The organism is Spirochaetae bacterium HGW-Spirochaetae-1, from assembly GCA_002839375.1.
Taxonomy (GTDB): Bacteria; Spirochaetota; UBA4802; order UBA4802; family UBA5550; genus PGXY01.
The window spans coordinates 230687-346029 of sequence record PGXY01000001.1; the positions used below are offsets into that span (position 1 = coordinate 230687).

The following is a 115343-nucleotide window of genomic DNA, read 5'->3' on the forward strand; positions in this document are numbered from 1 at the left end:
GAATCAATGAGGATATTGATGCCAAAGGAGCCGCCGAATTTTTTCCCTATTTCATACGTGCTTGTGAGTATGGGATTTCCTTCTTTGAAATAGGCAAGTATCGATGTTTCGGCAATGATGCGGAACGTCCCTGCAATGGCGAATATAACGACTATGAACATGCCGGTCAGAACCTTTTTATAGTGATGGATGGAAAGCCATGTAAAGAAGAAAATGATTCTATCGATAAAACCATGAAACCGGATTTCAGTATCACCTGTATCAATTTGCCGGCGTTTTGCAGGAGCTTTTAGCGGAAGAAGAACCAGCATGGCCGGGATGAAGGTTATGGATATAAATACAGCGAAAAGGACGCCGATAGCGGAAAAAATACCCCATTCCTTTAAGGCATATACACCGTTAGTCATGAGCATGAGAAATCCTACGAATGTGGTGAATCCCGCCAGTATAACAGTGAGAGAGATGTGAGACATGGATGACCTGATTCCCTGCCTTTTATCACCGGCCGTGATTAAATTGAAATCAATATAATACTGATTCAGAAGATGTATTGAATAGGAACTCCCCACGGCCAGCATGAGGGGGGGGATGCAGACGCCCATGACGCTGACCTTGAAACCCAGGTGTCCCATGAGGCCCATGATCCAGATATCGGCAAAGTTCATGGAAAGGAAGGGGAGAAATACGCCCCTCAGAGACCTGAAGTTCAGGAAAAAAATTATGAGAATTGAAATCAGGGTCAGGGGCAGAAAGGTTTTCAGGTCTTGCTGCATGTAATGATTTATCTGTGTGTTTACATAGGGTATACCGTTAATATTTATATGCAGTTCAGGATACCCCGTGGCAATTTCCTGCAGATCATCGGACAGGGTATAGTCCAGTTCACCATTAATGAGGCGGATAAGGACACTGAAATCGGTAATATTGCCCGTTGTGCGGTCCAGGACGTAAATGCCTCGTTCGAAGGCAGGATTGTTACGAAGCCTGTTACTGAAAATTTCAATTTCTTTTTTCGTTGAAGGAATAATACGGCGATCGTTATCGTCACGGTCTATGAGTTTATATGTGATCAGTGTATCATCTTTCCCTGTAAGGTCCTGGGCCGTGTATGGTGAAAGAATGGCATCAATGAGCTGTTTTTTCTTCATGGCCTGGGCGGCCTGAATATCCTTTTTCAGTTTTTCCGTTTGACGGGCTGAAAGAGAATCAGAATCGGCAAAAAGTTTTTTCCATTTTCTTTCCAGTGTACGGATAAAAGGCTGGTCGTCGCGGAATGCTTCACGAAGCATTGAAAGGCTGAGGTTCCCACGGCCGGCTGTTTCAACGAAACGGCGGAGCCGTGATGATTCTTTCTCTTCATCATATGTCTCATATTCTTCTATGTCGGTATGAAAAAGGTCAAAGGAATGCAGAAACTCCGGAGTCATGGCATTATCTGATGATACGGTCATGATAATAAAATTGCCATTGTTGCCATAGATGGCCTTGGTTTTTTCATTCAGGAGATATTCGGCGTCCTTTTTTGGCATCATAACCTCCAGGCTGTTTTCAAATTGCAGTTTGAAAATACCCAGGGCCATGTATATGGTGATGGCAATAATTACGACGATGACTATAACAGGGCGTCTGATGACAAAGTCTAGAATTCGGTTCATCATAAAGTGTGCATCTCCTTTTCAATTAATAGGTCTTTCCAATGAACCTGACTCCATAGGGGTCTTTGGTACCATCGTCGGCTCCCAGTAAAAAATTATTCTCATCGCTGGTAATCTGTATTTTTTTCGGCGCTGTTTGATACGCAGTGAAAAAGTTGTTCTCCCAGTACGCGGCAATATTATCGCCGCTTGAGGGCATGCCGTTATTATCACGGTCATAGAGGACATAGACATAGGAATTCATGGCCAGGGTAACGGCAATGCCTTCATCCAGGGCGGCAAAGAGGGGAAAGCTGTAATGGTGATTCGGGTCAGCCACATAAGGCAGCAGCGCCATTCCCGTGACGTAATTAATATCATCGATGTTCCGCGTCAGGTTGTTGACGCCGTCGTCATGAACGACGAGACAGATGAGCGAATTCCCTTCAACCATGCCCGCTGGCCGTGATGAAGGATCGAGTTGAAATTCCACCGTGGTGTTGTAGTCATACATTTTTTTATTGAGCTGGAACTTCCAGTCGCCCGAGGCCTGGTGATAGGCCGTGTTGGGACCGCTTTCAGCCAGGGCAATGGTGAAGGCGAAGTTGTCGAGATCGGTATTCTGATAGTATCCGACCATGTCACCCGCCGTTGGACTGGGAAAACCGCCTGAATAATCCTTGTCCCAGAGCGCTATGACCATGACTTCGTCCCCGGGCTCGAGGTCTGTTGTGGAAAGATCGATGCTGAAACTGCTCATGCCGGGATCGAGTTTTTTGAAGGCCTTGACGACGCTGAGAGGATCGGTAAAAAGCGCGCCGGGATCATCGGTGTGGGCAATCATGATGAATACCGGTTTGGACGATGAATCATATCCTTCCGGGTGTTCAAAGTAGCCGTCGATGGTCATGGCATAGTCCGAGGATGACATGAGTTCCATCTGTCCTGTGATGTTAATACCGCTGTTGGGGCCCTGGGTGATTACACACTGCAATGGCACGCCAGTAGCTCCATCGGCATAAAAGGCCAGGGCGTCGCCGGCATTGGGAATGCCGTCGTTATTCAGATCAAAGAGAGCGAAGACATAGACATCATCCATGGGGACATTCCTGCCGAAGGGCATTATATCAAGGGAGTAATCGACGCTTTCTCCTGTCTTGGTCACTGTACCGTATCCCATTATTTTATCCATGTCCAGCGACGTAATGTCGAGTGAGTCAACGCTTCCGGCATAGGCAATGAGAGTGACTGTCCCGGTGAGGGCATTGGTGATGGTGCCTTCTATGGATGCCTGGTAATCATAGATAAGCCGGTTGATTGTTATATCAATATTACGATTATCACTTTGCATGGTGCGGGAGGGCTGCATGGTCTCACTGTTTATATAGAAGCCGATATAATCTCCCGGATCAGGGTAGGGAACTCCTCCGTCATAATTTACGTCAAGGATGGCCGTGATGTACACCGTATCGTTTCTGCGCACGCCGTGTTCCGCGAGATCAAGGGAATAGGAGCCATTGTCGGGACAGGATATCATGGTGATGACATGATCAAGGGGCTGCGCCTTGATAGCTTCAAAGTCGGCCGTATCGGTGAAAAGAAGAAATACCGGGCCGGTGACGGGTTCGGCCGTGTCAACTGATACAGTGCCGGAAATGTTTATCGATGCAGGTGAGTCCATACCGCAGGCGCTGATAATCATCGCCATAAACAGTATAAGAAGATGGGTTGGTTTACATTTTGTATTCATAACGAACCCTCATCCTGATGAAATCATTGTCGGTGTAAAGCCCTATCATGCTCCTCTCGCGTCCATGGATAAAGGCGTAGGACACATTGATGGACAGGCCCATGGGAAAGCGGTACTGCACTTCCGGCATTATAATTGTTCCTTTTTCAGTAATATCAACGATGCCTGTCACCAGAACTTTGAGGCGGCTATACAAAAAAGTGTCTTCAACGCGGACGATGAGGATATCGCCCAGCATGGGATCCATGATATTGCGTGAGAAATAGGTCGGCCTGCTGTATTCCGTGGTCAGCACTGCATCGCCTTCATGTCCCTCGAAGAGTTTATTCATGGGTATCATGTAGTTGAACCCGGCAGTGGTGTACAGGGCGTGGAAGGTCCTTGTTTTGAAGGGAAACTGCGGTATCTGCCCGCCCGAATAATCCTGGTCCACAACGCCGGTTTTCAGGGGACTGTAGGCCGCCTCGAACTGGAATACGAAATCATTCCAGCCCCGGGAAAGTGCCAGGCCGGTTTTTATAGTGGTATGATATTCGGGACGTACATCGACTGCAATGGGCTCATTCGGTACGGCTATGGTACCCATGGGCCGGAATAGCGGCTCCGTGTCGGGACCATAATAGGCACTGATGTTCACATCGGTGCTGAGAATATTTTTATAGTACTGCAATCCAACGGCGATATTTTTAATGTCCGGTTCCATGGGTCGTGATGCGGCAATGCTGATGGGATATCCCTCTTCCTCGTAGCGCAGCTCCCAGAAGGTATTTTTTTCCGGCAGGAGTGCTGGGACGTGCAGGGGTACTATAACCAGCTCCAGCGTATCATCGCCGATAAAAAAAAGGGACGAGAGGGAAGGTACTCCCTGGCGGAGTTCGTCCTGGTCCTTGAACAGGGCCTCCCGCATATCCATGGGATTGAAGTAGGACGTAGGATTGAAGACATCAGCCGTTCCCCATTGATAAATCTGGTTCCCGGCTCGGAGACGGAAGAAACTGAATTCGGCGTTGTAATAAAGTTTATTGAAATTTATTTCGAAGGACGATCCCCGCGCGGTGCCGTTACGGTACACGGTGGGATCATGAACATAGTCATGTATATAGACATTGGAATTCATGACAAAATAAAAGTTTTCAGATCCGGTGCGCAAAGATAGATTGTTTCGTATTTCATTTTTCTTGACTATATCACGGAAGGCCTGATGGGGATAGGTACCGGTGAAATTTTCAAATTCTATGAAGCCCTGTAATTCAGTAGTGCCGCCCTGGGCTTCCCGTGTCGCTGATTCATCTTCATCGCCATCCGAATCATCCTCTTCGGCCTGGACTGGCGGTTTCTTCTTGAGCATGATATCAGCGGCCATGACGGTATTGCTTAAAAAAGGGACCATGTACATGATGGCGAGAAGAACCAGCCACAGCAGCGGCATGTGTGATGCAACTCCCTGCCTGGAAATTCCCTCTTTTTTCATGTCGCCACGATCCCGTGCAGCAGCACATCGGCCAGTTTTTTCGATAGTTCTTCGTCGTTCATGGAATCGGTTTTTGCCGCCGGTAGAATTTTTGAAATGATGAAATAGGCAACGATGCATATAATAAAGACCTTGGTGGGGTATTCGTAGTCTATGGGCCTGATGCTCTTTCCAGCATAATCATTTTTTACCTTGTCAATATAAACAGTACTGGCCAGGTTGATGAGCGCTTCCAGGACACGGTTGGTGTTTTTACCCTGCAGCTCGATGAGGTCGATAAAAATGAGGCGGTATTCTTCAATGTTCTGGTCAATGACTACTTTCATGGCGAGAATGATTTCATTCAGGTTAAAAGGAAAATCTTTATTTATCATGGCACCGAAATCAGGGAAGGTGTCAATCAGGTTGGCCGGATCCATAATGCTGTTAAAGATCTCTTCTTTGTTATGGAAATAATTATATATATTGCCGATTGAAACGCCTGCCGTATCGGCGATTTCCCGGAGACCCGTGGCGGAATAGCCTTTTTCTGAAAAAAGCTTTTTTGCAGTATCGATTATCAGTTTTTTTCGGTCTTCCATAAAATTCCCCTGATAGACTAAGAACGAACGTTCGTTCTTAGTCTAAATATATATAAATTGATTCAGGAAGTCAATAGAGAGAGGAAATTAATAGTCTCTATTGAAAATGATTTCGATGGACTCCTATGAAAGTCTGACAGGTTTGAGATATGAGCGAAAACCTGCAGGGGGAGAGGAATGCAGAAGATTCTTAAGCGGAGGTTGATAATTTGGCTTTTTCCCTGTCTTTGGTTCTTTCTATCATGTGCAGGGCATTTTTGTTTATTTCCTCTACAAGCGAATTGTAGAAATGGTTGGATAAGGTCCTGTTTATATCAACACGGTCCAGCTTGAAGGTCTCGAGGATTTTCTGAAATTCACTTATCTTCTTATTGAAGAGAGTGCAGACACCATGTCTTTTGCCATATCCGCATTCGCGGCAGGCGGGATTGACCCTGTTGGGACGTGTTATCCGGTGATCATAACTGTTTTTGGTGCAGAATGGGCACAGACGAAAATTTAAACCTGAACATAAATTAGCTTTTATGCGTTTTTCCAGCTTTATCCAGACATGTTTAGCAGATTCCCTGTCCCAGGTCAGTATCTCGTCAAAGTCTTCTTGTTTGTAGTGCCACTCTTTGGGTATGGATAGGGTGTCATTGAGATAGGTTGAAATCCGCTCCATATACTGGGCGAGCATACTATTGTAATCTTTCATTGTTGGGCCCTGGGAAAATATACTCGTACTATTAATATAATAATATAAATTAATATCGGGAAAAATTAAAACGAAATGTATAAATTAAACAGCTGGTTCATGTTCATCAGATAAAGCCAAGAATAATGAGCCTTGATTCCTGTAAAGTATTTTATTAAAAAATATGTAATTAATTATATCTCTAGTGTATATATTATATTATGTAAAGAAGTAATTGAATTGTAAACGATTTTTTTTAAATGCTTCATTCCGGCAAAAGAACAGCCGGTGGCCTGAGTCTAAAAAAATCTTGACAAATGCAAATTTTTTATGATTACATTGGTATCAGAAATAAAGTGCTGGCCTGTGTCTTTCCATAAATATTTTATCCGTGGGGGATTTAAACATAATATGAAAATTTCCGGAATTGTTTCATCATTCGTACTTATTGTATTCGTGGCCGGGTGCGGCGGCACTTCGGATAAAAGCCTGCGGCAGATTCCCAGGAGCCAGCGCAAAGGTCTGGCCGTGATGAATTATGTGAACAATACGCCCAAAAGCAGGGCAGAAGAATATCAGCCCTGGGAGTTCGGCATTGCCTCCATGATCATGACCGACGTGGAGACCATCGGCGCCTTCAACATCGTTTCCAATGAACGGATGAAGGATGTTCTGGCCCAGCAGTCCTTCCAGCTCACGGGCATGGTGGATGAGAAAACGGCCGTGGAACTGGGGAAAATTGTGGGCGCCAGCTACATCCTGGCCGGTTCCTTTACGGAGATGAAGGGCCAGTTGCGTATGGAGACCCAGGTCTTCTCCGTGGAAAAGGGAACGCAGCTCGGCACTGCCGCGGTCATGGGGAAAACCGATAATTTCTTTGACCTTGAAAAGGACCTGTTCACAAAAATCAGCGGCATACTCAACGTGATGCTCACTGAGGAGGAACAGGGAAAGATAAACGCGAAAATCGAGACTAAGTCCGTGGAGGCCTCGCTGAACAACTACCGCGGTGAGGTAGCGGTGATCAAGGCCAAGGATCTTGCGAAAGAGGGTAAAAAGGACGAGGCTAAAAAGATCATAGAAGAGGCCAAAAAGGACTTCAACAAGGCCATTGAACTGGACCCGAACTATACCAAGGCAAAACAGAACCTGTCAAAGATTTCTCTGGCTATACCGGTGACTCTGTAAAAACGAATGGTATAGAAACAACAAGGGCCAGTCTGAAAAGGCCGGCCTTTGTTGTTTCTATACTGAAGAGTCTTATATCTTATAGAGAACGCCGACAAACACGCCGTATATCTGGTCTGTCATCCAATCCTCATTCAAATTTCCTCCGGTATTTTCAGTGATTTCAAACCTGTTTATCTGGTAGCGGACGCCCAGGGTGACGATGGGCATGCCCTCGCCGATGTTCAGGCCGATGGTTGGCTCGATGTTGAAACCGTACATCTGCATGTCAAATGTGTCATTTATTGAGGGTTGTTGAGTGAGAGCTCCAAGATTATCAATGTTGTTTCTTGGATCACCATCCATTTTCATTTTACCCATCATGTAAATGGCAGAGAGATTGGCAGACACAAAAAATCCACGGCTTCCCAGGGGAAGTGAGAACCCCAAACCCAGGGCCGGGCCGTGGAATGGCTGTGTTAATTTTAATGTTTCCTGATTAGCTTCTGTGAGAGTGTTAAATGTGGTGTTATATCGGTAATCCATTCCATTGTATTCTGTCTTCAGATACCAGAATTTATACCCCGCAAAGATTTTCAGATTATCCATGATGCGGTAACTCAGGGCGCTGTCGATGTCCATGCGGAAGGTGTCGAAGGTGAAAATGAGTGTTTTATTTTCAGTTGCGCTTTGAGGTATGTTTTCAGACATGCCATGTGTATTCTGACTGCCGAAGAGCCCTGAAACGGACAGGGAGATGTCATCGGTGAATAACACGCTTGCAACGGGTCCATACAGGGCCCCGCTTCCGGTTCCCATGTCGTTGAACTGGGAAGCTACATCCTGTAACCATGAGTCCCACATAAAGTAGCCGGCCCGTGCGCCCACGATGTAGTCCACAGCAAAGACCGGGGTAGATAGCATGAGCAGCAGGGCTGCCAGAATTGAAACATATGTTTTTTTCATAATTCCTCCGGAGTGTTTGAAAGAAATGGTAAGTGTCACTTCTATATCGTATTTTTAATAAAAATACATAAGAAGTAAACGGCTGAAAACAGGGGGATATTTGTGTGATAACCTGTGGTGAAGTATGAAGTAAGTGCGGATATTCGTCAGGCAGGATTATTCGGCTTACTGACGATTTTTCTCATATACAGCCTGTACCGCCTGGCGGCAGACCTCTTTCACCGGAATGTTTTTTTCTTCAGCAATTCTGCGGCAGTCCTCATATTCCGGAGTTATTGTGATAACTTCACCATCTTTCTCGTGGACCTTTACGCTGACGATTCCATATTTCGTTTCAACTTTAATAAAGGAACGCTTCAGTTTTTTCCTGGAACACGAATGGGTGCGGATGCCCGATGTGGTAGATTCACGGAAGAGTGTGTCCTGCAGAGTTTCAGCCTTTTCCTGTGTGCAGAGTACCGTGAGGAGCGATGCCGGGCGCCCCTTTTTCATGATGATTGGTGTTATATACACATCCAGGGCGCCCCGGTCAAGCAGTGTCTGGAAGATGTGCTGATAGTACTGGGGATTCATGTCGTCGATATTGCATTCCATGACGAGAATGTCATCGGTATCGATATCGCTTTCCTGCGTTTCGCCTATATGGACGCGGAGCAGGTTCGGGATGGGAAGGTCGTGCGTACCGGCCCCGTAACCGGTATGATAAATTTTCATGGCGGGGATGGGGCCGAAGCGTCGGGCCAGATGTACGATGAGGGCCGCGCCCGTGGGAGTGGTGAGTTCGCCTTCGATGTTCTTTGAAAAAACAGGAATGCTTTTAAGGAGCTCGGCCGTGGCCGGGGCCGGTACTGGCAGGAGGCCGTGCTGTGTTTTTATGAAACCCGAACCGAGATGGACCGCCGATGATTCCACAACGGCGATATCAAGCTCCTTCAGGGCGATCATGGTGCCCGTGATGTCCACGATGGAGTCCACGGCGCCTATCTCGTGGAAATGTATTTCATCGACGGGGACGCCGTGTATCCGCGCTTCCACGGTGCCGATGTTCGTGAATACGGCCAGGGCCTGTTCCTTCACCCATGGATCGAGGCCGCTGTCGTTTATTATGCCGGTGATGTGGGACAGTGAGCGGTGGGAATGATGCGAATCATGGTCATCGGTGATAACGGAAAAGTGGGTGCCGCTGATGCCGTTTTTTAATACTTTTTTTACGGACAGGCTGTATCCCGTGACGGGGAGTTTTTTCAGCTCCGCTTCAAGGATGCCCGGGTCCAGGCCTGCGTCTATGAGCGCGCCGATTATCATGTTGCCGCTAATGCCGGAGAAACAGTCGAAGTATGCAATTTTCATTCAGTGCCGCCTCAGTGATTTATCATGCCGGCAAAATAACCGGCGCCGAAACCGTTGTCTATGTTGACCACGGTGATTCCCGGTGCGCAGGTGTTCAGCATGGTGAGCAGGGCCGAGAGACCGCCAAAGCTTGCACCGTATCCCACGCTGGTGGGGACGGCGATGACCGGAACATCGACCAGACCGCCGATGATGCTGGGCAGGGCCCCTTCCATGCCGGCCACGGCAATAATCACTTTGGCACTGTTGATTTTATCCATGTGGGCGAAAAGGCGGTGAAGGCCCGATACGCCCACATCGAAGAGGCGTTCAACCCGGTTGCCCATGGTTTCGGCCGTCAGTGCCGCTTCCTCGGCCACGGGTATATCCGAGGTACCGGCCGTTATGACCAGAATGAGTCCTTTGCCCTGTTCTGAGCTTTTTTTCCCGACGACGATGATGCGGGCATCGGCGTTATATTCAGCCGATGGGTGGAGCGCTTTTACCGCCTCATAGACTTCACGCGTGGCCCTTGTGGCCATGATGGTGTTGTGGTGGGCAATGAGGCGGTCCACTATGGCCAGAATCTGCTCAACGGTTTTTCCCTGGCAGAAAATTACTTCGGGATGTCCCTGCCTGATGGCGCGATGGTGGTCCACCTTGGCGAAATCCAGGTCGTCGAAGGGAAGTGATTTCAGGGACAGCAGGGCATCGTCGATGTTTATCTTCCCATCGCGTACATTTGCCAAAAGTTTCTTCAGCCGGTCTTTATCCATATCATTCCTCTTCATTATGAGCTGACTTGTTCATGCTGCCCATGCGGTATCCGTCTATATCCAGGGCAATATGCCGAAACCCCAGCTTGCGGAATTCCGCCGATACTCGGGCACTGTGTTCTTCGTCAATAAAAAGAGGCATCGCTTCACGGGGAACCTCGATGCGGGCCAGATCGCCGTGGACACGGACGCGCAGCTCATTTATTCCCATAGCGTGAAGAAGCTCCTCGGCCCTGTCAACCTGTTTTAGCACCTCAACAGTTATGGGCGTACCAGGGGGGATACGCGTTGCCAGGCAGGGTGTGGAAGGTCTGTCCCAGTTGGGAAGGCCCATCTGCCGCGCCAGGTGACGGATTTCATTCTTGGTAAGGCCTGCATCTTTCAGGGGGCTGTGGATGCCCAGTTCTTCCAGGGCCTGCATGCCGGGGCGATAGTCATGGATATCATCGGTATTTGAGCCTTCCAGGACCGCTGATATGCCCTTTGCCAGGGCGAAATCACGGATGGTCGAAAATAGTTCTTTTTTACAGTGATAACACCGGTTATTGGGATTTGCACGTATCTTTTCGTTCATGAGAAGGTCGATGAAAAGAGTATGGTGGGAGATGCCCCATTTTTGTATGATAGTGTCGGACCTGGTCAAATCCTGTGCCGGGGATAGGGGTGAATCGATGGTGACGGCCAGGGCATCAGTCCCCAAGACATCATGAGCCACCCGGAGAAGAAAGGTGCTGTCAACGCCGCCGGAATAGGCGACCACCGCTTTTTTATAAGAGGCAATGATGTTCCGGAGCGCCGTGAGTTTATTTTCCGTATTGATGGTATATCCTCTTTTCCGGATAAACTGCATCCGGTTATTGAAACAGGCACAAGAGAGACCGATGCCAATTTTCAGTATAAGCCGTTATATTTATAATAAATACGCATCTATGTAGATGACAAATCAATAACAATTTGGTTACAGGGCAATAAATTTATAAACCGATGCCGCGTTATCCCACCGCGTTTCATTTTCAAAAATATCTTTACAAATAGTTCTTGAATACGCACTGTAGCCCGACCGGTATTATGCACATGCAGTCATTCACTATCCAGGAAAAGAAACTCATCGGCGGTATCAGCCTTCTTCTTGCCATCAGGATGATGGGGACTTCTCTCATTATTCCCGTTTTTTCCATTTTTGCCACGGGAATCGACGGCGCATCACGCCCGCTCGCCGGTCTGGCCGTAGGAATTTACGGCATAGCACAGATGCTTTTCCAGATACCCATGGGACGGATCAGCGACCGTATTGGCAGAAAGGAAACGGTTCTTGCCGGGCTTGCGATCTATTTCCTGGGGACTCTCATCTGCGGGCTGTCCAATAACATCTATGTGCTCATCATTTCACGTGCAATCGCCGGGGCCGGTGCCGTTTCAGGCGTGACCATGGCATGGCTTTCCGAGGGAGTCAACATCAACCTCCGATCGACGGCCATGTCCTATGTTGGTATGAGCATCGGGCTCTCGGTTATAGCCGGGTTTTCCTTCAGTTCCCTTATCGCCGGTCATGTAGGAATTCCCGTGCTGTTCTTTTTGATATCGGGCATGACCCTGCTGGCCATGTATATTACCGTGAAATATCTGAATAACGTGGATGAGGATAAACCCGTCATGGACGAAGAACTCCACGTTGACCGGCGCGGTCTCATGATGGTGCTGAAGCACCGGGATCTGCTGCGTCTCAATGTTATCGGATTTTTCAGTAACCTGAGCCTCACGGGCATGTTTTTCATCATGCCGCTTCTCATCAACGAGAACATGGAGATAAAGGCCATGTGGAAGATATACGTGCCCATGGCAGTTGTCGGAACAATGTTCATGTATTACTTCGGCAGAAAAGCCGATACGCAGGGAACCCGGAAGATAGCCATGGTGGCCATTTTTTTCCAGATTACGGGGATTGCCCTGCCGGTCCTGTTCAGCGGACTCATTCCGCTCTTTGTGTCCTTCGCCTATTTTTACATAGGCCATTGCATACTGTCCCCGGTGCTTCCTTCTGCCGTTTCACGCTATCCTACAACGACCGACAGGGGTTCTATCATGAGCATTTTCAATTCATTTCAGTTTCTGGGATCGGGACTGGGGGGTATCATCAGCGGATTTATCGGCGGCTATCATCCGGTTTTTGTCTTTACCTTTCTCGAAATATGCGTTATAGTATCATTCGTTCTCATGAGCAGGTTCAGGAATTATTCAACTGATTCCTTTTCTTCCTGATGAGGCGGATGACGAAATAGATGACGACGGCGGCGGTCAGTATGGCCCCCATGGCAATGTTGTAATTTTTCAGGATTATACCGAGGCGGATTTTCACCATTTCCCAGTTGTTCCCCAGCATAAATCCCACCTGTATCCAGATAAAATTCCACACGGCCGCGCTCATGAGGGCCAGTCCGGCTACACGGAGTGAATTAAGTTTTGATATGCCCGATACAATGGAGACGGCGGAGCGGATGCCTGGAATGAAGCGGTTTATGGCCACAACGAAATAACCATATTTTCTGAACCATTCCTCGGCGTTTATGATGGACTGAGCCGAGAAAAAGGAATAGTTCTTTTTCATGAAAAATTCCCGTTCAAAAAATTTTCCCACCCAGAAGAGGCACATGAATCCCACGACGCTGCCTATTGTGGTGGAAAGATAAACCATAAGGTAGTTGAGGCGGCCCGTGCCAACAAGAAACGCCCCCAGGGCTGTGATGGTGTCACCGGGGATGGGTGGGAAAAGGTTTTCCACGACGGCGCTTACGAAAAGAAAAACATACAGTATGGATTCTTTCTGCGGCAGCAGGTATTGTATGAAATCGTTGATAATATTTTCCATAGACCTTCCTTGCGTAAATCTGAACGCTGCACAAGAGGCCTGCGTTCTTTTATGTATTGATCATTGATATTTCAGTAACGCCGGAGTTACCAGAAGCATACCTGAAGCGCCGGATATTTATTCGAAAGAAAATCAATAATTTTGTTACTCTCTTTATCGCGGTCAACGGGGACAAACGTGCTCACCGCGTTTCCGTCTCCGTCGGTGGCCACTGCGCGGTCTCGTATCCATCCCGACACTACAATATACCGGAGCGTACCGGCTCCGCAGCAGGCGCTGCCGGAGATGGCTTCGGCCAGCACGTAAAGGAGGGCGCCTCCTTCCAGCTCTGCGATATGCTCCTCTTTGACGATGTAATAACCGGCCGGGGACTGCACCTCGCAGCCCGGCTCTCGATGAATATGATACTTGACGGCACCGGTCATATAGAGAATATGGATATTGTTTCCCGTGAGCGTCAATTCTAATATTAAAAAAGAACTTGCTAATTTAAACATTATTTTACATAATATTTTGCAGTAATTCAAATTTGTACATATATCTGCTCCGGTTTTACCAATACCATCTTGTTTGTCGTAAAAATCATAGGAAAATGAGCGGATATTTTTTATCCCAGGCCGTATGAAAATTCTGCAGCGGGAAAAATTATTGATAGGACATACATATACTCATGAATAAAAGGATACTACCCTTTATTGCCGCCGTGATTGCCCTGGTATCGGTTTTTCTCGTGGTCCAGGTAAGAAATTCTCCCGCCACTACAGTCATGGACGATGATGGGGATTATGGTGATGGAATTTTTTCAATTGATACAGACCGTAATATAAATGATGAATTCAGGAAAGTCTACGGTGAAGGGGGCGATTCTTTTTCTCGGTGGCTGCAATCGGGACGGGACCCTTCGGTTGTTCCGGCCGTTGTTGCCGGCATTGTGCGCGATGGAACCTTCATCTTTCACAGCGGCGTTAATGCCGATCTGGATACGCCCATGGGCATTGCTTCCCTTACCAAGACCTTTACCGCAGTCCTGACCCTCAGGCTTGCTGAAGAAGGAGTACTTTCCCTTGATGATCCGGTCCGGAAATATCTTCCCGATGTGAAAATAGAACGGGAGGATCTGGGTTCCCGCAAGGTGACTATCCGAGATCTCCTGGCTCATCTTTCAGGAATGCCCACGGCCGGAGATCAGTATAGCGCTGTATCAGCGGGCAGGGAGATCATCCAGTTTCCCCGGCAGAAGAATCCGGCGGGACTCTGTTATGCGTATAACAATGCCGGGTATGTCGTGGCAAAAGCAGTCCTTGAAAGCGCGACGGGAAAACCCTATGATGGATTGTTAAAGAAATATATATTTAATCCCCTGGGCATGGATGCGACCTCGGCGAAGGGTTCCAACGGTACAGGGGGTATTGTTACTACTTTGCGGGACCTGGCAAAGTATACAACCATGCTTATCAACAGGGGCCGTTATGGAGGGAAGAGTATCCTCTCCGATACTTCCTTCCATGAAATGCTGGCGCCTCAGGTGGAACTGCCGCGGACCGAAGTCGATTATCATTATTCCCTGAGCTGGGAGGTCATCACGGTAAAGGGCAGAGTGGACAGCTATTACAAGGCCGGTCGATGGTACGGTGAGTCGTCGGCCATACAGGTTTTTCCCGCAAGGAAGATTGCTCTTGTATACCTGTGCAATCCTCCACACCATCTTACTCCGGCCTTTATGAGTTGGCGGCAGAGCCTGACGGGAAGACTCAGGAACCTGGTACGGGCTTCAGAAGGTGACCCCGGCCTCTGCACCAGTTGGCCTTCCCTGTCGGCAGAACAGATCCAGTGGTACACAGGTACCTATGAAAACATACTCACGGGGAAAAAAATAAAAATCTGGATTGAAAATGAGACACTCCTCAGTTCACTGTCAAATCCGCCCGGACAGCTCCATGCCTTCACATCCAACAGGCTTCTCATGGGACAGGGAAATGTTCTGCACAATTTTGTGTGGCAGGATAGCCGGGTTGTGGGTTTGGCGCTCACCTCGGGATATTACCGCCTTGTGCCATAACTCGAATAGCCGCAGTAATCAGTTTGTAATTCATATTTGTTTATAACAGATGTTTGTCTATGCATATTTATATGGACTGATTCGTTGTAAAAGAATATTTATGCGCCAAATTCTCCCATCCTCTTTTTCCCTTACAATATTGTAGGAATTTCCCCCTATAGCCGATCAGAGAAATCTTTGTTATATTCTTTATTGCTAAAAGGGCAGGAGTGCCCGGGAGTGTGAGATTGAATTCCATAAAGATTTCAGCAGCTTTGGGGACAATGCTGATTCCCTTCATTTATAATCCGAAACTGCCGGTAATGGATATGAATTACCTTGCCGGTTCCTATGACCACGCCGTTGTGGAGCAGGAAAAGAAGGATCACGATAAATCCATAATAGAAGAACGGGATTCCATTGACCGGTGGATGCGCGAATACGTCAATGGATCATTTATTCCATCGGCTGCGCTGGTTGTTATAAGGGATGGAGCCGTATGGCACAGGAATCTTGTCAATACTTCGGAAAAACGCCGCTACAGCGTGGCATCATTCACCAAGACTTTTACGGCCCTGGCAGCACTGCAGCTTGTTGAGCGGGGTAAAATGAGTCTCGATGAACCGGTGAACAACTACTACCCGGCGTACCTGGAAAATGATCAACTGGTTACGCGCCAGATTACCCTGAGGGATCTCCTGACCCATACATCGGGGATTGTCAATGATTTCAGCGGGCCCGGCAGGTTATATCCGTACCAACGGTATCCCGCCGGATCGCGTTTTTATTATTCCAACCAGGGCTACATCGTGGTAGGGCGCATAATCGAGCATGTTTCGGGGAAGCCCCTGTACCGTTATATTACTGAACAGTTCCTGGAGCCACTGGGGATGAAGGATTCCGTGGCGCCGGAAACCATGGTTGCATCGGGCGGTCTGCAGTGCACCATCGACGATTTGGCAAAATATGCTGCCATGATGCTGAACCGGGGAAGCACCCGATTTCATACTTTTGTCTCGGAAAAGACCTTTAATGAAATTTTCTCGAAAACACTGGATTCCCCGCCGGTGAAATTCAATGAGTATCGCGGGATTTCTTGGCGGGTATGGACTATCGATGACAGGCCCTATTCAATGAACCACGCTGCGCTCTGGGTCGGTTCCGGCGGTTGGATACAACTCTTCCCCTCTCTGGGAGTGGGATACGTTTTTATCAGCGATACGCCTGATCACGACAGCGATGAATTCAATCTTTTTTATCGTGGACTGAAAGGGCGCCTCCTGAAACTCACGGCGCTTCTCAGTGACAGTGACATGGATCCCCGGGGATTCAATCCCGGCATTCCTTTAGGAGAGGAATTGAAAGAATTTACCGGTGTTTATAAAAATAATGAAAGGAACAGGTTCATTGAGATCGGCCTTGATAAAAGGGGCGGACTCAGCGTTCGGCGTATCGAATCGGGAGAGGTCATGGATATCGTTCCCACATCGCGACTGACTTTTGTGTACATATATCCCGGGCAGAGCGAGAAGGGCCTGGCCTTTGATTTTACCTGGAAGAAGGATTCAATCGTTGGCCTGGGGGTCCTGGATGGATACTATGAGAAGATATCATTTTAGAATTTTATTCTGCACCTTCACTTCCCAGATCACTATGTCGGGAATTTTCTGATTCAGGGTATCCATGAATTGGGAAATTTTATTCCGGTCCATGAGAGTGGGATCGTTTTCCAGCCTGAATTTTGAAGAGAGGACGTACTCATTGAGTTTGCTCACGAGACGTTCTTTCAATATGTTCTGCCATTCCAGGGAGCCGCGTTTTTCGAAATAGTCATAGAAGGCGAACTTATCGGCGAAGACCGGCAGTTCAACATTTTCCACTTTCCATTTCGGGAGGCTCACCGTGGCGCCGGCACTGGTATTTCCCCGTGTCCTCTCAATGATATCCCTGATGGCGCCCGAGAGAAAAGATCGGACAGCGCTTTCATTTTCAAGAAAAACAGCCACTTCAGCCGTGTTGCTGAACTGCGGCGCCTTGATAAATTTCTCGATATATGCATCCTTGTTCATGTTATGCTGCTGCGCCCGGTCCGAGGTGCCATCGCCGTCGAGGATATCACGGATGATGAGGGAATATTCCCTCCGGAACTGCATTTTACCCGACACGGGATCCTTGGCAAGCATGCCCATGGTGCTGACGGCTTCGGCCAGCAGATCAGGCCCGGCTTTTTCAAATCCGTCCCCGGTTTGGAATTTTTGAGCAATACCGAGTATGTTCTTTTTATAGTTTTCCCTGGCTTCCATGTCCTTGAGAATTTCCGTAAGATAGGGTTCGTAGCAGTAGCCCTTTTCTTTCTGTTGAAGGACCTTGAGCAGCGTCAGTCCTGACCACAGCTTTGCGGGGTTCGTATAGTTCCTGGATCGGAAGGGGTCGGGAAAATATTTAGCGTCAAAGGTGTGATGATTGAAGCAGTGGAGAGGGTGCGTTTTATCAGCAATAAGGGCGTGATAATCCCCGGCGCACTCACCGAGCGAATTGATTTTATAAATAGGAAAGCCTAAAAGAATGCCCATTGATATCATTTCATAGGGTTTACACAGATTGGGAACCTGGAAGGTCTCAACGCTCACGGGAGGATGGGCAATTTCCCTTTTTTTATAATGGTTCATGCGCTCCGGAAGATCATTGGGTTTTGCTGTACCGGGTTCATCGCCTTCCTCGTATGTATCGAGTTGAAAATTGGTCACTGTTCGATAGTATTCCATGGCGTTGAGGCCCGAGCAATCGGCGTAAATATAGGGACGCGAATACGTATCGAGTTTTTCAAGTAGTTTGACAACGGGTATTTTTTTATCGTCAAGGATCTGTTTGATGGAGATTGTGTCGAAATTAAATCCCTCGAAGCGGCTGTGAATGATTCTGAAGATCTTTTTCTTGATGCGTTCTATGTCTATCTTTAGTATGCTGCTTTCGCTGAGGTTCAGGCCGTCCTCTGGATCGTTCTGATTGTCCCCGGAGTAAAGCAGATTCCTGATTTCTTCCAGGGGTCTGCTGAGGATATCGCCGAAGTTTGTATCAATGTATTCCTTCATCTCTACCGGGGACATTTCCAGTATGGAAAGGCCCTGCGTGGAAATCAGGTAAGTCTCGATCAGCTGTTCTTTCGTGTCTTCACGATCCATCTGGATAAAATCTACATCGTTGCAGAGATCCTCAAGGCTGAGGCGTGAATAAAAGTATTTTTCAATGAAGTCCTTGATTTCCTTTCCGTTTATGAGGTAAAAATAGAGAGGATTTTTTTTCTCAAGCAGGTTAAAGCGGTCCTGTTCGATGTCCTGTTTCAGCTGGTCCCGGAGGGAGGTGATCTTGTCCTTCAGGAGATTGACCTCCAGGTTTTTGAGGTTGAAGAGCATCGCCTTAAATTCCCGTACAAAGGATTCAGCCGAAGTCAGCATGGTCTCGAAAACAAGCTGGGAAAAATTGAACCGGGCCATGTCAAGCAGGGCTTCCACGGCCTGTTTTTCTCCCGTACCCTTTTTCTCGATGACAGCCACGAGCTTTTCCATGTCTTCGGTGGAATAGCGGGCAAGGGCGACCCTTTCCTGGTAATATTTTTTCTGGTACAACTCGAGCCTGCCCAGAAGGAGTTCGATGACGGCTTCACAGAAGAGGAAACCTTTTTGAGGATCTTTCAGGAATTTATGAATTTCCGCGGTCAGAACAGATTTCATTTTTTCCAGTTCCAGGCGGTATCGCTTTTCCATCCGGGTCAGGAGGTTGGCCTTTATTTTTTCCATTTCCTCTTTGCCGTAGTCGCGAATAATATTTTCCATGGCCGAGGTGAGGCTGCGTGTGTCCCCTTTTCCCATGGCAGCCGTGATTTTCTTTTCGTAGGAGCGAAACTCGATTTCCGCATCCATTTTATAATCGGGATACATTCGTTCAAATACAAGCCGGCAGTCGAGCCGCAGGGCACGCACGAGGCCGCGGTTGATATCTCCCAGTGTTTCAAGGAGGAGTTTGCCGTTGACGGGACGAAGGAAGGATTCCATCATCCTCATGGCCATGATCTTGTATCCGATTTCTTTCAGCTGCGGCACGGGATAGATTACCCTCGATATACCGAAGGAATTATAGGCTGCCTTGCGCTTCGATGATTCATTGAGGGGCAGATAAACCGAGGCCCTGGTGGAATCATTCACCATGCGTTCCTCAATGGCTCCGCCCACCGTTGATGCCACAAAGGTGGAGATAAACTGTCCCGTGAGTTCCTGGACCTGGTCTCTCCCCTGCAGTGAATTGCCCGACATGTTTTCTATGTCAAGAAGATAGAGCATTCCGTCATCGAAGATACGGTCCGGTACTTCAACCATGCGGCCCGAAGGATAACGGGCGCTGAAGGTGTTGCCGCTCATGAAATAATCGATCTCCTTGAGCGCCGCGTAGGCATTGGCCCTGGCATTCCTGTTGTAGACGACCCTTTTGAAGGCTGACGGAAGGACCAGGATGCCGTAGATGCGCGGTGCCGGCCAGTGGTCCTTGAAGATATCCTTTATCATGGCCGTGAGATCGAGGATCATGCCGTTGCCGGTCCCACCCACTATGGAACAGGTGATGAATATGGATATCTGCCCGCTGCGCCTGAAATGGCGGACCCTGAAGGTGAAGCGCTGTTTCTCCATCTTCGATCCGTTCACCTCAAAATAATATCCCCGCTCATCTTTAGGAAAATTTTCCATGGTGAGTTTGCCGGTTGTATGCGGACTGAGGATGGCCCGCGTTTTACCATCGGGTTCGATTGATATGAGATCATGTTCCGCTGGAATTCTATCATTGAAATAGTAGCGGTTTACACCCCTTTCGATTATAAAAGTGATATCCTCATCACGCTTATCCTCGCCCTCCTTTACATCCATAAGCTGAAAATATTTAGGATTATCGGAGAGTTCATTGAGGCGGTCCCGCTCCTTTGTCAGAGCCGTGCGGATTGCCTGTTCGTTGTAGAAAAAAGCCAGCCGCCCCAGGGGTCTGGTCTGGTTGGCGCCCTGACCGGCCCTGGTGGAAATATCATAAACATCGGGATTGGGCAGCCAGTCGAAACAGGGATCACCGGTGTATTTTCCGCGGAGGAACTCAAGGGACAGATCGGCGGGCGTGGGCGTGGCCAGGTACAGCATGCGCCTCTCTTCCTGGAGAAACTGGTCGGTAGGGAAACGGTACTTCCCGCCCCGGCCCTCAATGCTGGTTTCGATATCGGTGGTATCGATACCGATCCAGCGCATGTAGCGGTGGGCGTCCAGGGGAAGATTGGACTCGATCCACTTCTTGGCTGACAGGACTCCCTTCATGCCCGATCCCCCGACACCGATAACCAACGATTTTCTGACCGTGGGTTTTTCGTCGTTGATAACGCTCTGGATTGAACTGTGAATAGTGTCTTTAGCCATTTCGCTTTTCCGATGTGAATGGATCTACCATGGGGTACAGGCCCTCGCCTGTTGACGCACCGGTGTCATATCCGGGATATATTTTGTACAGGCGGATAAAAAAATTCTTCTCTGTCTTGGGTATTCCGGCCTTTGTTGTTATATCGTAGTCCTGTGTAAACAGGTGGAATTCGAAATATCCCGTGGTAAACTTACCTTCCTGGTTAAGACGGTCTCCCAGCCTGAAGCGTATGGGTGTTTTTGCCGGCAATGCGGGGAATGTGGGCTCCCCTGTTTCATCGGGTTGGTTTTTTATGTAGATGCGCTCCCGTGAACCCATTTCTCTGAAGCCTTCAAGGCCGGGATAGTAAACGAGAACTTTCCCATCGCGTCGGAGGTCGATCTGATATTCCTCCCATATTTTGTCGGGCAGGTTGTAGATGTCGCGCTCCCGTGAGTTCTCTATGATGCGGATAAAAAGAGAAAGATGATCGTCGATAATTTCCGTTGAATAGGTTTTTATCTGTCCCTGGCGCTGACCGATACTGATGGTTTTCTCCATAACATTTTCATTGGCCAGGGAATACTTGAAGATGAGACCGGGATCAGGCAGTTCCTTGGGCGTCACACCCGGGCCCGATGAACCCCCCGGTGCTCCCCTTGCTCCGGTAGTGACTTTCCGGTCACCTTTCTTCTTTTTTCCGAGCGACAAGCGCGGCGTTTTTCCATGCCTGAAGCCGACGATCTGGAGCCTTTGGAGGATCACAATGATAACAAGAAGTACGATTATAATTGCAAGTCCCCACACAACGATCTGGTATGTGTCAACTTCCTGCTCAAGCTGGTAAACGCGAGGATCAATCTGTGAGGGCAGTAAATTCAGAAGATGTTTGAGCATCATATTCCTCCGCGATGAGTAATTTTATGTGCACCGGGTCTCTGTGGTTCCGGAGGCCAGGGTCATGAATGAGGCTACAAATGGACGCCATGGACAAAGGAATCGGACGATCCGAAATAAATGACACGGTCTATGACCAGGGGCCTTCCATTGATATTGCCGTCGGTTTTAAAAGTAAATACGGGGCTGCCGGTAGTTCTGTTCAGGGCATAGAGCATGTTGTCTTCAGATCCGAAATACACCCTGTCCTGGTCCACCAGGGCCTCGCTGCGGATCTTTCCTCTCCCCTGAAAGGACCAGACCTGTTTTCCCATGGCATTGATACAGTAGAATTTGCCGTTATCGGCGCCAAAATAGAAGTATTCGTCATTTCCCTGTACCGCCGAGACAATAGGGCTCAGTATCCGGGAACGGACTACGAAATTCCACCGGAACTCACCGCTGGTCCTGTCCAGTGCATATATGAAGCCGTCGATGGTGGGCACCAGGACCAGATTTTTCATAGAGGATACACATGCCTTTGTACGTGCCGCATCGGATAATTTGTAACTCCATAATTTTGATATCTTGTTTCCACCGTAGTCGAAGGCATTAATCTGTTTGTCTTCCGATGCAATAAAAATGATCCCGCTGTCGATTCTGGGAGTGGAGACTATTCCCTCCAGTTCGTATTTCCACAGGAGTTTCCCGATGGATTTATTGCTTTCATCCTGGTAATAGGCCTCAAAGCAGAAGAGACCCCGAAGGGTGGCAATGATGAGGAGCTTTCCCGTTGTAAGCGGTTCCGTGAGTATGCCCTTATTGAATTTTTTCTGCCAGAGAATTTTCGGTTTCACCTCCTTTGAGCTGGAGGATATGTCTGTTTTTATGGCATAGGCAATCCCTTCCTGGGTAGTGCAGTAAATGATACCGTTTTGGTAAGACGGGGTATTGATAATGGACCCCTGTATCTTCATCCGGGAAAGAACAGTAAAGGTCTGTTCTGTAGGCCGCAGTATATATATCTCGCCGCTTTTGTTTCCCACGAGAAGGGCCGGGCCTGAATCGCCATTGTTAACAATCTCAATACCGGAAACAATGGGCCCCCCGGTTTTTATCTGACAAAATTCCTGGCCTGAATCATTGGTAACTGTACTTTCCCGGGATTGCAGGTCGCTCAGGGTATCGGAACCGCTTTCGACGCGTCCCGATGAAAAGCTCTCATTGATGGAGAGGTTTTTTACCGGATCGAAGGCCTTCAGGGGCTTGAGATAGGGATTGGCGTTCATGTTGTTATGGCATCCTTTTCCTGTACTATATAACCAGGATGTTCTGGGCATATGTATATTGATTTGTATATCATCGGCAGGGAAATGTCAATTATTCTTTTTCCCCTTTATTCACAGAGCCGGTGTAAGGGCTGGATAGATCGTCGTGGTCAGAATTCTATTCTGTTTCTTCCGTTTTGTTTGGCGAGATAGAGTTTTCGATCCGCATCGCCGATAAGTTCTTTCTCTTCCCGGTGTATCGATATATCGAATTGCGCCACGCCGAAACTGGCCGTTATGGAATGGGTTGTTCCGCTAAAATTGAAGGTATGCCTCTCAAGTACATCTTTGATGCGCCGGATAACCTCAACGGCGTGCTGAAGGCCCGTGTCTGGAAGGATGAGCAGGAATTCCTCTCCGCCATAGCGTGAGATGATGTCGCATTTGCGTAATTTTTCCGAGAAAAGACCGCCCATGAAGCCCAGAACCTGGTCCCCGGCCTGATGGCCAAAGCTATCGTTGACTTTTTTAAAATGATCAACGTCGGCCATGACGGCACACAGGGGCTGCCTGGTTCTTTCAACACGGTCAATTTCCTTCCGCAGAAGTATCTCTCCCTGTTTATGATTGAAGAGATGTGTCAGGCTGTCGTGCGTGGCCTTGATATATAGTTCCCTTACTAAAAAAATAATCTCAAGGGCGATATTGAGCTGGGTGGAATAATCCCCGATATGCTCCATCTCCACGGACTTGGCCGTGCGGTCCGTGCCTATATGGAAGCAGCATTCGTACTGGTGATGTCCTTTCAGTACGGGTATGGCGACGATGCTTTTAAGATTCAGATTATCAATGATGGCCTGTGCTGAATTAATGTCAGAATCAAAATATATGGCGGCCATTTCATACAGTTCTTTGTCGCAGAAGATGTAATGATTGAGAAAGTTATCATTGCCTTTGTACAGGCGCTTCATGGCCTCTATGGCTGAGTCATTGTCCAGGGGGATGTTGTTGCCGGTCAGGGCTTCCCGGGATGACCGTGGCAGAGAATCAACAATGTAAAAGAATTCATTGAACTGCCGGTCGAAAATGCTCAGGACCACACCCATGGCGTCAAAACGCTCAACTATATGATCACAGATGCCCCGTATGGAATCGGACCAGTCCCCATCGATCATCTGCAGGAGCTGGTTAAAAAGCCCCAGATCGGCGCCCATGGATGATGAATCCTGGAACGGGAGGATATTTTTTGATTTCTGGATTGCGGGATCTGTCATGATTATACCTCAAAAGTGCAATTATTGCATTAATCTACACAAGTATGGAACTTCGTCAAGCATTTACCGGGTTATGCGGACATAATGAATCTATGAATTCAAACAGTGTTTTGTTGTTCTTGACATGGATAAAACGGCAGGGTATACTTATGGTGAAATGGCCGTGGTGTGATAATTTTATGAAAAAGATTTTTCTCAAGCGCTGTTTTAACAAGATATTGCTGCCGGTAATGTTATGCATCTCCATTACGGGATGTTTTAATATGGCAGTCACACCAGAGCCGCCACGGGCAATTGACGGAGTGCTTGATCTGACACGGTGGAATTTTCATGATGACGGCCTTGTGGACCTGGCGGGAGAGTGGGATTTTTACTGGAATGAATTCATCAACCCTCATGAATTTTTAATGAAGAATCGGGCGAAAGTGAAGAACCTGGTGACTGTTCCGGGAAAATGGAATAACTATTTACTCCAGGGGGAAAAGCTGTCAGGATATGGTTATGCCACGTACCATCTGAAAATACTTCTTCCCGATGGTCAGGGGAAATCATCCGATGTTCCCCGGGCATTAGCCTTAAAAATCCCCATAATTAACACCGCATGCTCCCTTTTTATAAACGGTACGGAACTATATAAGGCGGGTGTTCCCGGAATAGAAAAAAACCTTTCAACCCCGGGCCATCTTCCGGGGATTGTTGGTTTTATTCCGACGGGAAAAGACATTGACCTGGTTTTGCATGTTTCCAATTACCATTACCGAATCGGCGGCGTATGGCTTTCGATTAAGATTGGTGACGAAAGGGAGGTGAGAGAAGCACGGGAACGGATAATAGCCTTTACCCTTTTTCTTTTCGGAAGCATTTTTATCATGGCCCTCTATCATCTGGGTCTTTATCTGGTAAGGAGGAAGGACGCTTCCCCGCTCTATTTTGGACTATTTTGCCTTTTTATAGCTGTATTTACGTTTTCCATGGGAGAACGATATGTTTTAAAAATGATACCAGGCATGAATTGGTATCATATTAACCGTATGCAGTTTTTATCCCACTATGCATCGCTTCCGTTTATTCTGCTTTTTATTCATTCTCTCTATCCGGCTGAATTTTCCATGAAAATATTGCGTGTGCTTATAACGGTCTGTGGTTTATTCGTCGCTCTTGTCATAGTTACTCCTGCAACAGTGTATTCGACTTCTCTCAGGATTTTTCATGTTATTACGGTGATTGGTTGCATACAGATATTTTATGTGCTTATACGGGCCTTTAATAAAGGCCGTCATGGCGCCGGTGTTTTTCTTGCAGGTTTTATATTTCTTTTTACGGCCATCATCATTGATATTATCGCCAGTTTTGGTGTAATCTTTTTCAGTATTGACATGGTACCCTTTGGTCTTTTCATTTTTATTTTTTCACAAGCCTACCTGTTATCTCACCGATTTACTCTTTCTCTGAACTCGGAAGAAAATCTTTCAAATGAGCTGCAACAGAAGAATCTTCAACTGGACAAGGATATAGAAGAAAGGAAAAAAGTGGAAAAAGAACTGCTGTCCACAAAAAATTTCATGAAGACCATACTGGATTCACTTTCTTCTATGCTTATCACTGTCGATAATTATGGATCGATCATGCACTGGAACAGTATCGCGGAAAAAATAACCGGTATTGCCGAGGCTGATGCACTCTCGAAGAAAATATGGCACATAATCCCATTTCTTCTTCATCATGAATCGGACTTAAGAGAAATGATACTTTCAAAAAAACCGCATAACCTGTATATCAAGAATAGTGATGCGGAAAAAGTCACCATGTATACTCTTCTTGTAAGTCCCTTCATATTCAGCGGCCTCGACGGGGCAGTAATCCGTATTGATGATGTGACGGAAAGCATGAAGAAGGATGAACAACTCAGGCAGGCGCAGAAGATGGAAAGCGTTGGGACCCTGGCCGGCGGCCTTGCTCATGATTTCAACAATATTCTGGGCGGAATTTCGGGAGCCATATCGCTGCTCAAGATTCATTTTGGCAGGATGCATATCGACAGCGATGAAGTGAGTGAATTGTTCGAGATCATAAAAACAGCATCGGTGCGTGCCCGTGATATGGTATTACAACTGCTGACATTGTCGAGAAAATATGAGTTTTCCTTTACATCGGTGGATATTAATGATACGGTCAGGCATGTGGTCAGGATATGCCGCAATACCTTTGACAAATCAATAGAAATCAAGATGCATCAGTATGATGGTCGTGCTATGGTAAAAGCAGATCCGGTCCTGCTGGAGCAGGTCGTACTGAATCTCTGTATAAATGCCTCCCATGCCATGACTATTATGCGGGAGGAAGGAGATATATACGGGGGTACTCTCACAATCAGCATTGACCGTATATATGCAGATTTGCGATTCAGGGATGCTCACCCTGAATCACGGGAAGGCGAATACTGGGTCATTACCCACCGGGATACGGGTGTAGGGATCGACCAGAAACTTCTGACAAAAATATTTGATCCTTTTTTCACGACAAAGAAGAAAGAGAAAGGGAGCGGCCTTGGCCTATCAATGGCTTATAATATAATACAACAACATGAGGGTTTCATTGATGTGTATTCGGAGCCGGGTGTTGGGTCCTCGTTTGTAATATTATTACCTGTATTGGAAAGCCAGTGCGGCGAGGTTTCTGTAACTCTTAATTCGGAAGTTGTTGTCGAGGGAAGCGGCCTGATTCTCATTATTGATGACGAAGAGATAATGAGAAAGACCGGTGCCGGCATTCTCATGGAATGCGGTTATGAAGTGATTACTGCTTCTGACGGGATTGAGGGGCTCCAAATGTTTATTGAGAAAAAGGGGGAGATAAAAGCTGTCCTGCTGGATATGATAATGCCAAAGATGTCCGGAAGGGAAGCTTTTGTGGAAATAAAAAAAATCAGTCCGCGTGTATCAGTGATTATCTCATCCGGTTTCAGGATGGATGAACGCGTCAACGAAATACTGGAAATGGGGGCAAATGGATTCATTCAGAAACCCTATTCGATAGTCGAATTATCAAAAATCATTGCTCAGGCGTGTCGTATTTGATTTTTCCCATGCAATGAGTTGAAACTGCGTAATAATTTTTGCTTCATGGCCATAAAATAAAAAAGGCCGTCCTTTTTCAAGGACGGCCTTTATATGTTGGTTGAGAAAGTGATTCGTAATTATTTGCCCTGGGCTACTTTTGCGCCGTCGATCAGTACATCAACAACTGATGGGTCGGCAAGAGTAGAAGTGTCGCCCATTCCGCTCTTTTCGAATTCACCAGCGGCAACCTTTTTGAGGATACGTCGCATGATTTTTCCTGAACGGGTTTTGGGAAGAGCGTCTGCCCACTGGATGATGTCGGGAGTGGCGATGGGGCCGATCTCCTTTCTAACAGTAGCGACAAGCTCTTTTTTCAGCTCTTCAGTTTTTTCTACGCCTGAGTTCAGTGTTACGAAGGCATAGATGGACTGACCCTTGATGGGGTGCGGATATCCAACAACGGCAGATTCAGCAACTTTCGGGTGTGATACGAGTGCGGATTCAACTTCCGCGGTACCCATACGGTGACCGGAAACGTTGATAACGTCGTCAACACGACCGGTAATCTGATAGTAGCCGTCTTTGTCTCTGCGGCAGCCGTCACCGGTGAAGTACATTCCTTTGAACTGTGAGAAATAGTTGGTATAGAAACGATCGGGATCTCCGTATACGGTTCTCATCTGGCCAGGCCATGATTGCCTGATGCAGAGGTTACCGGAGATTTGATCGCCTTTTTTCCAGGGAATCTCCTTTCCTTCGTCGTCAACGATCACGGGATCGCAGCCAAAGAAGGGAACGGTAGCCATGGCAGGTTTGATATCAATACATCCGGGAAGCGGAGTAATAAGGATACCACCTGTCTCTGTCTGCCACCAGGTGTCCACGATGGGGCACTCGCCGCGGCCGATCTTGTTGTAATACCAGTTCCATGCTTCGGGGTTGAGGGGCTCGCCAACAGATCCGAGGAGCTGCAGTGATTTAATGTTGTGCTTGTCAACCCAAGAATCGCCTTCTTTCGCGATAGCGCGGATGGCGGTAGGAGCGGTATAGAAAATGTCAACCTTGTGTTTTTCAACTACTGCCCAGAAACGGCCGAAATCGGGATATGAAGGAACACCTTCAAACATGATCGAGGTTGCTCCGTTTGCCAGAGGACCGTAAACGATGTAGGTATGTCCTGTTACCCAGCCTATGTCAGCTGTACACCAGTAGATGTCACCATCATGATAATCGAAAATCATTTTGTGGGTGAAAGCAGCGTATGTCAGGTAGCCGCCGGTGGTGTGCATTACACCCTTAGGCTTGCCTGTCGAACCTGATGTGTAAAGGATGAATAGAGGATCTTCCGCATCCATTTCTTCTGCGGGGCAATCGGCGCTAACCGCTGCCATCTCTGTTTCATACCACTTGTCAATTTTGTCGTTCCAGTCGCACTGGATTTTGTCGCCTACACGTTTAACAACGATGTGCAGGTTGACTTTGGGACATTCCGCGATGGCTTTGTCAGAATTGGCTTTCTGAGGAACAGCTTTTGCTCCGCGGAAAGTTCCGTCGCAGGAAACGATAACACGGCTGTCGCAGTCATTAACACGGTCCCTGAGGGCTTCAGCGGAAAAACCGCCGAATACTACGGAGTGAATTGCGCCGATTCGGGTACAGGCAAGAATACCTATTGCCAGTTCGGGAATCATGGGCAGATAGAACGTAACACGATCGCCTTTTTTAACGCCGTATTTTTTGAGGACGTTAGCAAATTTACATACTTCAGTATGAAGCTGCTTGTAGGTGAATTTTTTGGTTTCGCTGGGCTCGTTGCCTTCCCAGATGATGGCAACCTGGTCGCCGCGTTTTTCCAGGTGTCTGTCAAGACAGTTGTAGGAAACGTTTACTTTGGCGTTTACGAACCATTTTACCCAGAGGTTGTCTTTAGAATCGCCATAGCTGCAATCCATAACCTTGTCCCATTTTTTGAACCAGGTGATGTATTCCTCGGCAATTTTTCCCCAGAAAACTTCGGGTTGTTCAACAGATTCTTTCCACATTTTGTCATACTGTTCACGGCTATTTACATAAGCCTTTTTTCTAAACGAGTCTGGAACGGGATAGATATCCTTAAGTTTAACTTCTCCCATCTGATACCTCCGAAAAGATTTTGATAGAGTTTATATACGTGGCAATTGCCGGCGAAATAGAAAATGAAACGGAATTTCAGGCAATTCCCGTAGTATCCTGTCAAGCCGGGGCCGGTGCAATGTCTGTACCGGTTCCCCAAATGATTAAGACATTGTAATTGTATAACGGCGCGATGTTTGTCTGTTGTTAAATAAAAAGGAATATCAGATGATATTCCTTACCGCAATACAATGGATTTATCAGTATTAATATCTGCATACATGTCTCTGGAGGAACAATCAGAGACATTCACCTGTTCTGTTTCAGCATGGGCAGAAACGTATATTGGTTTTGCATGTATTTTTATATCTGACATATATTTTAAAACGTAAATCTATTAAAAATTTTATAGCAAAAACATAATTTAATTTTTAGTTTTGATAGCTATACGGTTTGACAATACTAAAAAATAGAAAATTAATACAAGCATTTTTTCATAGCGGCCGAATTAATTGTTTCGATACGTGTAATTCCGCCACGATAATTAATATTGGTTTTTCCGATGAGGATTCGGGTTAAAATGTTTTATTAAAGCCCATGAGTATCTTCCATTTTCGTTTCAAATCATCGGGAACAGCATCTTCTTTGACCTCCATCATGGGAAGCACAAAGCTAATATATCCTGAAACATACTCCCTGATATTGAATTTTATGGCCAGAATCATGTCCGATGCTGTAATTTTGTCGTTCCGTTCTATCCAGTCCGTGGATCCAATGCCCGTGGTAGATATTTTGTAGTTGCTTCCCGGCATGTGAAGGAGGTTGAACTTGAGCTGAGCCTTTAAGTAATCAAAAATAGTGTATTCCGCGCCCAGCAGAAAGGAGAAGGATATACCGTCTTCAATAATTAATCTTGTGGTAGAGCTGCTTTCAATGACCGCTTCGGAATAGTAGGTGAAGCCGAAATTGGCAAAAAACCGGAAAGGCAGCCTGGTAACGGAATCGGGCAGTTTATACGACACTGATTCAAGCAGGGAATAGGTGAATGCGCCGTAGCCCGTGGGTACCACGTATGACCCGTCCTGCGCCATGGGGTCTCCTGTAGGGAAGGTCATTTTTATTGAAGTAGTGCTGTCCAGAATTTTCATGATATTGAAAAAAAATGAAACATCCATCATGGTGTCGCCATAACCCCTTTTATGGTAGTCGGATCCTGAGTAGGTGAGCGTCCGGAATATATAGGGGAGCGTAAAGCCGATCTGGCAGAAGTCGGCAAGCGAATATTCCATGCCGAGGAACAGGATCATGAAATATGGCGAGTACATGTAGGTCGTATCAATGTTGAGGCCGCCCATGGGCTGTATCCCCGAAGCATCGTCAATGATGGTATTTTCCAGCATAATGGTGTCGCTGCTGTAGATGCGTGCGTCGCTTCCGCCTTCGTAGGACAGGGGTGATTGGAGATACTGAGCCCGGGCGGATTGAGAAGATGCACACACGATAATGCAGGGAAGGACTATGGTGTATATAATGACATGCTTGATATGTTTCATTGATCTGATTTCTCTTGATTGAAATTAATTAAACAGGATACAGCGAATGCTGTTTCATGGTAACTTCTGCATCATCACTAATATATAGTCAATTGCAAAATAAGAGTTTGAAGAGTTTTTTGCAGGGAGATCGGACTCCGGTGCCACTGCCGGAGGCCGGGAATCGATGAATCACCCGGAGTGTAACTTTTTAAAACGATAAAAAATTATAAACTCCTCACAGGGGTGGCGGCCTTCGGTGTATGGGCGGCTTGATTATCTTCGCCGGGGTGCACTTTTTGCGGCTCTGTATCTTATGCAACCGGGGGTGTCAGGAAAAAATCCAATGAATAAAGCGTTCGATTTTTTCCCGGTGCGGAAAGACCTCGGGGTGAGTTCCGGCAAAGAGAGATACATAGATGGTTATTCCCACTCCCATGACGATTGTGAGAGGTATTTCCAGATTGCCGCCGAAATGTCCTTTCATCCAGGCAAATGATTGATTAAAGGGGAGGGCCATAATGCTCAGAATAATAAAGGAACCCACGGCAAGCCATTTGAAATTGGACATGGTGTGGGAGTAGTTCTCTTCAAGTTTGAAAATGCGGTTCATGACCGATTCGCTGATATCTCTGTCCATGCGGAAGGGCGATGTTTCTTGGAAATAGTCCATGGTGTCGCTGAGCAGCCTGATGTCATTTCTGCATCGCCTGCAGAAAATGAGGTGCATTCTCAGCATGATGGGAAGATGTGTGTAGTCATCCTGCTCAAGATATTTTTCCATCGTTTTTTCACATTTCATCATATTCCTCCGCAATAGTCCCCTTTAAACCATTATGCAATATTTTCTTCGCCCTGAATACATTGGATTTTATTGTATTTACGGGAATTTGTGTTATTTCACTTATTTCGGCATAACTCATTCCCATAAAAAAATAAAAATCCACACAAATTCTGTACTGCTTCGGCAATTCCCTGATAGCATTTTTGAGAATCTTCCTGATCTCTGTCTCGATGTGAGAACCTTCAGGATTTTTCTCCTTTGAAACCAGGTCGATATTCTCCAGGTCACGAATATCTTTCCTTGCTTTGACTTTATTGATTCCCATATTGTAAGCCAGCTTATACAGCCAGAAACGGAAGGGCGACAATCCCTTGAACATTGAAAGTTTCTGGTAAGCCTGTATAAATACTTCCTGCGCAAAGTCATAGGAATCATCCTCATTTCTGAGGAAACGCATACCGATGTTAAAGACCTGTTTCTGGTATCTGTTTACAAGTATTCTGAAAATATTTGTATTTCCCTGCAGGACCTCTTTTACTATATGCTCATCAGTGCTCTGATCATGTTTCATTGCTGTTTTTCAACAGTGTTATTCTTAAAACAAAAAAGATAATCAGACAGACACCTATGGAAAGTGGTATCAGTCCGCTGAGAACACCGTAGCTGAACCCATCTTTAACAAGAAAGAAAATTACAAGGCTTATACCAACCCCGAAAAGCATAAGACCTGAAAATATGCTGAACGAATCAATATCAAAATCCTTCTTTTTCAGCATGTTTTTTTCTATCATAAGCATTCTTTGCTGGTGATTCCAGTACAGATAAAAAAAGATAACGGTACTCCCCATGACAATTCCCACAATGGGGATAATTGAAACGAGTACCTGTACAACTGTTGGAGGAACGACTTCCATTATAAACTCCTGATGATAAAATTTCCCGATGCATCGTGATAATTATCCATGTAACATCCGTTACCGATTGTCAATAATTAATTGTATGGTTAAAAATACCGGTTTCTGCTTGCTGCAGCGGGTTGTTGTATCAATAGTTTTGAAGGGCTTCCATGAGCTGAAAACCGAAAATACCGCTGATGAGTAGAACCAATGCAATAATAATGAATGTCATGGGGGTTCTCCTTGTTATTTTTATAATTTTTTAAATAGGGTAATATATCTATGATCTCAAGACGTTATAAACGCATAATTCATACCAAAAGACAGGACATACCCTGAAAGGGTTGCAAATAATTTAAAAAAGATGATTATAAAAAAAATACCTGTTTTAAGAAAAAGCTGATGGCTTAAAAGAATTGACACATATATACTGGATTGCATGCTATTTAAAATTTTTAAAAAGGGAAGAGGATGGTATCTGGTGGTATCCGCGGTCTTCAAAACCGTAGGCTGTAATTTATTGCAGCGGCAGGTTCGATTCCTGCCCCTTCCGCATATACGTTATTATTCCTGAATACGGAGGATGTTGTCAAATGCTCTCCTCCTCCGTGGAATTATTTTTCCATTCCTTTCATGTTAGAGTGCCGGCTGGATTACAATGGATATGAATAAGGATATACTGAGAAACATCCCCCAGGTGGAAAAACTGCTGCAAGACGAGACGATCGCTTGTTTTCATGATACCCTGGGCCATGGCACCGTGGTGAAAATCATCCGTGGTGTTATCGATGATTTCAGGAGAAGTATAGCCGGGGGTGAAAATCCAGGCCTGGACAGACTGGCGGACCAAATTGTTCATGCCTGCCGGCGTGTGTCACAGGAAAGGCTTCAGCGGGTCATTAACTGTTCAGGGGTCATTATCCATACCAACCTGGGCCGGTCTCCTTTGGGCGTAGATATTTTCGAAAAAATGGGAAAGACATTATCGGGGTATTGCAACCTGGAGTTTCATATCCCCACACAGCGGAGGGGCAAGCGGGGTGGTTTTGCCGAGTCGCTGCTTTGCGATCTTACCGGTGCCGAGGACGCCCTGATAGTCAACAATAATGCCTCAAGTGTTTTTCTCATGCTTAATGAATTCAGCCGCGGTAAAGAGGTCATCGTATCCCGGGGAGAGCTCATCCAGATCGGCGGCGGGTTCCGGATTCCCGATATAATGCACCAGTCGGGAGCGCATCTTGTGGAGGTAGGAACCACTAATATCACCGAGTTGGATGATTTCCGCCATGCCGTGACGGAGAGGACCTCCATGATATTTTCGGCGCACCAGTCAAATTATCGCATCCAGGGCTTCACGGATGCCCCTTCCCTGAAGGAACTGGCCACGCTGAAAAGCGATTCCGTTATTTTTGCGCGCGACCTGGGAAGCGGGAACCTGGTTTCCCATGACGGGCTGCCGCAGCCTTTTGAATCCACGATTTCCCACGAGCTGAAGCAGGGTGCTGACCTTATTTGTTTCAGCGGTGACAAACTGCTGGGTGGATGCCAGGCAGGGATAATAATCGGTCGAAAAGATCTTATCGGAAAACTGAAAAAAAACCCACTCATGCGTATGCTTCGCGTGGACAAGATAACCTATTTCATCCTCCAGGAAACCCTGCTGGAATACGAGAAGGGAACGCAGGAGGGCATTCCCCTCTGGAACATCATTCATCAAAATGTGAAAACCATATCAGCCCGAGCCTCATCAATTTTGCGTAAAGTCAAAAATTCCCGTAAAAGCGAATATTGCAGAAAAACAGCTACCAGGGCCACCTTCGGAGGTGGAGCGCTGCCCACCATGGAAATAGTCAGCACGGGCATAAGTATCGATGTCCCGATGATGAAACCCGACGATGTAGCTGCTTTTTTCCTGGAAGGGAAGGTTCCTATTCTCGGTACGGTTACGGACGGCCGCTTTATGCTCGATGTTATGACCGTTTTTGACCGCGATACGGACCTCATAGCCGGGCGCATTGACGATCTTCTCAGTAGTAAAGTTGAGTCCTGACATGTATATCGTAGGAACATCGGGACATATCGATCACGGCAAAACATCGCTCATCAGGGCGCTTACGGGAACGGACTGCGACAGGCTTCCGGAAGAGAAGGAACGGGAGATGACCATCGATATCGGTTTCGCCAGCATCGACTATCCCCGCTTCGGCACCGTGAGTATCATAGACGTGCCGGGGCACGAACGTTTCATCCGGAACATGGTGGTGGGCGCCTGGGGCATCGACCTGGCCCTTCTCGTGGTGGCCGTTGATGACGGCTGGATGCCCCAGACCGAGGACCATTTCAGGGTCCTGCAGCTTTTGGGAGTGGAACGCCTCATCGCCGTTCTCAATAAGACCGACATCGCCGATGAAGAAATGATCAGCTTCGTGGAAGAGGAGGTACGTGAAAAGCTCGAAGCAACGCGTTTTGCCGGTTCCGATGTCATGAAGGTGTCGTCAAAAACGGGGACGGGCATAGAGGAACTGCGCGAGGCCATTGTGGTCAATCTCCGCAAGCTTACCAAAGCCTCCAATGCCAGCAAGCCCTATCTTTTTATAGACCGCGTTTTCGCCTCCAAGGGCTATGGCACGGTTATAACCGGTACCCTGAAAAACGGCATCTTCCAGGAGGATGAAACAGTACAGATACTTCCCGTTAAAAAAGAGGCCCGCATAAAAAGAATCGAGAGCCATTACACGGCCCTGCAGGAGGGGAATCCCTCGCAGCGCACGGCCCTGAACCTTTCGGGGATATCCGTGGATGAAGTGAAACGGGGATACGTGGTGGTGCGCGATAATTTTTTTACCGGTTCCAATGACATCATTGCCGGCATCCAGCTTCTTGATACAAAGAAGGAAATAAAAAACAACCTGGGAATAGAGGTGCTTATCGGCACCACGGCCGTAAAGGGGAAGATGATACTCCTTGACGAAGTGGACAGCATGGAATTTCCCGCCCGGATCAAACTCGAGGAGCCATGGTTTACCTATCCGGGACAGCCCTTTGTCATGACCAGCCCGGGAGGGCACCGCATTATCGGCGGGGGGAGGGTTCTCCTGCCCGAGTTCCACAGCCGGAATCAGAAAAAGCTGGTAAAGGGCGCTGTTGCTGATTTTGCAAACTGGAACCGCGATAGAATAGTTGAGTTCATTTTTTCAGTATATCAGTGGATGAAACGTGAAACGGCCTATGCCCTTTTCCCCGAAAGCCGGAAGAGTCTTGATAAAGTTATTCAGAGTCTGGCGGAAAAAGGCACCATCCAGGTATTGAATGACTATATCGTTCTTACCGATTATTGCAACAGCTCCATTAGTCTCGCCGTTGATGTCATTAATAAGGGCGTGGGCCTGAATCTTGCGGAAATATCCCATGGCGCTTCGCTGAATCCGGAATTCGCCCGTCTCATCATGCCCATAATTTTGATGAACCATACCGTGATAGAGAAGGACGGCCGATATTTTGCCGGAGATGCCATAACCGAGGATGCTCTTTCGGTGGGGAAAAAAAAGATACTTCAGCAGCTTCTCCAGGAAGGAGCCGGCGGCATGGAACTGGATAAGCTGAAGGATGATGTCGTGAAAAAGGACGTCCGCGATCTCGTCAAACTGGGATTTATCGTGAGTCTCGACGGAAATATCCTCTATCACCACCAGGTCTATGAAGACCTGAAGGGGAAGATCATGTCCCTCTTTGACGACCGGGAAAAGATTATGGTCACCGATGCCAAGGATGCCACGGGAGGTCTTTCACGGAAATATATTATCCCCCTGCTCAACCGCGTTGAGAACGATGGTCTTATCAAGCGGCTGGGTGATTTCAGGATCAAGGTATGATACTGGGATTTGATATAGGCAATACCAGCACGGTAATGGGTCTTTATCGAGACGAGTCGCCCCGTCCCGATGAAACATTCCGTTTCGATACGGATAAACGAACTTCCACGTCAAAGCTGGCCGGTGAGATCCGGCGGCTCCTGGGACCCCGTGAAGGCGGGAATATTTCGGAGATAAACGGCTTTTCATATTCAAGCGTGGTGCCTGAAATAAATTCCGTTTATGATGAGGCGGCACGCCTGCTGTTTAACCTTGAGGCCATGGGAATCAGTCACCTTAGCAATCTGGCAATTACCCTGCGGTATAAGGATCTTTCACAGCTCGGTGTGGATCGTATTGTCAATGCCGAGAGCGCTTTCAGGGAATACGGGGCTCCCTGCATTATTGTAGATATCGGTACCGCAGCAACCTTCTGCGTGCTTCTCGAGGGCGGGATTTTTGACGGAGGCCTTATTGCCCCGGGAATCAACACCACGATAAAAGCCCTGTCACAATACGCCTCCAACCTGCCTCCAGTTACCTTTGAAAAGCCCGATCGCCTCGTGGCTCAAGATACGGTCAATGCCATTAAATCGGGTTTTTTCTACGGATGGATATCGCTGGTTTCGGGAATAATCACATTGATTGAAAAACAGTATGATATGCAATTCAAAATCATATTTACGGGAGGACTATCCGCTCTTGTAGCGGAACATCTGGATCGGGAAGTCATGGTTGACCGTGATCTAACCATGAAGGGTATTAAATATATTTACGATTTGAACAGGCTGTAAATATACACATAATTATAATAATGAACACATAACACGTAAAAATCAAAGCCATATTTTTTACAGAAGCTATATGTCAAGTTAAAATTAATGACTTATCCACAAAGTTATCCACACTATCAACATATAAACAATGCTGGTACATTAATTTCCTCAATTAATTTCCCGAATAACAGAAGCGTTATACTTCCGGAATGACTGAATCAGGCTTTTGTCGTCCTGTTATGAGACATAAAATAGTAAGTCCTGATTCATTCAGGAGATAGAATACTAAAAAATGCATATAGACCTGAATGATAGCATAACGGTAATTTTTTTTCAGGTAATAATATTTATGCAGACAAATAAAATTTTCTGTCAAAATTTAGATATTGTTAATAACTTTTCAAGGGGATGAATTTTTTTTTCATTGGCATATCTCATCCATTTTCTTTAACCGGGCATGATGAAAAGTTAATTGACGTCCCCTGATGGTTTTGTTAGTCACAAATAATCTTTTTCTGTGTATATTGGTAATTGTTTCTATATTATCATCATTATTATCGCGATGCGCCTGAAGAGGCGCAGATACAGTTTAATAGTATGTTTAAAATGGAGGATGGAATGAAAATTGCTATTGGGTCCGATCATGCCGGTGTACGTTTAAAAAAGGCCATAATGGACCATTTTGCCGATATAGAGTTTGAGGACGTGGGAACCTATACCGAGGAATCCTGTGATTATCCCGATTTTGCGTCGGAGGTGGGATTCCGGGTCCGGGACAGCAAGGTAGATGGAGGAATAGTCATCTGCGGTACAGGTATAGGTGTTTCCATCGCGGTGAATAAAATAAGGGGTGTCAGAGCAGCCCTCTGCTTCAACGGGTTTATGGCGGAGATGACGAAGCGGCATAATAATGCCAATGTCATAGCCCTGGGGGCGCGGGTCATTGGAGAGGATCTGGCTTTTGAAATTGTGAAGCGCTGGCTCGAGGCTCCCTTTGAGGGGGGGCGTCACATGCGCAGGGTGGATAAAATTGCCGCCCTGGAAGAAAGCGAGGGATGCAGGTAGCGGGAATATCATTATGAGGAGACAGCGGACAGCCGATGAAAAATACTAAAATAAAATTCATACAGGGCGGAATCATTTTTTCCACACTGCTGCTGTTATTTCCCATACAGGATACATCCTCGTCCATCGTATTCGGACCGGTTCCGGCAAAGAATCTCTATAATGTGACCATGAAAAAAGACAAGACGGGTACCAACCGGTATCTTGTGTCGGACCTGACCTATGAAAAGGACAGGATTACTGAAAAAGTGGACAATGTCCTTTCCTTCAACAAGCCCGCCGGCAGACTCCTGCAGGATGATACGGCACGATATAAAATACGCTACGCCGATTATATATCGGTAAAAAACAAAGGTGAACTGGGTGGAGGCTGCGCCCAGTTTTTCAGGGAAAGCCATCGCGTGGAACTGGAAACCACATCGGATCTTTGGCTGGGCCGATGCGGTGATCTGGATTCCTTTACCATTGAATTCCGTTTCCAGTCCAGGGCCCTGGTGGACGGCAGTGTCATATTTTCCCGCATCGGTCATTTTACCGGCGGAAGGCAGGGCGTTGAAATCCTGGTAAGAAACGGCAGGGTGGTGTGCCAGTTCCATGACATGTTCGAGGCTCCCGACGGATCACGGAAGACCATATCGCTCCTGAAAGGAAAGCAGGTGCAGAGGGATAAGTGGTATCATTTTTCTGTGAGCTATGACAGGATCAGCGGCAGGCTGGCAAAATTTCTTAATGGAGAAGAAGAGGAGGTCCGGTACATTACCCTCGATGGGACACCCTGTAATGGTCCTTATACGGCTGTATTCGGGGAAAGAAATGATGACGGGGGGCATACCTGTCTTGACAGCCCCGTGGCTGTTCTGGGCAGGAGTTTTATCGGTCTCATTGATGAGTTCAGGATCACCTACACGCATATTGACGATCTTGCATACAGGACCGCCATTGCTTTGCAGAATTATAAAAATCTCGGTGTCATAGGACGGCTTCCTTATAATACGGAGGGCATGATCACCAGCCCGGTGTATCGATTCGACAATACGGGCACCGGCGTGCAGCTTTTTTCCTGGGATTCCCTGCTGCCCGAAAAGACCTTTATCTGGTTTGAATTCAGGCTCTCCGATGATCTCTTTTATGAAAGCGATTTAAAGCCACGGTGGTACCGCGTGACCCGTGATCAGAGGAACATGTACCTCATGAAAGGTGAAGACGGCCAGTATCTCCGGGGAAAATTCTATCAGTGGCGCGCCCATCTCATCGTCTCTCCCGATGGCACCGCTTCCCCGGAACTCATGAATGTCAGGATGGATATAAAGCTTGATATGCCCCCCACTATTCCCCAATTGCTGCAGGTTGTTGAAACACGTGACCGGTCTATTAAAATCAAATGGAAAAAAAATACGGACTTTGATCTCGCGGGGTACAGGATATACTATGGAGTCAGGGAAGGTCAGTATGATGGAATTATTTCCACTATTAAAGGAAAGGAAATAAATAACAGCCTGTCGGGCTCCAATTTCATAGAAATCGAGATTGATAATGATATTATCGATGAGAATAAAAACGGGGACCGTCGCCGGCTACTTACCTATCCTGTGATCAGAAACTCAGTGCTCTATTTTTTTGCCGTCAGTGCCTATGACTCTTATAAGGCAGGCACGCCTCATAATCATGAATCAGGGCTTTCATTACCTGTATCAGCCAGACCTTTTGCCGGATCGGAAATTAAATAATTTGAAAAAGCTCCTTGACTGATAGTTCACTTCATTTCATCAGGTATCGCTGACAATAAAGAAAACAAGTTGGTTTTATGCATACATTGAAAATTACATTGCCTGAGGAAGAAAAGGAAGAGATAACCCGTATTGTCACCCGATTTATCGATAATGGCTTTGAATGTTATCTCGTGGGTGGATCGGTACGGGATCTCCTCCTGGATCACGAGATATACGATTTTGATTTTGCCACCAATGCACTTCCCGGCGAGGTCATAAAAATGTTTCGTCGTGTCATTCCCACGGGAATAAAACATGGAACGGTCTCCGTGCTATCGGGAAACCGGTCGTTTGAAATTACAACCTATCGCTCCGATGGAAGGTATATTGACGGAAGAAGACCGGAGTCTGTGCAGTTTTCCCAGTCCCTCGAAGAGGATGTGAAACGGCGTGATTTTACCATAAACGGGCTGGCCTATGATGTCCTGAAAGAGGAGGTCATTGATTACAACAATGGTCTCGAGGATCTCGGGAATCGTATAATAAGGACCATCGGTGATCCCATTGAGCGTTTCAGTGAAGACGGCCTGAGGACCTACCGGGCCTGTCGTTTTGCCGCCAAGCTTAATTTTGAGATCGACGCTGCAACCTTTGAGGCCATACCGAAAACCCTGCATATCGCCAAAAAGGTATCGGTGGAAAGGGTGAGGGATGAACTGAATAAATTACTGGAGGCTGAAAAGCCTTCGGTCGGTATAGAATATTTAAGGAAGGCGGGCCTCCTGGAATTGTTCCTGCCGGAGCTCGCCCAGTGTCATGGAGTAGAGCAGAACAGGTTTCATGTTTATGATGTGTATTATCACAGCATCTATTCCTGCGATGCGGCGCCCAGGGACCAGTTGATGCTCAGGATAGCATCGCTGCTCCATGATATAGGCAAGGTTCCGTCCAGGAGAGTCGGCAATGATGAAGAGGCTACTTTTTACAACCACGAAATAATCGGGGCCCGCATGGTCCGGCGGATCATGAAGAGGCTTAAGTATTCAAACGAAGCAGTTGACCGGGTTAATAACCTGATAACAAATCACATGTTTCATTATACCGATGACTGGACCGACGGAGCGGTGCGGCGTTTCATGAGAAAGGTGGGCGTTGAGAACATAGACGAACTCCTGGTTTTAAGGCTCGCGGACCGGAAGGGCAATGGTTCAAGGGAGGGACTTCCCGCTCCAATTAAAAAGCTTCAGAAAAGAATAGAAAAAATTATTGAAGAAGAGAATGCCATAACGGTTAAGGATCTTAAAATCAACGGCTATGTCATTATGGAAAAATTTAGTCTTGCACCGGGGCCAATTATAGGTAAAATACTTCATGAACTGCTGGAATCGGTTCTCGATGATCCGGAAATCAACAAGGAAGAAACTCTTATTGACATGACGGGAAACATACTACGGCAACTGAAAAAAGACAAAGAGGAACAGGAGGAGTGCAACGGTCATGAATAAAAGCGCTTTTCAATCAAAGGTATATCACCTGATCGATCGTTTTGAGTTTTTAAAGAAGCTGCTTTACCGGGGTGGCATACAATTCAGATGGGGACTGATCATCTCAGTCCTGCTCATGTTTATTATATCACTTTTTGCCCTCATATTTTTTGTTATGTCCAACAGTGCGCTGCTTGATGCCAATGACCGTCTGTGTAAGACCATTGCCGGTAATATATCTTCATCGGAGACCATTCTGACCGCGGAGAAAAAACCGTTCAGGAGGTCATTGATACTGCAGGATATGGTAAGGGAGCTGTCCCTGCGTAATATTGATGGACTGGTGTATTGTGCGGTTTATGATCTCAGCGGGCAGCTGGCGGAAAGGAAAACCGCCTATGCCGCTCATACGGAAAGCTACCGCCGCGGACAGTGGATTCCGAAATCTCTCTTTGATGAAATAAATACACTGCAGACTTACGAGAAGAAGAAAATTTTATATACCGATAAAAAAAAGAACGTCATTCCCTGCTACCAATATAGAAGTCCCTTCACATTTTTTGACGTCAAGGTCGGTGTCATTGAGATTGTTTTCACCGAGGCCTCCATTCTCGGTCCCGTTAAAAGGATGACCCTGTATATCATTATTGCCGGTGTGTTCATGCTTGTACTGGGAGTTTCCATTTCCCGGTCAACGGCCAGGGGGATGGTCAGGCCTATAAAAGTTCTTTCCGGCGGCATGAATCGTGTCCGCAGCGGGGACCTGGGTGTTGAACTCAATATCGAGCGCCACGACGAGTTTGGCCTCCTGAGCCGGGATTTTAACAATATGATTAACCACCTGCGGGAAAAGCTGCACATGCAGAAGTTTGTCTCTGAATCGACTATTTCAATGATCCGCGAGAAAAAAGGCCTCGATGAGATAGAGCTCGGTGGGAAAAGGGAGAACCTGGTCTTTCTTTTCTCCGATGTTCGCGGATTCACCGCCATGTCGGAGAAGATGGAGCCCGAGGATGTTGTCGCTATCCTGAATGAGTACCTTGATCTGCAGGCCCAGATTATAAAGCGGAACAATGGTGATATCGATAAATTTGTCGGTGATGAGGTCATGGCTGTTTTTTCCGGTAAAAATAAACATGAACAGGCCCTGATTTCCGCTGTGGAAATCGTGAGGGCGATTGAAGAGTTGAATGAAAAACGAAAGGCAGAAGGAGCCCTCACCGTTGATGTGGGAATTGGAATCCACGGCGGTGATGTAGTCCATGGCAGAATGGGGTCCAGGGACAGGATGGATAATACATCGATCGGTGATGCCGTCAATCTTTCGGCACGTCTCTGCTCACAGGCAAGCCCCGGCATGGTGCTGGTCTCCAAGGAAATAATGACCAAGGCGCCGAAAGGTAAATTCAAGGGGAAAAAACTGGAGCCCATAACCGTGAAGGGTAAACAAAAACCGATAGAAATATTTTCCATAACGGGCATGAAGTGATAGGATTACCGCAGTATATCCCGGGCCCATAGAATATTTCCTTGTTCAATGGCGATGAGGTCAAAACGGAATATAGTATGGTCCGGGAAATGCCATCGGTTGATAAAATGATGTGCGATGAATCTCAATGACTTCTTTTTCTTTCCGCTGATGGAGAAGAGCGCTCCTCCGTAGAGAGGAGTGCTCCTGCTTTTTACTTCGACGAAAATGACCAGGTTCTCCTTCTGTGCAATTATATCCATCTCCCCGGCGCGCCCGCAGCGGTAATTTCTTTCCAGGATGATGAAATTCCTTTCAATAAGAAATATTGCAGCAGCATCCTCGCCGTTTTTTCCCGTTTCCCGGTTGTTGTCCATGACAGTATTTTCTCCCCGTGGTGTGCCGGAAGTTCAATTTGCCGGTATTGATACACGGCGCAAAGAATAACCCGGACTTGCTGAGAATAATACGGTCAGAGACGGGTGAAATTGAAATTAATTCGGGGAAGAGAGGGATCAGAGAACGTCAAAAATGTTGATGCCCACCTCGGACTCATCCAGGGCCTTGATGATGTAGAGGGATGTCTTGTCAAGAAGGTTGACGATAACGGTGTCCTGGACACGGTTGCCGCTCTTGTCAAAAATGAGCTTGATGATGGGACGCAGGGGTTTTTCCGGGATGGACCCGATTATTATACCCTTTGTGCTGTCATTGAGTTCCACGATTGATCCGACGGGATATACGGACATCTGCGACAGGAAAATCCTGAGAATTACGGGGTCGAATTTGTTCACCCCGCTGGAAAGAAGGTTTCTCATGGCATGATAAAAGAAGACCCTCTGCCGATATGACCTTTTTGAAATCTGTGCTTCGTAGCTGTCGGCAATGGAGGCAATGCGGGCGAATTCGCTTATCTCATTTCCCTTCAGACCTCGGGGATATCCCTTGCCATCAAACTGCTCATGGTGCTGAAGGCACACATTGGCTATTCGTTCATTGAGCTGTCCCAATTGCCTGATAGCCTTGTAGCCATGGAGGGGATGGGTCTTGATCTGTTTGAATTCCTGTTCCGTGAGGTTTGACTGCTTGTGAATGATATAGACGGGCATTTTTACCATGCCTGAATCGATCAGCATGGTTCCAATGCCAAGTTCTTTCAGGGTTTTCATGGGGTATTTAAGAGCCAGTCCCATGATAAGCGAATAAAACGTCACATTGACGGAATGAGTAACCAGGTAGTCCTTTCCCTCGTCGAGTCCGTAGAGGAAAAGAAAAACATTCCTGCTTTCTATGAGTATTTTGATAATATCAATGACGGCATTTTCAATATCAATCAATTCAAAAGGTTCTTCACGCCGGATGTGTGTATAGGCTTCTTCAACGGTCTTGCGGGCCTTCTGATGGATGCCGATGAGCTGTTTTCGTTTTTTAAGGAGATTGTTATACTCCTCGACTATTTTCTTTCCGCTGTCGATACTGGAGAGGCCCTTTGATTCATTTATAAGGGACCCGGCCGTCTCGATCTCTGAAACACCCCAGGTCATGAGTTTCTTAATGTCATTTTCCTGAATGGCCACATTGGCGGCCACGAGCATGTTACTGCTGTCCACATATAATGGCTGGTCATAGATCATGCCTGGCTTCAGATCTTCAACGGGAACTTTTCTCATTTCAGCCATTATTCAAATAATCCTGTATCCACTTTGTCCTTAAAGCATTTATTGACCCTGTAACAATATGCAAGCACTTCAGCAACGGCCCTAAAGAGGTCTTCCGGTATTTCACTTCCCACAGGCAGACGGGAAAGAATCCCGGCAAGATCTTCATCCTTATATATGGGAATCCGGTTTTTTTCCGCAATCTCCAGCAGTTTCTTCAGTAATCTGCCCTGTGCAACGGCGATAATCCTGGGAAGCCCACCAGTATATTCTAAAGCGATTCCTCTGTCCATTACAATATCCAGATAAATAATTAAAAGCTTTCATACATAAGGGAAATCTTAGTGATGATTTATAGAATTCTTAAATTTTAATATCGAATTGACTATTTACTGCATAATAGGAATTAATTTCAACTAATTTATCAATTATACTCTGCCTGTAGTAAAATTTTATACCGGCATCGGGTAATAGTGCCATTAATTCCTGTCCCGAATCACGTAGCTGCTTTTCAGCGGCGGGTGAATCGGTAAAAACCGTAATGTGGAGGGCGCCCGATGCCTTCTGAACAAGAATCTCAACTTTCCCCAACCGGGAGAAATCAGCGGCAACAATGCAGGAATTGGCGTCCCCGGCATACCGTAAAGGAATTATGTCTTTTCCACAGGGGAGGGGTAGCTCCCAGATATCGGAGGAATCATCATTTTTTTGAAAGATTTCGGCCATGAGGCCTATCAGTTTATCCTTGAGCGGTTTTTCATCCAGGGTATCAACTGCATCGAATATTTCATCAATGGATTCGTCAGTTGCATTTTGATCGTTTAAAAAGGGGAGATCCCTGTCATCCCCGTCCTGGCGGAGCAGCCTCAAAAGGGGGATCAAAAGAGCCGGGTCCAGTTTAAGGCTTAAGAGAATGGCGGATATTGTCTGCACATGAACTGAGTTGATGCCGCGGGATATCATCGCATTAAATAGTTCGGCCAGCCCTTTTCCCCTTGGAGAAGGTTCCTTCCGGGGATTGAGAAGGAACAGGTTCATTTCAAAAATTCCTGCGGGGTTGCCGCTGAGATACCTGTTTACATTGAGGATGCCGGTATTTTTAAGGTTTTCGCTTACGCCTGAGAGCAGGAAATCCCTGATCTTATCCAGGTGACCCTCCCGGCTGACTGACGCGGTAATCCGGAAAAAATAGGTATCATCCTTTTTTTCATCGAGGATGAGGATGAGATGGTTGCTCCCCGGGAGCCCCTTCAGAAATTCGGCGCGGATTTTTTGACCTCCCAGATCTATAAGGGCCTCTTTCCCTTCGAAGCGACGGACAATCCTGGCGGGAATTTCAGCGCCTTCCTTCATGGTGCTGAGAAATTGCGAGAGAGAACGCTTTCCCGGAATCCTGATAATACCGCCACTGTCGATTTTCATAGCTCGATACGGTTCCTCTCCAGGGACAGCAGGCTTTTTACGGGCTCATAGCTCTTTCTGTGAATCGGACAGGGCCCCTTCAGTTTTAGTGATTCACAATGCCGGCGCGTGCCATATCCCTTGTTTCCTCTAAAATCGTATCCGGGATATATATCCTCAAATTTATCCATTATATGATCCCTGGCAACCTTGGCGGCAATGGATGCCGATGCAATTGAGAGTGATTTTCTGTCCCCTTTTTTAACAGCCATATAGGGCATGCCGATATCAAACTTAAAGTTGCCGTCCATGATTACAATGTCGGGTTTAATGGATATACCACTCAGGAGCTTTTTTAGTGCAAATTCCGTGGCGCCGTTTATGTTCAGGGAATCGATTATGCGGTGCGATACCATGGTTGCCGTGGATAGAAGACACCGGCTTCCGATAATGGCCAGGGCCTTTTCCCTTTTATTCGGGGTTAGCAGTTTTGAATCATTTATGCCGGTTAGAAATATTTTATCGGGATTATGGATGAATTCCGTACTGAACATGGTCAATCCAAGGGAAAGCGGACCGGCAAGGGCGCCGCGGCCGGCCTCATCGACGCCGGCAATTATATGGTACCCGCGGGAGATGAGATCCAGTTCAAGGGCAAAGGAGGGGTTCAATAAAAAAGCGGACTCCAAATGGTCCGCTTTTTGTGGTTCAGAAGAAAATCCTGAAGTCATGCTCTATCAGGCATTCGTGGTTTCAGTGCCTGTTTCGGCAGGCGCTTCCGCAACGGTCTCCACTGGTTCCGAGACCCCTCTGTCACCGATGGATTTCATTCTGTCTTCCTTGAGTTTTGCCGACTTGCCTTTCCTTTCTCTCAGGAAATAGAGCTTGGAGCGTCGGGATTTTCCTTTACGGGCCACTTCTATCTTGGCAATCCTTGTAGAATATAAGGGGAATACACGTTCCACTCCTATGTCAAAGGATATCTTTCTTACCGTGAATGTTTTGCTCAGACCTTTATTATCAACGGCAATGACAATGCCTTCGAAAATCTGAATTCGTTCCCTGTTCCCCTCAACGATCCTGTAATGTACACGTACGGTATCACCTATCTCAAAATTCATGTTCCGGTTAACCGGCTTTATTTCATTTTCAACAAACTGCATGATATCCATTGCTATCACTCTCCTGTTAGTTTTTTCATAATATATCGTTTATACAAATCAGGTCGAACCCTTCTTGTTTTCTCAATACTCTCATTCAGCCTCCATGCCGCTATTTTTACATGATGGCCGCTCAGCAGAACATCGGGTACAGCCATTCCTTCAATCGTTTCAGGCCTGGTATACTGCGGATATTCCAGCAAATTCTCTTCAAAACTTTCCTCTTCAAGAGAATTGCGGTTTGACATAAAACCGGGAATATATCGTGAAACCGCATCTACTATGACCAGCGCCGCGAACTCTCCTCCTGAGAGGATGTAATCCCCGATGGATACTTCACTGTCAACGTAACGTTCGATGACCCGCTGGTCTATTCCCTCGTAGTGACCGCAGATTATACTGATCTCCATTTCTCCCGCCAGGGATTTGACAAGGTTTTGATCCAGTACTATTCCGCCCGGCGATGTGAGAAGCGTCTTTGTCCCCGTTTTTTTATTTTCTTCAAGAGCCTTAAAAAGTGGCTCCGCCAGAAGAACCATACCAGAACCGCCGCCATAGGGATAATCGTCACATCTTTTGAATTTATCATCGGAATATGCGCGTATATCAACGATGTGTATTGATAGTATCCCCGCCTCTATAGCTTTACCAAGAAGCCCTGTCTCCAGCGGTGTTTTAAAGAAATCAGGAAAAAGCGTGTAAATGTTAAATATCAAATAACCCCTCGATGGGATAAATATCCAACCGCATTTCTTTGATCCGCGAGGTGTCCACCATTGAATCGATAAAGGGAATCATTAACTGTTTCCCTTTATTATCAGTTATTATTAGTATTTCACCGGAACCGGCTTGAAGTATGTCGGTTACTTCGGCAAATTTTTTATTATCTAAAAAAACTTCACATCCCACAAGGTCAAAATAATAAAAGTCATTTTCTTCAAGCTGGTCCCTTGTCTCTTCAGCTTCTTGTTGTGTTATAAAAATCTCTTTTCCTTTGAAAGCCTGGGCTGCGGTTCTGTCAAAGACACCATTTATTCTAAGAAGGCAAATTCTTCCTCCATCAGCTAACTGTTTGAATTCTTCTATGGTGTATTGTTTATAATCGTTATTTTCAAATATGAATATATGATTTCCCTTTCTGAAACGGTTGAGATTGTCGGAAATAACATTTATTTTCAACCTGCCGTTGAGGGCATGGCCTCCCATTATTACGGCTATACGTAAATAGTGTTCTTCTCTGCTCAATCAAGTATTTCCAGTACCACGCGTTTTCCTGTTTTCGTTGCAGAGGCATTGATAATGGTCCTGATTGCCCGTGCAATACGGCCGTGTTTGCCTATAACCTTGCCGATGTCTTCCTTGGTTACTTTCAATTCCAGAATTGTAGACTTTTCGCCTTCAATTTCATTTATCTCAACCTGATCCGGATTATCCACAAGCGACTTAACCATGTACCCCACGAGTTCCTTATAGTTCATCACTGCCTCCCGATGAGTTATTTCGCAGTTTTAAATTTTTGCCATAATCCTTCTTTTTTGAGAAGAGTAAGTATAGTTTCAGTCGGCTGTGCTCCATTTTTAAGCCAACCCATTACTTTTTCCTCATCGATGATAAACTGTTTACCGTCAATAATGGGCTGGTACTGACCCAGCTGATCAATGACTCCGCCATCCCGTTTCTGCCTGCTGTCTACTGCTACAATTCGGTAAAATGGCTTCTTTTTCGTTCCAACTCTTTGTAAGCGAATCTTAACGGCCACGATGTGTACCTCCTGATATAGTTAGGGAGTAAATTATTTTTATGGTGCCTTTTTTGTCAACATAAAAGTATTCACTGTTTTAAATTAATATATGCTGTTTATGTTAGAAAACATCAATATAATGGATTGGTGTTGACTGTTATTATGTGAGAATCAGTGTCTAAATGGCCCGGCGGCAGGCGGTTTTTGCATCGTATGACAGGATGTTACCGGCAACGGCGAGTCTCTCAGATCATAGTATGGGAGCCTTATTTTTCAACTCCTGAACGTTTGTATTTACATCACCATTTTTAAAGGCTGCCCCGCCGGCTACAATGATTCGTGCTCCTGCCTGGACTACCGGGGCAATATTATCGGCATTGATTCCGCCGTCAACCTGAATCAGCAATTCAGGAAAGTGCTTCCGGCTATGGGCCTGGAGTCTTTCAATTCTTCCCAGGGCGGTTTTCATAAATTTTTGTCCATAGAAACCCGGGTCGACGGACATGATGAGAATCATATCGGCATAGGGGAGCAGATCAAAGGTGGTTTCTATCGGCGTCGCCGGATTGATTGAGAGCCCGGCAATGATATTGTGTTCCTTTATAAGGCTGAGAAGCCGGGCAGGGAAGCGCGTGCTTTCGTAGTGAATAGTGATGCACCAGGGCTTCAGGTCGATATAGGACTGTATGCTTTTTTCCGGTTCCTCTATCATGAGATGAACATCCAGGGGGATACGGGTGTGCTGTGACAGGTCCTTTATATATGCCGGACCGAAGGTGATATTAGGGACAAAATTTCCGTCCATTACATCCATATGCACGAGGTCAATGATCTCCGGGTCCATTCCCGAAACAATTTCACTCATGCGTGTCAGGTCAGCTGCGATAATTGACGGGGAAATTGAAACGGTTTTATTATCGATTTTAGTCGAATTCTTCAACGGAAACTCCCATGATGTGGATCACCTTTTTGTCTTTCATGATGGAAATCCTGGCGTTTCCCGTGCGATGATAGATGAAACGGATGTTCTGCCCTGATTTCATTTTCCGGGAAAAACGGATGCGTTTCGAATCATTGTCGTCGATGAGAACTTCATATAGTCCTTCACCCTGATCTTCGTCGATGGTATAATCAACCTTTTCATAGGCGTGGTAGGGATGTTCGGTGAGGGGATACCAGGCTACCTTCAGATTGATCACGGCATTGGCAGTAAGCGGGCTGCCCTTCGGCGGGTTTTGGGCCAATACAATGCCGCTGTTACCCTGGTTCCCGGTTTCCGCGATATCCTGAATTATTGTTATGCCCTTTGCCGTCAGCAGATCATAACAGATATCTATAGACTGTCCTTCCACCGGGGGAATCCTGCCGTCGTCTTTGATACTCCCGGCGGAAACGAGGAGGTTGACTTTTCTGTCGGGCGTGATGGTATCTCCGGCCTTGGGAAACTGGGAAATAACGATATTTTCAGCCGTTTTTTGTGACGGGATATATGATACGATCCCGGTGCTGATGGATGCGGACCGTCCGTGATATTGCATGTTTTTCAACTTGTTTCTCGCAATGGGAAGGTTCGAGCCAATGAGGTTGGGCACCTCAATAGATCGCCCGCTTCTGCTCACCACCAGTTTCAGGGGAGTGTCTTCGGTTATTATGGTGCCGTTTTCGGGATACTGGTTGAGAATCATGCCGTTTTCGATGTCTGTGACATCATAGAACTTGATTTCCGGTGTTATTCCCTTCCTGATGAGAGAATTATACACATCGGTAAACTGTTTTCCCACAACATCGGGAACCTTTATTTCCCGTGATGATTTGGTAAGGAAAATCATCATCATTGTTGAAATAAAAAGATAGACGGAAAAACCGATAAAAAATATCAGTATTATTTTCCCGATGGAATTGAAATACTTGAATTTCGGTTTGATTTCATTGGACTGTTCGTTTTTCATAGGGTGTTTTTCTGGGTTTGATTATAGATTTGAATTTATTTTGTTTTTTTAATGGCATTATTATTTATGAATCAAGAATTAATGGGGCTCCTGAATGTCCCGCTACGGGAACCCATGGTCAGTTTTTAAGCACCCATAATAAATTAATTAACAGCGTTGGTCAACGGGTATTTGTCAATAAAAATATTTATTTCCCACGACCGGGCACCGGATTGCGTCGGGAACGGTAAAATGAGTGATTTGATCTCATTCATGGTAAGAACGGCATTTTTCTGCACTAAAGTACTATAGAATTGCTCTAAAGATATCGAATATTAAAGTATGATCCGATGTGTCCGGCAAGCTCTATCGCCGTTTGGCTGTGCTTGAATGATACGTTATTGCGGTTATGCAAAAAAATATATAATGAAAAATGAAATAAAAATACTTCTGACCTCGGACCTCCATCTTGGAATGAACGGTGTTGACCCCGTTGTTCCCGAGAACATACGTATGAATACCTTTAAAAAAATCACGGCACTGGCCCAGGAACATGATCTCCTGCTCATTGCCGGGGATCTTTTTGATTCAACGAATGTTTCCCGGGAGCTGGTGGAACAGGTCGCCGGTGAATTCCAATCCGTCAGGGATCAAGGTACGGAAATTGTTTACTGCCCGGGGAAAGGGGAACTGGACAGCAGGGGTGTCATTGCCGATTTTATCTACGATTTACATGCAAGCTGTCTGTTTTCCAATCCTGTTTCTTCCGATCCCTTTACCGTACAGAGAGGGAAACAGACGCTGCATATCTATGGTATACCCCCGTCACCGGAGTTTGATCTGTCCCGGATTAAAAAGGAAGCGGATGACGGGTTTCATCTGGGTTTGTTTCACACTGAATTCAATAACAATAAAAGCAGGAGCGGATTCAGAAACCTGAACCTCGACTTTTACGCCCTGGGCTCCAATCATGATTTCAAGATGTTCAAGGTTTTTGAAAAAATTATCGGTGCGTTTCCTGGCAGTCCCGAAGCGGTTACGGCCGAAGAAACGGGAGACCGGTATGTTATTTCGCTCCTTTTAAAGGATAATGAGGTTTTCCAGATTAAGCGGCTTACCGTGAATTCCATCAGGCTGAAAAAGGTTGAAATAGACTGTTCATCCTATAGCAGCGCCCGGGCTTTACGGGATCATCTCATGGGACATGCTTCACAGAAGGAAATAGCCACGGTAACCCTGAATGGTGCACGTAATTTTTCTTTCGGCAACGAGATTGATGTGCTTCGAAGCCGTTTTTTTGATCTTTTTATCATCGATAATTCCCGGCCAACGCTGGAATCACTTATCGTCTCATACGGCATGGAAGATTCCATTCGCGGCAATTTTTACGCTATTCTGCAGGAACACATGGAAAGACAGCCAATACGCGATGACCTGGCAGATAACCTGGCCGCAGCCCTGAATGTTCTGACTGTGGATGGGCTCAGTGCACTGGAGGATTGGCTTTGCGCTATCTCAGATGTGTGATATCGAAACCCTCCCTCTTCAGCAACAGGAGCCTGGAATTTTCCGATTCACTGACTATTGTGAACGGAAAAAATGGTTCGGGAAAATCCTTCCTGGCCCGCTGTCTTGTCGACGGTATCTGGAAATTATTCTCCGGGTCGGCGTTTCTCAGAGAGGAGGCGTGGCAGGATATGTACCTGGATATTTCCTTCGCCTTGCCCCATCCCCTTTCAGTGGTGGAAACCTTCAGGATAAAATATCAGGCCGATAACCTCTCCGTTATCAGTGACGGGGAGAAAGAGGAAATAATTCTTTCCGGGAAGGCGGGACAAGAATGGGAACCCGGGACAGTATTTGCCCAGTTGAACAGGCATCATGGTGGCGATAATCTTGCACAGTTTTTTTCTTCTAACGACAAGGCCATATTCATCAACAGTTCCTACATTCCTTCTCCCTCGGATATAGGCAACGATGTCGTGCTTGACTACAGCACGATTAAAAATATAATTTTACGGGACGGCTCGGGATATTTCTCCTTTCATAATTATATTAAAAACAGTTATACCCGTGCAGGTGTTGTTACAAATCCATTTCTTCAGAAAATTGACTATTATGAAAAAGAGCTGAAATCTCTGAGCAAGGAAATTGAATTGATCGAGATTAAAAATCTCAGAACTTCCAAGCTGAAAAAGGAAAGAAGCATCATTGAATCGGAGATTGGCCAGCTTAAAGACAAGCTGGAAAAAAACAACGAGAAGAAGAGAATAATTGCGAAGATTGGTGCGGATATCGCCAGGGTCGCCGAACTCAACGGGGAACTGGATTCCATAAAGAATGTCGTCACGGGCGAACAGGAAAAGATTGAGAAAGTAAGCGGCCTTGAAAATGAAATACACATTAAATTTTCTCAATTCAAGGATCTGGGTATCACCGATGAGATCAATCTGGATTCCATCCAGGAGGTCTTCCGGGATATTATCAATTTGAATGAGAAAATCGATAAATTTTTTTTTAGCAGGGGAGAGAAACGGAGAAAATTAAAAAAAATGGTAACGGCAGTGTATGTAGCGGCAGGCACTGCAATACTGTACATTCTGTATCACGATTCCTTTTCAATCACGGGACATCCCGTGATACTCTCATCCATAGCCGGGTTTGCCTTTCTTTTCGCTCCCACGGTGTATCTCTATTCCTATTTTTCCACCAGGGTTAAAAAGCTGGTTAACCTCAACAATCAGAAAGCGGAATTGGAGCAAAAGCTAAAAAAGCTTCTCCTGGAAAGTTCACTCAGGTTTGACAATTACCGGCTCAGTGAATTATATGAACTGCTTCTCCAGTATTTTGAGGATTACATTGAATTTACAGAACATCAGAGGGAGCTGAAGGACCTGAAAGGCTCTTTAAGAGAGAAGAAGGAACTGAAAGAAATTCAGAAGGACCTGAGCCAGCTTAAGAAAAAAGAAGATGAAATCAAGGAAGAAATTGCAGCGAATATGAAATCCCTCGCTCTGGAGGATGAACTTTTTCTTGAACAGACCCAGATTGACGTCATGCTTGAAAAAATTGACGGGGAGATAGAGGAGACCATTGGCGGAATTGAGAAAAAGGAACAGGTGCTGCAACGGATAGATGACGAAATGTCCGTTGATCCCGATTATGTGGCAAGCAATACGGAGCTCATCAAGGAACGTGACAGGGTACGGGAGATTTTAAAGGGTCTCCATGCCAGGAAGGAGGTCATGCTCTACATTGCCGGGCTCATGGAAGAGGCTGTTGTAAAGAGAGAGAAGGACCAGTTGAAAAAACTTATTGACTCCACCCTGGGTGTTTTTCATACTCTTACGGGCAATCAATATATTGCCAGAGTTAATGACGCCGTGGCCGGGGATTTTATTACCGGTGACGGACTGATTCATGATCTGAATCCCGCGGTCGTTCACACGCTGTTATTATCGATAAAATTTTCATTAACTGACTTTCTGCTTGATTCGGGAGTATCTTTGCCTTTAATTATTGACGATCCGTTTCTTTTCATGGATGATGACCGGATCGGCCACTTGAAAAACCAGATAAATATCATAGCTCAAAAGAGACAGGTAATTATCTTTACGCATAAAAAGCAGGACAACGACTGGGGAAAACTCATTGAGCTGTAAGGGGAAATGGACAAATCGGGACAACTCACATTTTCTGATGATCCTCTGTTGAATGGAAGTAATGACGTGCTTCAGCTTATTAAGGAAGGCAACTTTCAGGGCGCCGTCGATAAGCTGGATAAGCTCATGAACATTGATCCTGATTATCCCGGGCTTATCGATAGTTACCGCACGGCTAAATTCTGGCTCAACAGGGACCATGAACAACGAAGCCTTCCTGACGGAAAAAAAACGGCCGATTTTCTCATGAAGGAATGGGAAGTCTACGACGAGTATGCTGAAAGCAAGCAGATGAGGGAATCGTCGGCCTACCGGTCCGTTATGGTTCATATTTTTTATGCTGCATCGGAGCAGTACCGGCTTGCCTTTGTGAAGCAGGAGGATGCGACGAACGATTTTGATCTTCTGCTCAACCTGGGGGCCTGCTTCCTTCGCCTTGGTGATTATGAAAAAACAATTGAGACGCTGGAGTATGCCAGCAAGTCATATAACAGCAATGCCCGTCTTCTTTCCTTACTGGCCGAGGCCAGTTTTCATATGGGAGATGTGCCTAAAAGTCTTTGGTATTTCAGGGAGGCCTTTTTTATAGATCCCCTTGAGGTCGATTTGAGCATTATCAAGGCCAGCCCGGTTCTGGATCTGGCTGAAATGGTCAGGACGGAAAAGAAGGGGTGCGGTGATGTGCGCGAATGGATTCCCGTATACGGTGTCATCAGGGATGTCCTGTATGTAAGAAAGAACCTGCAGGAAAGGCAGATCGAGAGTATCAAGGAACAGATATTCAGCCTTGAAGCAAATTTTCAGCGCATGAACCGCGACCAGATCGAGGAGTCCAATATTGTACCGCGCCTTATCAACAAATACCTTTGGTTATTGGATTTCTATGAATTCCAGAGCTACAGCTTCGATAATATATCACAGATCCGCACCAGGCTTGTACAGATAGACGGTCCGCTTTTCGAGGATTATTTCAGGAACCAGAAGAAATAGTTCTAAAAATCATATTTCAGTTTCATTATAAGCCCCGGATTTTTGTCCAGGAATTTATGGAAATCATCGCTTGACACGGTATAAAGGGATAGGTTGTCCCTGTATGTGAAGGAGTATTGCGATGGTTCCCCACTGTATAGATCCAGGACCGATCCCACGATGTCCCCTTTGCCCAGTACGGTTATGATGGCTTCCTTTTCTTTCATAACTACATGGCCGGACCGGATAATATAGATGGTATCTAGGGCGGCTCCCTCATCAATGAGGTTTCCCGGGCCTTCCAGGGTGACGGCAGTGAGAAGTGATTCCAGAAAGGTTCTCTGGGTAGATGTGCAGTAGCGGATGAAATTGCTTTCCGAAAGAGTCTCCCAGGCGTCATTGTCGCGGATATCCACGAGCCTGTTGAGAACCTCCAGGTAATCGGTACCCTCGATGAACGAGAGAAAGCTGTCCTTTTCAATGGCGTAGGCGGTCACATCAGTCACGGCCTTTACATCGGCGGTGCGTTTTTCGTCCTTGAGGAGCGCCGCCTCTCCGAAGTAGTCATAGGGGCCCATGAGTTTTGTGTACTGACCGTCTTCACTTTTAATGGAAGCGTTTCCTGAACAGATAATGTAGAAGGTGTCACCGGGGGTTCCTTTTTTGATTATGGACTCGCCCTTGCTGAAATTTCTATAGCTCCCGATGTTGAGAAATTCCTGCGCCTTGGAGATGTCCAGGTTGTCGGCAAAGTCGATATGCCGGAGCATGCTGAGGAGCTGTCCGGCTTTTTCAAATTCGAGGGCCTTTACATCGAAATAGATGGTGTGCTCTATGCCGAAGCGTGCAAGCGTGAGGGCCGTGTTTTCCGGAAAACTTTTTTGGGGTATATGATACACCACGGTTTTTTTCTGTATGTTTTTCGGCAGGGAGTTCAGGTACGCTATGGGTGTGTGCAGCGGAGGCACGCCCGATTCATGGAAGACCACATCGGACTCCCAGGGAAAATTGCTGAATTCATCGAAACGGGCCTGTGACAGGGCGCCGGTTTCGAGCATTTTTTTATGCAGGGACGGGTCGCCGTTGTGGTCCGATGAATAAGTAAGGGCTTTGTCCTGAAATTTCAGGGTGAAGCCGATGGTCGGAATGGAATGGAGCGTGTAAAAAAAGTCGAAGCGTCCGTTATTGATGAACAGGGGTTTGCCGATGGTGACTGGTTTGAAATAAAAGAGTTTCATGAGGTAGTCCGTGGTCACATTGGTGAGTGCGGCATACTTTCTGAGAAAGCTCATGATGATTGTTTCGGTGGAATATATTGTAATCTTTCCTTCCTCAAGGATTTTCTGAAAGGTGCCGGCGTCATGGTCGGCGTGGCAGTGGGTGAGTATGATGCTGTCGATAAATTTGGGATTCACATTGGAGTCCAGGAGCCATTCAGTGGAATTCACCGGGGGGTCAATCATGATTCCCTGGTGGTTGAGCCATGCGATAAAACCAGAAGTATTTTCGTAGGGATCAAAGCCGGAACTGGGCCCCAGGCAGGTTATCCCGAAGAGCGGTGGGTGATAGGGCTCCTGCAGGCGTTTGCCGATCTGGTATTTTGCCTTGTACTCGATACGCCCCGGGATATGGGCCATGAGCATGGTTTCCTGGTAGACCAGGAAATGGCCGTTTTCATCGAGTTTGATGGTGATGCTTCCAATGGTACAGGCATCATCATGGAAAAATCTGAATTCCACGACGTCGTCAAGGGTCATAGTTCTGAAATAGTTCATTTCGCTTTTGATGTCGGGAATCCCGTCATATCCGTGAACAAATTCATCGTGAATATCCAGGGTCTCAGGTCCGAAGAGGGATTCCTGGAGGACCCTGGTGAGCCTTTTTGCCTGTTCTTCGTAGCAGACAATCCTTGTTTTTTCTTTTCGGATGAAAAAGTTGTAATAAATGGGGAATTCCAGCTCTGCTACGCTAATGCCCTTTATCCAGTTGAAAAAGTCCGTGGGGAGTACATAGATGAGCGGCGTACCACCGGGCAGGAGCATGGTATCCTTGATGGTTTCCGGCGGTGAACCGAACTGTATATATCCTGCCGGTGTATCCACGAGATATCCCCCCCGTGGGAGGAAGGTCACTACATCGGTCAGTTTTTTCAGGGGTTTCATTTGATATCCTCGATTTTAGATCAATCCACAGAAGATACAATGGTTGCGTTTAAGAGGCAATTATAAAATTTTAAAATGATGAAATTTGAACTATTGTTTTCATTAATACTATCGGGATTGTAAAAAATGTAAATGATTTTAAAAATATGAAGAAAATAATTATAGAAGGAGCATAATAGCATAATGCGAAATGGGCGGGAAAATGTGCTATAACAGGGGATTGACCAGGCCCTTGTTGCATGGGCCGGTTTTCCCGGCTCATGTAACAAGGAAAATATTTTCAATTGCCTGTAAATTTCGGCTTTCGTTTTTCCATCATGGCCTTGGCAGCCTCAAAGAGGTCTTCCGAGGGGATTATGTTGGCACTTATGGAAGCCACATATTTCAGCCCGTCGTCGATGCTCTTACCGACACAGTAATTCAGAACCTCTTTTGACGCCATGACGGCCAGGGGCGAATTTTCAGCTATCTCCATTGCCATCTTTTCCGCTTCCCGCAGAAGGGACTCGTGGTCGGGATAAACCTCGTTGATGAGAAGAATTTCCTTCGCGCGTTTTGCGTCAAAATATTTTGCCGTGAAGGCAAGTTCACGGGCGATTCCCTGACCCACGATGAGGGGGATGCGCTGCAGTACGCCCACATCGGCTACGAAGGCTACGCCGGCTTCGCGGAGCGAGAAGCTGGCGTCGGCCGAGGCGAGGCGGATGTCACATGCCGTGACCATGTCGAGGCCGGCGCCTACACAGTAGCCGTGGATGGCGGCGATGACCGGTTTGCGGCAGCGTTCGATACAGGTGTTGGTCTCCTGCATAGCGTAGATGGACTGGAGGAGCCGTAGTTTAACGCCGCCGGTTTGTTCTTTTTTCATGAGTTCCGGCATGGACCCGGCCATGGCAATGAGGTCGATTCCGGCTGAGAAGCATTTTCCTTTTCCGGTGACAATTATGACTTTTATTTCAGGGTCCTTGTCCAGATCGGCAAAGATAGCCGGTGATTCGTCCCAGGCCGGTCTGTTCATTGAATTGAGTTTTTCGGGCCTGTTCAGGTATACCCAGGCGATGGGTGGCTTCTTTTCCACCATGTAGAATTCATATTGTGACATGATCATCACTCCTGTTTTACTATATTTACTTTTGGTTTATAACCTGCGGATTATTTGTCAATACAAATTGGCCGATATACAGGAACCGGGAAGGCCTGTATTGTTCAAAGAGTTTTAATTCCAGAAACCGGCGGGTAAAAGAAGGGTCAGGCAGAAATGGAGAAATCAAGTGATGTCATGAATGTCTCATGGAAAGATGGATGGTCCGAGAGCTCAACGACGTGAATCCGATCGCGCAGGTCAGTGGCCCTCATGATGAAGGTGTCGTCCAGGCAGGCCTGTTCCGCCGCTTTCAGGCTGGTATTACCGAAAAAGTGATACCGGGCGCCGGGAAAATTGGGCAGAAAAGCGAGTCGACGGAAATTGTCCAGGTCCAGGTTCTCTCCGAAGGAACCGGCAATGATCACATTCCGGATAGAACGGGCATCGCACCGTGCCTCTTGCAGGAGAAGATGCGCCGCGGCCAGGCTTGCTCCCTTGGCCAGCTGGACGGCGCGGATATCCTTCTGGGTCAGTGCCGCGTGACGGTGCAGTATGACTGACGCACCGTCTTCCGCCGTGTGCAGGTTCTTCAGAGGAGATGCAGCCAGGGCCTTTTTATCAAAGGCTCCCGAATCCTTCAGCATGCCTGCATGGAGCAGAATGGCGATGATATCGATGATGCCCGTACCGGTAATGCCCGCCGGTTCCCCGCCGCCCAACACGTCGAATTCCACGGCTCCGTCCCTGAGGCGTACGTGGTTTATGCCTCCTTCTTCGGCGGTCATGCCGCTGGAGATATTCATGCCCTCCAGGGCGGGACCCATGGCGCACGATGCGGCGTAAATATCATCGCCGTCGTTTCTCAGAAACATTTCACCGTTGGTACCCATGTCGAAAAAGAAGGTGTTCCGGTCGAGTCCCACGCGGTCAAGGAGCGTGAGTCCTCCCAGGAGATCGCCTCCCAGGTAGGCCGATGCCGCGGGCAGGGCATGGATTTCCGGGTTGAAGGATGATCCGGGGAAAAGCTCCCCGCCTGGAATGTTTCTGAAATCACGAACCGTGGCAGTGTAGGGGAAGGTTCCCAGGGGCGCCGGGTCAAGATCCAGCAGAAGGTAGGTCATGACGGTGTTGCCGGCAAAGACCAGCTTTGTTATGGATGACAGCGGTATGGCCAGGTCGCCGGCACTGTCCACGAGGGAGCGCTTCAGGGATTCCCGGATGAGACGGACCAGTTCGCGCCTCTTATCATGGTCAGGACAAGCGGCGATCCGCGCTATGACATCATGGCCGTACCGCCGCTGGGGATTGAGAAAGGAATCGATTGTATAGGATGCGCCGTTTTTCAGATCCACGAGGGAAATCTGGACCGTGGTTGTTCCCAGATCAATGGCCGCGGCAAAAAGAGATGAAGGGTCGGGCACGGACTTTAATATTGAAGAATCCCGCTGCAGCGGGATATGGATGATCGTATCTCCAGCGATGCGGGCCAGGCACGCCAGGCGCAATCCGGGCCTGGCCTGAATGAACTGATTTTCCGTACCTTCGGACGGCAAAAGGGTACCTTCAGCTTTGACAAGACATTTTCCACAGGTGCCCCGGCCTCCGCAGGGGCTTTTTATGTGAAGTCCTGCATCGGTGAGTACATCCAGAATCGTTGTCCCCGAATCACAGGTTTTTATGATGCCATGGGGCAGTATCGTTACGGTACACGCTGTCATTTTCAACTCTTTTTACCTTTTATCGGCGGGGGCGTATTTCCGACTATAGGGCCTGAATAGCATATATTTGCCGACGCGTCCACGGTAAATAATTTTTTTATTGCATTTTTGCCCTCTTATATTTTGTAATACAGATAATTCGGTCAATATCGCACCATAATGAGAAGGTAATGGAAAATTTTACTATTATTTCGTATCCCGGCGCCCGCGACAATCTCCTCCTGTCCCTGACGGAATCACGGTCGCGTTATATGCTTCCATTTGGCGGCAAATTCAGGGTGGTGGATTTTACCCTGAGGAACTCCTTTTCATCGGGGGCTGCAAGCACCGTCATATACAATAATTTTGAAGACGGACTGGAAGAGTATGTGCAACTGTATGACATGTCGGGATCGGAAGCGGAACCCCCCGTGAGAGTCGTGTCCCGTGAATTCTCAGACCTTGCCTTCTGCCATGACCTTATCATGGAAACCAATACGGGTCATTACATCATCTATAACGGCGACAACCCCTCCATTATCGATTTCACCGACATCATGGACCGTTTCAGGAAAAGGCGTGTCGATTCCCTCCTTTTCCTTCTCGATGTGGAGGGCAGGGCCTCCATGGCGCACAAGCTCCTGGTGACGAAAAAGCGCACGCTGCTCAAGGTTCTCAACAAGGCCCTCAAAGAGAACCATCAGGCCCCTAATATTTTCGAGATGATAATTAATATCATAGTCAATGCGGGCATAAAAAGAGAGACCTTCTCGGCCCATTACTGGCCCATCAGTAATGTGCCCGAATATTACAACGCCAGCAGGGAAGTGATCTGGAATCCCCTGGTGTTCAATCTTCTCTATAAGGAAAAGATAATCCAGAGCAAGATACAGGCCGAAGGATACGCCCTCATCGGCGAGCACGCCCATGTCTCCAATTCATTCATGTCCGACTACTGTCACATAAACGGGAAGGTGGAAAATTCCATCATCTATCCCGGAGTGATCATAGAGGAACGGGCCCTGGTAAAGGATTCTATCGTACTTCCCTTTGTCAGGATCGGTGCCGGGGCCAGGATATACAGGACCATCATTGACGAGCGGACCGACAGGGGCCCGGAGAACACCTTCCCCGACGTGGGCGAGGGCTGTAATATAGGGACGCGCGACGATGCCCTGAAGAACAGCGATTTCCCCCGGTCCCTTTTTTCCAGCATAACGCTTTTGGGGAAAAACTGCCGCATTCCGGAAAGATCCAATATCGGCGGGGCCTGTTATGTGGGGTCGGGGCTGGGGGTTGATTATTTTGCTGCGAAGCGCTATCTTTATGACGGCCTGTCAGTGGTGAAATAATGCTGTTTCCCTATAAGGACACGAATCCCACGAGGCGTTTTTCCGTGGTCACCTTTCTCATTATCGCCGCCAATATTTTTGTTTTTCTTTATCAGCATCTCAGTGGTATCGGTTACGAGTATTCGACACGCCAGTTCGCCCTTATTCCCGTTGAACTTTTCAAGGGGAACCTTCCCGATTCGACCCTGGTCAGCCCCCTGGTGAGTTCTTTCACCTATATGTTTCTTCACGGCGGCCTATTACATCTTGTCTTTAATATGATTTTTCTCTGGATCTTCGGCAACAATATCGAGGATGTAATGACGAGGCCCCGGTTTCTCTTTTTTTATCTCCTCACGGGGCTTATCAGCGGTCTTGCCTATGCCGTCATGTCCCCCAACGGGGAAATTCCACTGGTGGGTGCGTCGGGTGCCATCTCGGCTGTCCTTGGAGCGTACCTCTTCCTTTTTCCCTGGGCGCGGGTTCATGTGCTGGTTTTCATCTTCCCGGTGCAAATGCCGGCGCTCATTTTTCTGGTTCTGTGGTTCGCGGCCCAGATCTCGGGTTTTATGGACGGCCAGGGCAACGTGGCGTGGATTTCCCACATTGCCGGGTTTATTTCCGGCGTAGTGCTGCACCGCTTTTATATCGTCCGGCGGCGCTGATGCGGGCTCGCCGCTGGTGAGTCCTTCATCTTACCGGCTATTTTCTCCTCTCCGTGAAAAAAGGTCCACGAGTACTCCCGTGATGATGTTGAACAGCGAGGCCGCCAGGGAAAGGGACACGATGATCATCCACATGGTACCGTTATAAATGGGACTGGTATAAAAAAGAAGGTTCAGGGGTTTGATGAAGACGATGGCGGCGATCATGGCAATGGTCAGCACGAATACGCCATGCAGTATGAAATTAGGCCGGCTGAACCGTTTCCAGAGAGTTCCGTCGCGCATGATGAATACATAGAGCTGCGGCGAGAAAAGTGTAATGATGAATGCCCCGGTCCGCGCCGTGGTGACGTCGCCGGTCATGTTATGGATCAGGATATAACCAGCGCTTATGGCCGCACCGAAAACAATGCCGTCCAGGAGCACCCTGACTCGTTCCCTGCCCGTTACCAGGGGCTCCTCCATGCCCGAGGACTTCTTTTTCATTATGCTCTTGTCGGACCTGTCCGTGCTGATACCCACGCCCGGCAGGGATTCCATGATTACGTTGGACCAGAGGATATGTATGGCCGACAGGGGAACATCGTATCCCAGGAGAGGAGTTGCCAGGATCGTGATGACCTTGCCCAGATTGTTCGTCATGAGAAACCTGACGAGTTTGCGGATATTCCAGTAAAGGGTCCTTCCTTCCTCGACGGCCTTGATGATGGTGGAAAAGTTATCATCGGTGAGAATCAGGTCCGCCGCCTCCTGGGTGACCTGCGAGCCTGCCCGGCCCATGGCCACGCCCACAGTGGCACGCTTCAGGGCAGGCGCGTCATTGACGCCGTCGCCCGTCATGGCCACACTGTGGCCCATGCCTTTCAGTTTGTCCACTATTTTCAGCTTGTCCATCGGTGATACGCGGGAGTAAACGCGCAGGTGTTCAACCCTTTCGGTAAAGGCTTCGTCTGAAAGCTGTTCCAGTTCTTTGCCGTCGATCACCTCCGAGGGTGATGAGGCTATCCCCACGCTCCCGGCAATAGAAAAGCCCGTTTCCTTGCTGTCGCCGGTTATCATGACTACGCGTATATTGGCCGAATGGGCGTTGGCAATGGTATCTTTTACTTCGTCCTTGGGAGGATCGTAAATGACCGCGGCGGCTATGAAGATGCAGTCTTTCAGGAGGTCGTCATCGATGCGGGAGATGTCGCTGGGTGTGTCCCGGTACGCCATACCGATAACGCGGAATCCCTGGGATGAAATTTTTGCCAACTCCCGAATGATTTTATGGCGCATTCTCTCGTCCAGCTCGATCTCCTCATTTCTGTGATGGAGTGCCGTGCAGAGGTCCAGAATTTTTTCCGGTGCTCCCTTTATAAGGAGCTCTCTCTGTCCATCGGGAGATTCCACCAGTGAAGGCGAGATCATGGTCTCCGATGAGAAGGGGATGGTGTCGACGGTTGTATAGGAAGAAAAGAGAGACGGTTTGAATCCCGCCATGAGGGAGGCCTTGATGAGGGCCGTCTCCGTGGGGTCTCCCGTTTCCCGTACCACGGTGCCGTCCTCTTCATGGATTGTGGCCGTGGAGCACCGGTTGGAGATAAGGGCAATCTTGTTCATTATGTCCGTCTCTCCCTCGGACAGGAGCATGAAGAGTTCCGCCATGCTCATGAGTTCATCGTTGATAAAAAATTCCTTCACCGTCATGTTGTGCTGGGTTATGGTGCCGGTCTTGTCGGTGCAGATGAAGTCCACGTTGCCCAGGGTTTCAACCGAGGAGAGCCTCTTGACAATGACCGACTCTTTTGCCAGCCGTTCCACGGCCAGGGACAGGGCAATGGTTATGGAAGCGGGGAGTCCCTCGGGGAACACGGCCACCATGACGCTAACGGAGATGAGGATGGATTCATAGAGTTTCAGGTCACGGAAGAGGCTGATACCCAGGACGGACAGGGCCGAAACCGTGGCCACCACCATGAGGACACGAATTTCCCGGCCCAGCTTTATCTGGAGCGGTGTTTTTTCATTATCGCTTTCCTGTATCGACGCGGCGATTTTTCCCATCTCGGTCAGGGAAGCCGTATTGACAACCAGGGCCCTTCCCGATCCCTTGAGGACCTTGCTGCCGGAGAAGAGCATGTTCTTCATCTCGTAGAGCGCGGGATTGTCGATGTCGATGGATTTTATTTCCTTCATGACCGGTTCGCTTTCCCCCGTGAGGTGGGCCTCGTCGGCGAGAAGTCCGTTGCTTTCTATTATTCTTGTATCGGCCGGGATGATATCACCGGCCTCGAAGACAATGATGTCGCCGGGCACGATGAATTTTGAAGCGACAATTTCTATAATTCCATGCCGAAGAACCCTGAACTGCGGGGAGAGGATTTTTTTCAGTTCTTCTACGGCCTTTTCCGCCTTGTTATCCTGTATCATGCTTATGATGGTATTGATGATGACAACACCCAGGATGACAAATCCCTCGATAAAGTCATCGATGAAGAAAGAAAATGCCGAGGCTACGGCCAGTATGATGACCATGGGTTCGATCATGTAGGTCAGGAGTTTCTGAAAGAAATTCTTCTTTTTTGCGGGGGCTATTTCATTAAGGCCGAATTCTTCTATTCTTCTCCGGCTTTCTTCTTCGGAGATTCCCTTCGGTGAGGTGTTCAGCGTCGAAAGGGCCAGATCAACAGTCATACCGGACATGCTTTGAAGACTTCTGTTCATGTAATTTACCTGTTAAAAAAGATTGTGTTGGAATCGTTTATCAGAGAGTTCTTTGAGTCCCTGCTCTCAACAAAAAACATTTGAAGGATCTGCGTACCTGTATGTACACAGGAATCTTTCTCTGGTTACCGCATTATTTTAATAGTACTTTCCCGGGTATTATTTTTACAAAATTATCACTGTCAATGGATATTGACAGAATATGACAAAATTGTGCCAGTTTTGAGGAACCATGGCAACTGAATTTTACATCGGGCTGAAAAAATAGACAGTATGTGGATTGCAGGTGAATGATAAGGTAATGGTTCATCGCTGTAAGCAAAAAAACTATTGCAGTTACTGTATGATTTAATATATTTATTGTAAGAAAAGTATATTCATCCATGGGAAGGTCTTTTTATGGCAGGGAAAAAAGGAAATTATCGCCGTCTTTTAATGATGCCTATCGTTCTATGGACGGTGTTTTCTTTACTCAATCTGATTTATCTTTCTATTGTTAGTGAAAGAGTGAAAACCATAAATACTCTGGTGGCCATGGGCAGTGCCGTGGCCCTGGAAATTCTGTCGGTGTATAAAGGGACAAAATACCGGGACAAGGGAATAACAGAGATACGGAGCAGGTAACGGTATATCATTTCACCATGAAGAGAAAAACCAGAAATACTACCGGCGTGATGGCAATCAGCAGGTTGTAAAAGATAAAAGGGAGCACGAAGGCCCTGGCGTAGATATATTTGCCTGTGATAATGTCCCAGGCAGTATCCATTTTGTCATCCATGGTCATGATATAATAATCGATCAGGTCATGGTTGACCTGATAGAGTTGTAGAATTCTGCTGTATGCGCTGGAAATAACGTTGAATGTTTTTTCTTTTTCCCTTGGTGATACGGCGGTATGCCCGATCTTCTGAAGCTCATTATACAGATTTTCAATCTCAATGGCCGATATGTAGAGCTTATCGGCATTCATTTTATAGTCCTTTGATGAATCGATAAGGCTCAGCACCAGGATGAATACAGAAATGACTATGGTAAAAAATGTAATGTAATTTAACTGATGTGATTTTAGCGGTATGAAATTGACAAAGGTGATGGAATTAATGATAAGGGCATAGGATGATAGAAAGGCTATGGTGGCAATAGACAGGTCGTGCTTTTTTTTCAGGCGGCGGTAGGCATTATACCGGGCGCCCCGGGTAATCCACATTCTCTGTAAAAGATCGTTATAAGGACGTGTTTCTTCTTCCATGGTTTATATCCTCCGTTTAGGAAAAATCCGCCGATGTAATCAGAACCATGAGAGATGTCAAGAGAATATTTTTATTGGAGTTTTGTTGCGGCCAAAAACCGGTGTGTTGAAAGATTCCAAGGCCCTGAAACAGGTGATCATGGAAGCTTTATAATGCTGCTTATTTGATAGGGGTTCGCTTTATTGATTCCTTCTCCAGGGCCTTGAACAGTTTGATGACATTGCTTTCAGTAAGGCGACGCCTCATCCATATGGGGACATAAAAATTTGGTTTAACCTGAAGTGTATATGTTACACGACATTTCCCATCGTCGGTCTTTTCAATGGCCCATTCACCCCGATTGATTCGAAAAGGCCCCTTCTGCTGATGCCAGCGCAGGAGCCTGTTTTTTATGATTATGACGGCTTCAAGTACCATGGAAACGCGTTTGAAGGCGAATTTAACCTCCTTGTCGATGATACTGCTGGCCCCCATGGTTTTGATGACTCTGCTCTTGATGACGTTGGGAACGAATTCCGCGTGATGGTCGAAATCGGTCAGCATCTCCCAGACTATTTCCGGCGAGGCATTGATCGTTCCCACGGCAACGGTTTCGTAAAAGTCATTTTTTAATCCGCTCGTTATGTGTATGCTGGTTTTATCCAGCTCCTCTCCTGCCGCCGGAAGGGCAAAGAGAACGAAAAGGAGGCATGTTGGCATCAGGTGCATCTTGAGATTTTTCATACAATTCTGATTCTCTGTGCCGGCGATGTTTTCACTGAAGCGATTATTCTTGCCTCGGATATGCCGCGGTTGAGCATTTCCTTCAGCAGGGCAGGTGCATCAGCGCCGGGAAGAGCGATGAGCAGTCCGCCGGACGTCTGCGGATCGAAGAGAATATCGGATAGATGCAATGGTATATCGTCGTTGATATGACAAAGGGCCTCTGAATAGCTTTTATTCCGATACAGGCCTGCCGGGACAAGTCCCATCTCACTGTTGTCCCGTACGCCGGGAAGCACGGGCAGAGACGAGGAATTGATCTCTATTTCCAGCATATCCCCCGCCAGCATTTCCTTCATGTGGCCCGCCAGGCCGAAGCCGGTGACATCGGTGCAGGCCCGGACAGGATAGGTGCTCATGACTTCGGCAGCGTCGCGGTTCAGGGTAATCATGGACGTGATGAAGGGTTTGACTATTTCCGGTGTGGCCATATCGGCCTTGACAGCCGTACCGATGATGCCCGTGCCCAGGGGCTTGGTCAGTATGATGGCGTCGCCGTCCTTCAGGCCGTGGTTTTTGAGAATTTTTTCGGGATGGATACGGCCCGTAATGGACAGACCGTATTTCAGTTCATTGTCCTCGATGCTGTGTCCTCCCAGGAGCTGGACGCCGGCCTGGCTGAGAATATGGAGGCCGCCGTTGAGGATGGCCGTAAGCACATCGAGGGAGAATTTTTTCAGTGGAAAGGCCACGATATTCATGGCCGTGACAGGAACGCCCCCCATGGCATATACGTCGGACAGGGCATTGACGGCCGCTATCTGGCCGAAGGTGAAGGGATCGTCGACAATGGGCGTGAAAAAATCAAGGGTCTGCACCAGGGCAATATCATCGCTTATGCGGTATACGCCGGCGTCGTCGCTTTTATCGAACCCTACCAGGACATTCTCATCATAGGAGACATGGACGTTTTTCATTACCTCGAACAGGTCCGCCGGACCCAGTTTCGAGGCTCACCCGGAGCCGGTGACCGATTCCGTCAGTCTCAGTTTGTTGAGATCTTTATCATTTATGTTGCATGTATCACTCATGAAGGCACAGTAGGATTATTTATAAAATTTATCAATAATTAAAATTATTTTTTCGGATCAGTTCCGCCCGATTTCCTTCATAAGGGCCGCGAGGGATAAAAAAGTCTTGTCATAATCGGGAGCTGTCCCTTTAATGAGACCCACTACAATAAAGGGAAGTCAATCAATTATGTATCCGCCGACAGACAAAAACAGTCTTCTTGCCGCGGCCCGGTCCCTGACGAAAATTCTGGGCGGGCATAAAGTTATTACCGACCTGGACATTCTTGAAACCTATGCTGTTGATGAAACATCGGACCTGAGGTCCATGCCCGATATCCTGGTGCGCGCCGAAAGCGTCCAGGATGTGAGCACCGTTCTCCGCGTATGCAGTGAAACAGGTGTTCCCGCAGTGCCCCGGGGAGCCGGCAGCGGTGTAACAGGCGGGGCCATCGCGGTACAGGGAGGAGTGGTTCTATCACTTGAACGGATGAACCGTATCCTGGAAATAGACCGGGAGAACATGGTGGCCGTGGTCGAGCCCGGCGCCATTACGGGTGACATCCAGAAGGCCGCACGGGACCAGGGACTCATGTATCCGCCCGACCCGGCAAGCCTGGACATCTGTTCCATCGGCGGCAACGTGGCCGAGAACGCCGGCGGCCCGCGGGCCGTTAAATACGGGATCACGAAAGATTACATTCTGGGCCTTGAATGCGTTCTTCCCGGCGGGGGCATAATTCATACGGGCGGGAAAACCGTAAAGAACGTGACAGGATATAACCTCACCGGTATTATCATCGGTTCCGAAGGGACCCTGGCCGTAATCACCAAAATATATCTGCGTCTCATACCGGCGCCTCCCGTGAGCCGGGATCTCCTCATCCCTTTTGATTCTCTCGACGATGCCATAGACGCGGTATTTTCCATACTCACGAGCCGTGTTGTTCCTGCCGCTATTGAGTTCATGGAGGAGGACGCCCTGAAGCTGGTGTCGAAATTCCTGGGGAGCGAAATGCCCTTTCCCGAAGCCCGGGCCCACCTGCTCATCCAGGTGGATGGAAGTACGGAAGATGCCGTATATGCGGATCTGGAGAAAATAGGCCGGGCCGTGTCGGTGCCGCAGGAGCGTATCATCGCGGCCGAATCAAACGAACAGCGCGAGCGCCTCTGGAAGGCGCGCCGATCCATACGTGAGGCCATCCACTCCGAAAGCCCCGTGTTTCTCGCCGAGGACTGTTCCGTGCCCCGGTCGAAGATACCGGCTTTTCTGAAGGAGCTGAAGAGTTTTCTTCTGTCACGGAACCTGAAATCGGTCATGTTCGGCCATGCCGGTGACGGCAATGTTCACATCGATGTGTTGAAAGGAGACATGTCCCGGGAGGACTGGACTGCCATGGTGCCGGGTCTTAAAAAGGAAATATATGAAAGGGCCATAGCCCTGGGAGGGACCATCTCCGGTGAACACGGAATCGGCTTTACCCGGAAGGAGTATATCCCCATGGCCTTGAATCCCGCAGAGATAGACCTGCACCGCCGCATCAAGGCTGCCTTTGATCCCAGGGGTATCCTCAATCCCGGCAAGGTGATTCCCGATGCGTGAAACTATGACGGTCAGGTAATGCAATGACGAACAATGATATGGCCGCATTCGATGTCGCGAACGGTGACGGTGTTACGGGAACAGGGCAAAAATATCTGAATACTCTCGGGGGATGGGTCGATTCCCTTTTTCTTTCCCTGCCGGGTCTGATCAAGCCCTTTCTTCCGCGTCTCTCCTTCAGGCGCGAAGATTTTGAAAGGGAACTGGACTTTTATTTCAGTGAAGGATATGTGGATAATCCCCGTTCCTTTTTCCGACAGCCTGAAAGAATTCCAGACTATAGAGTTGCCTCCATGGCTTCATCAAGCGGTATTCCCTGCGAGCTCATCTCCTTTGTCAGTGACTACCGGACCGTGAATCCCCTGGTCCGTGAACGTTTCGACAGCCATAGCGCCAACAGGACCGGTTATCTTATCCGGTGGGCCCACGGTGATCAGGGACGGAAAACCGTACTGTGCCTCCACGGATTCATGCTGGGCGAACCGGCCCAGGCCGAAAAGATGTTCCAGGTGCGGCGTCTTTTTGATGCGGGCCTTGACGTGGCCCTTTTCATAACGCCTTTCCACTGGCGCCGTGCGCCGGAATCACCCTTCATGCGTGGAATGTTCCTGCAGCCCGGTGATCCCGCCATGACCGGTGAATGCTTCGGACAGGCCATGCACGACCTGCATGTTTCCTTTGGAATTCTTCGGGACCTGGGCGCAGGAGAGATCGGCCTTGCCGGCGCAAGCCTGGGCGGGTATAACGCCGCTCTTTTTATCTCACTCTGTGATGAGCCCGCCTTCGCCGCCCTCATTGTTCCGGCCGTCAATATGTCCCGGCCCTTCGGTGTTGAAACGGCCTCACATGCCTTTAAGGCCGACACGGAACTGATGATAAAGGCCCGGAAAGTCTGGGAGCTCCATTCCCCACTGCATCTGCAGCCTCGTATCGATCGGGACCATATCCTCATAATCGCCTCGCGGGGAGACCGGCTCTGTCCCTTTGACCAGGTTCTGGAACTCTGTGAGAAATGGGACTGGCCGCGGCACCGGTTTCTCACGGGCGGGCACTGGCTCATATTTAACAACCGTCTCCGCGGCAGAGCCTGGTATTCCTTTCTCCGTGACCGGGGATTTATGGAACCGGTGTTCTGACCCCTCCCTGTCCAGTTACCATTCTCTCATAAACTAACTTCATAAAGTCATTTCTGGATAAAAAGGTTCTGAAGTGTGCTTGACCTTTTTATCAACAAATGATAAAGTTTTAAATACGCAGCCATTGCATAAATGCGGGATCATATCTTAAAAAGAAAATTATTACAGGAAGGTAGCATGTTTCTGCAGGACCATAATAAAACGGCCTTTATCTACGATGATGTGCACATATCCTACCGTGTGCTCATGTCCAGGGTTGTCTTTTATGATTCTCTGTATAAAATAAGGAAGGGTGACCGCGTGGCGGTTTTATCGGAAAACCGTCCCGAGTGGATTTACGCCTTTTATTCCGCCTGGAAAAAAGGGGGCATAACGGTGCCCCTGGATTTCGCCCTGAGTGTCGAGTCCCTCACGGAGATATTGAAGGATTGTTCTCCAAAGGTTATATTCTGTTCCGATAAAGAAGAGGAAACTGTCAAAAAGGCCGTTAAAAAGGCCAGGCTTGCGGTAAAAATCCTTGTCTTTGAGCGCATGGCCATGCCCACACATATCGAGTTTGATGATTTCACCATACCGGTTTCGGGTAGTATGGAAGACCTGGCCCTCATCATGTATACCTCGGGGACCACGGGGAATCCTAAGGGCGTTATGCTAACCTATAATAATCTCATGGCCAGCATTGAAAGCCTCGTTGCAATGAACATGCTGCGGAAAAATGACATTCTTATCGGCCTCCTTCCCTTTTATCATATACTGCCCCTCCAGGGCCTGGTGGTGGGGACCTGCGTGGTGGGATATACCGTTGTCCTGGTGAAAAGCCTCGCCGCCGAGGATATACTCAAGGCGCTGCAGAAATACCGGGTTACCATGTTTCTCGGCGTTCCCCGCCTCTACGAACTTTTTCACCGCGGCATCATGACCAAGGTCAATGCCAGCCCCGTGGGGCGCGTCCTCTTCGCCCTGGCCTCGCGGATCGACAGCCTTTCCTTCAGCAGGGCCCTGTTTAAGAAGGTTCATGACTCCTTTGGCGGCAATGTCCACGCTTATCTCACGGGAGGGGCGAAGATGGAACCCAGGATCATGGACGATCTCTGGCACCTGGGATTCAAGATGGTAGAGGGGTATGGATCGACGGAGACGGCGCCCCTCATAGCCTTCAATCCCTTTGAAAAAGTCAAACGGGGATCCGTGGGCATCCCCATGGCCGGGACCTCGGTGAAGATCGTCGATGACGAGATCGTGGTAAAGGGACGCAATGTCATGAAGGGATATTATAACAACCGCAGGGACACGGACCGGGCTCTCAGGGACGGATGGTATTATACGGGTGATACGGGACACATCGATGATGAAGGGTATCTCACGGTCACGGGACGCAAGGACGACATAATCGTGCTTGCCAACGGGGAGAATATCAATCCCGAGGAGGTTGAACTCAGCATCATGAAACTCTCTCCCCTGGTGCAGGATATCGGCGTGACGGAGTTGAACGGCCAGCTGGCGGCCTTTGTCTATCCAAATTTCGATATGTTCCGGAAGGAAAATATCATCAACATTTTCGAGACCATCAAGGTGAAGGTCATAGAGAACTATAACAGGACGGCGGCCAATTACCGGCGCATTCTTCATGTCAAGATCGTCAAGGACGAGTTTCCCAAAACACGTCTGGGAAAACTGAAACGCTATATGCTGAAGGAGCTGCTCCATGATAAACATGTCCGGCGCGATTACGATGATGAGCCGGTATTTCGCGAGTATGCCATACTCAAGAAATTTCTCCGGGAGATGAAGGGATTCGTTCCCGTAAAAACCGATCACCTGGAAATCGACCTGGGACTGGACTCCCTGGACAAGGTCGAACTGCAGACCTTCGTGGAAAGGAATTTCGGCCTGTTTCTCTCCGACGAGGAGATGGCCTCCCATGCCACGGTACTTTCCATGGCAGAACTTATCCGTGACGGCAAGGTGCGCGTGAGCAATGAGGAATTTAACTGGGGGAAAATACTTTTGCAGGAAAACACCTTCAGGCTTCCCGAAGGGCATCTCAGGCTCAGGGGACTCCGGTCCTTTGCCCGGTTGTTACTGCACTGGTTTTTCGAGATCAGGGTCCGCGGACTGGAAAGCATTCCCGGCAACCCCTTTATCCTGGTGGCGAATCATCAGAGCTATCTCGATGTATTGATTCTTCTCACCATTCTTCCCGTAGAGCTCCTGGAAAACACCTACTTTCTCATGAAGGATAATCCTCGGCGGTCAAAGATCCTGGGTTTCCTGTCGAGGGGACGGAATATCATCATCGTAAATATCGACCGGGATCTGCGGGGTTCTCTCCAGAAGGCAGCCAGGGTTCTGGAGAAGGGGAAGAACCTGGTCATTTTTCCCGAAGGAATACGCACACGCACGGGCGCCATGCAGCCTTTTAAAAAGCTGTTTTCAATTCTCAGCAGGGAATTCAATGCCCCCGTGGTTCCCCTGGCCATTAAGGGAGCGTACGCGCTCATGCCCTATGGAAAGGTGCTTCCGTCACGGGGATGCATCGAGTTTATTTTCAGCGAGGAGATCTATCCCGGGAAGATGAGCTATGACAAACTGACCAGGAAGGTGGAGTCCCATATAGGCGCCATTGTCGAAGCCCTCGAAGGGGAAAAAATCGGGGCAAAAAAATAGTGTTTGTTAGCGTGAACAGGAGGACGGTATGGTGGAAAGCATGATTTTACTTCTAGCGACAAACCTGGTCATCATACTTGCGTGCATGACGCTCTTGTGGCTCGTGAGCCTGGTAATAAAGGATGCCAGCATCGTGGACAGCTTCTGGGGACCGGGATTTGTCATAGTGACCTGGTCCACCTTCGCGCAGACGCAGGGATTTTTAGATCGTAATATCCTGGTTTCAGTCCTGGTAACCCTGTGGGGAATGCGCCTTTTTCTGCATATCTTCACCCGGAACCTGGGCAGGGGAGAGGATTACCGGTACATTGAAATGAGGCAAAAACACGGAAGCCGGTTTCCTCTGGTGAGTTATTTTACAATATTTCTTTTTCAGGGTATTCTCATGCTCATCATTGCGTCATCAGTGCAGATATCACAGCTTTCGACGCTGCCCGATCACTGGACCTGGACGGATTTTATCGGTGCCGCTGTCTGGTTATCGGGATTTTACTTCGAAGCCGTGGGAGACTGGCAGCTCAGGAGGTTTCTCGCCGATCAGGGAAACCGGGGAAAGGTTATGGACCGGGGCCTCTGGGCCCTTACCCGGCATCCCAATTATTTTGGTGAAGCCGTCATGTGGTGGGGCGTATTTATCATCGCCGCTCCCCTGCAGTACGGGTTTGTTACCATTATCAGCCCGCTCCTCATAACCTTTCTGCTCCTGCGCGTGTCGGGAGTTACCCTGCTGGAAAAGGGAATGATGAAAAAAAACCCGGCCTATGCCCGGTATGTGGAGACTACCAGTTCCTTTGTCCCCTGGTTCAAAGAGCGAAGCGGGAAATGACGCTTCCCGATTGAGGGGTGTCCAGGTTTTGGGCCCGTTGCTTCTTCACAATTATTAAATAATGCAAAAATCCAAAAAAATAGTTGACGATGGGACGGTTTTTCCCTTACTTACTAATATGTACTTCAAGTACATATTAGTAAGTAAGGGAAATTGCCATATATTCTTTAAGGGAGTTAATTATGGAAACAGATCATAGCACTCAGGTTCTCCAACCGGGGGAAAAGGACCTTTCATATAGCGCAAGGCAGGATGTATCGGCAGATAAACTGAAGGTCCTCAAAATACAGCGGACCTGTGTTCATGACGGGCCCGGTCTCCGCACAACGATTTTTTTCTACGGGTGCGGTCTGAGATGTCTATGGTGCCAAAATCCCGAAGCGCTGGCCTATCCGCCCGATCTTCCCTTTGACGGTAATTACCCCATAGCCGATATTCTGGATACGGTATTGAGAGATAAAGAGTATTATTTTTCAACGGGGGGAGGCGTGACACTGAGCGGAGGTGATCCTTTATTGCAGAACCCCGACAGCCTGATCAGCTTATTGACCCTGCTGAAAAAAGAGAAAATTCATATAACCGCTGAAACGACACTCCACGCCTCCTGGAAAAATATTGTGAATATCGCACCTTATATTGATCAGTTTCTCGTCGATCTCAAGGTTGCAGGCGATGACGATCTGCATGTTAAACTCACCGGTCAGAACAGCATATTGATTCACGCCAATATCAGGCAGCTGATTGATAGTGGTGCCGCCGTGAAGTTCCGCATGGTGATGGTTCCGGGACTCAACGACAGTGAGGCCGGCATCAAAGCAGCCGCGGAATTTTTGCAGTCCCTGGGATATGAGTCGATTGAGTTGCTGAAATATCACAACATGTACGAAGATAAAGCCAGGCGCCTGGGCCTGGACCAGGTGTCATTAAATATCAGCCCTGAACAGAGCCTTGCCTCACTCAGGAATGCCGTGGTTTTGTTCAGAGACAATGGCATTAAGGCTGAAAATGCCGATCTGGATTCGTCGCGGCAGCAGACCGTTTTTACACAGCGTGTCCATGACATCCAGAAGGATATCAGGGAAAGCGGACGTGCTCTCTGCATGGAAGTATCAAAATTGAAAACCAGGTATTACCGTAAAAATGGTTTTAGCAAACCGACTCCCATTCACCGGGCGCAACGTCTTTCCTATGTGCTGAAAAACAAGACAGTCAAGGTTTACCCCGGCGAACTGCTGGTCGGTAATTTTACCTCGAAAAGAGTAGCGGGCCAGGTATGGGAGGAGCAGTATGGTATTCTCGATATCTCATTTCTCTACAAAATAAACCGGCAGAAACCCGTGTCCTTCCAGTGTTCATTCCGGGAGAGGTGGTATTTTTATACACGGATATTCCCCTTCTGGCTCAAGCACAGTCTCATAGCAAAGGTATATCCCAGATTATCTGATTTCATTGTGATGCTTGCGCGTTCTTCGGAAATGGTTGCCGGCTTTAACAATAATATGGCGGCGATCGCCCATTTTATCGTCAATTTTGAGCGTATCCTGACCCTGGGAACCACGGGCCTTATAGAAGAAATCAGGACTGCACAGAAAGAGAAACCCGGGAACAATCAGGATTTCTACAATGGCGCCATAATTGCCCTCCAGGCCCTGGAAAACTTTGCTCAGCGGTATGCCGACGATCTGACGCGCATGTCCCGGGAAGAAAGCGATCCGGTGCGCCGCAAGGAACTGCAGGAGATGGCTGATATCTGCCGTCATGTTCCCAAAAATCCCGCGCGTACCTATCATGAAGCGCTGCAGAGCATGATGTTTCTGCAGATCGCGCTGTGCATCGAGGCCTATGAAAATGCCGTGTCCTTCGGCCGTCTTGACCAGATCTTATATCCTTACTATAAAAAGGATATTGAAGCGGGAAGGATTACCTATGAAAAAGCAAAAGAGCTCCTGTGCCTGTTTGTTCTTAAAATGGATGAAGCGATTTTAGTCAACGACGGTGATTCATATCTCAATGTCAGCAAACTTTTTGAAACCCTGTCTACGGACCAGGCAGTGACCTTTGGCGGTGTTGACAAAGACGGCAATGACGCCACCAATGATGTAACGTACATGCTCATTGACGCCTGTGAGCTGCAGCCCCTGGCCATAAACATGACGGCACGAATTCACAGGGACAGCCCCGCTGCTTATCTGGACCGGCTTGCCGAAATTTATATAAACGGGTGTCCCATGCCGGAACTCTTCAGCGATGACATTTACATTGAATCAATCCAGAGGCATTACCCTACCACCCTGGAGCATGCCAGGAACTACGCCATTGTGGGATGTGTTGAGCCCAATGCCTCCGATGATCATTTCGGCAATACGGACTGCGCCAACATGAATCTTGCCCTGCCGCTTTTACAGGCGCTGAAGGGACATGAACATGATCTCTGGAACTTCGGGGGTCTTGACCAGCTGGAAAAAATTATGAGTAAGTTTGTCGAATATAATTTCAGCGGTAAAAATATATTTTCGCAATCAGTCACTTCTATTCACAATAAAATTGTTAAACGAATACATGCAAACAAGGGATTGTTTGTCTATAACCCGCCATCGGACATGGATGAACTGCTTGAACGCTTCCAGGTGCGATTGAATCATCTGGCATCGGCAATCCTGGCGGATCATCAGAAAATTGAAAAGGCGCTTCGTGAAAATTTTACCACGCCCCTTGCCTCCTCGCTCTACAGGGGCTGCATTGAAAGAGGAAAGGATGCATATGAAGGCGGCACGACGTTCAACAGCAGCGGCATACAGGCCGTGGGCGTCACCGATGTGGCGGATTCCCTGCATGCCATTGACGAGGTCGTTTTCAGGAAAAGGCTGTATACGATCAATGATGTCATCAACGCCATCGATAACAATTTTGAGGGGGACCATGAGCGGCAAATAAGATCGGCATTGCTGGCGGTGCCGAAATTCGGTGATGATTCATCCCGTGATGCGGCCCGATGGGTAACGAAGGTGATGGAAATCTTTAATATAGCACTGGCATCGGTGGAGAACTGTCCGCGCGGCGGTGTATATTCCGCCGGCTACTATGCCCTGAATGTGAGCGACCGTTACGGTAAAAAAACCCAGGCCCTGCCATCGGGCAGATTGCACGGTGTTTCTCTTGCCAACAGTGTTACGCCGCACTATGGCATGGAAGAGTCGGACCTGTTTTCATCGTTGAATTCCATTGCGGATGTCAACTTTACCGATTATGCCGCGAATGGCACAACAGTTACCTTCACCATAGATTCCGCCCTGTTTCCGGGACATGAAGGGGTAAAAAACCTGGCAAGCATTTTCAAAACCTTCCTTACCACGGGCGGCATGCAGTTTCAGCCCAATGTCATCAACCGCGAAATACTGCTCGATGCCTATAAAAATCCGGAAAAGCACAGGTATCTCATGGTTCGTGTTGCCGGATACTGTGCGTACTTTAATGAACTTTCCGATGAATTGAAACAGATCATTATTAACAGGACCTGCTATGCTTAAAATGGTATTTTGCCTTTAACCGCAGTATCCCTCCGGCGGGATATTTAATATAGTCATTGACAAAAATCAGTGTTGGTCCATTGTGACCGCAGATACATCATATAAACATCCCGCTGTTTCACAAACCTCATGTCTCAGCCGGCTTTTCTAAAGGAGAAAAATAGTTAATGTCATTCGAAAATCTGCAACTCATCACGCCTATTCTGGAGGCTTTAAAAACAGAAGGATATACAACACCGACACCCATACAGGAACAAGCCATTCCCATCATTCTGAAGAAAAGGGACCTGCTCGGTTGCGCCCAGACAGGAACAGGGAAGACCGCGGCATTTGCCATCCCCCTGCTTCAACAGCTCTTTGAAGACAGGCGATCACCTAAGGAATCACGACCCATCAAGGTGCTGATACTGACTCCCACCAGGGAGCTTGCCATTCAAATCGGTGAAAGCTTCGCCCGGTACGGGAAAAAAACCGGACTGAGGCAAACGGTCATTTTCGGCGGCGTGCCGCAGAAGGCCCAGACCGACGCCCTCCGGAGGGGTGTGCAGATTCTTATCGCCACGCCCGGCAGACTTCTTGACCTTATGGAGCAAAAATATATAGACCTGAAAAATATTGAGCATTTTGTCCTCGATGAAGCCGACCGTATGCTGGATATGGGATTCATCCACGATGTAAAGAAAATCATCGCGAAACTCCCGAAAAAAAGGCAGACGCTGTTTTTTTCAGCTACAATGCCGCCGACGATTTCCAAGCTGGCCGATTCAATACTGACAGACCCGGAACGGGTCTCGGTGACTCCCGTTTCGTCTACCGTTGAATCCATCAGCCAGTCCCTGTATTATGTCGACAAAAAGAACAAGAAGCCGCTGCTTCTTCACCTCTTGAAAGACCCTGCGATAATTACCGCACTGGTATTCACCCGCACAAAGCATGTGGCTGACAAGATCACCCGGGACCTGGTTAAAGCCGGCATACGGGCCGAGGCAATTCACGGCAACAAGTCGCAGAATGCACGGCAGCGTGCGCTGGAGAATTTTAAAACAAAGCGAACACGGGTGCTTGTAGCAACGGACATTGCGGCCCGGGGCATTGATGTTGTAGAGCTGTCCCATGTTATTAATTATGATCTGCCCAATGTACCCGAAACCTATGTTCACCGCATCGGACGGACAGGCAGGGCGGGGCTCAGCGGGATCGCTCTTTCATTCTGCGATGGGGAAGAAAGAATTTGCCTGGCCGATATACATAAATTGATAGCACGAAAGATAACAGTGATAGAAGGACATCCGTTTCCCGCGATGGAAACATCACCCGCACTGAACAAACAGATTCCGTCGAAGAGTTTTTCAGGGAAACCGGCTGTTCATGACACAAAACAATACGCGGTAAGAAAACCGGTAGCCAGGCCACGGTACGCGAAGAGATGATGCCGTTACGGTAAAAATAATGTGGAGAATATGTTTGTTAATCAGGTTTATGAAAGGGGCGCTTCAATTTTAAAAGTAATACCAGATGCTCTCATATTCTTCCGCAGACTCGCCGATATTTTCTAGCCTTTCCAGATAATCGAGGATTGGCATATCTGTTCCAATGTAAATTTTCTGATCTGCGATCTTTTTTTCCCATGGATGGAATTCATAAACACGCGCCCCGTCCTTTCCGATTGAGATAAGATCCCTGTTCTGCCACGCGTTAAGGTGATTTTTCCCAAGTCCGGGAACATTATACACCGGTTCATCGGTGCGGGCGAGTCCCGGCATAAGTCTCGACTCTTCCTTGTGCTCCTGCAGTATTCTTGCAATGGGAATACGGTAGTCGGCAGTTTCAGACTTTCCCTTCGGGTAAAATGAATAATATGGATCAACACCGCAAAGCTTTATGAGACTCCGCAGCCTTGCTGCTTCGAAACGTCTTGAAATGTAAAACGTGAATACAAGCTGGTTGTAAATTGATATCCCCCGCGATTTTAGTTTTTCCGCCGCCTTCACAAACTCCGGTGTGACTTCAAGAGGATGCTGTATGTGAGTAATTACAGACAATTCCCTTCTGCCTGGAATTCTGAATGAGGCTAAGATATCACAGAGTGCATCAGTGAACCTCATTGGAAGGGTTACCAGAGTTCTTGTTCCTATCCTTATCCGCTTGATGTGATCAATCGCAGAAAGTTTCTGAAGAATATCTCTGATTTTTGAATCGGACAATACAAGAGGATCGCCTCCTGTTACCAGTACTTCGGAAATTGCCTCATGTTCCTCTATCCATCTGATTGCGGCTACGAGCTGATCTTTGTCTGCCATGGCACCCGGTTCAAGAGGGCCCTTTATTTCCCAATTACGCTGACAGTAAACGCAGATTTGTGGGCATGAATTGTACGCTTTCAGTATTACTATATCAGGATATCGCCGGGTGATAAGGTCTGTCGGGGATGTGTCTGTTTCGAGCATAAAATCATTTATATTGTCTTCTCCGCATCCATTCTGAAAAGAATTGATGTAATTTTCAGGAAAGAGTACCTGCGCGCGCAATGCCCTGTCTTCGCCATTTCCGGACCTTTCGAAAAGGGAAGCATAATAGGGGGTTACTCCAAAGGGTATACCCAGGGAGTTGGCTCTTTTTATATTTTCTTTTTCTTTCTCTGTAAGAAATGCATAATCCGACAGGCTTTTTTCATCCCTGGCTATTTTCTGAAGATGCCAGTGCCAGTCAGTCCAGTTTCTCGTTTCTGCTCCCATGCCGGCAAGGATCATTTTTTTGTTAGTATCTCTCAGCTCAATAAATTGATTATCAAGGCCGCATCTGTACAGGGACATTTTATTTTCCACATGCTTATGAATCAGATCAAGCTCCAGGGAGCGCGACTGAGCGGCGTCGCGTCCTTTCAGATCGCCTGTGTCAGCAAATGAGAACTCCGTGTTTTCGTGAAATCTGAACTGACCCTCAATCCCTCTGACCAGGTGGCAGAGCTCAGCCCAGAAGGCTTCAGAGAGAGACGGGTCCGTTTTTCCCGCTGCCGCATTAATAAGTTCAGCCAGAACACTGAAACCCGCAAGTTTTTCGCTGCGCGGGTTAAGTATCCCTCTTAATACCCTGGCGCAGTCACGGATTATTATAAGGTCGAGATCATGCATGTCACTGTCTTTATCCGAGTAAGTGATAAAATGCCTTTCATTAATGTGATTCAGCAGATTCTCTCTTATCTTGTGAATATCGTCTCCCGATCTTAATATTGACCTCCAGCTTTCCGATAATGACAGGAAAAGCACTGATGTAAATTTTTCTTCCATAAAAAACCTCTTAAAAATAATTCACGCTGTTCCGGGATTAATCAACAGGATATCTATATGAACTTCGCAAGGTTGGAACAGGTCTAGCGTAATGCTTTAATACATGGGAATTTCCGCCAGAAAATACGTTTCAGGAGATTAAATTCCCTTGTCCGCACCGTCGTCTGAAAACTGATTAGTAAATTAAAGGCAGTGGATGCCGGACAGGCAAGACTTTTTTTAAAAAAATTTGCTGTTCTGACCCCGAAGCTACTAGTTACACTGTCGGAGGTGGCAATGATTTATTTACGAGCCTGAATTGATAATAGAAGATAATCCTGCAATTAACAGACAACCTGAGGTCAATGAAATGATCCCCGTTGCCGATATTTGAAAGTGATGAGTCATATGAGAGAAAGGATATTCATATATAGTTTATCGGCTCTATTGATGGTTTTTCTCGGTGTGAGTGGATCGTCTCAGAGTACTGAAAATCCTTTGGCGGGAGGGAAAAAACCCGTTGCCTTCAATGAGGTTTGGGCCTATCTCATGGCGGGAGAGGAAGGGAAGGTGACGGGCATTGAGCCCTTTACCGACGTATGCTATTTCAGTGCAGCCATAAATTATCGGGGAAAACTGGCGGGGCAGAAAAAGGCCCCGGCTGTTTTCGCGGGGAAAACAACAAGGGTTCATCTCGTCATTGCCGAATTGTCAAATCCTGCTCTCATGCACTTCTGCCTGAATACCGGTTATGGTCTGCGTTCCTCTCTTATTCGGGATATTGTCGATGCCGCTGCGGATTATCATGGCGTTCAGCTCGATTTTGAATCGGTACCCGCTGCTGAGAAAGATGCTTTTATCGGTTTTGTCAGAGAACTGCGGAGTGCGCTGGGTGGTAAAAAAATACTGAGCATAGCTGTCCCGCCCCGGCGGGTATCAGTGGATGATGCCTATGATTATGCGGCCCTGGCTGCCGTGTCGGACCGTATAATCGTCATGGCCTATGACCAGCATTGGAGTACAAGTTCGCCGGGAGCCGTGGCATCGCTCTGGTGGTGCCGCGAAGTGACTGCCTATGCCAAAAGCCGGGTCAGTGCCGATAAGCTGATCATGGGAATTCCCCTTTTTGCCAGGGCATGGCAGGACAAGAAACTGGCCCGGGCCCTGACCATGAATGGCCTGGAGGAAATCAAAAAGAACCGGAGTCCCGAGGTTCAGGTCTGCGACCGGAACGGTCCCTATTTCACCTACCGCGAGGATGTTACTGTCACTGTCTATTTTGATGACCTGGACTCGATAATGCAGAAAATGAAACTCTACTCCGGGGAGCGCATAAAGGGAATCTCTTTCTGGAGAATAGGCCAGGGGTCGCCCGATCTCTGGAGTTATATTGATGTCTCTGCAGTATCTTCTGTCGACAAATAGATAATACTCCGTTGCAGAACATGCCGCGGAATTAAATTATACTTGATGAAAATCACACCGTGGTTATTAATGATGGCTATATTTCGGGCAAAAGGAGCATGATAATGCAGAAAGCGAGAGTGGGCGTGATCGGAGGATCGGCCCTGTACGAGATAAACGGCGCCAGGGTCATTGAAGAGATACAGATGGATACACCCTGGGGAAAACCCTCTGACTCCATAAGCATTGTGGATATAGACGGGCATCGGGCCGCCTTTCTTCCCCGTCACGGCCGTGGGCATGTCTATCTTCCCCATGAGGTGAACTACCGTGCCAATATCGCCGCCCTGAAGATGCTGGGTGTGGAGGAGATCATTGCCTTCTCGGCCGTGGGGAGCCTGAAGGAAGAAATTCCTCCGCGTGATTTTGTTATTCCCCGTCAGGTTATCGATCGTACCCGTTCGAGGCAAAGCTCTTTCTTCGGCAGCGGTGTAGCCGCCCATGTGGGATTTGCCGATCCGTTTTGCCTGCGGCTTCACGATATCATCATCCCCATAATCGGGGAAACGGGACTGAAATACCATACGGGAGAAACGCTTATCTGTATGGAGGGACCGGCCTTTTCAACAAGGGCCGAGAGTTTCCTCTACCGGTCCTGGGGAGCCGGCATTATAAACATGAGTACACTCCCCGAAGCAAAGCTGGCCAGGGAGGCCGAAATATGCTATGCCGTAATCTGCATGAGCACCGATTATGACTGCTGGCATGAAGAGGAAGAGGATGTCACTATTGACATGGTTATCAACAACCTCAACGCCAATGCCGATAACGCTAAGAAACTGATAAAGAAGATATTGATCTCTCTGAACGGCGACCGCTCATGTCCCTGCGCCGAGGCCGTGAAATATGCTGTTATCACGGCGCCGGAGAAACGCGACAGGACTCAGTGTGATAAACTGCGGACTATACTGCCGCAGTACTTTTAGAGATGTTCATAGATGTAGTTTTTCAGAACGTTTCTGGCTGCGTCCGATATTTCCTCGAATTTCATGGTGTAATAATAAACATTATCTTCGGGAATAGTGCTGTTGGCCATTATCTTTGTTGTGATGCTGAATTTAAAATCACTGATGGTGAACTCCAGTGTGTACCGGTGAGTATAGTCCTGCTTCTCTGATAGTCGTATGACCGACTCGTAATCGTTGAGCCTATATATGGTTCCCTGTACGGTCATCACATCTTCCACGGGGGTGTCCTGGACCCTGATCAGTTTACAGGGAATTATGACATCAAGATAGGGATGGCGGAATTCCTGATCACGCGTAAATTCTACCGGCATATTGATGGTAAGGAGATTGTCACTTAATTCCGCTGTTTCCGTATTAAAAGTATATTCAGCATCGCCGACACGCCATATATAAACCTTTATTCTGTTTTTCCCGGCAACGGGCTGCAGCTCCTTTTTCCCGCGGAAGAGCTTGATGGAAAGAACATTGTTCCCTATACCGGCCACCTTGCCGAAAAAGATGTTCCCATCCTCCGTGACAAAATAGAGGAGTTGGTTTATATCGATTTCTTTCAGGCTTTCCAGGGGCTTGCGCACCCTGGCGGCATGGTAGAGCTTCTCGTAGGTAATGGTGAGATCCTTGCAGATGGCGAAAAAGGATTCCTCGTCCTCATTGCGCTGTTTCATGAAAGTGAGCATTTTTCCCACGGCCCTTTCAAAAGAATCGGGGTCATGCAGAATCGTGTTGGGATTGGGGAGTTTCAGGATATCGATGATATTGGTGAGTACCTTTATCTGAAAATTTGAGAGTCCCAGGCGCTTGGTCTTAAAGAGAAAGAGCGAGTGGTCTTTAACCTTCTGATTTTTTTTAAACTGCAAGTATTTGAGTATTAAATAAATGATAATCAGGATAAAAAAAGCCAGCAGGGAGAATGAAACCTGCGTCGGCGATGCTTCAGGCCATTTAAATCCGAAGACGGTATCCATGGTACCTCTCTTTTAGTTAATCCTGATTGTATGTGATTCCCCTGATCATTTATAATGGGAACCTTTTATAGGAACGTCCATATAATAAATTATTTGAGTTCCTTTATATAAAGTTTAATATATAATTATGTAATGTCAATAAAAAGTGATGACAATCACGTATATTTGTGCGTATATTGTGACCAATATCAGGTATGAGACAATGATTATTGATGCACATGCACACATTTTTACTCCCGTCATGGTACAAAACCGTGATAATTATTTCAGCGATCCCAACTTCGCCCTACTGTACCGGAATCCATCGGCCCGCATGGTGACGCACCAGGGGCTTCTTGATACCATGGATTCCGACGGTATCGATCATTCCATTGCCGTTGGTTTTCCCTGGCATGATTCCCGGTACTGCCGGGAACAGAATGAATACTTCGCCGATGTACATCAATTGTCGGGTTCCAGGATAAGCGCCTTCGGCTCAGTTCCCCTGGAACAGGACGCGAATCCCGGCGCCTGGGTCAGGGAAATCAAAGACATGGGTCTTGCCGGTATTGGTGAGACGGGTTTTTATGAGGGAGGTATGACTCCCAAATCAAGAAAATACCTGGGGAAGGTCATGGAGGCTGCTGCTGTGCATGAGCTCCCCCTGTGCCTTCACGTGAATGAGCCCGTTGGTCACCGGTATGCCGGTAAATATGAACCGGACCTGGCCGGGCTCTTTGATCTTGTTGCGGATTACAAAGATGCAGTTATTATCTTCGCGCACTGGGGCGGCGGATTGATTTTTTACGAGCTCATGCCTGAGGTTCGGGAACTATTCAGGAACTTCTATTATGATACAGCCGCATCGCCCTTTCTCTATGATAATAGTATTTATTCCGCGGCTCTCAATATTGCCGGTGCTGATAAAATATTGTTCGGCACGGACTATCCTCTTTTAAAAGCCGGGCGATACCTGGACCCCATACGGGAGACCGTGCCCGCCGAAGAAGACCGGAATAAAATCCTGGGTGACAATGCCCGGCGCATTCTTATGCTGCCCGGTGCTTAAAACCGTCGGGCCAGTGCATTGCCGATTAACAGTGTTTTCCGAAACTCAGATGTGAAAGAGAAATTTTCCAGCAAGAAGGACGAAGAACCCCGCTGTTATGAGCATCCCGAGAAGAAGGGCGCCCCTGCCCAGGGATTTGCCGGGATTGCTCTCCATTATTTTCATGGCAACCGAGGCCAGGCTCTGAACCAGGTTGACCGTATAGGAGATGAATACGAGGAAAAAAAGATACGTCCAGAAGCCTGCCATGGCAAGGCCGCTCCACAATGAATCGGCCGATTCAAGGCCGGCAGTGGGCAGTGACGGGAATGCTCCACTGCCCAGGAAGCCCGGGAATATTCCGGAATGGGGCAGAAGAGAGGGAAGCATTGTTCCTGCCGTTAGAGTAGTGACAGTCAGGGCCCCGGCCAGCAGGAGAAATATCATTCCGGCAAAAAAAAGCGTCACGATGCTGATTATTCCCAGGTAGACCGGGATATTGATGTTCTCTACGATGAGAAATCGGGAAAAGCCTCCCACGGTATGCACCAGGGAACGGGGCCTCAGGGCAATGAAGGCCATGAGGATGTTTTTACAATGCAGGATGAGCAGAATAAAAAGGGCGCATACCAGCATGAACCCATGAAAAAACCCGGCATAGGCCGCTCCGAATTCACTCTTCATAAGATATACGGGAAGTATGACCAGGATAAATATGGCGGGAATGCCCATGGAAATGAAAGCCAGGGACGGCATGTCATGGACGATATCAGCCCGTGCCCCGGAGAAAATTAAATTTTTCCCGTTTTTTATCCGGAAGAAGAGGTTTTTCGAAAGCAGATAGAGATGCACATCGAAGGTCCACATGAAGAGCATGGCCATGATGAAAATAATAAAACCGCCCAGAAATATGTGCGTGGAAAAAAATGTCATGGTGCGTGACGCCGTCAGGGCTGCTATGGCAAAAATGCAGGTCCAGAAAAGCAAAAGGAAAAAGGTGATAAAAAAGTTTTTCCGGTTAAAGGAAAGATATATCCCCTCGAGAATATCAACGCCATGACTGAGAGGCTCAGGGACATGGTAGCTGAACCAGGCCTCTTTTTTCCTGTTGACGACAATACGGTGTCCGCAGTTTTCACAGAAAAAATAGACACGCTTGTCATCAACCTGGTCATCGGGCAGATGATATTTCTGGTTGCATTTCCCGCAGCGGATATCCATTGTTTTTAAGACCGGATCCTGAAAATTGTTACTTGTTCTTTTGTTCTCCGAGCCGGATTTTTCCCAGTTCCTCCTGGATGGCTGTGTCATTTTCCACCTTCTCGGCGAACTTCTTATACTGGTCGAGAGTGTAACCGTATTTGCCGGCTATCTGCTCAATCGTCTCAGGCTTCTGGTCCGTGGTGGTAATTTCGATATCGATCTTGGCGAAATCCTGCACGGTCATTTCCTTGTTCTTCTTTCCGCATGAAAAGGTCAGTGCCGCGGCCATCATGATGGTGAATAATACTGTAAGATAACGCATAATGCCTCCTGAAGGGTAAAAATAAAATTACATTTCAAGCATATATAATTTTTTATATATGTCAAGGAGAAATTCTCAGGACATAACAGTTCCATCCTTCCAGCGTTTCCATGTCCTCAACGCGGAGTCCGTTGTTGGTAAAACAGAGGACCATCTCGTCATGCCAGATATGGCTGATACCGCTCAGTATGAGAGTTCCATGGGGCAGGAGCATTCCGTGCAGGGCTGGAAGATTGGGCTTGATAATGCCGGTCAGGAGATTGGCCGTAATGAGATCGTATCGCTGTTCCCCGCCATGAAGGGAAATGTCGGCCTGGAATACGTTGATACCGGCGCACTCGTTGAGAGAGCAGTTGGACCGGGTCTTTGTCACGGCATCGGTTTCGATATCAAAGGCGTCTATGTGGCCGGCGCCCATGAGACATGCCAGAATGGCCAGGATGCCCGTTCCGGTTCCCACATCGAGAAAATGGAGACTGTTCTTCCTGTCGCGGGATAGCGGTGAGAGAAAGGCATGGATTTTTTTAAGACAAAGCACCGTGGTGGGATGCCGTCCATCGCCGAAGGCATCGCGGGGATCCAGGAGTATCCGGTAGGGACGGGTGGAAGCTGTTTCGCTCACCGTGTCACTGCCGGCGAAGGGTTCAACGGATATCTCATCATTGATGACCGAGCCATGATAGTGCTCGAGCCAGGTGTACTTCCACTTTGAGTCAACAAGTTCGTGTATTTCCATGGACCCCGGTGGGAAATGGCCGGAGAGATTGTCGATTGCGTCGAAAATGGCAGTTATCACTATTGTTCCGTCACTCTCCCGGGCAGTGGAAAGGCTTTGCGCACCCAGGGAAAAGAGCTTGTCCGAAAGGCTATTTTCATTCCTTGAATGTATTCTGAAAATCACTGTATACATGGCACTACTTTTCATTCCTGCTCTAAAATAAAAAAGGTGTCCGGCAGGACACCTTTTTTATTTTATATATGGTGAAATTACATCTCGAAGGTGATGGCAGATCCCTGGCCGCCGCCGATGCAGAGAGTGGCGATGCCTTTTTTAGCTCCGCGTTTTTTCATCTCGTGGATCAGCGTGGTGATGATACGCGCTCCGGAAGCACCGATGGGATGGCCGATGGCGATTGCGCCGCCGTTCACGTTGACCTTGGACAGGTCCCAGCCCAATTCCCTGTTGACTACGATGGCCTGTGTTGCGAAGGCTTCGTTGGCCTCAATGAGGTCCAGGTCTGCAGGATTCCAACCCGCTATTTTCAGCGCTTTGCGGCTGGCGGGGATGGGGCCTGTTCCCATGATGGCGGGATCAACGCCGGCCGACGCGTAGGATGCGATACGGGCCAGGGGCTTGATACCCAGTTCTTTTGCCTTGTCGGCCGACATGATTATTGCGGCTGCCGCGCCGTCATTGATGCCCGAGGCGTTGCCGGCCGTTACAATGCCGTCTTTTTTGAAGGCCGGTTTGAGGCGTGCAAGGGCTTCCAGGGTTGTGCCGAACTTGGGATATTCGTCCGTATCGAATATTTTCGGGTCGCCTTTTTTCTGTGCTATCTCCACGGGCACTATCTCATCCTTGAATCGGCCTGCAGTAATAGCCGCCTCGGCCTTCTGCTGGCTTGCCAGGGAAAATGTATCAAGCTCCTCGCGGGTCAGCTTCCACTGCGCGCCCACATTCTCAGCCGTGATCCCCATGTGATACTGGTTGAAGGCATCCCAGAGACCGTCATTTATCATGACATCTATTATATTGTCGTTTCCCATACGGTAGCCATACCGGGCATTCATGAGCGCATAGGGAGCAAGGCTCATGTTTTCCATTCCGCCGGCCACAATGATATCGGCGTCTCCCGCCTTGATCATCTGGGCTGCCATAGACATGGAACGCAGACCTGAAGCACATACCTTGTTGATGGTCAGGGCCGGAACTTCCTGGGGAATGCCCGCTTTGATAAGGACCTGCCGCGCCGTGTTCTGTCCCTGTGCCGCCTGCAATACGTGGCCGAGCAGTACATTGTCCACCTGTTCCGGTTTCACATTGGCCCTCTTCAGGGCTTCTTTTACGGCGATGACGCCTAGATCAACCGCTGACACAGTCTTTAAAGCTCCTCCAAAGGAGCCAACGGGGGTTCTTACGATTGAAGCAATAACAACGTCCTTCATGTTTACCTCTCATCCTCTTTGATAGAATACAACAATCACTTTCTGCACATTCCAGCCCATAACCTTTTAGAAGCAATACAAAATCATTAAAATGTCCACAATTGATGAAAGGATTGTTATTAATTATTGCAGCTTTCTTTATTTTTTATGCTGCTGGGCAATAGTTAAATAGTGAGTGAATTTTTGTAAAGGAAAATATGGTATTTGCACCGCATTGGAAAGTACATTAAAAAGGGGCGGTTGATGAAGACCGCCCCTTTTGATATTTTGTCAGTATAGAGAGTTTTATTTTTCCCGCAGGAACTTTCCCTTTTCGAAGATGCCCGATATTTTGGAACCATCGATGCGATTGTAGGTTCCTTCTCCGTCCATGAGCCCATCCTTCCACTGTCCTGCATAGGAAAAACCGTTTTTCCAGCGGTAGGTTCCCTGGCCGTTCATCAGGTTGTTCTGCCATTGGCCTTCGTAGGTATCGCCGTTTGCCCAGGTCATGGTTCCCTGTCCGGCCATATTCCCGTCCTTCCATTCTCCGTTGTAGCGGTTGCCGTTTTTCCAGAGATAGGACCCTGTCCCGCTGCGTTCGCCTTTTTCGAAGTTTCCTTCATAGACCGAACCGTCGGGATAGGTGAAGGTCCCCTTGCCGCTGCGCTGATCATTGGCAAATGAACCTTTGTATTGTGCTCCGCTCGTCCATGTGTAGGTCCCTTCCCCGGCCTTTGCACCGTCTTTGAAGTCGCCCTCATATCGGGACCCGTCTTTCCAGGTCATGTTTCCCTGGCCATCCTTTTTGCCGTCCTTGAATGTTCCCGTATAGGTGACCCCGTCGGGGTGCTGAATCTTTCCGGGCCCCTGTTTGCAGTTGCCTTCAACACAGCCTTCGGGCTTGCTGAACATGGCGCACCCTGACAGGAACAGGGGGACTATAATAGTCAGTACGATAGTTGTTTTACGTATCATCTTGTTCCCTCCCTGCATTTATTCTGCAGTGGTATCCTTTACATCGGGCGGCACTACATCGATAAAAATAGTAAGAGATACCGGTGTGCTGGCATTGCCCACATTGTCCACGGCCATGGCCTCGATCCGGTGCTCGCCGAAAATGGAAAATTCTATCGCCTTCGTATAGGGAATCCATTTTTCTGCCTTGTCTATTTTGTAGAAGATCGTGGCAACACCGGAACCATCGTCGCCGGCGCTGATTTCATATTTGTTCGAAGAGGTGACGATATTTTTACCGTCCAAGGATTTCGGCTCCATGGCGGATTTTATATCCACTGCCGGTGCCGTGTTGTCCAGCGTCAGTGTGGCGCTGTTTCCCTGTACCGTCAGCGGCTCGTTTTCCGTTCCGTTCAGGATGAGCGTGAATGTTTCCGTTGTGTTGGTGACATTGTCAGAGCTTTTTACCTTCATGACCGCCTCGCCGGTCCCTGTTACGGAGAAGGAGGCATCATAGGGTTTGTATGTCTGGCCGTCCAGGCTGTAATCTATGGTTCCCGGTCCTGATGAGTTGTCCTGTGAAGTAATACTGAAGAGGTAGGTGCTGGAGATAAACAGCTTTTCTCCTCCCTTGTATACGGGCATGCTGGACTTCACCATGGTCACGGGAGGTGTATTGTCCACGGTAACTTCCATGGACCGGTCTTTTTCCCTGTTCCCCATTTTATCAACGCTGTAATAGGTGATGACATTTTTGCCCTCTGTTTCCAGGTTAAAGGGCTTCTCGAATGTCGCCTCCGGGCTTTCGTTTACTTTGAAAAAACTTTTATCGGTGAGCGCGTTGTCCGTGGCCGTGATATCATATTTTACACGGCTGTTGATATAGGTGGCCAGTCCGTCGTCATATACGGCTGCTTTCACCGACGCGTATTCCGCAGCTTTTGCTGCTTCTTTCTTGCCTTCCACTGCCGCCGTATCGGTATCCTTTACCGTATCTGCCGTTTTGTCTTCTGTTACGATGGGACGATCATCGGTCACTGCATCCTGGGAAAAGGAGAATGATGAGATAAAAAGGGTCAGGATCAGTGCCATTAAGAGAGATATATTATTTTTTTTCATGTTTCACCTCCGCGTTATTTCTGTTCATTATCGTCGGTCAGGGCCTTGATGGTGGTGACCGGCGGTGCCGTATCGACATATACTGCCAGGGACACGGGCTCACTTATGTTGCCCACCTTGTCCACGGCCTTTGCCTCGATTATATGTTTGCCATGATCGTTGAATTTCAGAGGTTCCTTGTACTCACGGAACTGTTTTTCACCGTCGACTCGGACGAGAATGGCGTTTACACCCGATTCTTCATCGGCGGCCGAAACAGTGTAGATGTAAGGAACGGCAACGATATTTTTATCATTCTTTTTCGCCATCTCCTTGTCAGGCTTAATGGAAACATCGGGAGACTTGTCGTCGATGGTCAGGGTCACCATGGAATCGCTCACGTTGACGGCCTGTCCCTGCTGGTCCTGGGCCTGGAGAATAAAGCGTTTGGTGCTGATGGTGACATTGTCCGTGGACGTTATTTTCAGCGTGCTTTCCTTCTTGTCCTGGGGCAGTATAAAGGGATTGGCATAGGCTGCCATTTCATCGCTGTTGAGACCATATTCTATCCTGCTCACGCCGGAATACCGGTCCGTTGATCGTATGAAGAATACATGTGACTTTGAGGCATAGAGCGTCTTTTCCTTCAGGATTACGGGCTTGTCGGCCAGAAGGGCCGTTTCCGGTGCCGAGTTATCCAGGACAAGGGTGAAGACGTTGCCGTTGCCGCGGCGTTCCATACGGTCGGCACTCTGGTATTTGATGACATGGGATCCTTCTTTGGTGAGCGTGAAGGGTTTTGAATATACCTTTTCCTCGCCGCTGTTTATGGAAAAATAAATTTTGTATGCTTCCACATCCTCGGGAGCGGAAAGTTTATAGGCCACCCTGTTGTTGATGTAGGTGTTGTAGCCGTCAAAATAGATCTTCGCTTCCCCGGCAGTGAACTTTATTTCATCGGGTTCGCCCACGATGGATATTGTCTTTACTGCCGTATCCTCTTTGTCCTCTGGAGCGGAAACGACTCCGGCCGGTTCCTCTTTTTTTATTGTTTCGGTATCGGCTGTAGTTGTATCTGCGGGTTTTTCAGTCGTCACTTCAGTGTCGCCTGCAGGCTGATCCTGAGTGAAGGACAGGGTGGAAAAAGTAAGAATAATAACGAGCGAAATCATGAATGATAAAATTCGTTTGCTCATCAGTGACCTCCGGTTTAAAGTAATGAAGTAATGTGTAGTGCAGATGTTTAAATATGATGTGAACGAAATTATCCCTTTTCATATAAAAAATCAACTCAATTTCTGTCCGCAACGACAATTATTCTCATTTAACCCTGTTCAGGGTCATATATTCCGGTGCATACCCAGAATATACCGGTATGTACCGGAATATTCTTAACGGGGAACGGGTACATTGTTGAAAAATACTATACTAAACAGGAATAAATTCTTGCAATTATAACTATTTACCGCTATCTGCTGGATAAGGAACACATCCCCCGGTGTATAAACGTCAACGTTGTAACGCAGGTGCAGACATGATACTAAGAATTGTAGTGATGCTGATAGTGCTGGCAGGGACCGCGGCCCATGCCGATGTGGCGGTACTGCCCTACAGGGTTAAAAATCCCTCCGATTCCTTTGAAATGAATACCGGAGTGGAATATGCGAAGCTCCTGACCGTCGCAGTTTCATTGAAGTCAACCCTTACTGTTTTTCCTCAGCGTGATGTGTCCACCGCTCTCAAGACTTTTAAAATCGATACCCAGAAGCTCATTACGGCGGAAGATCTTGTTCTCCTGGGTGAAGGGAAATTCATCGATTACATACTGGCGGGAACGATTACAAAACTTGACAGGGGATATGTTTCCGAGAGCGTCCTTTTTTCCGTGAGGGAGAAGAGGGTGCTGGCAAAGACAAAAATAAACGCCGACACTCTTTTTGAACTGGCCGAGAGAGAGGTTCGTGAATCCTTTCCGCAGTTTGCAAAGAAGCAGAAGGATACGGGAAAAAAAAACCTGGATATTGTCTTCATGATCGACATGTCCTACGGCATCAACAACGAATGGGAGCAGATTCAGGAAGGTATTATAGATATCTCCCGCAATTACATGGGAACTGAAGGAATAGATTCACGGGTCTACATAGTTCCCTATTCCGACCGATACACCTTCGACAAAAGCTTCGTTGCCGTGAACTCCATGAAAACACTCACGGACGGTCTTGGTAAGCTGAAGCCCGTGGGCGCTTTTAAAAAAGACAGCTTTGAAAAGGCGCTCCGGTATGCCGTACAGAGCATCATCTGGCGGCACGATGCGGGACATATACTGGTCATTATTAACAACTCGCCCATTCCCCTTGCGGGTTTCCCGGAACGCTATGCCCTTGTGGCCAGGAAAAAGAAAATTCTCATCAACTCCCTGTCCCTGGGGAAACTGAAGTATGACACCAGCGAGTTCCAGGACCAGCTGGCCCATATAAGCGGCGGGAGGCATGAATACGCCGCCTATCATCAGAGGCTTTTTGATAAGGACGGCAAAAGCATCGATGTTTATTTTGAAGCCGGTCGCCTTTTTTATTCTCTCTATGGCGCGGTAAACTGGCACGATGGCATTCTCACGGTCAATCCTTACCAGCCTGGCATGGCCCGGGTCAGGGGAGGGCTTGATGAAATATACGATAACGGTTCCGGCAAATTAAAAAATCCCTATACCATTCCCGAGATGTATCCTCTTCTTGCCGACGGGCATATCGTGAGCCATCAGAAACTGGAGACGAATATCCCGCGTCTTCTGCGAAAAATGATCACGGTCTCGGCCGGGGAGGATATGAAGACGGCGGGCAGGGTGCTCCTTTCCGACGGGACGCTTTCTCTGTGGGCCGATATCCCCGACGCTGCTTTTCTTGAATTTTATCGGCAGCGCATGCAGTCGGGCATCTATTCCACCCTGGGCGTGAGCATGCACAGCGACAGCGCCAGTCCCTATGGCATATCGGTGGTGGCCGTGGAAAACCGGTTAAATTCCGACGACGTCCCGAAAATTCTCAAAACCGGTTTCAGTGAAATGATGAAGGACCGGGAATATCATATGTACAAGGGGCTTCTTTCTCCCTCGGTCTGGTTCGTCACGGTCAGGGTCCTGCAGATTAAGGCGTACCAGCAGCGTCGTGATATTCGCGATGAGTAGACGGGGTGATCCTAGAAGGAACGGGGAGAATTCCAGAGAAGATAACTGATGGTGTTGGAGTTGACCTCGTCGAGGGTGATTTTCCCGGCGGAAATAATTTCATTGACCTTCTGAATAAAATCCTTTTCCAGGGCATCGAGCTTGACCGTGATCCGGTCAAATATCGAACGGGGCAGGATATCAAGAAAATAGATAAACGAGATCAGCTCCTCTTCGCGCTCCGCAAAGCGTTTTATATATTCGCTCTCCATGGAAATCAGTATATTTGACACCGAGGCGAAGATGCTGGTAAAAAATGAATTCTCTATATTGATGTGAAGGAATGTCTTGAAAACGCTGTATATCCAGTAAACTGTTTTATTGTTTATAATCCCGGTCCTGTGCTGTTCAATGAAGTTGATGACAAAAAACAGGGTGTTGAGGTCATAAGGCAGGGCGTTGGTGTGAATGTCCGCGGGCTCAAAGGATTCGATGTAGCTTATAAGTGAAGCCAGTTCATCGTCGGAGGTTTTCAGCTTATGCCAGTTGGTGAACTTGGAATTGAATCCCTTCAACCCGATAAGGGCCAGGGATTTTATTTCAATGCAGTAAATACCCTGAGCGATCTGGTAATAAAAATTCAGCAGGTCATCGGCCTGGAAAGTGAGAAGGCATTTCAATATGGGTTTCTGCAGATTGGGCTGCTCCTGGAATTCTTTTAAAATATCGGGGATATATTCACGCATTTTGAAGTGACGGATTATTATGGTGTCGTCGGCGCAGAAAATCCTTTTTGACAGCCCCTGCTTGTACAGGTCTATATCCTTGAATATTTCCAGGTATATGTTGATGCGTGCGTAAAGGTCATCGATGATGTATTCGCGGATATTATCCTCGCCGGAGTGATTCTCGTCCATCTCGAAGACAATTTGATCAAGTAGCTCGATGAAATTGACGGATATTTCATTGGGGTCCTGCAGTATGATAGGCCCGAAGTAGTCTCCGAATTCCCGGGTTGCTGTTATGGAAATTTTCCTCAGGGCGTCCTTTTTGCTGGGAGCCGACTGGAGCAGATCATAACATCGGCCGGCAATTTTCAGCAGGGCCTTTTCATTGAATTTTACGCCGCTTTCCATAACGGTTCTATTTTTATCTTTTTCCCAAATGATCATTTTACTAAAAGAATTGATAACCACTAGATATTCCATCAAATATATGTCGAGTTTTTTTTGGAGATTATGGGGTAAAGTGCATGAATTAGTGTCCTCTGAAAAGAACCGTATTTTCGGCAACTTTTCTGTTGGAAATTCTAAAAAAAATACAAAAGGACTTGACAGAGGTTTTTTGTTGATACCATTTGGTTGGTTGTCCAATCAATTAATACCCTGATGATAAGTGATTGGATTTTCAGTTATGTAATATTTTACTTGCATTTCTAAAACTGGAGCGCAGATATTATTTGTTGAAAATATATCTGCCTCCAGGGCTTTTTTAAAGAGGGGGGAGGTGCTGCACGTTTCGGTGTTATCATTGAAGAGCGGACGCGGAAAAAGCAAAAGTCCGGGGACTTTATGAATGAATATGTATGTTTTAAAAAATTTGGTTGGACGTCCAATTAAAAGCCATCTGTACGGTATTCATTCATAAATTTTTCTTGAAATGGTAAAGTATACCGGCAGGTGCGGCTACTTCAGACAAAAGGCAGAAGAAAGAATCGGGTGCCTGTTCAAAACAGACAGAGAACCGGCATCGGTAATTTTCAATTTTTATGGAGGTATCACATGCGAGGAATGCTCGATGGCGTTCGTGTTCTTGATTTTACTGCAAATGTCTCAGGCCCGGCAACAACAACGTTTCTTGTCGATATGGGTGCAGAGGTAATCAAGATTGAAAAACCGGGGCTTGGCGATGACTCGAGGCTTTTTCCGCCTCACTTAAACGGATTCTCAACGCCCTTTATTGTCATGAACAGGGGTAAAAAAGGAATGGTTATCGACCTTAAAAAGGCAGAGGGAAAACAGCTTTTTAAAGAGCTGGTATCCAATGCCGATGTTCTGGTTGAAAACCACAAACCGGGTACAATGGAAAAATATGGACTGGGATATGATGAGCTGGAAAAGATCAACCCCAAGCTGGTCATGCTTTCCCTTTCCGGTTACGGACAATATGGTCCTTTGGCCGACAGGCCGGCTTACGATTCAATCATCCAGGCAAGGACTGGATTTATGGCTACGACAGGTTTTCCCGACGGTCCACCGACAAAAGGCGGTCCAATCCTTATCGACCTTGCCACAGCCATGCAGGCCGCTTTTGGCATATGTGCCGCACTGTATGCCCGCGAAAAAACCGGCAAAGGTGAATTTCTTGATATGTCCATGTATGATGTGGGTATAAACCTCATGGCGGGGACCTGGACAAATTATACAGTTACGGGAAAATCCCAGCAGCGTACCGGGAACCGCTATCCCTATGTAACCCCCTTCGATACCTATAAGGCGAAGGATGGTTATTTCATGATATGCAGCGCCGGTGATATTACATTCCATAAGATATGCGATGCCATGGGTCATCCCGAAATGAAGACCGATGAGCGTTTTAACAATCTCTTTACACGGAATGCCAATGAGCCCGTGCTTACAGCCACAATCCAGGAGTGGGTATCAAAGCATACTCTCGAGGAGCTCGAGGCCATATCGGTTAAGTTTGATTTTCCCGGAGCTCCCGTACTTGAGGTAAGTGAAGTCATAGAACATCCTCATACAAAGGCGCGGGGTCTCCATGTGAATGTTGAACAGCCCAACAGGGGAACCGTTGACATTTACGGCCCGCCGCTAAAGGCGCGCAATAGCAGCATCAAGGTTCAGGGACCGGCTCCTGAACATGGTCAGCACACCGAATGGGTGTTGAAGGAAATATTGAACAAGTCCGAGAGCGAGATCGATGAGATCATCGAAACCGGTGCCGTGGGCACGGTAAAAACCAGGGAATCAATGGCAGTCAAATAATGCGGCAATCCATCTACCCCTTCAGTAGATCTTCATTTATAATGCGGGATCTTCAGGTTAGTTTTATTACAGCCCCCTTAACGGGGGGCTGTAATATTTCTCTTTTTTTCAGGTATTATTGATTGGTCAATCAACCATAAAATATAAATATAAACATAAATATAGTATGTATATAAAAAATAAAATTATTGGAGGATAAAAAAATGAGAGGAATGCTTGATGGTGTTCGTGTAATTGATTTTACCGCTAATATTTCCGGTCCTGCCACAACACAGTTTCTTACAGACATGGGGGCCGAGGTTATCAAGGTGGAAAAGCCCGGCGGTGAGGACGCACGGTTTTTCCCTCCTTACAAGAATGGATTTTCCGGTTCTTTCCTCGTCATGAACAGGGGCAAAAAGGCTATCACCATTGATGTGAAAAATCCCGAAGGTGTAATGCTTTTTAAGGAGCTTGTGGGAACGGCCGATGTACTGGTGGAAAATTTCAGGCCCGGTGTTATGAATAAACTGGGTCTCGGCTATGATGTATTGAAAGAAGTTAATCCGAAGCTGGTCATGCTGTCCCTGTCGGGATACGGCCAGTATGGTCCGCTTTCCCATCTTCCCGCCTATGATTCCATCATGCAGGCCATGTCAGGTTTTATGAGTTCCACGGGCTATGATGGAGGTGAACCTCTCAAAACCGGTTCTATTGTCCTGGATCTGGCCACGGCCATGAACAGCGCCTTTTCCATCTGCGCGGCTCTTTTTGCCAGGGAACGGACCGGTGAGGGGGAATATCTTGATATATCCATGTACGATACGGCCGTGAATCTGCTGGAGGTTAAATGGGTGGATTATACCATAAACGGGAATTTGCCACGGCGTACAGGGAATCGCTATCCCCATGTCACTCCCTTTGATTCCTATAAAACCATGGATGGACATGTGATGATCTGTTGTGCCGGAGATAAAACATTCCAGACGCTGTGTAATGGCATGGGCATGCCGGACCTCATAAAGGATGAACGCTTCTGCAATTTTTTCAAGAGGAATGAAAATGAATCAGAATTAAAGAAGATAGTTGAAGATTGGGCCGCTGATAAAACGTCAGAACAGGTTTTCAAGGTTCTCAGTGAAAACGGGGCACCGGTGGCTCCGATAAATGATATCAAGGCAGTATTTGAACATCCCCATACCGAGGCACGGGGCCTGAAGGTTGATGTTGATCAGCCCGGCGCCGGCATTATAAGCATCTATGGACCGTCCCAGAAGGCGCGGAACAGCGAGATAAAAAACCGGGGATACTCGCCCAGGGTAGGCGAGCATAATCTCTGGCTCCTGGAGACTGTCCTGGGTAAGGGCGGCGCAGAGATGAAGTCCATTTTGGCATCAGGGGCCATGGGACCGGTATCTGAAGAGGTGAAGGCTAAAATACAATAAGGGAACTTCTATAAGGGAACCTTGGAACATTAAATTTTGAATGTTCCCATAATTTATCCGAATTCAGTGCAATGATAATGATACCTCCATAGTACATAACATTGTATTTTCATAACGGGATCTCTAACACGGGTCCCGTTTTTTTTGATAAAAGAATGATAATCAAGAGGAAAAGGGGGCCAGGACAATGATATCCCGCCCTTCAGTGTTCTGGCCCCGGTTCAGGTTATACATACTTTTGTTGACAGCTGACGTGTGCAGGGAGAACCTGCAATCCTGTTATCGTGATATGGAAGCGCTTTACCCGATAATAAAAAGAAATATTAACAAACAGGGGTGACCAATGAAACTGCTGCCGGAAATAAATCATAAAAAATGCATTCTCTGTAAAAAATGTGTCTCTATTTGTCCCAAAGACATCCTGGCCATTGACGATAACCGTATTGTGACAAACGCCGAGGAATGCATGCTCTGTTCCCATTGCTATGATATCTGTCCAGCCGATGCCATCAGTTTTGATCCATCTGCGTTGAGAAAGCCCGAGTTTAAAGGCCTTTCCTATCGTGAGCAGGTGAAGGAAAAGAAGGATATTCAGGCCGGGGAGCTTATAAATATCATCCGCTCCAGGAGAAGCGTCAGGAAGTATCGTGAACGGGAGGTATCCGATTCGGTTATCGACGATCTCATCAGCTTTGCCGTGACGGCCCCTTCGGGGAGCAACTGTCAGAACTGGGAATTTGCGGTCATCAATGGCAGAGAGAAGGTGTGGGGGCTTGCCCGGGAAATAAAAACATTTTTTGAGAAAATAAACAGGCTGGTCGAAAATCCTTTCCTGCGATACGGGACCATCCCTTTCATAGGCACGAAGCTTCTTAGATATTATAACAGAAATTATGCAAGCGTGAAAATGGCCATGGCCGAAGCGGAGAGGGGAAATGACCGGCTGTTCCACGGTGCCCCGACGGTCATAATAATTCATGGCAGCCTGGAGGGGAGCACGCCGCTGGAAGATGCCCAGTATGCCTCTTACAATATGACCATCCTTGCCCACGCCCTGGGTCTGGGTACCTGCTATATCGGCTATGCCGTGGAGTCCATAAACCGGGCTCCGGGCATAAAGAAGTCCATGGGTATACCCGGTAAAAACAGGATACTTGCCGTGTTGACTCTGGGATATCCGGCCGTCACTTTTAAAAAACATTCTCTCCGGAAGCCCTGGAGTGTAGTGAAAATATAAATTAATTCTTGCCTTATGGAAAGGCGTGTCGTATATTAGTGTTTAACAGGCACAAAGGGCGAAAAATCAGGCTCAATTTCCCCTCCGGTTCCTTTTTATAAGGGGAAGAATTTATGCGTGGGTGAAAGCTAGATTTTTAAATGTGCCTATGATTACCAGGGAGGGAATTATGGATATTAAAGGAATTTCCGGTCCGACACCAATGCAAAAAACCAGCCGTCAGGTATCCAGGGATTACACCGACTCCGTAACCACGGACAAGAATAACATGGATACCCTTGACAAGATTAAGGAAAATACAAAGGGGGCTATGAAGGGGAAAAAAATCGATACCTCGGCCTGATAAGGGTTTGTCCCTGTTTCAATTTATCGATTTATAAAACAGGTACCTGTTCTTGCCTGATTTTTTGGCCAGGTACATGGCTTTATCGGCCTTTTTAATGAGATCTTCAGAATTCATGCTGTCCGTGGGGAAAAGACTTATGCCGATGCTGGCAGTGAAGCGGATATGCTTTTCATTGATGATGAAGCTGTTGTGCATGGCCGAGAGAATTTTTTCCGCAGTCTGCATGGCGTCATTGCTGTCCTTTATTCCCGGTATGAGAAATGCGAATTCATCGCCGCCCAGTCTTCCCAGCGTGTCCGATTTACGCAGGAGTTTTCCCAGCCTGTCCGAGAGTTCTTGGAGAGTTTTGTCCCCGGTTTCATGGCCGTATTCATCATTGACTTCTTTAAAACCGTCCAGATCCATGTAAAAAACGGCGAATTCGCTTTTTTCGCGCAGTGACTGTTCAATTATCATCTTCAGCCGGTCATAGAAAAGCCACCGGTTCGGCACGCCCGTAAGCTGGTCGTAGTGAGCCATGTTCTCAAGTTTTTCACTGGCCATGGCCAGCTCCCGTGTTCTTTCCCTGACCTTCTCCTCCAGTCCCCTGTTCATTTCTTCCATTTTAAGATGCGTTTTTTCCAGTGTTATATTTTTAAGCTCCAGGTCGGCGGATTTTTTCCGGAGTGATGCCGACAGTATTTCCACGTCGCGGAATGAATGGGAAAATTTAAATGAAAGGAGAAAGGCCTGGGAAAAAATGAACATTAAAAGCCCCGCCGGAATGAAGTAGCCGGTATGTATAATTCCATCATCATGGAGTATGTCATTGAGCGCCGTGAGAAAGAGCAGAAGAAACCCCGCGAGGAGTATGAAGCCCCCCTCCCGCCTTCGTAAGAGTGAAAGGATAAGCGCATAAAGAATATACAGGCCCGTCAGTACGGCAAATGCCTGATATCCATGGGCGGTGAAGGTGTAGAACCAGGAAGGTGTAATTATTATGATAACGGAGATGACAAGACTCACGGCCTGAATTATCCGCACTATGACTTTATTCATTTCTTCGGGATACAGGGAAAAAGCAAACATGGCCAGAAGGGGAACCGTTGCCACAAAGGAGAGATACTCCAGCCTGTTGATGACCAGCCATGACAGGCCGGGGAAGATATGTGTAAGGTAGTATTCGCCGGAAACCATGATGCGTACGGCGATAAAAAGGCAGACCAGAGAGAAATAGAGGAGTGACCGGGACTGCCGTTTCAGGATAATATAGAGAGACAGATGATACAGGAACATGATAAGGATAGCACCGAGAAGGAACAGGTTGAGGCCGAGATTTTTTTCCCTCAGAGATGCAATATCGCAGGGAGTCCCCATGAGAATAGCATGCCATGAGCCGCCGACGCGGTGATGAAAATTGGATATATGCAGAACGAGGTCCATGTCCTTCCGCTCGTTGTGAAAGTTAACAATCTGCGGTTTCAGGCCGGGGTGTGAGCTGTCCCTGGTTTCTCCCACCCGGCCGTTTTCAGCCACGAGTGTGCCGTTGATGAAAAGACGGTATGCCGTTGCCATGAAAATGATCTTGAAGGCCACATCTCCCGGCGGGACAGAGGTCAAACGCAGGTGGTAAGTGGCAAAACCATTCCCCCCGATTTTTTCATGAACTGCCGGCGTGTCATTCCAGGCTCCGGGAACGGTGATATACGATGGTTCATCGGTGGGGTGTTCCATCAGGAATAACTCCGGTGCAATGAACTTTTTCCAGTGGAATTCCCATTCTCCCGCCAGTGGTATGGGGCCCGTTTTTCGTATATCCACGCCCTGACAATCCAGAATTCCCTTCTGCGCACGGGGCAGGATATTTTCTGTTTTATTCCGGCATGAAGGAAGAATAAAAAAGGCAATAAGGATCAACAGGATCAGATGTTTGTACGCAGGTATCTTCATAAGGTGAATTAATATCCCATCCAGTCTGAATAGCAATAATTTTTTTCAGAAATAGTTCAATAGTGCCGGTACTCCTTCGTTGTATATAGCAGAGGGGTAATGATGATGATCAGGATTATAATCTCAGCGGCACTGGTAATGGCATTCTTCAGAGGACCGCTTTCCGCCGGGCTGCAGATAAATGAATTTGTCACCGATTCGGTCCATGACTGGGTTGAGATCGTCTTTCGCAGCGATGATCGGGATTCCATGGACGTATCATCGCTTTACGTTACCATGTATTACGGCACAAATGAGCCGCTGGCATCGGAGCCGGTGACCCTGTACAGTTATGACAGGCCGGAAACGGCCTATGATGATCGGTTTCTCGTCGTTCATCTCACGGAACCCGGGGGACAGGATGAAACCGATGGCCTGGGAGATGTCAATGGTAACGGGTGCCGCGATGTGTACTGTAATAATTACACGAGCAGCCTGTGGAACTCCGATGGGGTAGTGGCCATCGACACCGATGATGATCCGTCCAACGGGGGTATTATCGATTTTGCGGCTTACTCCAACCGCGACGGTTCCATGAACAGTTCCATAGGCTCTTACATCGATGATGCCGCAAACTGCGGTCAATGGATCTGTGAAACCGGAGAAGATCTGCAGGGGCGGTGTATTGATATTGGTCTGCAGGGATTGCTGCCATACCAGGGTGTCTCGCGCATATCAACGGCGGATACAAATTCCCTGCAGGATTTCATGGTCACGAAATACCAGACTCCGGGACGGGAAAACATAACGAATATTTCTGTGAAGAAGCGAAGGCTCGTCAGGAGTCTTAAGAAGCGCATTGCCGTAAAATTCACGGCCGATGTGGAAATCCCCCTTTTTGTCTATGAACAGTCCAACCTGCGGTTCCGGGTTTTTACCGTCACGGGAATCATGGTCTATGAATCTCCGCTCTTTGAATCGGTTCAGCCCGGATATTTTTCCGTCCATTGGAGGAACAGCGGAAGGAGACGCAGGGCCGGTGCTGGTATGTATATCGGGCTTGTAGAGTCAACGGAATCGAAGAGGAAAATCGCCGGAACTGAAACCATCTACCTGGTGGTGGTGCCATGAAAGCGCTCAGTATGGATCCGGTACGGTGTCCCGTAGTCCGCCGGCAGGGAAACGGGCGTTGTCATGGCCGGGATAGGAAGACGACATATGTCTAAAATACTATTGATCCTGTTATGCGGAAAGGCCTTATTCTCCTCCTTTGAATACAGCCCTGTCGGAGCGTCAAAACTTTTTCCGGTCACGGAGGCGGCCGTGGAATACACTGTTCCCGGAAGGGCTGACCGCGCCTGTTATGCCGTACTGTCGGCCACACCATCACTCGGCTTTTCCTTCGAGCAGCCCTATTCCCTGAAGGATCTCATGGCGGGAATGACCGTTTTTACCATGCCTGCCGGCAATCTGGGATTTATGATATCATGGGCCCATTTCGGCATGGAAGGGTACCGGGAAAACACTGTCAGGAGCGGCATGGGCTATACCTTCGGTAAAATTTTTACCACGGGAATCGACGCTGCCTGGTGCAACCTGGGAATAGACATCGATTCCATCACCGTGGAGAAAAATTATTTCGACCTGCAGTGGTCCGCGGTTCTTTCATTATTTTCATTGCTGGATCTGTCTTTCACGCTGGAAAACATCAGGGCTATGATTTATGATGAAAGGGATTCCCTTCTGCAGCCCCGGTGGAGCAGCGGTATCCGGTTTGTACCGGTCCGGGGATTTTCACTGATCTGGAATATCTCGAAGTCATCGGGGACCCTGCTGAACACCATTTCAGCAACGGCGCATATCCTGCCCGCTTTTTCGCTGAGTATGGGCTATGTTCGTGAGACCACAGCATGCTCTGCAGCCGCCGTTCTTCTGTACGGGCATGTCAGTTCATCATACTGCCTGAAGTTTCATCCCTACCTGGGGGCCACACATTCTTTCAGCGTAACTCTCATGTATGATCATATCGCGCTGCCCTCCCTTCAGTTTGATTCGATGAAAAGCACGTCAAGCCGGCGGAAAAAAATTCGTGAAAAGATAAATATCAATGTTTGTACGCTTGAGGAACTGACCGGTATTCCCGTTGTGAATGAAGACTACGCCGAAAGGATATATAAATACCGGCAGCTCATCGGTCCGGTCTCGGAAAAATCCCTCTATCAGATTGGAATGAACAGCGCTGATATCAAGGAGCTCCATGAATACGCCCATGGTTTTGCCCGGGAAGAAAAGCGGGACAATGCCGGTGATAACCACGGCAAAAAGGGAAAGCGGCAGGAACAAAAAGGATTATACCATGAGGAGCGACGCAGGATGTTTGTACTCCTGGTCGATGCGGGGATACGCCCCCTGGCGTCCCTGAAAATAACTGAACAGGCTAAAGAGGGAGGGCTGGTTGCCGTAGACCGCTATCTCAGGGAAGCGGGCGAGCTTGATGACGGCGATAAGGAAAAGGTGAGAAAGATATGCGCCTCCTTCCGGTAATGATCATTGTGACAATAATGGGCCTTGCTGTGAGCGCTGATCATCTATGGGGTGCCCGTTACGAGGTGAGCGGTGAATACCGGAGGGATGTCATCGATTATGATGAAAACCGAAGGGAGTTTTCACGGGAGAAGGTGCTGGTCGATTTTGACGGTGATATAACCCTTTTTCTGGCTCATTCCTATGTGCGGACCCTGGAGGAGCACGATATTGCCTGGAATATTTTTATAAACAATATTCTCCCCGGCAGCAGCCTGATCATGGGCAATTTTATGATTCACTGCGGCTCGGGACTCATCGTGGGTGTGCGGCAGTATGAATCGTCCAGCCCTTTCGCATCGCGGCCCTTTCCCACTGCCTCCTTTGTTGTAAAGCCGGCCTATTCCGGGAGCCCGGTCTATTCCTTTCATGGAATCGCCGCGAGCCAGAAATTCCTGTTTGAGCCGCTATCGTGCTCATTGTATTCATTTTACTCCATGCGTCCCCGTTTTATCAGCGAGGATGATTTCAAAGAACGAAAGGTCGGTTCTTCCCTGGGCACCATCAACGGCAAGACCGGGGAACGATTTCCATCGGTGGAACCCGTATACATCAGGAACTTCGGGCTCACGGCGGAAATAAAAGGCAATGATTCATGCAGCCTGCAGATGCAGTACATGGGAACCGATCTTACCGACAGCAGGCTCAGGGCGCTCTCGTGGGATTTTCGCGAAGACCTTCCGCAGGAAAGCGGCCTTGACGGTGTGACGGGATTAAGCATTTTTGCCCGGTACGGCGATGATTATTTTGATGCCTACGCCGAGGCAGCCATGACGGGAAAGTCCCGGACCGGGAAGCGCGGTTATATATGGAATGACGGGTATGCTTTTTCCGGCGGGATCAGGCTTCGCCATCCCCTCTTTGCCCTGGCCTGTACCTCGACCATGACAGGGAACAATTACTATGCTCCCGATTCATCCACGGCCGGGTTGCCGCGCCGGGAATGGGACATGGCCCTTTCGGTCCGTCCATGGGGAGCACTGGAGGCCGGCGCTTCCCATACGGGTGAAAGAAAAACGGTTCCCGGCCTTTATGAAAAAGACCTTCGATCAAAAATCCGGGAACGATGTTATGTGAAGTGGCACGGCAAAAAACTTGAAACGCTCCTGGACCTGTCCTGGATACATAAGGAAGGAAGCGGCAATGAAGAAAAAGAAATCCACGGCAAAGGTGATGTGTCCTGTTTCCTGGGAAAACGGGTCAGGGCCGACCTGGGTGCGCTATCCTTCCATTCGGTTACCTGTCAAAAAACATCGTGGAGCGTGATGACGGGGATGGCAGTTACGCCCATCGATATCCTTGCCATCGCCTTCAGCTACGTACGGGTACAGGCCGATAAAAAGGTTCCCCTTTACCTGGTGGTCCTGCCTCTGCAGAATGCGCTGGCATCGGGAATCAGTGAAAGGGGTGCGGGCAATATCCTGGCCTGCAAGCTGGCTCTGAAATCGGGTCACGGTGGTTTTTCCCTGCGCTATGAACAACATCTGGGACAGGACGGCAAAGGAGAAAGCAGGCTCGAGGCATCGGGGAGATTGTGGTGGTAATGAACAAAACTGCATTTATATATTGACAGAACGAACAGGCTGGATATGCCCTGTATTATGCAGGATAAACCTTATGTACGGATTCATTGCTGGCTGGAGAAGGAAGGAGGAGTCCTTTTCGGCCTGGGGCGCATGCAGCTTCTCAGGAAGATCGAGGAGTATGGTTCCCTGAAAAAGGCGGCCGAGGAAATGGGCATGTCCTACCGGGGGGCCTGGGGAAAGATAAAGAGGACCGAGGAATTGCTGGGCAACAACCTGATTGAAAAGATCAGCAACAAAGAAGGATATCGCCTCACGGCATTCGGCAGGGAGCTCATTGAGATGTATATGAACTGGATCAGCTCAGTGGAGGATTTCGCCTTTGCCAGGGCTGGAGAGATATTTCCCTGGCCTCTTGAAAGTGATAAAGGATCGGTTTCGCCATCCGACGACGATTGATGTATTTGCACAGATGTCTGCGAAAGCCTTTCATTATCTTGCAATACCCGCTGTAAATCCATATCTTTTTTAAATAGCAAGACGTATCGATAGTATCTGCCGGATAAAAAATTATTGACAATAGGGGAATATATATTTAAAGTTAACTTTAACTTTAAATATATGGAGACGGTATGGCAGAAAATGAAACCTTCACCATATCTGAGCTGGCTTCACAGCTGGATATCAGTGCTTCGACGATCCGCTTTTATGAGGAGAAAGGCCTCATCTCACCGGCGCGGACTCCCGGCAACCAGAGAGTGTACAACAAAAAGGACCGTACCAGGCTGAAGCTCATTCTGCGTGGAAAGCATTTCGGTGCGTCACTGGAGCAGATTTCCGAGATGATAGGTTTTGCCGACAGCGAAATAAATGAAGTGAGTCAGATTCAGAAAAGCCTGGAGTACATAGAGAAGCGTTTTAAGGATATTCAGCAGAAGCGGGAGGAACTGGCACTTTTCGAGAAGGACCTGCTGGCCCTGCGCGACAATCTCAGGAAAAGGCATGATGAACTGACGGCCAGAAAATCAAAAAAGGGACAATAGAATAATAACCTTGGCGATGTAAGCGACAGGAGGCATGACATGTTTGATTTTTTAATGACGGAAGAACAGAAAAAATTGCGCAACGAAGCGCGGGATTTTACCAGGTGGGTTCCCAGGGAAATGATCCTGGACATGGATGCTGAAAAAATCCAGTTTCCCCATGAATACCTGAAAGAGGCCGGGAGACGGAACCTTCTGGGTATACGTCTTCCCGCGGAATACGGCGGGCGGGGCCTTGGCTGGGTCGATGATGTCATTGTCGCCGAGGAGATCGGTGTGGCAAGCTATTCTCTCGCCTGCCTTTGGGGCGTGGGTGCCGATATCGTTGCCGAGGCCGTGATTGAGTTCGGCAATGAGGAGCTGAAAAAGGAAATTGTTGTTCCCCTTTTGAAAGGTGATGTTTACGCCGCGGAATGCCTGACGGAACCCCGGGGCGGGTCCGATTTCTTCGGGGCCGCTACGACGGCCAGAAAAGACGGTGATGACTGGATACTGACAGGGCAGAAGAGGTTTATCGTCGGTGCCGAGGGAGCCGACTGGTTCCTGGTTTATGCAGTCACCGATCCGTCGGCGCCTCCCCACAAGAGGATCACGGCCTTCATGGTTCCCCGGACAAAAGGTGTTGAGTCAAAATATATCTACGGACTCATGGGAGTCCGGGGCGGCGGCGCCGGGCGTGTTATATTCGACGAGGTGCGCGTTCCCGGCCGGTATGCCCTGAACGGCATTAATGGCGGGTATGAGGTTTTTATCAGGATGATGATTCCCGAAAGACTGGGAACGGCGGCCATGACCATCGGGTCCGTGCGTCCAGCTATAGAGATAGCCACGGCATATACATCGAAGAGAAAGGCCTTCGGTCAGCCCATCATGAATTTCCAGGCCGTGGGTTTCAAGGTCTCCGATTCGGTGATGAAACTGGACGCCTGCCGGTCCCTGGCATACACAACGGCCCTGGCCGTGGATGCCGGTTCGGTTCATGCCGGGAGGATACGCCGGATGGTCTCGGAATCGAAGAAATTCATCACTGAGACGGCCTGGGAAATCGCCAATAACTGCATGCAGGTCATGGGCGGAATTGGGTATACAAATGTGTATCCCCTGGAAAGGATTGTCAGGGATATCCGGCTTTCCATGATCTGGGTAGGGTCAAATGAAATCATGCAGCTCATTATTCAGAACGAATGGTACAAGGAATACGCAAAGGTGATATCCAAAGAGAATGTCCGCGACGTGGAGGCCGATGCTGTTAACGCCGATCAGTCCGACGAAAAGATATTTGAATAGCCGAGGACACTGTAAAATAGTTTGACAGAAGAGACCTTTTTTTTTATATTTATTCCGGGCACCAGGGAGGGTTAATTATGAAAATTGCATCGGATGTGAGAGATGGCGCGGCTCTTCCGGTGAGGAGCGGCAATCCATCCCGGAATAACATGCCTCAAGGCGGTCCAGTCAGTAAATCAACGCAGGATAGACTTTTCGATCATCAAGTGCAGCAATCCATATTAGCACGTCTTGCCATGGAACGATCAATGGGAGATGCTCTCAGCATCGCCCAGGTCTCGCAGAGCCTGATTCAGAAGGCCATCATTATTTCCGCACAGCTTCGGAATATCGCATCGCAGGCCATGATCGAGGGTAAAATCGATCAGGCTGCGCTTTCCCAGGCCGTTTCCGAAATTCCCGGTGATGTGCAGCGTGAGGAACCGGCGGTTGCGGCCCAGCTCCAGAGAGTTATCAATATTCCCGCTGCTGAGATGGGACGCATAAACGCCGCGGGAGAAATCGAAGAAATGAGGAAGATCGGCGAGGCCATGACTCTTGGAACAATTCCCTCCGTTGTAGGATTCGACGCCCTTGATGGGCGGCTTCAGGGGAAATCGCGTGGTGCCGGCGAGATCATTTCGAAGCTCCAGGAAATGATGGGGAAAACTCTGGCGGAATATCCTTCCGGTACGGAAGGGGTGATGACCCCCGTGTCGGCCCGGACAGCACAGAACATCGTGGAATATCCGAAAACGGCATTAATTGCCCAGGGTAATTTAGCCCGGGAAGCCGTAAATACCATCCTCGATTAATTTTTTATCATAAAAATTATTGAAAAGCGGTAATTATCTTGACTTTTTTAAATTAATTATTTATTTAATTATCTCAGGTATCCCACATGCCGTTCCTTTTCAGTATTATCTCAAAAGCAGTGTAATTGATTTTTCAGCACCATGTCGGGTGGGGGTTTAAATAATTAATTTTTTTTCAATTTTGGAAAAAAATTAATTTACTTAATTAATTTACTCAATTAATGTAGTAAATTAATTGACTATCGTGCGGGACTCCGGGCCCTGTAATAGAGAATGGTTATTGATAATAGAAATGCCTAAAAAAAGAGAATTCAAATCCGGGCTGAGAAGTCCGCACACCAATACGGCTCTTGTGATTCCTTTCTATACCGGGGAAAACGGAACTTACTCCCCTGAGAAAAGAATCGATGGACCCGATATCTATAAAGCCGTCGCAACTTATTATAAATCCCTGGAAGAAAGCAGCCATCGCTATGCGGCATCGGAGATGGGCAACTGTTTCGCCGTTCAGCTGGCGCGACATGTGCTTGATTCCCTGGCGGACCATCCCTCGCCGGTGAAAGCCGACGCCAGACTTTCTGAAGACTTCTATGAATCCGTAGCGGACAAAATAAAAAAGATATCCCTGTTCGATGAGATCAACAACGATGAAGATATTCTTCTTATTCATCTGAAGCAGATGGTCTCCTTGTTGAAGAGTTCCGGGATTATCTCTGTAAAAAACAGGAAGGTCTCGCGGATCGAAGATGATATTTCCACTCGTTCACTGTATTTTCTGCTCATCAACTCGTTCTGGAACCGGGTCAGCTGGGAGGATATATTCCCTTCCAATGATGAGGCAGCCCGTGCTCTTCATGCGGACCGTACGATTATGAGGGATCTGCTGCTCAGGCAGAAGAAAAGGGTTTTCATTCATAAGCTGGCCAATGAATTTTTTGAAATGACCGGATTTGCGGCGGAAAATGATCTCATGTCCATTTCTTTTCTTGATTTCTATCTTTTCTCCTGGTTGAAACATTTTAATGTAATCCGATATATCGAATCTTCCTCCAGTTATGCCGTATCAATCGAGTTGACCGATATGGGCAGCAGGCTTCTGGCATCATTGAATAACTAATCACACAGGGATAGAATTATGAAAAAGATGGTCCTGTTTATCGCTCTTATTGCAGGCATATCATGCTCATCCTACTCAATTAAAACGGTTTTTGAAAACTCAAAGGATATATCTCGCCTGAAAAAATCGGGCATACTGTTTCGTATGCCTAACAGCAGCATCGTCCCCTTCTCTGAGAACCAGCTGAATCTTCTGTACTTTCTTGAAGGCTATAAGACTGTCAACGATGTCATGATTATTAAAAATCCAGGTATGGAGCTCCAGCAGTATACCTCGGAGATCAATCGCTTTTATCAGCTATCCGATGAAAACGAGTTTCTGACCTATAAGTCCATGGGTGTGGTCAAACTATATCTTCGTGATAACAGGGAGGCCATAGACAAGATCATGCAGGAAAATGGTCTCGACAGTCTTATCCTGTATGAAGTGGACGGACATTATTCCGCTGAACTGCAATATCTGGATATTAATTCAGTAGTGGCGGTGGTTGATGCGGAAAAGAATATAGTCTTCATGGACCATCAGTCCAACGGCTATGATATTAATGAAATTAACACTGAACGGGTTAGAAAAGCTCTTCTGGACAAAATAAGCAACAGGCTCCTCACTACCCTCGATGACATAGGATTTATAAAAGAGAAATAAAAATACTGTGGAGACGGCGGGAGTCGAACCCGCGTCCTACAAAATAGCCATACAGCGTCTACATGTTTATCCTGCTCATTTATTTCCAACTTTCAGGCCAGGAACAGGAACCGTCATTGAAAGTCTCGCCCCCTGTTGTTTCACCCGCCACTCCGGGAGTTGAATATCGGGCTATCCTCTGTATTTGACGCCTCTAAGTATTCCAGAGGAGCGAATATCTTAGAGACGTAGCAGTTCTTAGGCTGCTAGTGCAAAATTATTGTTTGCAGTTAAATTTTTTCTGCCACGTTTTACGAGATGACAGCGCACTCGACATGCAGCTATACGTCTACACTTGCAGTCGAAACCATAATTCGTCCCCTGCACTTACAAAATACAGAGCGACCTTGTTTTTGTCAATCGATTGCGGGTCCTGTTAGGGATAAACCGGCATATATTCTGAAAATTAACGTAAAAGCTCTTTCTCAGGGGGGATATGAATACAAATGATAATTGACATGAGAGATTTTTGATTGAAATGTGTTGTAAATATTATATATCAGGATGACGATATGAAGTCAACAATGCGGCACATCATTACTCTGTTTTTAATACAGCTATTTTTTCTCACCGGCGCCTTTAGTCTCTCCTGCAGTAACAGGGATGAGGCTCAGGCCGAGAAGGAAAAGGTAACCGGGGCTTTTCAGGTTGGGGAAAAGGTCGTCCCATTGCAGCTGAACGATATTGTCGGGTCCTGGAGGTTGAAATATCCTGATAATTACGGCTATGATTTCAGGTTTTACAAAAACTACCGGTCGCTGGTAGTTTTATATCTTAATAATGACGCTCTTCTTTTTAAGGGCGTGTATACCATTGAAGAAACCAATCAGATACGTATTAATATTTATGAGATGAAAAGGGAAAATAACGTGAAAAACGTTAACGCAGGGAGCGGTTTTATCAAAGCCAAATCCTCCTATTTTCTTTTCAGAGGGGCTGCCGAAAAGGGGAAAAAACCCGCCACGCTCATACTGAATCCGGTTAAGATATTTATTGACGGCAATGATTCCGATGGATATTTCGAACCTGTCATGCGGCTGAAACGATTGTAGGGATTTAGCAGAATTGATGAAAACAGAAAATATACGGATTTTAAATAACAGGGGACTGGATCTGGCGGGTCGTCATCACGTCGGCAGCGATGCTGCCTCTTCCTGTGTGATTTACAGTCATGGCCTCTTCTCCAGCAAGGATGCCTATAAAATAAACCGGCTCTCCGGGGACATCGTGGAGGCGGGATACGGTCTTCTCACCTTTGATTTTTCCTTTGCCGGGGATAATGACCGTAATGTTTCAGAGATATCCATCGTGCAGGAGGTGGAGGACCTGCGAAGCGCCGTGCGCTGCATGCTTGAACAGGGTTACTCTTCTGTTCACCTCGTGGGTTCCAGCATGGGTGGGGTTGTGTCTCTTCTTTTTGCGGCGGATCCCGGTGAAGCGATCATAGAATCCATGGTTATCATTGCCACACCTGTGCAGCTCACCGATATCCTTACTGATTTGCACCGGGTGAATATTGACGATCTGCCCGATGAGGGCTATACTTCTATAGAAGGGATTCCCCTGACAAATCGTTTTTTCAAGGAATTAAAATCGATAGATGTGGCCGGTGCGGTCAGGCGGATCATGGCCCCGGTGCTCATTATCCACGGCGCCGGGGACGCAGTCGTTCCTGCCGCCAATGCCTATGCGATTGAAGGCTTGTTGAAAGGTGAAAAAAAACTGGTCATGATCGATGACGGCGATCATAATCTTACCAGGGAATCGGATATCGCGATACTGAAAAACCGGATTATACCCTGGCTGCAGAGAGGATTGTGATCCCATGAATTATTATATATCCCTGTATATTTTAACAGCAGGAATTATTATCACTCTCATGGGAATTATGGAAATTTTGAAGCCCGTTTTGGCTTTTTCCCTGTGGAAAAGATGGGCAGAACACAGGCTGTTTTTTTTACATGGCATTCTTCTCATGGCGGGCGGATTTCCGCTCACCATCTATAGCGGAAGATTTTCCGGTGTCATATTCGCCATAGGAATCATACTGGTGATGACGGGACCCTTTGTTCTTCTCTACCCCGGAAAATTCGCCCGCACATTTCAAACGGCCTCGGAGGAAATGGATCAGGACGGGGAGAAAAAAATAATTTATATCGAGGCCGTTTTTCGTATTGCCGCGGGAATGCTTTTTATCGGCAGCTATGTTTTGTAGCAGGCCCGGGACGTATCAAGCTGGTTACAGAGTTATTCAGTGAAGCGAATGCATATCAATAATTATTGAACATACAGGAGTCACCATGGAGTATATAAACATCGATCGGACACGGCGAAACAACGGCAAGGTCCATTCCTTCTCCAGCGTCTGCGAAGGGCATGGTTCAGCCGGAGATCTGGTAAAGGATACGGGATACTGGAGCAGCGAGAGGCGCAACGCGGCCATAACGGAATATGTCATCATCGAACATGAGGAGACCGTCACCGCCGATTATATAGAAATGATTCCTTCCCCGGGCGGCCCTGCCGCTTTTCCGCGGGGATTCCGTTTTGAGGGAAGCCTGGATAATATCGTGTGGAAGGTGATTCACACGGAAAAAGAATATGAACTGGAAACAGCCTGTTGCCGGATTGATGTGCCGCTGATGCGGTTTAAGTATCTGAAAGTGGTGATTACGGAACCGGCCTTTTGCAATGAAAAACATTATTCAGAAATTGGCAGTATCGTGACGGGAATATCGGGCCTTCATGAAATTATCGTGAGCAGCTCGCGGTCGTCCCAGCATGATGGAGCGAGGCTTATCGATGGTGATACCCGGAGCAGCTGGCAGTCTGCTGTAAACTCCAGCAGTACGGCCGAGTATGTCATGGCTGACCTGGGGAGTATATATTCCGTAAGCCGGATCATTCTTCTTTCATCATCCAACGGCTTTCCCGAGGATTTCAACCTGGCGGTCAGCATTGACAACAGCCTGTGGACCACTGTTTTCGAGGAGAAGAACTTCAAGGCAGAACTGAATAGGAAATATTTCTGGGAAACGGGAGTTATCCCTGCCCGGTATGTACGCCTCGAAGCCAAGGGAGTGAGATTGTTCTCGGGAGAGTACGGCGTTCAGCTGGGTGGACTGGAAATAATGGCGGTCATGACGGATTCGGATCATACGCATAATATCGGGGATATAACTCCCCATGCTTCCATTTTCCAGGCAGGAGTCGTAAAGTTCGCCAAAGATGGAGAGGATATTTCGGGAGCGGCAGTACAGGGGAGTGATCGCAGGCTCCGGGATGCAACGACGCTGTTCAAGGGCATTGTGCAGTTTGCGGAAGACGGCGACGATTCCGACACCCTGGCAGTCCAGGCATCGGACATGCGTCTCAAGCTTGCCACTGAGTATAACCCGGGAATTGTCCGTTTTGCCTATGACCGCGAAAATCAGCCCGGGACCGCGGTACAGGGGAATGATTCAAGGATACAGGAGGCGACAACAGACAGTTTCGGCATTGCCAAGCTGTGTCCCGACGGACTCTACACCGATCACGGTGTTGTTCTGGGGAGCGATTCGCGCCTCAGAAAAGCGACCACTGAGAAACATGGCATCTGCCGGCTGTCACCCGATGGAGAGAGCATCGCCGGCTCCGTGGTCCAGTCCAATGACAGGAGGCTGCGGGACGCAACGACGCTTTATAAGGGGATTGCCGAGCTTGCCGAGGACGGTGAAGACAGAGAGGGTGTTGTGGTTCAGGGCAATGACCGTCGCCTGAAGGATGCAACAACCATATCCAGGGGAATCGCCGAGCTTGCCGAGGACGGTGAAGACAGGGAGGGTGTTGTGGTTCAGGGCAATGACCGCCGCCTGAAGGATGCAACAACCATATCCAGGGGGATCGCCGAACTTGCCGAGGACGGCGAGGACAGGGGAGGCGTCGTGGTCCAGGGTAATGACCGCCGTCTGAAAGACGCCACGACAGAATCGAAGGGAATTGTGGAACTTGCCGATGATGGAGAGAGCCTTCCCGGTGTTGTCGTACAGGGTAAT

95 protein-coding genes and 1 other RNA gene (2 of these 96 running past the window's edge) are annotated in these 115343 nt (G+C 47.7%); 44 read left to right on the forward strand and 52 right to left on the reverse strand.

The annotated features are described in order from the left end of the window. The 5 genes from CVV44_01025 to CVV44_01045 form a co-directional block, all read right to left on the reverse strand. On the reverse strand, positions 1-1658 hold the 5' portion of the coding sequence (locus tag CVV44_01025; GenBank protein PKL41246.1) for a hypothetical protein. The gene continues 1021 nt to the left of window position 1, outside the view; the window shows 1658 of its 2679 coding nt (coding positions 1-1658); the start codon lies at positions 1656-1658; the stop codon falls past the left edge of the window. Between the two features lie 22 nt (positions 1659-1680). After that, complete coding sequence (locus CVV44_01030) at positions 1681-3384, reverse strand: hypothetical protein (GenBank protein PKL41247.1); 1704 nt, start codon at positions 3382-3384, stop codon at positions 1681-1683. Then, a complete protein-coding gene (locus CVV44_01035) occupies positions 3368-4855 on the reverse strand; it encodes a hypothetical protein (GenBank protein PKL41248.1) in 1488 nt (495 codons plus the stop codon). Before CVV44_01035 ends, CVV44_01030 begins: the two co-directional genes overlap by 17 nt. Continuing rightward, a complete protein-coding gene (locus CVV44_01040) occupies positions 4852-5436 on the reverse strand; it encodes a hypothetical protein (protein ID PKL41249.1) in 585 nt (194 codons plus the stop codon). Before CVV44_01040 ends, CVV44_01035 begins: the two co-directional genes overlap by 4 nt. A gap of 190 nt (positions 5437-5626) precedes the next feature. Further along, entirely contained in the window at positions 5627-6133 is a 507-nt protein-coding gene (locus tag CVV44_01045; protein ID PKL41250.1) for a hypothetical protein, read from the reverse strand. Positions 6134-6442: 309 nt separating this feature from the next. Here CVV44_01045 and CVV44_01050 point away from each other — a divergent pair, with 309 nt between their 5' ends. Beyond that, positions 6443-7300, forward strand: a complete 858-nt coding sequence (locus tag CVV44_01050) for a hypothetical protein (GenBank protein PKL41251.1) — start codon at positions 6443-6445, stop codon at positions 7298-7300. Between the two features lie 72 nt (positions 7301-7372). Here the strand turns inward: CVV44_01050 and CVV44_01055 are convergent, their stop codons facing one another. The 4 genes from CVV44_01055 to CVV44_01070 all read right to left on the reverse strand — a co-directional run bounded on the left by CVV44_01055 (position 7373) and on the right by CVV44_01070 (position 11200). Next, complete coding sequence (locus tag CVV44_01055) at positions 7373-8245, reverse strand: hypothetical protein (protein ID PKL41252.1); 873 nt, start codon at positions 8243-8245, stop codon at positions 7373-7375. Between the two features lie 165 nt (positions 8246-8410). Beyond that, positions 8411-9595 carry a TIGR00299 family protein gene (locus tag CVV44_01060; protein ID PKL41253.1) on the reverse strand — a complete coding sequence of 395 codons (1185 nt, stop codon included), beginning with the start codon at positions 9593-9595 and terminating at the stop codon, positions 8411-8413. A gap of 11 nt (positions 9596-9606) precedes the next feature. After that, a complete protein-coding gene (locus tag CVV44_01065; protein ID PKL41254.1) occupies positions 9607-10350 on the reverse strand; it encodes a 1-(5-phosphoribosyl)-5-amino-4-imidazole-carboxylate carboxylase in 744 nt (247 codons plus the stop codon). A 1-nt stretch (position 10351) separates the two neighbouring features. Continuing rightward, positions 10352-11200, reverse strand: coding sequence for a TIGR00268 family protein (locus CVV44_01070; protein PKL41255.1), 849 nt, complete (start codon positions 11198-11200; stop codon positions 10352-10354). Positions 11201-11418: 218 nt separating this feature from the next. Between CVV44_01070 and CVV44_01075 the strand changes: the two genes are divergently transcribed. Beyond that, entirely contained in the window at positions 11419-12609 is a 1191-nt protein-coding gene (locus CVV44_01075) for a hypothetical protein (protein ID PKL41256.1), read from the forward strand. Here CVV44_01075 and CVV44_01080 read toward each other — a convergent pair. Both CVV44_01080 and CVV44_01085 read right to left on the reverse strand, forming a co-directional pair. Continuing rightward, complete coding sequence (locus CVV44_01080; protein PKL41257.1) at positions 12575-13216, reverse strand: hypothetical protein; 642 nt, start codon at positions 13214-13216, stop codon at positions 12575-12577. The two genes, CVV44_01075 and CVV44_01080, sit on opposite strands and share 35 nt — an antisense overlap. 86 nt (positions 13217-13302) lie before the next feature. Further along, complete coding sequence (locus CVV44_01085; GenBank protein PKL41258.1) at positions 13303-13641, reverse strand: hypothetical protein; 339 nt, start codon at positions 13639-13641, stop codon at positions 13303-13305. A 245-nt stretch (positions 13642-13886) separates the two neighbouring features. On the opposite strand from CVV44_01085, the gene CVV44_01090 reads away from it, so the two are divergent. Next, positions 13887-15275, forward strand: a complete 1389-nt coding sequence (locus CVV44_01090; GenBank protein PKL41259.1) for a hypothetical protein — start codon at positions 13887-13889, stop codon at positions 15273-15275. 67 nt (positions 15276-15342) lie between these two features. On the opposite strand, the gene CVV44_01095 is transcribed toward CVV44_01090, so the two are convergent. Continuing rightward, positions 15343-15555, reverse strand: coding sequence for a hypothetical protein (locus CVV44_01095; GenBank protein ID PKL41260.1), 213 nt, complete (start codon positions 15553-15555; stop codon positions 15343-15345). Here CVV44_01095 and CVV44_01100 point away from each other — a divergent pair. Next, positions 15539-16873, forward strand: coding sequence for a hypothetical protein (locus CVV44_01100; protein ID PKL41261.1), 1335 nt, complete (start codon positions 15539-15541; stop codon positions 16871-16873). The genes CVV44_01095 and CVV44_01100 overlap by 17 nt on opposite strands. On the opposite strand, the gene CVV44_01105 is transcribed toward CVV44_01100, so the two are convergent. The 4 genes from CVV44_01105 to CVV44_01120 all read right to left on the reverse strand — a co-directional run bounded on the left by CVV44_01105 (position 16865) and on the right by CVV44_01120 (position 24099). Then, positions 16865-20701 (reverse strand): hypothetical protein, encoded by a 3837-nt coding sequence (locus CVV44_01105; protein ID PKL41262.1) that lies wholly within the window; start codon positions 20699-20701, stop codon positions 16865-16867. The genes CVV44_01100 and CVV44_01105 overlap by 9 nt on opposite strands. Further along, positions 20694-21578 carry a hypothetical protein gene (locus tag CVV44_01110; protein ID PKL41263.1) on the reverse strand — a complete coding sequence of 295 codons (885 nt, stop codon included), beginning with the start codon at positions 21576-21578 and terminating at the stop codon, positions 20694-20696. Before CVV44_01110 ends, CVV44_01105 begins: the two co-directional genes overlap by 8 nt. 74 nt (positions 21579-21652) lie before the next feature. Beyond that, positions 21653-22897 (reverse strand): hypothetical protein, encoded by a 1245-nt coding sequence (locus tag CVV44_01115; GenBank protein PKL41264.1) that lies wholly within the window; start codon positions 22895-22897, stop codon positions 21653-21655. A 98-nt stretch (positions 22898-22995) separates the two neighbouring features. After that, positions 22996-24099 (reverse strand): hypothetical protein, encoded by a 1104-nt coding sequence (locus CVV44_01120; GenBank protein ID PKL41265.1) that lies wholly within the window; start codon positions 24097-24099, stop codon positions 22996-22998. Between the two features lie 44 nt (positions 24100-24143). Here CVV44_01120 and CVV44_01125 point away from each other — a divergent pair, with 44 nt between their 5' ends. Further along, the gene (locus CVV44_01125) at positions 24144-27176 is read left to right on the forward strand and encodes a hypothetical protein (GenBank protein PKL41266.1); all 3033 of its coding nucleotides are present in this window, start codon (positions 24144-24146) and stop codon (positions 27174-27176) included. A 119-nt stretch (positions 27177-27295) separates the two neighbouring features. Here CVV44_01125 and acs read toward each other — a convergent pair whose 3' ends face one another. The 5 genes from acs to CVV44_01150 form a co-directional block, all read right to left on the reverse strand. Then, positions 27296-29290 (reverse strand): acetate--CoA ligase, encoded by a 1995-nt coding sequence (acs, locus tag CVV44_01130; protein ID PKL41267.1) that lies wholly within the window; start codon positions 29288-29290, stop codon positions 27296-27298. Positions 29291-29845: 555 nt separating this feature from the next. Next, positions 29846-30823, reverse strand: coding sequence for a hypothetical protein (locus tag CVV44_01135; protein PKL41268.1), 978 nt, complete (start codon positions 30821-30823; stop codon positions 29846-29848). Positions 30824-31133: 310 nt separating this feature from the next. Beyond that, positions 31134-31604 (reverse strand): hypothetical protein, encoded by a 471-nt coding sequence (locus tag CVV44_01140; protein PKL41269.1) that lies wholly within the window; start codon positions 31602-31604, stop codon positions 31134-31136. After that, positions 31594-32157: an RNA polymerase subunit sigma-24 gene (locus CVV44_01145; GenBank protein ID PKL41270.1), complete on the reverse strand. Its 564-nt coding sequence runs from the start codon at positions 32155-32157 to the stop codon at positions 31594-31596. The genes CVV44_01140 and CVV44_01145 overlap by 11 nt, the downstream gene beginning before the upstream one ends. Beyond that, positions 32147-32500 carry a hypothetical protein gene (locus CVV44_01150; GenBank protein ID PKL41271.1) on the reverse strand — a complete coding sequence of 118 codons (354 nt, stop codon included), beginning with the start codon at positions 32498-32500 and terminating at the stop codon, positions 32147-32149. The genes CVV44_01145 and CVV44_01150 overlap by 11 nt, the downstream gene beginning before the upstream one ends. A gap of 640 nt (positions 32501-33140) precedes the next feature. Here CVV44_01150 and CVV44_01155 point away from each other — a divergent pair. The 7 genes from CVV44_01155 (at position 33141) to CVV44_01185 (ending at position 42856) form a co-directional block, all read left to right on the forward strand. Continuing rightward, positions 33141-34532: an L-seryl-tRNA(Sec) selenium transferase gene (locus tag CVV44_01155; GenBank protein ID PKL41272.1), complete on the forward strand. Its 1392-nt coding sequence runs from the start codon at positions 33141-33143 to the stop codon at positions 34530-34532. 1 nt (position 34533) lies between these two features. Further along, a complete protein-coding gene (gene selB / locus CVV44_01160) occupies positions 34534-36354 on the forward strand; it encodes a selenocysteine-specific translation elongation factor (protein PKL41273.1) in 1821 nt (606 codons plus the stop codon). Further along, entirely contained in the window at positions 36351-37127 is a 777-nt protein-coding gene (locus CVV44_01165; GenBank protein ID PKL41274.1) for a hypothetical protein, read from the forward strand. Before selB ends, CVV44_01165 begins: the two co-directional genes overlap by 4 nt. Before the next feature lie 600 nt (positions 37128-37727). Next, on the forward strand, positions 37728-38174 hold the full coding sequence (gene rpiB, locus CVV44_01170) for a ribose 5-phosphate isomerase B (protein PKL41441.1): 447 nt from the start codon (positions 37728-37730) through the stop codon (positions 38172-38174). Positions 38175-38209: 35 nt separating this feature from the next. Then, positions 38210-39901, forward strand: a complete 1692-nt coding sequence (locus CVV44_01175; protein PKL41275.1) for a hypothetical protein — start codon at positions 38210-38212, stop codon at positions 39899-39901. A gap of 77 nt (positions 39902-39978) precedes the next feature. Then, positions 39979-41388, forward strand: coding sequence for a poly(A) polymerase (locus tag CVV44_01180; GenBank protein ID PKL41276.1), 1410 nt, complete (start codon positions 39979-39981; stop codon positions 41386-41388). Beyond that, a complete protein-coding gene (locus CVV44_01185; GenBank protein PKL41277.1) occupies positions 41381-42856 on the forward strand; it encodes a hypothetical protein in 1476 nt (491 codons plus the stop codon). Before CVV44_01180 ends, CVV44_01185 begins: the two co-directional genes overlap by 8 nt. A gap of 5 nt (positions 42857-42861) precedes the next feature. On the opposite strand, the gene CVV44_01190 is transcribed toward CVV44_01185, so the two are convergent. The 12 genes from CVV44_01190 to CVV44_01245 all read right to left on the reverse strand — a co-directional run bounded on the left by CVV44_01190 (position 42862) and on the right by CVV44_01245 (position 50744). Next, positions 42862-43212 carry a YraN family protein gene (locus CVV44_01190; protein PKL41278.1) on the reverse strand — a complete coding sequence of 117 codons (351 nt, stop codon included), beginning with the start codon at positions 43210-43212 and terminating at the stop codon, positions 42862-42864. A 138-nt stretch (positions 43213-43350) separates the two neighbouring features. Then, entirely contained in the window at positions 43351-44514 is a 1164-nt protein-coding gene (locus tag CVV44_01195; GenBank protein PKL41279.1) for a hypothetical protein, read from the reverse strand. Further along, positions 44514-44786, reverse strand: coding sequence for a flagellar biosynthesis protein FlhB (locus tag CVV44_01200; protein PKL41280.1), 273 nt, complete (start codon positions 44784-44786; stop codon positions 44514-44516). Before CVV44_01200 ends, CVV44_01195 begins: the two co-directional genes overlap by 1 nt. A gap of 70 nt (positions 44787-44856) precedes the next feature. Then, positions 44857-45915: a hypothetical protein gene (locus CVV44_01205; protein PKL41281.1), complete on the reverse strand. Its 1059-nt coding sequence runs from the start codon at positions 45913-45915 to the stop codon at positions 44857-44859. Further along, the gene (locus CVV44_01210; protein PKL41282.1) at positions 45912-46625 is read right to left on the reverse strand and encodes a ribonuclease HII; all 714 of its coding nucleotides are present in this window, start codon (positions 46623-46625) and stop codon (positions 45912-45914) included. Before CVV44_01210 ends, CVV44_01205 begins: the two co-directional genes overlap by 4 nt. A 6-nt stretch (positions 46626-46631) precedes the next feature. Next, a complete protein-coding gene (locus CVV44_01215; GenBank protein PKL41442.1) occupies positions 46632-47057 on the reverse strand; it encodes a 50S ribosomal protein L19 in 426 nt (141 codons plus the stop codon). 14 nt (positions 47058-47071) lie between these two features. Continuing rightward, a complete protein-coding gene (gene trmD / locus CVV44_01220) occupies positions 47072-47770 on the reverse strand; it encodes a tRNA (guanosine(37)-N1)-methyltransferase TrmD (GenBank protein ID PKL41283.1) in 699 nt (232 codons plus the stop codon). After that, positions 47760-48299 (reverse strand): 16S rRNA processing protein RimM, encoded by a 540-nt coding sequence (gene rimM / locus CVV44_01225; GenBank protein PKL41284.1) that lies wholly within the window; start codon positions 48297-48299, stop codon positions 47760-47762. The genes trmD and rimM overlap by 11 nt, the downstream gene beginning before the upstream one ends. Further along, entirely contained in the window at positions 48296-48532 is a 237-nt protein-coding gene (locus CVV44_01230; protein PKL41285.1) for an RNA-binding protein, read from the reverse strand. Before CVV44_01230 ends, rimM begins: the two co-directional genes overlap by 4 nt. Before the next feature lie 17 nt (positions 48533-48549). Continuing rightward, positions 48550-48813 (reverse strand): 30S ribosomal protein S16, encoded by a 264-nt coding sequence (locus tag CVV44_01235; protein ID PKL41286.1) that lies wholly within the window; start codon positions 48811-48813, stop codon positions 48550-48552. Positions 48814-49045: 232 nt separating this feature from the next. After that, the gene (gene rpe / locus CVV44_01240; GenBank protein PKL41287.1) at positions 49046-49735 is read right to left on the reverse strand and encodes a ribulose-phosphate 3-epimerase; all 690 of its coding nucleotides are present in this window, start codon (positions 49733-49735) and stop codon (positions 49046-49048) included. Next, positions 49719-50744, reverse strand: a complete 1026-nt coding sequence (locus tag CVV44_01245; GenBank protein ID PKL41288.1) for a hypothetical protein — start codon at positions 50742-50744, stop codon at positions 49719-49721. The genes rpe and CVV44_01245 overlap by 17 nt, the downstream gene beginning before the upstream one ends. 369 nt (positions 50745-51113) lie before the next feature. On the opposite strand from CVV44_01245, the gene CVV44_01250 reads away from it, so the two are divergent. From CVV44_01250 to CVV44_01260, 3 genes are read left to right on the forward strand one after another with little or no spacing between them, the layout of a single operon-like run. Then, the gene (locus CVV44_01250; GenBank protein ID PKL41289.1) at positions 51114-52250 is read left to right on the forward strand and encodes a hypothetical protein; all 1137 of its coding nucleotides are present in this window, start codon (positions 51114-51116) and stop codon (positions 52248-52250) included. Beyond that, complete coding sequence (locus tag CVV44_01255; protein PKL41290.1) at positions 52223-54385, forward strand: hypothetical protein; 2163 nt, start codon at positions 52223-52225, stop codon at positions 54383-54385. The genes CVV44_01250 and CVV44_01255 overlap by 28 nt, the downstream gene beginning before the upstream one ends. A 6-nt stretch (positions 54386-54391) precedes the next feature. Further along, complete coding sequence (locus CVV44_01260) at positions 54392-55375, forward strand: hypothetical protein (GenBank protein PKL41291.1); 984 nt, start codon at positions 54392-54394, stop codon at positions 55373-55375. Between the two features lie 2 nt (positions 55376-55377). Here the strand turns inward: CVV44_01260 and CVV44_01265 are convergent, their stop codons facing one another. The 3 genes from CVV44_01265 to CVV44_01275 form a co-directional block, all read right to left on the reverse strand. Then, the gene (locus CVV44_01265; protein ID PKL41292.1) at positions 55378-57516 is read right to left on the reverse strand and encodes a cAMP/cGMP-dependent 3',5'-cyclic-AMP/GMP phosphodiesterase; all 2139 of its coding nucleotides are present in this window, start codon (positions 57514-57516) and stop codon (positions 55378-55380) included. 280 nt (positions 57517-57796) lie between these two features. Then, the gene (locus CVV44_01270; GenBank protein ID PKL41293.1) at positions 57797-58618 is read right to left on the reverse strand and encodes an enoyl-CoA hydratase; all 822 of its coding nucleotides are present in this window, start codon (positions 58616-58618) and stop codon (positions 57797-57799) included. A 146-nt stretch (positions 58619-58764) separates the two neighbouring features. Further along, a complete protein-coding gene (locus tag CVV44_01275; GenBank protein ID PKL41294.1) occupies positions 58765-60318 on the reverse strand; it encodes a hypothetical protein in 1554 nt (517 codons plus the stop codon). Positions 60319-60488: 170 nt separating this feature from the next. Here CVV44_01275 and CVV44_01280 point away from each other — a divergent pair, with 170 nt between their 5' ends. Both CVV44_01280 and CVV44_01285 read left to right on the forward strand, forming a co-directional pair. After that, positions 60489-61649, forward strand: a complete 1161-nt coding sequence (locus CVV44_01280) for a hypothetical protein (GenBank protein ID PKL41295.1) — start codon at positions 60489-60491, stop codon at positions 61647-61649. Further along, positions 61649-62293 carry a rhomboid family intramembrane serine protease gene (locus tag CVV44_01285; GenBank protein PKL41296.1) on the forward strand — a complete coding sequence of 215 codons (645 nt, stop codon included), beginning with the start codon at positions 61649-61651 and terminating at the stop codon, positions 62291-62293. Before CVV44_01280 ends, CVV44_01285 begins: the two co-directional genes overlap by 1 nt. A gap of 30 nt (positions 62294-62323) precedes the next feature. Here the strand turns inward: CVV44_01285 and CVV44_01290 are convergent, their stop codons facing one another. Continuing rightward, positions 62324-64999, reverse strand: a complete 2676-nt coding sequence (locus CVV44_01290; protein PKL41297.1) for an ATPase — start codon at positions 64997-64999, stop codon at positions 62324-62326. Positions 65000-65434: 435 nt separating this feature from the next. On the opposite strand from CVV44_01290, the gene CVV44_01295 reads away from it, so the two are divergent. Beyond that, positions 65435-65623, forward strand: a complete 189-nt coding sequence (locus CVV44_01295) for a hypothetical protein (protein ID PKL41298.1) — start codon at positions 65435-65437, stop codon at positions 65621-65623. A gap of 7 nt (positions 65624-65630) precedes the next feature. On the opposite strand, the gene CVV44_01300 is transcribed toward CVV44_01295, so the two are convergent. From CVV44_01300 to selD, 3 genes are all read right to left on the reverse strand, one after another. Continuing rightward, positions 65631-66248: a hypothetical protein gene (locus CVV44_01300; GenBank protein ID PKL41299.1), complete on the reverse strand. Its 618-nt coding sequence runs from the start codon at positions 66246-66248 to the stop codon at positions 65631-65633. 160 nt (positions 66249-66408) lie between these two features. Continuing rightward, on the reverse strand, positions 66409-66972 hold the full coding sequence (locus CVV44_01305; protein PKL41300.1) for a hypothetical protein: 564 nt from the start codon (positions 66970-66972) through the stop codon (positions 66409-66411). Beyond that, positions 66969-68042, reverse strand: a complete 1074-nt coding sequence (gene selD / locus CVV44_01310; GenBank protein PKL41301.1) for a selenide, water dikinase SelD — start codon at positions 68040-68042, stop codon at positions 66969-66971. The genes CVV44_01305 and selD overlap by 4 nt, the downstream gene beginning before the upstream one ends. A 133-nt stretch (positions 68043-68175) precedes the next feature. Between selD and CVV44_01315 the strand changes: the two genes are divergently transcribed. From CVV44_01315 to CVV44_01340, 6 genes are all read left to right on the forward strand, one after another. Continuing rightward, positions 68176-69624: an FAD-binding oxidoreductase gene (locus CVV44_01315; protein ID PKL41302.1), complete on the forward strand. Its 1449-nt coding sequence runs from the start codon at positions 68176-68178 to the stop codon at positions 69622-69624. A gap of 38 nt (positions 69625-69662) precedes the next feature. Then, positions 69663-70760 carry a hypothetical protein gene (locus CVV44_01320; GenBank protein PKL41443.1) on the forward strand — a complete coding sequence of 366 codons (1098 nt, stop codon included), beginning with the start codon at positions 69663-69665 and terminating at the stop codon, positions 70758-70760. A 132-nt stretch (positions 70761-70892) separates the two neighbouring features. Continuing rightward, positions 70893-73427 carry a long-chain fatty acid--CoA ligase gene (locus CVV44_01325; GenBank protein ID PKL41303.1) on the forward strand — a complete coding sequence of 845 codons (2535 nt, stop codon included), beginning with the start codon at positions 70893-70895 and terminating at the stop codon, positions 73425-73427. 28 nt (positions 73428-73455) lie between these two features. Further along, positions 73456-74253, forward strand: coding sequence for a hypothetical protein (locus CVV44_01330; protein ID PKL41304.1), 798 nt, complete (start codon positions 73456-73458; stop codon positions 74251-74253). Positions 74254-74435: 182 nt separating this feature from the next. Next, on the forward strand, positions 74436-77780 hold the full coding sequence (locus CVV44_01335) for a hypothetical protein (protein ID PKL41305.1): 3345 nt from the start codon (positions 74436-74438) through the stop codon (positions 77778-77780). Between the two features lie 167 nt (positions 77781-77947). Continuing rightward, complete coding sequence (locus CVV44_01340; GenBank protein PKL41306.1) at positions 77948-79210, forward strand: DEAD/DEAH box helicase; 1263 nt, start codon at positions 77948-77950, stop codon at positions 79208-79210. A gap of 69 nt (positions 79211-79279) precedes the next feature. On the opposite strand, the gene CVV44_01345 is transcribed toward CVV44_01340, so the two are convergent. After that, on the reverse strand, positions 79280-81067 hold the full coding sequence (locus CVV44_01345) for a KamA family radical SAM protein (GenBank protein ID PKL41307.1): 1788 nt from the start codon (positions 81065-81067) through the stop codon (positions 79280-79282). 378 nt (positions 81068-81445) lie between these two features. Here CVV44_01345 and CVV44_01350 point away from each other — a divergent pair, with 378 nt between their 5' ends. After that, positions 81446-82471: a glycoside hydrolase gene (locus CVV44_01350; protein ID PKL41308.1), complete on the forward strand. Its 1026-nt coding sequence runs from the start codon at positions 81446-81448 to the stop codon at positions 82469-82471. Positions 82472-82575: 104 nt separating this feature from the next. Continuing rightward, positions 82576-83436 carry an S-methyl-5'-thioadenosine phosphorylase gene (mtnP, locus tag CVV44_01355; protein PKL41309.1) on the forward strand — a complete coding sequence of 287 codons (861 nt, stop codon included), beginning with the start codon at positions 82576-82578 and terminating at the stop codon, positions 83434-83436. Here mtnP and CVV44_01360 read toward each other — a convergent pair. Then, positions 83433-84443, reverse strand: coding sequence for a hypothetical protein (locus CVV44_01360; protein PKL41310.1), 1011 nt, complete (start codon positions 84441-84443; stop codon positions 83433-83435). The two genes, mtnP and CVV44_01360, sit on opposite strands and share 4 nt — an antisense overlap. Before the next feature lie 148 nt (positions 84444-84591). Between CVV44_01360 and CVV44_01365 the strand changes: the two genes are divergently transcribed. Continuing rightward, positions 84592-85491: an amidohydrolase gene (locus tag CVV44_01365; GenBank protein PKL41311.1), complete on the forward strand. Its 900-nt coding sequence runs from the start codon at positions 84592-84594 to the stop codon at positions 85489-85491. Between the two features lie 45 nt (positions 85492-85536). On the opposite strand, the gene CVV44_01370 is transcribed toward CVV44_01365, so the two are convergent. The 7 genes from CVV44_01370 to CVV44_01400 form a co-directional block, all read right to left on the reverse strand. Continuing rightward, entirely contained in the window at positions 85537-86781 is a 1245-nt protein-coding gene (locus CVV44_01370; GenBank protein PKL41312.1) for a hypothetical protein, read from the reverse strand. After that, positions 86720-86995, reverse strand: coding sequence for a hypothetical protein (locus tag CVV44_01375; GenBank protein PKL41313.1), 276 nt, complete (start codon positions 86993-86995; stop codon positions 86720-86722). The genes CVV44_01370 and CVV44_01375 overlap by 62 nt, the downstream gene beginning before the upstream one ends. A gap of 61 nt (positions 86996-87056) precedes the next feature. Then, positions 87057-87920 carry a hypothetical protein gene (locus CVV44_01380; protein ID PKL41314.1) on the reverse strand — a complete coding sequence of 288 codons (864 nt, stop codon included), beginning with the start codon at positions 87918-87920 and terminating at the stop codon, positions 87057-87059. A 62-nt stretch (positions 87921-87982) separates the two neighbouring features. Then, on the reverse strand, positions 87983-89161 hold the full coding sequence (locus CVV44_01385) for an acetyl-CoA C-acyltransferase (GenBank protein ID PKL41315.1): 1179 nt from the start codon (positions 89159-89161) through the stop codon (positions 87983-87985). 285 nt (positions 89162-89446) lie between these two features. Continuing rightward, complete coding sequence (locus CVV44_01390; GenBank protein PKL41316.1) at positions 89447-90136, reverse strand: molecular chaperone Tir; 690 nt, start codon at positions 90134-90136, stop codon at positions 89447-89449. After that, complete coding sequence (locus tag CVV44_01395; protein PKL41317.1) at positions 90137-91216, reverse strand: hypothetical protein; 1080 nt, start codon at positions 91214-91216, stop codon at positions 90137-90139. Positions 91217-91230: 14 nt separating this feature from the next. Continuing rightward, positions 91231-92391: a hypothetical protein gene (locus CVV44_01400; GenBank protein ID PKL41318.1), complete on the reverse strand. Its 1161-nt coding sequence runs from the start codon at positions 92389-92391 to the stop codon at positions 91231-91233. Positions 92392-92750: 359 nt separating this feature from the next. Between CVV44_01400 and CVV44_01405 the strand changes: the two genes are divergently transcribed. Further along, a complete protein-coding gene (locus CVV44_01405; protein PKL41319.1) occupies positions 92751-94379 on the forward strand; it encodes a hypothetical protein in 1629 nt (542 codons plus the stop codon). Between the two features lie 11 nt (positions 94380-94390). Here the strand turns inward: CVV44_01405 and CVV44_01410 are convergent, their stop codons facing one another. After that, the gene (locus tag CVV44_01410; GenBank protein ID PKL41320.1) at positions 94391-95530 is read right to left on the reverse strand and encodes a hypothetical protein; all 1140 of its coding nucleotides are present in this window, start codon (positions 95528-95530) and stop codon (positions 94391-94393) included. 609 nt (positions 95531-96139) lie between these two features. Between CVV44_01410 and CVV44_01415 the strand changes: the two genes are divergently transcribed. From CVV44_01415 to CVV44_01425, 3 genes are all read left to right on the forward strand, one after another. Beyond that, entirely contained in the window at positions 96140-97363 is a 1224-nt protein-coding gene (locus CVV44_01415) for a carnitine dehydratase (protein ID PKL41321.1), read from the forward strand. A 203-nt stretch (positions 97364-97566) separates the two neighbouring features. Next, positions 97567-98787, forward strand: a complete 1221-nt coding sequence (locus tag CVV44_01420; GenBank protein PKL41322.1) for a carnitine dehydratase — start codon at positions 97567-97569, stop codon at positions 98785-98787. Positions 98788-99130: 343 nt separating this feature from the next. After that, on the forward strand, positions 99131-100024 hold the full coding sequence (locus tag CVV44_01425) for a hypothetical protein (GenBank protein PKL41323.1): 894 nt from the start codon (positions 99131-99133) through the stop codon (positions 100022-100024). Positions 100025-100385: 361 nt separating this feature from the next. On the opposite strand, the gene CVV44_01430 is transcribed toward CVV44_01425, so the two are convergent. After that, positions 100386-102299: a hypothetical protein gene (locus CVV44_01430; GenBank protein ID PKL41324.1), complete on the reverse strand. Its 1914-nt coding sequence runs from the start codon at positions 102297-102299 to the stop codon at positions 100386-100388. Between the two features lie 102 nt (positions 102300-102401). Here CVV44_01430 and CVV44_01435 point away from each other — a divergent pair, with 102 nt between their 5' ends. From CVV44_01435 to CVV44_01475, 9 genes are all read left to right on the forward strand, one after another. Further along, positions 102402-103409, forward strand: a complete 1008-nt coding sequence (locus tag CVV44_01435; protein ID PKL41325.1) for a hypothetical protein — start codon at positions 102402-102404, stop codon at positions 103407-103409. A 63-nt stretch (positions 103410-103472) separates the two neighbouring features. Next, positions 103473-104822, forward strand: a complete 1350-nt coding sequence (locus CVV44_01440; GenBank protein PKL41326.1) for a hypothetical protein — start codon at positions 103473-103475, stop codon at positions 104820-104822. Then, on the forward strand, positions 104804-106405 hold the full coding sequence (locus tag CVV44_01445) for a hypothetical protein (GenBank protein PKL41327.1): 1602 nt from the start codon (positions 104804-104806) through the stop codon (positions 106403-106405). Before CVV44_01440 ends, CVV44_01445 begins: the two co-directional genes overlap by 19 nt. Positions 106406-106450: 45 nt before the next feature. Next, positions 106451-106843 carry a ModE family transcriptional regulator gene (locus tag CVV44_01450; GenBank protein PKL41328.1) on the forward strand — a complete coding sequence of 131 codons (393 nt, stop codon included), beginning with the start codon at positions 106451-106453 and terminating at the stop codon, positions 106841-106843. A gap of 173 nt (positions 106844-107016) precedes the next feature. Then, the gene (locus CVV44_01455) at positions 107017-107427 is read left to right on the forward strand and encodes a MerR family transcriptional regulator (GenBank protein ID PKL41329.1); all 411 of its coding nucleotides are present in this window, start codon (positions 107017-107019) and stop codon (positions 107425-107427) included. 39 nt (positions 107428-107466) lie between these two features. Further along, entirely contained in the window at positions 107467-108714 is a 1248-nt protein-coding gene (locus CVV44_01460; protein PKL41330.1) for an acyl-CoA dehydrogenase, read from the forward strand. A gap of 77 nt (positions 108715-108791) precedes the next feature. Then, entirely contained in the window at positions 108792-109508 is a 717-nt protein-coding gene (locus CVV44_01465) for a hypothetical protein (GenBank protein PKL41331.1), read from the forward strand. A 292-nt stretch (positions 109509-109800) separates the two neighbouring features. Continuing rightward, on the forward strand, positions 109801-110625 hold the full coding sequence (locus CVV44_01470) for a hypothetical protein (GenBank protein ID PKL41332.1): 825 nt from the start codon (positions 109801-109803) through the stop codon (positions 110623-110625). Positions 110626-110643: 18 nt separating this feature from the next. Beyond that, on the forward strand, positions 110644-111270 hold the full coding sequence (locus CVV44_01475) for a hypothetical protein (protein PKL41333.1): 627 nt from the start codon (positions 110644-110646) through the stop codon (positions 111268-111270). A gap of 5 nt (positions 111271-111275) precedes the next feature. Here CVV44_01475 and ssrA read toward each other — a convergent pair. Continuing rightward, positions 111276-111631, reverse strand: a transfer-messenger RNA (tmRNA) gene (ssrA, locus tag CVV44_01480). A gap of 190 nt (positions 111632-111821) precedes the next feature. Between ssrA and CVV44_01485 the strand changes: the two genes are divergently transcribed. The 4 genes from CVV44_01485 to CVV44_01500 all read left to right on the forward strand — a co-directional run. After that, positions 111822-112361, forward strand: a complete 540-nt coding sequence (locus CVV44_01485) for a hypothetical protein (GenBank protein PKL41334.1) — start codon at positions 111822-111824, stop codon at positions 112359-112361. Between the two features lie 16 nt (positions 112362-112377). Further along, positions 112378-113130 (forward strand): hypothetical protein, encoded by a 753-nt coding sequence (locus CVV44_01490; protein PKL41335.1) that lies wholly within the window; start codon positions 112378-112380, stop codon positions 113128-113130. A gap of 4 nt (positions 113131-113134) precedes the next feature. Then, positions 113135-113524, forward strand: a complete 390-nt coding sequence (locus tag CVV44_01495) for a hypothetical protein (GenBank protein PKL41336.1) — start codon at positions 113135-113137, stop codon at positions 113522-113524. Positions 113525-113609: 85 nt separating this feature from the next. Next, positions 113610-115343: the 5' portion of a hypothetical protein gene (locus CVV44_01500; GenBank protein ID PKL41337.1), read on the forward strand. 1608 nt of this gene lie beyond the right edge of the window; only the first 1734 of its 3342 coding nucleotides appear in the window; the start codon lies at positions 113610-113612; its stop codon lies beyond the right edge, outside the window.

Coding starts and splice junctions, on each gene's coding strand:
- CVV44_01340 (PKL41306.1), top strand. CDS start 77,948: ATGTCATTCGAAAATCTGCAACTCATCACGCCTATTCTGGAGGCTTTA.
- CVV44_01120 (PKL41265.1), bottom strand. CDS start 24,099: ATGACAGATCCCGCAATCCAGAAATCAAAAAATATCCTCCCGTTCCAG.
- CVV44_01465 (PKL41331.1), top strand. CDS start 108,792: ATGAAAATTGCATCGGATGTGAGAGATGGCGCGGCTCTTCCGGTGAGG.
- CVV44_01385 (PKL41315.1), bottom strand. CDS start 89,161: ATGAAGGACGTTGTTATTGCTTCAATCGTAAGAACCCCCGTTGGCTCC.
- CVV44_01230 (PKL41285.1), bottom strand. CDS start 48,532: ATGAACTATAAGGAACTCGTGGGGTACATGGTTAAGTCGCTTGTGGAT.
- CVV44_01115 (PKL41264.1), bottom strand. CDS start 22,897: ATGCCCAGAACATCCTGGTTATATAGTACAGGAAAAGGATGCCATAAC.
- CVV44_01410 (PKL41320.1), bottom strand. CDS start 95,530: ATGATCATTTGGGAAAAAGATAAAAATAGAACCGTTATGGAAAGCGGC.
- CVV44_01215 (PKL41442.1), bottom strand. CDS start 47,057: ATGCAGTTTGTTGAAAATGAAATAAAGCCGGTTAACCGGAACATGAAT.
- CVV44_01035 (PKL41248.1), bottom strand. CDS start 4,855: ATGAAAAAAGAGGGAATTTCCAGGCAGGGAGTTGCATCACACATGCCG.
- CVV44_01455 (PKL41329.1), top strand. CDS start 107,017: ATGGCAGAAAATGAAACCTTCACCATATCTGAGCTGGCTTCACAGCTG.
- CVV44_01030 (PKL41247.1), bottom strand. CDS start 3,384: ATGAATACAAAATGTAAACCAACCCATCTTCTTATACTGTTTATGGCG.
- selB (PKL41273.1), top strand. CDS start 34,534: ATGTATATCGTAGGAACATCGGGACATATCGATCACGGCAAAACATCG.
- CVV44_01380 (PKL41314.1), bottom strand. CDS start 87,920: ATGAAAAGTAGTGCCATGTATACAGTGATTTTCAGAATACATTCAAGG.
- CVV44_01415 (PKL41321.1), top strand. CDS start 96,140: ATGCGAGGAATGCTCGATGGCGTTCGTGTTCTTGATTTTACTGCAAAT.
- CVV44_01440 (PKL41326.1), top strand. CDS start 103,473: ATGGCCGGGATAGGAAGACGACATATGTCTAAAATACTATTGATCCTG.
- CVV44_01145 (PKL41270.1), bottom strand. CDS start 32,157: ATGAAACATGATCAGAGCACTGATGAGCATATAGTAAAAGAGGTCCTG.
- CVV44_01390 (PKL41316.1), bottom strand. CDS start 90,136: ATGCAGGGAGGGAACAAGATGATACGTAAAACAACTATCGTACTGACT.
- CVV44_01485 (PKL41334.1), top strand. CDS start 111,822: ATGAAGTCAACAATGCGGCACATCATTACTCTGTTTTTAATACAGCTA.
- CVV44_01325 (PKL41303.1), top strand. CDS start 70,893: ATGCGGGATCATATCTTAAAAAGAAAATTATTACAGGAAGGTAGCATG.
- CVV44_01155 (PKL41272.1), top strand. CDS start 33,141: ATGGATATGAATAAGGATATACTGAGAAACATCCCCCAGGTGGAAAAA.
- CVV44_01100 (PKL41261.1), top strand. CDS start 15,539: ATGCTGATTCCCTTCATTTATAATCCGAAACTGCCGGTAATGGATATG.
- CVV44_01350 (PKL41308.1), top strand. CDS start 81,446: ATGAGTCATATGAGAGAAAGGATATTCATATATAGTTTATCGGCTCTA.
- CVV44_01165 (PKL41274.1), top strand. CDS start 36,351: ATGATACTGGGATTTGATATAGGCAATACCAGCACGGTAATGGGTCTT.
- CVV44_01095 (PKL41260.1), bottom strand. CDS start 15,555: ATGAAGGGAATCAGCATTGTCCCCAAAGCTGCTGAAATCTTTATGGAA.
- CVV44_01090 (PKL41259.1), top strand. CDS start 13,887: ATGAATAAAAGGATACTACCCTTTATTGCCGCCGTGATTGCCCTGGTA.
- CVV44_01055 (PKL41252.1), bottom strand. CDS start 8,245: ATGAAAAAAACATATGTTTCAATTCTGGCAGCCCTGCTGCTCATGCTA.
- CVV44_01290 (PKL41297.1), bottom strand. CDS start 64,999: ATGAACAGAAGTCTTCAAAGCATGTCCGGTATGACTGTTGATCTGGCC.
- CVV44_01375 (PKL41313.1), bottom strand. CDS start 86,995: ATGCGTTATCTTACAGTATTATTCACCATCATGATGGCCGCGGCACTG.
- CVV44_01425 (PKL41323.1), top strand. CDS start 99,131: ATGAAACTGCTGCCGGAAATAAATCATAAAAAATGCATTCTCTGTAAA.
- CVV44_01150 (PKL41271.1), bottom strand. CDS start 32,500: ATGGAAGTCGTTCCTCCAACAGTTGTACAGGTACTCGTTTCAATTATC.
- CVV44_01045 (PKL41250.1), bottom strand. CDS start 6,133: ATGAAAGATTACAATAGTATGCTCGCCCAGTATATGGAGCGGATTTCA.
- CVV44_01320 (PKL41443.1), top strand. CDS start 69,663: ATGGCCGCATTCGATGTCGCGAACGGTGACGGTGTTACGGGAACAGGG.
- CVV44_01175 (PKL41275.1), top strand. CDS start 38,210: ATGAAAAATACTAAAATAAAATTCATACAGGGCGGAATCATTTTTTCC.
- CVV44_01285 (PKL41296.1), top strand. CDS start 61,649: ATGCTGTTTCCCTATAAGGACACGAATCCCACGAGGCGTTTTTCCGTG.
- CVV44_01345 (PKL41307.1), bottom strand. CDS start 81,067: ATGGAAGAAAAATTTACATCAGTGCTTTTCCTGTCATTATCGGAAAGC.
- CVV44_01315 (PKL41302.1), top strand. CDS start 68,176: ATGAGACCCACTACAATAAAGGGAAGTCAATCAATTATGTATCCGCCG.
- CVV44_01405 (PKL41319.1), top strand. CDS start 92,751: ATGCTGATAGTGCTGGCAGGGACCGCGGCCCATGCCGATGTGGCGGTA.
- CVV44_01105 (PKL41262.1), bottom strand. CDS start 20,701: ATGGCTAAAGACACTATTCACAGTTCAATCCAGAGCGTTATCAACGAC.
- CVV44_01475 (PKL41333.1), top strand. CDS start 110,644: ATGAAAAAGATGGTCCTGTTTATCGCTCTTATTGCAGGCATATCATGC.
- CVV44_01395 (PKL41317.1), bottom strand. CDS start 91,216: ATGAAAAAAAATAATATATCTCTCTTAATGGCACTGATCCTGACCCTT.
- CVV44_01300 (PKL41299.1), bottom strand. CDS start 66,248: ATGGAAGAAGAAACACGTCCTTATAACGATCTTTTACAGAGAATGTGG.
- CVV44_01205 (PKL41281.1), bottom strand. CDS start 45,915: ATGAAAATCGACAGTGGCGGTATTATCAGGATTCCGGGAAAGCGTTCT.
- CVV44_01050 (PKL41251.1), top strand. CDS start 6,443: ATGATTACATTGGTATCAGAAATAAAGTGCTGGCCTGTGTCTTTCCAT.
- CVV44_01435 (PKL41325.1), top strand. CDS start 102,402: ATGATGATCAGGATTATAATCTCAGCGGCACTGGTAATGGCATTCTTC.
- CVV44_01065 (PKL41254.1), bottom strand. CDS start 10,350: ATGGATAAAGACCGGCTGAAGAAACTTTTGGCAAATGTACGCGATGGG.
- CVV44_01260 (PKL41291.1), top strand. CDS start 54,392: ATGGACAAATCGGGACAACTCACATTTTCTGATGATCCTCTGTTGAAT.
- CVV44_01070 (PKL41255.1), bottom strand. CDS start 11,200: ATGCAGTTTATCCGGAAAAGAGGATATACCATCAATACGGAAAATAAA.
- rpiB (PKL41441.1), top strand. CDS start 37,728: ATGAAAATTGCTATTGGGTCCGATCATGCCGGTGTACGTTTAAAAAAG.
- CVV44_01140 (PKL41269.1), bottom strand. CDS start 31,604: ATGAAATGTGAAAAAACGATGGAAAAATATCTTGAGCAGGATGACTAC.
- CVV44_01330 (PKL41304.1), top strand. CDS start 73,456: ATGGTGGAAAGCATGATTTTACTTCTAGCGACAAACCTGGTCATCATA.
- CVV44_01135 (PKL41268.1), bottom strand. CDS start 30,823: ATGAAACATATCAAGCATGTCATTATATACACCATAGTCCTTCCCTGC.
- CVV44_01110 (PKL41263.1), bottom strand. CDS start 21,578: ATGCTCAAACATCTTCTGAATTTACTGCCCTCACAGATTGATCCTCGC.
- CVV44_01040 (PKL41249.1), bottom strand. CDS start 5,436: ATGGAAGACCGAAAAAAACTGATAATCGATACTGCAAAAAAGCTTTTT.
- CVV44_01460 (PKL41330.1), top strand. CDS start 107,467: ATGTTTGATTTTTTAATGACGGAAGAACAGAAAAAATTGCGCAACGAA.
- CVV44_01420 (PKL41322.1), top strand. CDS start 97,567: ATGAGAGGAATGCTTGATGGTGTTCGTGTAATTGATTTTACCGCTAAT.
- CVV44_01370 (PKL41312.1), bottom strand. CDS start 86,781: ATGACACAGCCATCCAGGAGGAACTGGGAAAAATCCGGCTCGGAGAAC.
- CVV44_01445 (PKL41327.1), top strand. CDS start 104,804: ATGCGCCTCCTTCCGGTAATGATCATTGTGACAATAATGGGCCTTGCT.
- CVV44_01080 (PKL41257.1), bottom strand. CDS start 13,216: ATGGAAAATATTATCAACGATTTCATACAATACCTGCTGCCGCAGAAA.
- CVV44_01085 (PKL41258.1), bottom strand. CDS start 13,641: ATGACCGGTGCCGTCAAGTATCATATTCATCGAGAGCCGGGCTGCGAG.
- CVV44_01335 (PKL41305.1), top strand. CDS start 74,436: ATGGAAACAGATCATAGCACTCAGGTTCTCCAACCGGGGGAAAAGGAC.
- CVV44_01490 (PKL41335.1), top strand. CDS start 112,378: ATGAAAACAGAAAATATACGGATTTTAAATAACAGGGGACTGGATCTG.
- CVV44_01185 (PKL41277.1), top strand. CDS start 41,381: ATGAATAAAAGCGCTTTTCAATCAAAGGTATATCACCTGATCGATCGT.
- CVV44_01075 (PKL41256.1), top strand. CDS start 11,419: ATGCACATGCAGTCATTCACTATCCAGGAAAAGAAACTCATCGGCGGT.
- CVV44_01275 (PKL41294.1), bottom strand. CDS start 60,318: ATGACAGCGTGTACCGTAACGATACTGCCCCATGGCATCATAAAAACC.
- CVV44_01495 (PKL41336.1), top strand. CDS start 113,135: ATGAATTATTATATATCCCTGTATATTTTAACAGCAGGAATTATTATC.
- CVV44_01270 (PKL41293.1), bottom strand. CDS start 58,618: ATGTCACAATATGAATTCTACATGGTGGAAAAGAAGCCACCCATCGCC.
- CVV44_01125 (PKL41266.1), top strand. CDS start 24,144: ATGGAACTTCGTCAAGCATTTACCGGGTTATGCGGACATAATGAATCT.
- CVV44_01295 (PKL41298.1), top strand. CDS start 65,435: ATGATGCCTATCGTTCTATGGACGGTGTTTTCTTTACTCAATCTGATT.
- CVV44_01060 (PKL41253.1), bottom strand. CDS start 9,595: ATGAAAATTGCATACTTCGACTGTTTCTCCGGCATTAGCGGCAACATG.
- acs (PKL41267.1), bottom strand. CDS start 29,290: ATGGGAGAAGTTAAACTTAAGGATATCTATCCCGTTCCAGACTCGTTT.
- CVV44_01430 (PKL41324.1), bottom strand. CDS start 102,299: ATGAAGATACCTGCGTACAAACATCTGATCCTGTTGATCCTTATTGCC.
- CVV44_01305 (PKL41300.1), bottom strand. CDS start 66,972: ATGAAAAATCTCAAGATGCACCTGATGCCAACATGCCTCCTTTTCGTT.
- CVV44_01200 (PKL41280.1), bottom strand. CDS start 44,786: ATGGACAGAGGAATCGCTTTAGAATATACTGGTGGGCTTCCCAGGATT.
- CVV44_01400 (PKL41318.1), bottom strand. CDS start 92,391: ATGAGCAAACGAATTTTATCATTCATGATTTCGCTCGTTATTATTCTT.
- CVV44_01470 (PKL41332.1), top strand. CDS start 109,801: ATGCCTAAAAAAAGAGAATTCAAATCCGGGCTGAGAAGTCCGCACACC.
- mtnP (PKL41309.1), top strand. CDS start 82,576: ATGCAGAAAGCGAGAGTGGGCGTGATCGGAGGATCGGCCCTGTACGAG.
- CVV44_01190 (PKL41278.1), bottom strand. CDS start 43,212: ATGGACAACAACCGGGAAACGGGAAAAAACGGCGAGGATGCTGCTGCA.
- CVV44_01195 (PKL41279.1), bottom strand. CDS start 44,514: ATGGCTGAAATGAGAAAAGTTCCCGTTGAAGATCTGAAGCCAGGCATG.
- CVV44_01245 (PKL41288.1), bottom strand. CDS start 50,744: ATGAAAAACGAACAGTCCAATGAAATCAAACCGAAATTCAAGTATTTC.
- CVV44_01360 (PKL41310.1), bottom strand. CDS start 84,443: ATGGATACCGTCTTCGGATTTAAATGGCCTGAAGCATCGCCGACGCAG.
- CVV44_01210 (PKL41282.1), bottom strand. CDS start 46,625: ATGACTTCAGGATTTTCTTCTGAACCACAAAAAGCGGACCATTTGGAG.
- CVV44_01250 (PKL41289.1), top strand. CDS start 51,114: ATGATACGTTATTGCGGTTATGCAAAAAAATATATAATGAAAAATGAA.
- CVV44_01365 (PKL41311.1), top strand. CDS start 84,592: ATGACAATCACGTATATTTGTGCGTATATTGTGACCAATATCAGGTAT.
- CVV44_01180 (PKL41276.1), top strand. CDS start 39,979: ATGCATACATTGAAAATTACATTGCCTGAGGAAGAAAAGGAAGAGATA.
- CVV44_01280 (PKL41295.1), top strand. CDS start 60,489: ATGGAAAATTTTACTATTATTTCGTATCCCGGCGCCCGCGACAATCTC.
- CVV44_01450 (PKL41328.1), top strand. CDS start 106,451: ATGCCCTGTATTATGCAGGATAAACCTTATGTACGGATTCATTGCTGG.
- CVV44_01265 (PKL41292.1), bottom strand. CDS start 57,516: ATGAAACCCCTGAAAAAACTGACCGATGTAGTGACCTTCCTCCCACGG.